111 protein-coding genes, 4 tRNA genes, 1 pseudogene and 1 riboswitch (2 of these 117 cut by a window edge) are annotated in these 111559 nt (G+C 62.7%); of the genes and pseudogenes, 55 read left to right on the top strand and 61 right to left on the bottom strand.

From position 1 onward, the window contains the following. Positions 1-648 carry the 3' portion of a DesA family fatty acid desaturase gene (locus tag ABKF58_RS19665; RefSeq protein ID WP_482582886.1) on the top strand. 519 nt of this gene lie to the left of the window's left edge, so 648 of the gene's 1167 nt are visible here — the last part of the coding sequence; the start codon falls outside the window, past its left edge; the stop codon is at positions 646-648. A gap of 118 nt (positions 649-766) precedes the next feature. Next, positions 767-1117, top strand: coding sequence for a RidA family protein (locus ABKF58_RS19660; RefSeq protein ID WP_482582885.1), 351 nt, complete (start codon positions 767-769; stop codon positions 1115-1117). A gap of 64 nt (positions 1118-1181) precedes the next feature. Here ABKF58_RS19660 and ABKF58_RS19655 read toward each other — a convergent pair whose 3' ends face one another. From ABKF58_RS19655 to tgt, 15 genes are all read right to left on the bottom strand, one after another. Then, positions 1182-3059 (bottom strand): pilus assembly protein, encoded by a 1878-nt coding sequence (locus tag ABKF58_RS19655; RefSeq protein WP_482582884.1) that lies wholly within the window; start codon positions 3057-3059, stop codon positions 1182-1184. Next, the gene (locus ABKF58_RS19650) at positions 3056-3220 is read right to left on the bottom strand and encodes a hypothetical protein (RefSeq protein WP_482582883.1); all 165 of its coding nucleotides are present in this window, start codon (positions 3218-3220) and stop codon (positions 3056-3058) included. The genes ABKF58_RS19655 and ABKF58_RS19650 overlap by 4 nt, the downstream gene beginning before the upstream one ends. Positions 3221-3231: 11 nt before the next feature. Continuing rightward, positions 3232-3858 carry a pilus assembly PilX family protein gene (locus tag ABKF58_RS19645; RefSeq protein WP_482582882.1) on the bottom strand — a complete coding sequence of 209 codons (627 nt, stop codon included), beginning with the start codon at positions 3856-3858 and terminating at the stop codon, positions 3232-3234. A 2-nt stretch (positions 3859-3860) separates the two neighbouring features. After that, on the bottom strand, positions 3861-5015 hold the full coding sequence (locus ABKF58_RS19640; RefSeq protein ID WP_482582881.1) for a PilW family protein: 1155 nt from the start codon (positions 5013-5015) through the stop codon (positions 3861-3863). Positions 5016-5025: 10 nt separating this feature from the next. Further along, positions 5026-5499, bottom strand: a complete 474-nt coding sequence (gene pilV, locus ABKF58_RS19635; RefSeq protein WP_294867744.1) for a type IV pilus modification protein PilV — start codon at positions 5497-5499, stop codon at positions 5026-5028. 2 nt (positions 5500-5501) lie between these two features. Further along, positions 5502-6020, bottom strand: coding sequence for a GspH/FimT family pseudopilin (locus ABKF58_RS19630; protein ID WP_482582880.1), 519 nt, complete (start codon positions 6018-6020; stop codon positions 5502-5504). Then, the gene (locus ABKF58_RS19625) at positions 6014-6430 is read right to left on the bottom strand and encodes a type IV pilin protein (protein WP_482582879.1); all 417 of its coding nucleotides are present in this window, start codon (positions 6428-6430) and stop codon (positions 6014-6016) included. The genes ABKF58_RS19630 and ABKF58_RS19625 overlap by 7 nt, the downstream gene beginning before the upstream one ends. Positions 6431-6515: 85 nt before the next feature. Beyond that, on the bottom strand, positions 6516-7475 hold the full coding sequence (gene miaA / locus ABKF58_RS19620; protein ID WP_482582878.1) for a tRNA (adenosine(37)-N6)-dimethylallyltransferase MiaA: 960 nt from the start codon (positions 7473-7475) through the stop codon (positions 6516-6518). A gap of 280 nt (positions 7476-7755) precedes the next feature. After that, a complete protein-coding gene (gene sbcB / locus ABKF58_RS19615) occupies positions 7756-9183 on the bottom strand; it encodes an exodeoxyribonuclease I (protein WP_482582877.1) in 1428 nt (475 codons plus the stop codon). 77 nt (positions 9184-9260) lie between these two features. Continuing rightward, positions 9261-11150 carry a DNA mismatch repair endonuclease MutL gene (gene mutL, locus ABKF58_RS19610; RefSeq protein ID WP_482582876.1) on the bottom strand — a complete coding sequence of 630 codons (1890 nt, stop codon included), beginning with the start codon at positions 11148-11150 and terminating at the stop codon, positions 9261-9263. Then, positions 11147-11803, bottom strand: a complete 657-nt coding sequence (locus tag ABKF58_RS19605; RefSeq protein WP_482582875.1) for a DedA family protein — start codon at positions 11801-11803, stop codon at positions 11147-11149. The genes mutL and ABKF58_RS19605 overlap by 4 nt, the downstream gene beginning before the upstream one ends. 117 nt (positions 11804-11920) lie before the next feature. Then, complete coding sequence (secF, locus tag ABKF58_RS19600) at positions 11921-12856, bottom strand: protein translocase subunit SecF (protein WP_008955141.1); 936 nt, start codon at positions 12854-12856, stop codon at positions 11921-11923. A gap of 179 nt (positions 12857-13035) precedes the next feature. Further along, positions 13036-14877, bottom strand: a complete 1842-nt coding sequence (secD, locus tag ABKF58_RS19595) for a protein translocase subunit SecD (RefSeq protein ID WP_482582874.1) — start codon at positions 14875-14877, stop codon at positions 13036-13038. A gap of 54 nt (positions 14878-14931) precedes the next feature. Next, on the bottom strand, positions 14932-15252 hold the full coding sequence (gene yajC / locus ABKF58_RS19590; protein WP_008955139.1) for a preprotein translocase subunit YajC: 321 nt from the start codon (positions 15250-15252) through the stop codon (positions 14932-14934). 134 nt (positions 15253-15386) lie between these two features. Then, positions 15387-16502 carry a tRNA guanosine(34) transglycosylase Tgt gene (gene tgt, locus ABKF58_RS19585; protein ID WP_482582873.1) on the bottom strand — a complete coding sequence of 372 codons (1116 nt, stop codon included), beginning with the start codon at positions 16500-16502 and terminating at the stop codon, positions 15387-15389. A 124-nt stretch (positions 16503-16626) separates the two neighbouring features. Between tgt and ABKF58_RS19580 the strand changes: the two genes are divergently transcribed. From ABKF58_RS19580 to ABKF58_RS19515, 14 genes and pseudogenes are all read left to right on the top strand, one after another. Further along, positions 16627-16703: transfer RNA gene (locus tag ABKF58_RS19580), tRNA-Val, on the top strand. 174 nt (positions 16704-16877) lie between these two features. Further along, positions 16878-18776 (top strand): threonine--tRNA ligase, encoded by a 1899-nt coding sequence (thrS, locus tag ABKF58_RS19575; protein ID WP_482582872.1) that lies wholly within the window; start codon positions 16878-16880, stop codon positions 18774-18776. Between the two features lie 36 nt (positions 18777-18812). Then, positions 18813-19337: a translation initiation factor IF-3 gene (gene infC / locus ABKF58_RS19570; protein WP_008955136.1), complete on the top strand. Its 525-nt coding sequence runs from the start codon at positions 18813-18815 to the stop codon at positions 19335-19337. A gap of 152 nt (positions 19338-19489) precedes the next feature. Next, positions 19490-19687 (top strand): 50S ribosomal protein L35, encoded by a 198-nt coding sequence (gene rpmI, locus ABKF58_RS19565; protein ID WP_008955135.1) that lies wholly within the window; start codon positions 19490-19492, stop codon positions 19685-19687. 12 nt (positions 19688-19699) lie between these two features. Then, positions 19700-20056, top strand: a complete 357-nt coding sequence (gene rplT / locus ABKF58_RS19560; RefSeq protein ID WP_008955134.1) for a 50S ribosomal protein L20 — start codon at positions 19700-19702, stop codon at positions 20054-20056. A gap of 126 nt (positions 20057-20182) precedes the next feature. Continuing rightward, a complete protein-coding gene (gene pheS, locus ABKF58_RS19555; RefSeq protein ID WP_008955133.1) occupies positions 20183-21166 on the top strand; it encodes a phenylalanine--tRNA ligase subunit alpha in 984 nt (327 codons plus the stop codon). Between the two features lie 23 nt (positions 21167-21189). Further along, positions 21190-23550 (top strand): phenylalanine--tRNA ligase subunit beta, encoded by a 2361-nt coding sequence (gene pheT / locus ABKF58_RS19550; protein ID WP_482582871.1) that lies wholly within the window; start codon positions 21190-21192, stop codon positions 23548-23550. Positions 23551-23642: 92 nt separating this feature from the next. Further along, entirely contained in the window at positions 23643-23939 is a 297-nt protein-coding gene (locus ABKF58_RS19545) for an integration host factor subunit alpha (RefSeq protein WP_008955131.1), read from the top strand. Beyond that, positions 23914-24279 carry a MerR family transcriptional regulator gene (locus tag ABKF58_RS19540; protein WP_232503539.1) on the top strand — a complete coding sequence of 122 codons (366 nt, stop codon included), beginning with the start codon at positions 23914-23916 and terminating at the stop codon, positions 24277-24279. Before ABKF58_RS19545 ends, ABKF58_RS19540 begins: the two co-directional genes overlap by 26 nt. A 30-nt stretch (positions 24280-24309) precedes the next feature. Further along, positions 24310-24386, top strand: a tRNA-Pro gene (locus ABKF58_RS19535). A 245-nt stretch (positions 24387-24631) separates the two neighbouring features. Beyond that, positions 24632-24733 (top strand): annotated as a pseudogene (locus ABKF58_RS19530) (DUF1289 domain-containing protein); the annotation flags it as partial. Between the two features lie 132 nt (positions 24734-24865). Beyond that, positions 24866-25081 carry a hypothetical protein gene (locus tag ABKF58_RS19525; RefSeq protein ID WP_482584422.1) on the top strand — a complete coding sequence of 72 codons (216 nt, stop codon included), beginning with the start codon at positions 24866-24868 and terminating at the stop codon, positions 25079-25081. A 15-nt stretch (positions 25082-25096) separates the two neighbouring features. Beyond that, complete coding sequence (locus ABKF58_RS19520) at positions 25097-25681, top strand: methyltransferase (protein ID WP_482582870.1); 585 nt, start codon at positions 25097-25099, stop codon at positions 25679-25681. Between the two features lie 138 nt (positions 25682-25819). Then, on the top strand, positions 25820-27625 hold the full coding sequence (locus tag ABKF58_RS19515) for a methyl-accepting chemotaxis protein (RefSeq protein WP_482582869.1): 1806 nt from the start codon (positions 25820-25822) through the stop codon (positions 27623-27625). A gap of 48 nt (positions 27626-27673) precedes the next feature. On the opposite strand, the gene ABKF58_RS19510 is transcribed toward ABKF58_RS19515, so the two are convergent. The 3 genes from ABKF58_RS19510 to ABKF58_RS19500 all read right to left on the bottom strand — a co-directional run bounded on the left by ABKF58_RS19510 (position 27674) and on the right by ABKF58_RS19500 (position 29337). Beyond that, positions 27674-28237 (bottom strand): TMEM165/GDT1 family protein, encoded by a 564-nt coding sequence (locus ABKF58_RS19510; RefSeq protein ID WP_482582868.1) that lies wholly within the window; start codon positions 28235-28237, stop codon positions 27674-27676. Positions 28238-28246: 9 nt separating this feature from the next. Then, positions 28247-28408: riboswitch (yybP-ykoY riboswitch) on the bottom strand. A gap of 92 nt (positions 28409-28500) precedes the next feature. Beyond that, complete coding sequence (mscL, locus tag ABKF58_RS19505; RefSeq protein ID WP_008955125.1) at positions 28501-28965, bottom strand: large-conductance mechanosensitive channel protein MscL; 465 nt, start codon at positions 28963-28965, stop codon at positions 28501-28503. Between the two features lie 296 nt (positions 28966-29261). After that, positions 29262-29337: transfer RNA gene (locus ABKF58_RS19500), tRNA-Asn, on the bottom strand. A gap of 194 nt (positions 29338-29531) precedes the next feature. On the opposite strand from ABKF58_RS19500, the gene ABKF58_RS19495 reads away from it, so the two are divergent. The 5 genes from ABKF58_RS19495 (at position 29532) to ABKF58_RS19475 (ending at position 32800) form a co-directional block, all read left to right on the top strand. After that, the gene (locus ABKF58_RS19495; RefSeq protein WP_482582867.1) at positions 29532-29921 is read left to right on the top strand and encodes a YgfZ/GcvT domain-containing protein; all 390 of its coding nucleotides are present in this window, start codon (positions 29532-29534) and stop codon (positions 29919-29921) included. Between the two features lie 7 nt (positions 29922-29928). Then, the gene (ygfZ, locus tag ABKF58_RS19490) at positions 29929-30507 is read left to right on the top strand and encodes a CAF17-like 4Fe-4S cluster assembly/insertion protein YgfZ (protein WP_482582866.1); all 579 of its coding nucleotides are present in this window, start codon (positions 29929-29931) and stop codon (positions 30505-30507) included. 98 nt (positions 30508-30605) lie between these two features. Beyond that, positions 30606-30911: an H-NS histone family protein gene (locus tag ABKF58_RS19485; RefSeq protein ID WP_008955123.1), complete on the top strand. Its 306-nt coding sequence runs from the start codon at positions 30606-30608 to the stop codon at positions 30909-30911. A gap of 184 nt (positions 30912-31095) precedes the next feature. Beyond that, complete coding sequence (locus ABKF58_RS19480) at positions 31096-32613, top strand: hypothetical protein (protein WP_482582865.1); 1518 nt, start codon at positions 31096-31098, stop codon at positions 32611-32613. 40 nt (positions 32614-32653) lie between these two features. Continuing rightward, entirely contained in the window at positions 32654-32800 is a 147-nt protein-coding gene (locus ABKF58_RS19475) for a hypothetical protein (RefSeq protein ID WP_482582864.1), read from the top strand. 62 nt (positions 32801-32862) lie between these two features. Here ABKF58_RS19475 and ABKF58_RS19470 read toward each other — a convergent pair whose 3' ends face one another. Together ABKF58_RS19470 and ABKF58_RS19465 are read right to left on the bottom strand one after the other, a co-directional pair. Beyond that, on the bottom strand, positions 32863-33993 hold the full coding sequence (locus ABKF58_RS19470; protein ID WP_482582863.1) for a M14 family metallopeptidase: 1131 nt from the start codon (positions 33991-33993) through the stop codon (positions 32863-32865). 165 nt (positions 33994-34158) lie between these two features. Then, the gene (locus tag ABKF58_RS19465) at positions 34159-34722 is read right to left on the bottom strand and encodes a phasin family protein (protein ID WP_008955119.1); all 564 of its coding nucleotides are present in this window, start codon (positions 34720-34722) and stop codon (positions 34159-34161) included. Positions 34723-34899: 177 nt separating this feature from the next. Here ABKF58_RS19465 and phaR point away from each other — a divergent pair, with 177 nt between their 5' ends. The 4 genes from phaR to ABKF58_RS19445 all read left to right on the top strand — a co-directional run bounded on the left by phaR (position 34900) and on the right by ABKF58_RS19445 (position 40417). Continuing rightward, positions 34900-35466 carry a polyhydroxyalkanoate synthesis repressor PhaR gene (gene phaR, locus ABKF58_RS19460; protein ID WP_008955118.1) on the top strand — a complete coding sequence of 189 codons (567 nt, stop codon included), beginning with the start codon at positions 34900-34902 and terminating at the stop codon, positions 35464-35466. 167 nt (positions 35467-35633) lie between these two features. Then, positions 35634-36848 carry a 30S ribosomal protein S12 methylthiotransferase RimO gene (rimO, locus tag ABKF58_RS19455; protein ID WP_482582862.1) on the top strand — a complete coding sequence of 405 codons (1215 nt, stop codon included), beginning with the start codon at positions 35634-35636 and terminating at the stop codon, positions 36846-36848. Positions 36849-37026: 178 nt separating this feature from the next. After that, the gene (locus tag ABKF58_RS19450) at positions 37027-39537 is read left to right on the top strand and encodes an EAL domain-containing protein (RefSeq protein ID WP_482582861.1); all 2511 of its coding nucleotides are present in this window, start codon (positions 37027-37029) and stop codon (positions 39535-39537) included. Positions 39538-39592: 55 nt separating this feature from the next. Further along, a complete protein-coding gene (locus tag ABKF58_RS19445; protein ID WP_482582860.1) occupies positions 39593-40417 on the top strand; it encodes an AraC family transcriptional regulator in 825 nt (274 codons plus the stop codon). An 11-nt stretch (positions 40418-40428) separates the two neighbouring features. Here the strand turns inward: ABKF58_RS19445 and ABKF58_RS19440 are convergent, their stop codons facing one another. After that, positions 40429-41007: a LysE family translocator gene (locus tag ABKF58_RS19440; RefSeq protein ID WP_482582859.1), complete on the bottom strand. Its 579-nt coding sequence runs from the start codon at positions 41005-41007 to the stop codon at positions 40429-40431. A gap of 420 nt (positions 41008-41427) precedes the next feature. Beyond that, complete coding sequence (locus ABKF58_RS19435; RefSeq protein WP_482582858.1) at positions 41428-41652, bottom strand: helix-turn-helix domain-containing protein; 225 nt, start codon at positions 41650-41652, stop codon at positions 41428-41430. A gap of 93 nt (positions 41653-41745) precedes the next feature. Between ABKF58_RS19435 and ABKF58_RS19430 the strand changes: the two genes are divergently transcribed. Then, the gene (locus tag ABKF58_RS19430) at positions 41746-41991 is read left to right on the top strand and encodes a hypothetical protein (protein WP_482582857.1); all 246 of its coding nucleotides are present in this window, start codon (positions 41746-41748) and stop codon (positions 41989-41991) included. Here the strand turns inward: ABKF58_RS19430 and ABKF58_RS19425 are convergent. The 21 genes from ABKF58_RS19425 to ABKF58_RS19325 all read right to left on the bottom strand — a co-directional run bounded on the left by ABKF58_RS19425 (position 41957) and on the right by ABKF58_RS19325 (position 58595). After that, a complete protein-coding gene (locus ABKF58_RS19425; protein ID WP_482582856.1) occupies positions 41957-42475 on the bottom strand; it encodes an isochorismatase family protein in 519 nt (172 codons plus the stop codon). The two genes, ABKF58_RS19430 and ABKF58_RS19425, sit on opposite strands and share 35 nt — an antisense overlap. A 518-nt stretch (positions 42476-42993) precedes the next feature. Continuing rightward, on the bottom strand, positions 42994-43683 hold the full coding sequence (locus ABKF58_RS19420) for a hypothetical protein (RefSeq protein ID WP_482582855.1): 690 nt from the start codon (positions 43681-43683) through the stop codon (positions 42994-42996). Positions 43684-43706: 23 nt separating this feature from the next. Beyond that, positions 43707-43931, bottom strand: coding sequence for a hypothetical protein (locus tag ABKF58_RS19415; protein WP_482582854.1), 225 nt, complete (start codon positions 43929-43931; stop codon positions 43707-43709). Then, positions 43931-44494: a hypothetical protein gene (locus tag ABKF58_RS19410; protein WP_482582853.1), complete on the bottom strand. Its 564-nt coding sequence runs from the start codon at positions 44492-44494 to the stop codon at positions 43931-43933. Before ABKF58_RS19410 ends, ABKF58_RS19415 begins: the two co-directional genes overlap by 1 nt. Beyond that, positions 44491-44808 carry a hypothetical protein gene (locus tag ABKF58_RS19405; protein ID WP_482582852.1) on the bottom strand — a complete coding sequence of 106 codons (318 nt, stop codon included), beginning with the start codon at positions 44806-44808 and terminating at the stop codon, positions 44491-44493. The genes ABKF58_RS19410 and ABKF58_RS19405 overlap by 4 nt, the downstream gene beginning before the upstream one ends. Positions 44809-44824: 16 nt before the next feature. After that, positions 44825-45733 carry a hypothetical protein gene (locus ABKF58_RS19400; protein WP_482582851.1) on the bottom strand — a complete coding sequence of 303 codons (909 nt, stop codon included), beginning with the start codon at positions 45731-45733 and terminating at the stop codon, positions 44825-44827. Further along, positions 45730-46023: a hypothetical protein gene (locus tag ABKF58_RS19395; protein WP_482582850.1), complete on the bottom strand. Its 294-nt coding sequence runs from the start codon at positions 46021-46023 to the stop codon at positions 45730-45732. Before ABKF58_RS19395 ends, ABKF58_RS19400 begins: the two co-directional genes overlap by 4 nt. Then, complete coding sequence (locus ABKF58_RS19390; RefSeq protein WP_482582849.1) at positions 46020-46502, bottom strand: hypothetical protein; 483 nt, start codon at positions 46500-46502, stop codon at positions 46020-46022. Before ABKF58_RS19390 ends, ABKF58_RS19395 begins: the two co-directional genes overlap by 4 nt. Positions 46503-46507: 5 nt before the next feature. After that, positions 46508-46978, bottom strand: a complete 471-nt coding sequence (locus tag ABKF58_RS19385) for a hypothetical protein (protein ID WP_482582848.1) — start codon at positions 46976-46978, stop codon at positions 46508-46510. 74 nt (positions 46979-47052) lie between these two features. After that, positions 47053-47409 carry a hypothetical protein gene (locus ABKF58_RS19380; protein WP_482582847.1) on the bottom strand — a complete coding sequence of 119 codons (357 nt, stop codon included), beginning with the start codon at positions 47407-47409 and terminating at the stop codon, positions 47053-47055. A gap of 71 nt (positions 47410-47480) precedes the next feature. After that, positions 47481-47762 (bottom strand): hypothetical protein, encoded by a 282-nt coding sequence (locus tag ABKF58_RS19375; protein WP_482582846.1) that lies wholly within the window; start codon positions 47760-47762, stop codon positions 47481-47483. A 188-nt stretch (positions 47763-47950) separates the two neighbouring features. Further along, a complete protein-coding gene (locus ABKF58_RS19370; RefSeq protein WP_482582845.1) occupies positions 47951-48238 on the bottom strand; it encodes a hypothetical protein in 288 nt (95 codons plus the stop codon). A gap of 189 nt (positions 48239-48427) precedes the next feature. Next, positions 48428-50554, bottom strand: a complete 2127-nt coding sequence (locus ABKF58_RS19365; protein ID WP_482582844.1) for an AAA family ATPase — start codon at positions 50552-50554, stop codon at positions 48428-48430. Positions 50555-50566: 12 nt separating this feature from the next. Then, positions 50567-51244, bottom strand: a complete 678-nt coding sequence (locus tag ABKF58_RS19360) for an AAA family ATPase (protein WP_482582843.1) — start codon at positions 51242-51244, stop codon at positions 50567-50569. Positions 51245-51248: 4 nt separating this feature from the next. After that, positions 51249-51452, bottom strand: coding sequence for a helix-turn-helix domain-containing protein (locus ABKF58_RS19355; protein WP_482582842.1), 204 nt, complete (start codon positions 51450-51452; stop codon positions 51249-51251). A 228-nt stretch (positions 51453-51680) separates the two neighbouring features. After that, the gene (locus ABKF58_RS19350; protein WP_482582841.1) at positions 51681-52934 is read right to left on the bottom strand and encodes a tyrosine-type recombinase/integrase; all 1254 of its coding nucleotides are present in this window, start codon (positions 52932-52934) and stop codon (positions 51681-51683) included. A 200-nt stretch (positions 52935-53134) separates the two neighbouring features. After that, positions 53135-54421, bottom strand: a complete 1287-nt coding sequence (serS, locus tag ABKF58_RS19345) for a serine--tRNA ligase (RefSeq protein ID WP_008955555.1) — start codon at positions 54419-54421, stop codon at positions 53135-53137. A 9-nt stretch (positions 54422-54430) separates the two neighbouring features. After that, positions 54431-54952: a hypothetical protein gene (locus ABKF58_RS19340; protein ID WP_008955554.1), complete on the bottom strand. Its 522-nt coding sequence runs from the start codon at positions 54950-54952 to the stop codon at positions 54431-54433. Beyond that, complete coding sequence (locus ABKF58_RS19335) at positions 54921-56240, bottom strand: replication-associated recombination protein A (RefSeq protein WP_482582840.1); 1320 nt, start codon at positions 56238-56240, stop codon at positions 54921-54923. The genes ABKF58_RS19340 and ABKF58_RS19335 overlap by 32 nt, the downstream gene beginning before the upstream one ends. A 4-nt stretch (positions 56241-56244) precedes the next feature. After that, on the bottom strand, positions 56245-56850 hold the full coding sequence (gene lolA / locus ABKF58_RS19330) for an outer membrane lipoprotein periplasmic chaperone LolA (protein ID WP_294868059.1): 606 nt from the start codon (positions 56848-56850) through the stop codon (positions 56245-56247). A 152-nt stretch (positions 56851-57002) separates the two neighbouring features. Beyond that, entirely contained in the window at positions 57003-58595 is a 1593-nt protein-coding gene (locus ABKF58_RS19325; RefSeq protein ID WP_482582839.1) for an NAD+ synthase, read from the bottom strand. A gap of 79 nt (positions 58596-58674) precedes the next feature. Here ABKF58_RS19325 and ABKF58_RS19320 point away from each other — a divergent pair, with 79 nt between their 5' ends. The 3 genes from ABKF58_RS19320 to ABKF58_RS19310 all read left to right on the top strand — a co-directional run bounded on the left by ABKF58_RS19320 (position 58675) and on the right by ABKF58_RS19310 (position 60916). Then, positions 58675-59802 carry a GNAT family N-acetyltransferase gene (locus ABKF58_RS19320; protein WP_482582838.1) on the top strand — a complete coding sequence of 376 codons (1128 nt, stop codon included), beginning with the start codon at positions 58675-58677 and terminating at the stop codon, positions 59800-59802. A 67-nt stretch (positions 59803-59869) separates the two neighbouring features. Then, positions 59870-59959 (top strand) — tRNA-Ser (locus tag ABKF58_RS19315). 234 nt (positions 59960-60193) lie between these two features. Then, positions 60194-60916, top strand: coding sequence for a FadR/GntR family transcriptional regulator (locus ABKF58_RS19310; RefSeq protein ID WP_201441968.1), 723 nt, complete (start codon positions 60194-60196; stop codon positions 60914-60916). A gap of 26 nt (positions 60917-60942) precedes the next feature. Here ABKF58_RS19310 and ABKF58_RS19305 read toward each other — a convergent pair whose 3' ends face one another. From ABKF58_RS19305 to ABKF58_RS19265, 9 genes are all read right to left on the bottom strand, one after another. After that, positions 60943-61551, bottom strand: coding sequence for a hypothetical protein (locus ABKF58_RS19305; RefSeq protein ID WP_482582837.1), 609 nt, complete (start codon positions 61549-61551; stop codon positions 60943-60945). Then, positions 61512-62198, bottom strand: a complete 687-nt coding sequence (locus tag ABKF58_RS19300; RefSeq protein ID WP_482582835.1) for an NAD-dependent epimerase/dehydratase family protein — start codon at positions 62196-62198, stop codon at positions 61512-61514. The genes ABKF58_RS19305 and ABKF58_RS19300 overlap by 40 nt, the downstream gene beginning before the upstream one ends. Continuing rightward, positions 62195-62983, bottom strand: coding sequence for a 2-oxo-tetronate isomerase (gene otnI / locus ABKF58_RS19295; RefSeq protein WP_482582833.1), 789 nt, complete (start codon positions 62981-62983; stop codon positions 62195-62197). The genes ABKF58_RS19300 and otnI overlap by 4 nt, the downstream gene beginning before the upstream one ends. A 132-nt stretch (positions 62984-63115) precedes the next feature. After that, entirely contained in the window at positions 63116-64426 is a 1311-nt protein-coding gene (locus ABKF58_RS19290) for an MFS transporter (RefSeq protein ID WP_482582832.1), read from the bottom strand. Between the two features lie 113 nt (positions 64427-64539). After that, the gene (locus ABKF58_RS19285; protein WP_482582830.1) at positions 64540-65214 is read right to left on the bottom strand and encodes a class II aldolase/adducin family protein; all 675 of its coding nucleotides are present in this window, start codon (positions 65212-65214) and stop codon (positions 64540-64542) included. A gap of 1 nt (position 65215) precedes the next feature. Beyond that, entirely contained in the window at positions 65216-66466 is a 1251-nt protein-coding gene (gene otnK / locus ABKF58_RS19280) for a 3-oxo-tetronate kinase (RefSeq protein ID WP_482582828.1), read from the bottom strand. Continuing rightward, entirely contained in the window at positions 66463-67371 is a 909-nt protein-coding gene (gene ltnD / locus ABKF58_RS19275; protein ID WP_482582826.1) for an L-threonate dehydrogenase, read from the bottom strand. Before ltnD ends, otnK begins: the two co-directional genes overlap by 4 nt. 682 nt (positions 67372-68053) lie before the next feature. Continuing rightward, positions 68054-68689, bottom strand: a complete 636-nt coding sequence (locus ABKF58_RS19270) for an NADPH-dependent FMN reductase (protein ID WP_482582824.1) — start codon at positions 68687-68689, stop codon at positions 68054-68056. A 136-nt stretch (positions 68690-68825) separates the two neighbouring features. Continuing rightward, positions 68826-69824 (bottom strand): GlxA family transcriptional regulator, encoded by a 999-nt coding sequence (locus ABKF58_RS19265; RefSeq protein WP_008955541.1) that lies wholly within the window; start codon positions 69822-69824, stop codon positions 68826-68828. A gap of 255 nt (positions 69825-70079) precedes the next feature. Between ABKF58_RS19265 and ABKF58_RS19260 the strand changes: the two genes are divergently transcribed. The 14 genes from ABKF58_RS19260 to ABKF58_RS19195 all read left to right on the top strand — a co-directional run bounded on the left by ABKF58_RS19260 (position 70080) and on the right by ABKF58_RS19195 (position 87389). Next, a complete protein-coding gene (locus tag ABKF58_RS19260; RefSeq protein ID WP_014086563.1) occupies positions 70080-71291 on the top strand; it encodes a M24 family metallopeptidase in 1212 nt (403 codons plus the stop codon). A gap of 215 nt (positions 71292-71506) precedes the next feature. After that, positions 71507-72766, top strand: a complete 1260-nt coding sequence (gene glyA / locus ABKF58_RS19255) for a serine hydroxymethyltransferase (protein WP_482582822.1) — start codon at positions 71507-71509, stop codon at positions 72764-72766. 9 nt (positions 72767-72775) lie between these two features. Beyond that, a complete protein-coding gene (locus tag ABKF58_RS19250; RefSeq protein ID WP_482582821.1) occupies positions 72776-74152 on the top strand; it encodes an L-serine ammonia-lyase in 1377 nt (458 codons plus the stop codon). Between the two features lie 9 nt (positions 74153-74161). Next, positions 74162-75406 carry a sarcosine oxidase subunit beta family protein gene (locus ABKF58_RS19245; protein WP_482582819.1) on the top strand — a complete coding sequence of 415 codons (1245 nt, stop codon included), beginning with the start codon at positions 74162-74164 and terminating at the stop codon, positions 75404-75406. Positions 75407-75420: 14 nt separating this feature from the next. After that, the gene (locus ABKF58_RS19240; protein WP_014086566.1) at positions 75421-75711 is read left to right on the top strand and encodes a sarcosine oxidase subunit delta; all 291 of its coding nucleotides are present in this window, start codon (positions 75421-75423) and stop codon (positions 75709-75711) included. After that, a complete protein-coding gene (locus ABKF58_RS19235) occupies positions 75698-78694 on the top strand; it encodes a sarcosine oxidase subunit alpha family protein (RefSeq protein WP_482582817.1) in 2997 nt (998 codons plus the stop codon). The genes ABKF58_RS19240 and ABKF58_RS19235 overlap by 14 nt, the downstream gene beginning before the upstream one ends. Continuing rightward, on the top strand, positions 78687-79280 hold the full coding sequence (locus tag ABKF58_RS19230) for a sarcosine oxidase subunit gamma (protein WP_482582815.1): 594 nt from the start codon (positions 78687-78689) through the stop codon (positions 79278-79280). The genes ABKF58_RS19235 and ABKF58_RS19230 overlap by 8 nt, the downstream gene beginning before the upstream one ends. A 66-nt stretch (positions 79281-79346) precedes the next feature. Further along, complete coding sequence (locus ABKF58_RS19225) at positions 79347-79796, top strand: dihydroneopterin aldolase (protein ID WP_482582813.1); 450 nt, start codon at positions 79347-79349, stop codon at positions 79794-79796. Between the two features lie 18 nt (positions 79797-79814). Then, a complete protein-coding gene (gene purU, locus ABKF58_RS19220) occupies positions 79815-80684 on the top strand; it encodes a formyltetrahydrofolate deformylase (RefSeq protein ID WP_482582811.1) in 870 nt (289 codons plus the stop codon). Between the two features lie 331 nt (positions 80685-81015). Further along, the gene (locus ABKF58_RS19215) at positions 81016-82473 is read left to right on the top strand and encodes a purine-cytosine permease family protein (RefSeq protein WP_041702866.1); all 1458 of its coding nucleotides are present in this window, start codon (positions 81016-81018) and stop codon (positions 82471-82473) included. 461 nt (positions 82474-82934) lie between these two features. Then, positions 82935-84320, top strand: a complete 1386-nt coding sequence (locus ABKF58_RS19210; RefSeq protein WP_482582809.1) for a purine-cytosine permease family protein — start codon at positions 82935-82937, stop codon at positions 84318-84320. A 119-nt stretch (positions 84321-84439) separates the two neighbouring features. Further along, positions 84440-85216 carry a creatininase gene (locus ABKF58_RS19205; RefSeq protein ID WP_482582807.1) on the top strand — a complete coding sequence of 259 codons (777 nt, stop codon included), beginning with the start codon at positions 84440-84442 and terminating at the stop codon, positions 85214-85216. A 215-nt stretch (positions 85217-85431) separates the two neighbouring features. Continuing rightward, a complete protein-coding gene (locus tag ABKF58_RS19200) occupies positions 85432-85821 on the top strand; it encodes a hypothetical protein (protein ID WP_482582805.1) in 390 nt (129 codons plus the stop codon). Between the two features lie 20 nt (positions 85822-85841). Next, a complete protein-coding gene (locus tag ABKF58_RS19195; protein ID WP_482582803.1) occupies positions 85842-87389 on the top strand; it encodes a methyl-accepting chemotaxis protein in 1548 nt (515 codons plus the stop codon). Between the two features lie 335 nt (positions 87390-87724). Here ABKF58_RS19195 and ABKF58_RS19190 read toward each other — a convergent pair whose 3' ends face one another. Continuing rightward, complete coding sequence (locus ABKF58_RS19190) at positions 87725-88831, bottom strand: Gfo/Idh/MocA family protein (protein ID WP_482582801.1); 1107 nt, start codon at positions 88829-88831, stop codon at positions 87725-87727. Further along, positions 88828-89637 (bottom strand): ThuA domain-containing protein, encoded by an 810-nt coding sequence (locus tag ABKF58_RS19185; RefSeq protein ID WP_482582799.1) that lies wholly within the window; start codon positions 89635-89637, stop codon positions 88828-88830. Before ABKF58_RS19185 ends, ABKF58_RS19190 begins: the two co-directional genes overlap by 4 nt. A gap of 151 nt (positions 89638-89788) precedes the next feature. Here ABKF58_RS19185 and ABKF58_RS19180 point away from each other — a divergent pair, with 151 nt between their 5' ends. The 4 genes from ABKF58_RS19180 (at position 89789) to ABKF58_RS19165 (ending at position 93728) form a co-directional block, all read left to right on the top strand. Then, positions 89789-90772 (top strand): helix-turn-helix transcriptional regulator, encoded by a 984-nt coding sequence (locus ABKF58_RS19180; protein ID WP_482582798.1) that lies wholly within the window; start codon positions 89789-89791, stop codon positions 90770-90772. A 160-nt stretch (positions 90773-90932) separates the two neighbouring features. Then, positions 90933-91577 carry a dienelactone hydrolase family protein gene (locus ABKF58_RS19175; protein WP_294867256.1) on the top strand — a complete coding sequence of 215 codons (645 nt, stop codon included), beginning with the start codon at positions 90933-90935 and terminating at the stop codon, positions 91575-91577. 238 nt (positions 91578-91815) lie between these two features. After that, on the top strand, positions 91816-92409 hold the full coding sequence (locus ABKF58_RS19170; RefSeq protein WP_482582796.1) for an isochorismatase family protein: 594 nt from the start codon (positions 91816-91818) through the stop codon (positions 92407-92409). Further along, positions 92406-93728: a nicotinate phosphoribosyltransferase gene (locus ABKF58_RS19165; protein ID WP_482582794.1), complete on the top strand. Its 1323-nt coding sequence runs from the start codon at positions 92406-92408 to the stop codon at positions 93726-93728. Before ABKF58_RS19170 ends, ABKF58_RS19165 begins: the two co-directional genes overlap by 4 nt. A 30-nt stretch (positions 93729-93758) precedes the next feature. On the opposite strand, the gene ABKF58_RS19160 is transcribed toward ABKF58_RS19165, so the two are convergent. Beyond that, positions 93759-94754 carry a CapA family protein gene (locus ABKF58_RS19160; RefSeq protein WP_482582793.1) on the bottom strand — a complete coding sequence of 332 codons (996 nt, stop codon included), beginning with the start codon at positions 94752-94754 and terminating at the stop codon, positions 93759-93761. Between the two features lie 188 nt (positions 94755-94942). Between ABKF58_RS19160 and ABKF58_RS19155 the strand changes: the two genes are divergently transcribed. After that, the gene (locus ABKF58_RS19155) at positions 94943-95386 is read left to right on the top strand and encodes an archease (RefSeq protein ID WP_482582791.1); all 444 of its coding nucleotides are present in this window, start codon (positions 94943-94945) and stop codon (positions 95384-95386) included. A 166-nt stretch (positions 95387-95552) separates the two neighbouring features. Next, a complete protein-coding gene (locus ABKF58_RS19150) occupies positions 95553-96989 on the top strand; it encodes an RtcB family protein (protein ID WP_482582789.1) in 1437 nt (478 codons plus the stop codon). A gap of 212 nt (positions 96990-97201) precedes the next feature. Here ABKF58_RS19150 and ABKF58_RS19145 read toward each other — a convergent pair whose 3' ends face one another. After that, positions 97202-98800: a DUF3369 domain-containing protein gene (locus ABKF58_RS19145; RefSeq protein WP_482582787.1), complete on the bottom strand. Its 1599-nt coding sequence runs from the start codon at positions 98798-98800 to the stop codon at positions 97202-97204. Then, positions 98797-100296, bottom strand: coding sequence for a sensor histidine kinase (locus tag ABKF58_RS19140; protein WP_482582785.1), 1500 nt, complete (start codon positions 100294-100296; stop codon positions 98797-98799). Before ABKF58_RS19140 ends, ABKF58_RS19145 begins: the two co-directional genes overlap by 4 nt. A gap of 257 nt (positions 100297-100553) precedes the next feature. On the opposite strand from ABKF58_RS19140, the gene ABKF58_RS19135 reads away from it, so the two are divergent. Continuing rightward, positions 100554-101339, top strand: coding sequence for a substrate-binding periplasmic protein (locus tag ABKF58_RS19135; protein WP_482582783.1), 786 nt, complete (start codon positions 100554-100556; stop codon positions 101337-101339). On the opposite strand, the gene ABKF58_RS19130 is transcribed toward ABKF58_RS19135, so the two are convergent. Next, complete coding sequence (locus ABKF58_RS19130; protein ID WP_482582781.1) at positions 101248-102273, bottom strand: LysR family transcriptional regulator; 1026 nt, start codon at positions 102271-102273, stop codon at positions 101248-101250. The two genes, ABKF58_RS19135 and ABKF58_RS19130, sit on opposite strands and share 92 nt — an antisense overlap. Before the next feature lie 123 nt (positions 102274-102396). Between ABKF58_RS19130 and ABKF58_RS19125 the strand changes: the two genes are divergently transcribed. Continuing rightward, complete coding sequence (locus tag ABKF58_RS19125) at positions 102397-103515, top strand: S-(hydroxymethyl)glutathione dehydrogenase/class III alcohol dehydrogenase (protein WP_008955516.1); 1119 nt, start codon at positions 102397-102399, stop codon at positions 103513-103515. A 290-nt stretch (positions 103516-103805) separates the two neighbouring features. Beyond that, the gene (gene fghA, locus ABKF58_RS19120; RefSeq protein ID WP_482584406.1) at positions 103806-104645 is read left to right on the top strand and encodes an S-formylglutathione hydrolase; all 840 of its coding nucleotides are present in this window, start codon (positions 103806-103808) and stop codon (positions 104643-104645) included. Positions 104646-105009: 364 nt separating this feature from the next. On the opposite strand, the gene betA is transcribed toward fghA, so the two are convergent. Together betA and betB are read right to left on the bottom strand one after the other, a co-directional pair. Then, complete coding sequence (betA, locus tag ABKF58_RS19115) at positions 105010-106752, bottom strand: choline dehydrogenase (protein ID WP_482582779.1); 1743 nt, start codon at positions 106750-106752, stop codon at positions 105010-105012. 192 nt (positions 106753-106944) lie between these two features. Further along, the gene (gene betB, locus ABKF58_RS19110; protein ID WP_482582777.1) at positions 106945-108408 is read right to left on the bottom strand and encodes a betaine-aldehyde dehydrogenase; all 1464 of its coding nucleotides are present in this window, start codon (positions 108406-108408) and stop codon (positions 106945-106947) included. Between the two features lie 331 nt (positions 108409-108739). Between betB and ABKF58_RS19105 the strand changes: the two genes are divergently transcribed. The 3 genes from ABKF58_RS19105 (at position 108740) to ABKF58_RS19095 (ending at position 111184) form a co-directional block, all read left to right on the top strand. Further along, entirely contained in the window at positions 108740-110125 is a 1386-nt protein-coding gene (locus tag ABKF58_RS19105; protein ID WP_482582775.1) for an MFS transporter, read from the top strand. A gap of 262 nt (positions 110126-110387) precedes the next feature. After that, complete coding sequence (locus ABKF58_RS19100; protein WP_482582773.1) at positions 110388-110996, top strand: alpha/beta fold hydrolase; 609 nt, start codon at positions 110388-110390, stop codon at positions 110994-110996. Then, entirely contained in the window at positions 110915-111184 is a 270-nt protein-coding gene (locus ABKF58_RS19095) for an alpha/beta fold hydrolase (protein WP_482584405.1), read from the top strand. The genes ABKF58_RS19100 and ABKF58_RS19095 overlap by 82 nt, the downstream gene beginning before the upstream one ends. Before the next feature lie 40 nt (positions 111185-111224). Here ABKF58_RS19095 and ABKF58_RS19090 read toward each other — a convergent pair whose 3' ends face one another. After that, positions 111225-111559: the end of an MFS transporter gene (locus ABKF58_RS19090; protein WP_482582772.1), read on the bottom strand. 1132 nt of this gene lie beyond the right edge of the window; 335 of the gene's 1467 nt are visible here — the last part of the coding sequence; its start codon lies off the right edge, out of view; it ends in the stop codon at positions 111225-111227.

Below are 111559 nucleotides of genomic sequence, written 5' to 3'. Positions count from 1 at the left end.
AACGGTATCGGCCACTACTGGGGCTATCGCAACTTCGAGAACGAAGACGCCTCCACCAATATCCTGCCCTGGGGCATCCTGATCGGTGGCGAAGAGTTGCACAACAATCACCACACCTTCGGTACCTCGGCCAAGCTCTCCTACAAATGGTACGAGTTCGACATCGGCTGGATGTATATCCGCATCATGGAAATGCTGGGGCTGGCGAAGGTTCGCAAGGTCGCGCCCAGGTTGGCCGAAGATCCGTCGCGTCCGCACCTGGATATCGAACATCTGCAGGCGGTGGTCGCCAACCGCTATGCCTTGGCAGCCCGCTATGCGCGCGAACTGAAAGACGTCTATCGCAGCGAGATCGAGAAGCTGGGCCAAGGTAATCTGGCCGGCAAGATGAAGACCTGGCTCAAGCAGGAAGCCAAGGATACGCCGGAAGAAGAGCGCAAGCAGCTGGCGGAATTGCTGGAAAAGAGCCATGTACTGCAGACCATCTACACCATGCGCCAGGAGTTATCCCGTTTGTGGGAGCGCTCCAGCCTGACGCGCGAGCAACTGCTGAAAGAACTGCAGGAGTGGTGCGCCCGTGCCGAGGCCAGCGGCATCGAAGCGCTCAAGAGCTATGCCCAGCGTCTGCGCAGGGTGGCTGTTGCCTGATCAGGCATGAGTCAGCGCGGGTTCTGATACACTGCACGACGGCGGGACGCACTCCCGCCGTTTTTTATTGTCGGGCTCCAAGCGGAGCCCGGGCGCGAATTCCACTATAAGGATTGCCATGACCATCTATCGTCACAAACCGGGCAAGCGGCTGGCCGAGGCGGCCGTCGTCAACGGCATGATTTTCCTGGCCGGCCAGGTGCCGGAAAACACCGACTCCGACGCTCGCGAGCAGACCGCCAACGTGCTGGGTCAGATCGACACGCTGCTGGCCGAGCTGGGGTCGGACAAGACCAAGATTGTAGATGCCACCATTTTCCTCGCTTCGCTGTCCGACTACGACGCCATGAACGAGGCTTGGGATGCCTGGGTGGTCGAAGGTCACGTACCGGCACGGGCCACGGTAGAGGCAAAACTTGCCAATCCTGCCTGGAAAGTCGAGATCAAGATCGTCGCCAGTCGCGGCTGAGAGTAGTGAGTGTGCACAAAAAAACCCGGTCGATGAGCCGGGTTTTTTTGTTGGAGCAGACGGCTTACTGGGTGATCACTTCGCGCCAGAACACGCCCTTCACCGCGCTGCCGGTGCCGCCGCTGGTCGTCAGCAGTGTGCCGACGTCGACGTTCAGTGTATCGCCGTCGGTGGTACGGATCATCGCCCGGTAATCGCCGCTCGACAGCTTGACCACGGTCGGACGGCTGGCCAGGAAGTGGGTGTCGGAGAGTCCGGCACTGGTAGCGGCGCTGGCCAAGCTGAAATAGCCGGTTTGCAGGCCTGTCTGGTAGTCGATCACGTACAGCCAGCTTTCCATGGGCGAGCTGTTGTTGGTGTCGCAGGGGTTGGACGGCTTGTTGGCGGTGAATAGCACCTTGCCGTTGGCAATAGCGGCGGAGTTGATCACGCGTTGTCCCGTCGGCAGGTTGGCGGCCCAGCCATAACTGGAGAGGTTGCTGGCGACCCCGACGGTGGTACTGGCACTGGTGTCGTAGTTACTGGAGGCCAAGGTCACTGTGCTCAGCTGGTTGGGAACAGTGGCGTCGTTGCTGTCGTTGTAACTGGTGACAGTATCGATGCGGTCGATCAGGCCGTACATGCTGCCGCTGGCGGTGGTGAGATCGGATGGTGTCAGGTAACGCCCAGTACCGATGTAGATGAAGCGCTTAGGCGTGCCGTCGATGGTGATTTGTCCCAGCTCGGGCTCGCTGCTGATCGGGGCGCCCAGGCTGGCGAGTTTGTGCACGTTCCAGCTATTGGTGTCGGTCGAGGTCAGGTCGAAGCGCCAGACGTTGCCGTCCAGGTCGCCCCCATAAACATACTGAACCTGGTTCAAGGTCGAATAGCTGTCGGCAAAACCGGCAATATAGTTCAGCCCCTTGCCGCTCACGCTGAATTTTTTGATGAGCGCGCCGGTCGTCAGGTTGACGACATACAAATAGCTGTTCGAGGCGAGACTGCTGAGATCGAATGTACTGAAGCCGCTGGCAAATATCGCCACCTTGGTGACAGTGGAGCCAATGATGGCTTGGGTAATGATCGGGCGACCATAAAGGTAGCCGGTATCGCTGTCCACTGTCGTCGCTCCACTGCTGTTGTCGAAGGTCCAAAGCGGGGTCGGGTTGGCCGTGCCCAGCGTCAGCGAGTACACCCCTTTGGCGCCTTTGGCAAAGCCGCTCGACAGATAGTAAGTTGTGGTTGTGGTGGTTTGATTGCCATTGCCGGTAGTGGTCGAGGTGAATTTATCGATTGCGGGCGTGGCATCGAGCCAGTACTTGTGCGTATAGCCGCTGGTGACGTAGGCCTTGATCTTGTTCGGGGCATCGCTTTGCCCGATGGAGTTCAGGAATGCTTTCGGGATATAGGTCCAGGCTTCGCTGCCGTTGCTGCTGTTGTTGGCGCCGATGGTGCCGTTGTTGTGCGTGAAGGCGTGCAGCATGCCGTCGTTGGCGGCCTGAATGACCATACTCAGCCCGGAGACGTAGACAGGCTCGCTATGGACGATCGTACCTAGACGTTTAGCGGGAATACGGTACGTTGTCCCGAGCGTCACGCTGGGGTTGCCGGTGGTGCTGTTGACCCCTTTCAGCAATTTGACGATGTTTTCGCAGTCCGACTCGCTCGATGCACCGAGATAGGTTTGATTGGTTGCAGAGCAAAAGCTGCTGGTGTCCTGAATTTCGGTCGCCGTGCCACCGATGTTGGTGTAGAACTTCCTGCTGCTGTTATTGCCGCTCAGGCTGCTGTTGCTCAAGGCGGTCAGGATCGTCTGTGCGCTCCATTGCGCGGTGCTGCTGATCGAACCCGTGGTGGGGTCGATGGTGAAGGCCTTGAGGTCCCCCGTCATCATGGTGGCGGTGTCGTCGTAGTAAGAGGCGAACAGTGTGCTGTCCCCCTGCACAATATTGGAGTTGGTCACCGCGGCCGCAGACCCCCTTGCGAGCTGTCGACGCTGGTGGTGCACACCTCGAGGGGGGTATCGGGCAGGGTGGTCGACGCGTCGGCCTGCGCCAGCCAAGGTGTCGCCATCAAGATGCCGGCCAGCACGAATTGCCTGGTAATCCTTCTTACCGTGGACATGATCATGTTTCCTATCGGGTGAGGATGGTCTGGGAAATGCTCAGGCTGCTGCCTGGACCTTCGGCGCGGCTGGTGACGCGGTAGTAGATGCTGTTGCTTGAACTGAGCCCGGAAAACACGGTGCTTCCAATCTTCTTGCTACCGCCCAGCGTGCTGGTGCTGCCGCTGGAGGGGATGGCGTATTGGCATTTGCCGGCCTTGTCGGTGACGGCCGTGCCCAGGGTGCCGGTGCACAGCCGCTCAATGATGAATTTGACGGTGTAGCCCGAACTGTTGCTGACGTTGATGGCGCTGACCGTGGACCAATCTATGTTGTCCGGTACGCCGTCGCTATTAGTGTCCAGGTCAACCGGATAGTAGCAATTGTTGAAGGTGGTCGAGTTGGTGCTGCAACTGGCGGCATTGGAGCCATCCAGCGTAGTGCTGCTCAAGCTGCCGAGCGCCGATAAGCCGTATTGCAGCCCGACGTCCGTGAGGTGGATGCCGCCTTCCCGGAAGGCGAGGTTGCGTGTCATCAGTCCGGAGAAATCCACCACCCGTACCATGGCCACGCCGATGAGCAGGATGGCGATCATGGCGATCAGGGTGATGACCAGCGAGACGCCATGCTGGGCGCTCTTCAGGGGGCATGTCGTCATGGCTAGCCGGCGGACCATATCGTGTTCCTCAGCGGGATGACGCTTTCGTAGATGCGGTATTTGTAATGCTGCCATTCTGTGCCGCCCGCGCCACCGTCCAGCCGTACCTTGGTACCGCTCCAGATGCAGATGCCGTTGGAGAAGCCGGAACAGGCGGTGGTGACGATGCCGCTTTCGCGTTTCGGGACGCGGGATACCACGGCCAGCTTCACCGCCTGCAGGGTCAGTATCTTGGTCAGGCTGGCGCTATCGGCGGCGAGGGCTGACTTGGCATAAGAGCCAGTGGCATCGGTCCAAGTGTAGCTGCTGCCGCTCTTGATCCCATACTGTGCCTGCATATTGACGATGTTCTCGCCCAGCGTGTAGTTGACGGTGGAGGTTCGCATCGAGGCATCGGCCAGCTTCAATTGGCGATTGGTTTCATCTACCGAGTAAGTGCTGGTAATGACGTCGGAGCCCAGTTTGATGATGTAGTTGCCGGCAGAGTAGGTAGGGTAGCCGTTGGAGTTTTCATAGTTTGTGGCCGGGTTGTAGGTGGTGCCGTTGTCGTTGTTACCCGGGTTCTGTTGCAGCTTTAGTGCGGAATTCTGTTTCTGGGTCAGGTCGAAGCGGGTGCAATTGCCGGTGCTGGGATCGTACAAAACGGAGAAGGTGTTGACTTCGAAACCGGACACGGAGCTGACGTCGAGTTCCGACGAACTAGGCGGCATGGTTTTACTGAGGGTGGCCAGGCCAAAGCTGAGGTTGCCTTTACCTCCCCTGATTTCGACCTGGTCCGCTTCACCATTGGTGCCGCCGTCGACGATGATCAGGGGGGCGATCGAGACGCCGAACCCGGCGCCGGCGAAATTGGGGTCTTCACTGCCACTGGCCCCGTTGGTGCCGACATAAGCGTAGCGATGGGTGCAATTGATCAGGGCCCCGATCTGGGTGCCGTAGCCCGCGCTGCGGATTGCCTGTTCCATCAAAACCATCGAGGTCAAACCTTGGTTCTGGCCCTCCGAGGCCGAGTCCGTGGTTTTGCGCTGGTTCCACCACAGCCCCATGATCTGCGACAGCATCAGCGTGGTGATCAGCGCGATGGTCAGCCCGATCATGATTTCGATCAGGCTGATGCCGGACTGGCGGCGCGGGGAGCGTAAATGCGGCTGATTCATGGTGATCGCCTCAGGAGGTGGGGATCAGCGTGGTGGTGGTGAAGTGGCGCACATCGCTGTCGGATGTGTTTTGCCAGCAGATCGTGACGGTGACCTGATTGGCGGAACCGCTAAGGGTCGAGGCGATGGTGACGGATTGGCGAGCCGCAGTGGCATTGGGTAGGGTCGAGCTGATCGAACTCAGCCAGTTGCTGACCTCGGCCTGGCTGGAACTGGTGCTGCTGCCATCACAGGTATGGCCGCTATTGAAGGCGAAGTTGGTGGCAAAGCTGCCGCTGGCACGGGCCGCCCACATCTGCCCGATCAGGCTGTTGGCGAGGTAAGTGGCCTGCCCGCGGTACTGGTTCTCGCTGTTGGCGCGGATGGTGAAGCCTTGCAGGGCGATCAGGGCGAGGATGCTGATGGCGAAAATGGCCATGGCGATCAGGGCTTCGATCAGGGTCGAGCCTTGCTGGTTTTGCCGTGAGATGCTCGGGCGGGCCATGGTCAGCACTTCCTCGGGTCGGTCGAACTGGTGACGTTGGGGTCGCACAGCTTCAGCGCGCCCCCCGTCTGCAGGGTGATGCGCATGTCCTTGCTGTCGGCCGCGGCGATAGTGGTGACGTCGAAGTTCAGTTGCGTCAGCGGTGTGGAGTCGCTGATCCGGCCGAGCCCATTGAAGGTGACGGTGGTGACGGTGGAGGGTGTCGGGGTGATCGTTACCTTCGGGGCATCCTCGGCGAAATTCTTTTGCTGCAGCACGGCACCGGTGTCGACGCGCTTGATCTGCCAGATTTTCTTGGTGGTCGAGTCAAAGCTCAGCTGCACGGCTGTGTTGGTGCGGATGGCTTCGGCGCGTGCCAGTTGCAGGCTGGCCATGGCGGTATCGGCTGCGTTGCGGATTTGGTGATTCATCAGCCAGGTCGAAAAACTGGGCACGGCAAAAGCCAGTACGACGGCCATCAGCACGATCGAGATCAGCATTTCGATCAGGGTGAACCCGCGCTGGCGCATCCGCTTCAACATTCGTCCCCCTTGATCAGCCAGCAGGACTTGCTAACCGTGCTGCCCTTGTACTGGGTGGTGCTCTTGCTGTTGCTCTGATCCAGGCTGTAAACGTAACCGGCCATTACCGTGGTGCCGGTGGCGCCGAGGGTATAGCCGGAGCTGCCGCTGGCGGTACAGGCCAGGGTGAAATAGTCGACGGAAGAAGGAGTGGCGCCGCAGGTGGTGCCGGAGGCGGCGTAGCTGCGGTTGTCGGCGTAGTACTGCTCCAGGCTCACCCGTGTTTGCGACAACTGGGCCAGTGCCGCGTTGATGCGGCTGCGCCGCACGTAATCCTGATAGGCCGGGACGGCGAGCGACATCAGGATGGCCACTACGACGATGGCAATCAAGAGTTCAATCAGGGTGAATCCCGCCCAAGCTTTTCTCATAATTTTTCCGGACTCGTCCAATCTTTATCATGATAGTCGAAAGAGTACGGTTTAAGGCGCTGATGTGCCGTTGTTCTGTTTGATTTTAAGTGGCGTGTGGCGTCGACGCCGACAGGAAATCGCGACAAACGTTCAGCGCCGTGGTGGTGACAGTCGGGCTGGTGGGTTCGAGGACGGTGACGTCGGGCATCGAGCGCAGCCAGGTCAGCTGGCGCTTGGCCAGTTGCCGGGTGGCGGCGATGCCTTTGTCGAGGAAATCGGCGTAGCTGGCTTGGCCGTCGAGGTGCTCCCAGGCTTGGCGGTAGCCGACGCAGCGCATCGAGGGCAGGTCGGGCGTGAGCTCGGGATAGCGTTGACGCAGGCGCACGACTTCGTCGAGGAAGAACTGTTCCAGCATCAGCCGGAAGCGCAAGGCGATTCGCTCGTGTAGCCAGGCGCGGTCGTGCGGGATCAGCGCCAGTTTGAGCATCTGGAAGCGGGCGGCCTGGCTGCGTCCTTCTGCGTGCCACGCCGAGAGGGGTTTGCCGGTAAGCCGGAAGACTTCCAGCGCGCGCTGGATGCGCTGCGAGTCCATCGGTTCGAGGCGCGCGGCGGTGATCGGGTCGGCTTCGGCGAGTTGTGCGTGCAGTGCGGGCCAGCCGTATTTGGCGGCCTCGAGGTCGAGTTGGGCGCGGGTGGCGACGTCGGCGGGCGGCATGTCGGAGAGGCCGTCGATCAGCGCCTTGAAGTAGAGCATCGTGCCGCCGACCAAGAGCGGCACCTTGCCGCGTGCAGCGATATCGTCGATCAGGCGGTTGGCATCAGCGTGAAACTGCGCTGCGGAATACGCTTCCAGCGGGCTGATGATGTCGATCAGGTGATGGGGCACCTGCGCCATCTCGTCACGGCTGGGCTTGGCGGTACCGATATCCATGTCACGGTAGACCAGCGCGGAGTCGACGCTGATGATTTCCACCGGAAAGTGGCGGGCCAGTTCGAGTGCCAATCCGGTTTTGCCGGAGGCGGTGGGGCCCATCAGCAGGATGGCTTTGGTGGGGGTGGTCATGGGGTGCGGCGATGAGTGCGACAAGGCGATATTGTCGCACCGGGCGAGGCTTCGGCCAACCTTTGCAGCGTGAGGCAAGCTTGGCCACATGGCGATGAGAACTTATCCCCGTAGGCGAGCAAGCCAAGGCAGGTTGAGTGCCGCGGAATGCAGGAGCCGCAATGCACACGGGGTACATGAGGATTCCGTATCGCTGAGCAATTCACTCTGCGATAAAGGCGCTCGCAGGGCGCCGCGGTACTCAAAATGCAAAGGCGTAGCCGCCTAATGGGGGCCGTTCTCAGACTGGGGCGGTTTCGTCGACAAACTGGCGGATCGCCGCCAGTAGCGTCTGGCCACGCGCGTCAGCCGTCGCTTCCAGCGTGGCAATCTCCTCCAGGCACTGGGCGCGGTGGCGGCCGGGGATGGCTCCGTCGATCAGCTTGCTGCGGCACCAGCTCTGCCAGCGCTCCCGCTCGGCGGCCGACAGCGAGGCCGGAAAGTTGCGGGCACGGTAACGGAACAGTTGCTCGGAGAGTTGTGCATCGTCGAAGGCCGGGCGTTCGCCGGCGAGTTGCACCGCCGACAGCGTGCGCAGCCGGGTGAGTTCGCGGCGGTCATTGTTGGAAACGAAGCCGCCGTAGAGGTTTTCATCCACGTCGGCGGGTGCGCCGGTCTCGCGCTGGTAGACCTTGCGCCAGACCGAGGTCAGGTTCGGCAGGGCTTGCGCGGTCTCGGCGTGGCGATTAATGGCGTCGAGATCGATGCCCCAGTGATCGGCACGTTCATCACTCAGAACGCGCAGGTTGCTCACGACGAATGGCGATTTGTTGATGTGGATGGTCTTGATCGGTAATCGGCTGACACCTTCGGGCAGCTCGTCGCTGCGATTGAACAGGCGCTGGCGGATCGTGTCCGGGCCGAGTCCGCGCAATTCGGCGGGGTCGTAAGCCAGGTCCCAGACGATCACTTCATTCTTGTTGCTCGGGTGTTCGGCCAGCGGCCAGACCACCGCCAGGTTGCCGCGCTCGGCACCGTACATGCCGGAGACGTGCAGCAGCGGGCGCGGGGCGTGCAGGCTGAGTTGGTGGCGTACCGCGTCCTTCTTGCGCAGGCCGAGGTGGAACTCGAACAGCTTGGGCTGGCGCTGGCGGATCAGCCGTGCCAGCGCGATGGTGGCGCGCACGTCTGACAGCGCATCGTGCGCGGCCTCGTGTGCCAGGCCGTTGGCGGCGGACAGGTGCTCGAGCTTGAAGCTCGGCAGGCCGGTATCGTGCTTGGGCCACGCGATGCCTTCGGGGCGCAGCGCGTAGGTGGCGCGCACCAGGTCGAGCAGATCCCATCGCCCGCACTGGTTCTGCCACTCGCGCGCGTAGGGGTCGATCAGATTGCGCCAGAACAGGAAGCGGGTGACTTCGTCGTCGAAGCGCAGCGAGTTGTAGCCGACCCCGATGGTGCCCGGCGTGGCCAGCTCGCGCTCGATCACGCCGGCGAATTCGTGCTCGGCCACGCCGTGTTGCTGACACAGCTGCGGGGTGATGCCGGTGAGCAGGCAGGCCTCGGGGGAGGGCAGGTAGTCCGGGCTGGGCCGGCAATACAGCATGACCGGTTCGCCGATCTCGTTCAGCTCGGCATCGGTGCGGATGCCGGCGAACTGCGCTGGACGATCCTGGCGCGGCACGGTGCCGAAGGTCTCGTAGTCGTGCCAGAAGAAGGTGTGCTGTGACATGGCGTGGCGGGCAGGGATAAAGGCGGCATTGTCGCACCGCTGCGGGCTTCGGCCAACCTTGGCCGAGCGGGCCGCCGTCAGCGCCCGCGCATGAACAGGTTGTCGAGGTCCTTCATGGTCAGCCGGCTCCAGGTCGGGCGGCCGTGGTTGCACTGGCCGGAGCGTTCGGTGGCTTCCATGTCGCGCAGTAGCGCGTTCATCTCGGCCAGCGTCAGCTGGCGGTTGGCGCGCACCGCGCCGTGACAGGCCATGGTGGCCAGGAGCTCGTTGCGGCGCTCGGTGAGCACCCGCGTCAGGCCGAATTCGCGCACGTCCTTCAGCACCGCGCGCGCCAGCTCGACCGGATTGCCGTCCTTCAGCCACACCGGCACGCCGCGCACGGCGATCTGGGTGGGGGAGAGCGGCGCCAGCTCGACGCCGAGCCGCTTCATCTCCTCGCCGTGCTCGTGCACTGTGGCCGCTTCCATGCGGTCGGCGGCGAACGACACCGGCAGCAGCAAAGGCTGCATCGGGATGCTGTCGGCTTCCAGCGCGTTCTTCAGCCGTTCGTAGACGATGCGCTCGTGCGCGGCGTGCATGTCGACCACGATCAGGCCTTCCTGGCACTGGCTCAGGATGTAGACTCCATGCAGTTGCGCCAGGGCGAAGCCGAGCGGAGGGATGCCGTCGTCGCTGTCGGGCAGGGTGGCCAGCGTGGTGGCAGGCAGCGGCGACGGCAGCGGTCCTGCCGGGCGGGTGTCGGCCTGGCGTTCTTCCTCGCGCAGCCCGGAGAACATCGCGTCGTATACCCCGATCGCCTCGCGCGCCACGCCGAGCGGAATGCTCTGCTGCTCGTAGCGGTAGCTCTGCACTGGGGTGCGGCCATTGCCGGTTTGACTGGTGGCGAACAGCCCGGCTGGTGCCGGGCTGGCGCCGGAAAGGTTGGCCGAAGACGGGGTGGCGACCCCTTCTGCCAGGGCCACGGCGGGGACCGCCCCGGCCGTGGTGGCCGCCAGGGCTTTGTTGACGCTGTGGAACAGGAACTGATGGATGGCCTGCGATTCGCGGAAGCGCACCTCGATCTTGGTCGGGTGGACGTTGACGTCCACCCCGGCCGGATCAATGGTCAGGAACAGGGCGTAGGCCGGATGGCGGTCGTGGTGCAGTACGTCGCGGTAGGCCTGGCGCAGGGCGTGCTGTGCGGTCTTGTCGCGTACGAAGCGGCCGTTGACGTAGAAGTACTGGGCGTCGCGGCTGGCCTTGGAATAGGTCGGGCTGGCCACGAACCCCGTCAGTTGCAAGCCTCCGGCGTTAGTTTCCAGCGGCAACGCGGCCTCGACGAAATCCTTGCCCAGCAACGCACCGACGCGCTCGGCCAGGGACTGAGCCGGCAGGCGCCATACTACCTTGCCGTTGTGGCGTAGCAGGAACTCCACCTGCGGATGGGCCAGCGCGATGCGCTCGAAGGTCGCCGCGCAGTGGGCGTACTCGGTGTTCTCACTCTTGAGGAACTTGCGCCGCGCCGGGGTGTTGAAATAAAGATCGACCACTTCGACACTGGTGCCCGGCACGTGCGCCGCCGGCTCCACCGGGTGCAGCGCACCGTCGATGGCGATGATCTGGTGCGCGTGCGCCTCGTCGTGCGGGCGGCTGATCAGCGTCAGCCGCGATACCGAGGCGATACTGGCCAAGCCCTCGCCGCGAAAGCCCAGCGTGGCGACGCTTTCCAGGTCGGCGAGCGAGGCGATCTTGCTGGTGGCGTGGCGGTCGAGCGCCAAGGGAAGGTCGTCCGGCACGATGCCGCCGCCGTTGTCGGTGACGCGGATCAGCTTGATGCCGCCTTGGGCGAGATCGACGGTGATCCTGTCGGCTCTAGCGTCCAGGCTGTTTTCCAGCATTTCCTTCAGCGCCGAGGCGGGACGTTCCACCACCTCGCCGGCGGCGATCTGGTTGACCAGGTGGTCGGGCAGGGCATGGATGCGCTTCATGCTGTCTTGCGTGCCGGGCGCTTGTGGCGCCAGATTTCGATGAGGCCCGGCAGTAGCGAGACGAAGATGATGCCGAAGATCAGGTATTCCAGGTTGCTTTTCACCACCGGCAGGTTGCCGAACAGGTAGCCGGCGTAGGTGAAGCTGGCCACCCACAGCACGCCGCCGATGATGTTGTAGGCGAAGAAGCGGCGATAGCTCATCGCGCCGGCCCCGGCCACGAACGGCGCGAAGGTGCGCACGATCGGCACGAAGCGGGCCAGGATGATGGTCTTGCCGCCGTGGCGCTCATAGAAAGCATGGGTCTTGTCGAGGTATTGTTGCTTGAGCAGGCGCGGAAAGCGCGCCATCAGCGACAGTCCCAGACGGCGACCGATGGTGTAGTTGACACTGTCGCCCAGCACCGCCGCCGCGATCAGCGTCGCCACCAGCGCGTGCGCGTTCATGCCGCCGGTGGCAGCCAGGGTGCCGGCGACGAACAGCAGCGAGTCCCCGGGCAGCACCGGCGTCACCACCAGGCCGGTCTCGCAGAACACGATCAGGAACAGGATCAGGTAGATCCACGGGCCGTACTGCGCCACCAGCACCGCCAGGTGGCGGTCGATGTGTAGCACGAAATCGAGCAGAAATTGAAGGGCTTCCATGGCGTTCATTGTACAGGAGGTTGGCCGAAGCCGTTGAGACGGCGAGCAAGAGGGAGGGCGAGCTACACGCCGGTGGCGATCGGGCATCGCAAAGAAACTGGCCGGACAGGCCGGCCAGTGCAGTGATCAGACTACCGCTTCGTCCTTGGGTTTCTGCGGCTTGATCATGTGCTCGCGCGCCACGCCCAGCCACAAGGCGATCGGGCTCGCCACCAGCACCGAGGAATAGATGCCGAATACGATGCCGATGGTCAGCGCGATGGCGAAACCGTGCAGCGCCGGGCCGCCGAAGACCAACATCGACAGCACCATCGCCTCGGTACAACCGTGCGTGATCAAGGTGCGGCTCATCGTCGCGGTAATGGCGTTGTCGATGATCTCGGACACGTTCTTGTTGCGCATCGCGGCCTTGCGGAAGTTCTCCCGGATACGGTCGAACACCACCACCGACTCGTTCACCGAGTAACCCAGAACCGCCAGTACGCCGGCCAGCACGGTGAGGCTGAACTCCCACTGGAAGAAGGCGAAGCAACCCAGGATGATCACCACGTCGTGCATGTTGGCGATGATGGCCGCCACGGCAAAGCGCCATTCGAAGCGCAGCGCCAGGTACAGCATGATGCCCAGGCACACGATGATCACCGCGGTCAGGCCATGGGTGACCAGCTCCTCGCCCACGCTCGGGCCGACGAACTCGACCTTGCGCAGTTCCACCGCCGGGTCGGCCGCCTTGAGGGTGCCCATCACACGCTCGGACAGCTGCGCCGAGCTTACGCCCTGGCGGCTAGGCAGGCGGATCAACACGTCGCGCGACGTGCCCAAGCTCTGCACCGTGGCCTCGCCGAACTTGAGGGCGTCGACGCGGTCGCGGATGTCGTTCAGGTTGGCCGCCTGCCGGTACTGCACTTCCATCACCGTGCCGCCGGTGAATTCCACGCTGAAGTTCAGGCCCTTGGCGAACAGAAAGAATACGGCCAGCAGGAAGGTCACCAGCGAGATGGTCGTGGTGAGCCTGCCGTAGCTCATGAACGGGATGTCCCGTTTGATGCGGAAAAGCTCCATTGCGTCCTCTAGAGGTAAGGGCGAGCGGCTTGGCCGCCCGCCTGGAACCGGTTCACGATCTGCTGCGCCATCCCCGAGCGGGGTTCGGCTTCGGTTTGAAAATCAAATGGGCAACATGTCCATTTGATTTGCCGCCTGCTTCGCCCCGCTGAGGATCGTTCGCAAGAGATCGTGGGTTCTTACGATTCAGGTTTCCAGACCTGGCCGATCGACACCGTGGCCAGGCGCCGCTTGCGGCCGTACCACAGGTTGACGAAGCCGCGCGACACCAGGACCGCCGAGAACATCGAGGTCATAATCCCCAGGCAATGCACCACGGCAAAGCCGCGCACCGGGCCCGAACCGAAGATCAAGAGCGCGAGGCCGGCGATCAGCGTGGTGATGTTGGAGTCGAGAATCGTGGCCCAGGCATGCTGGTAACCGGCCTGGATCGCGGAGTGCGGCGGCACGCCGTTACGCAGCTCCTCGCGGATGCGCTCGTTGATCAGCACGTTGGCGTCGATCGCCATGCCCAGCGTCAGTGCGATGGCTGCGATGCCGGGCAGGGTCAGCGTCGCCTGTAGCATCGACAGCACCGCCACCAGCATGAACAGGTTCACCCCCAGCGACAGCGCCGAGATCAGGCCGAACACGCGGTAGTAGATCAGCATGAACACGGCGATGACGGCAAAACCCCACAGCGTGGAGTGGAAGCCCTTCTCGATGTTCTCCTTGCCCAGGCTCGGGCCGACGGTGCGCTCCTCGATGATGTTCATCGGGGCGGCCAGCGAGCCGGCGCGCAGCAGCAGCGCGGTATCGTTGGCTTCGGCGGCGTTCATGCTGCCGGAAATCTGCACCCGGCCGCCGCCGATCTCGCTGCGGATCACCGGTGCGGTCACCACTTCGGCGCGGCCTTTTTCCACCAGCACCATCGCCATGCGCTTGCCGATGTTCTCTGCCGTCACCTGGCGGAAGATCGAGGCCCCGGTGGAGTCGAGGTTGATGTGCACCGCCGGCGTGCCGTTCTCATCGAAGCCCGGTTGGGCGTCGTTGATGTTGTCGCCGGTCAGCTCGACCTCTTTGCTTACCAGGATTTTCTGCGGGCCGCGCGGGGTCAACTCGTCCAGTAGTTCGTAGCCACCCGGTACGTTGCCGGCCAGTGCCTCGGCCACCATGCTCTGATCGTCGGACACCATGCGCACTTCCAGCGTGGCGGTACGACCCAGAATATCCTTGGCCTTGGCGGTGTCCTGCACGCCCGGCAGCTGTACCACGATGCGGTTGGCGCCGGATTGCTGGATGATCGGTTCGGCGACACCCAGTTCGTTGACACGGTTGTGCAGCGTGGTGATGTTCTGCTTCACCGCATCGCTCTGGATGCGGGTGATCTCCTCCGGCTTCAGCGTCAGGCTCAGCTTGTAGCTGTTGTCGTCGCTGGTAAAGCTCAGGGAAGGCAGGGCACGGGCCACGGCGTCCTCGGCCGCCTTCAGCGTGGCTGCGTCACGCAATTGCACTTCCAGCGTGTTGCCGTTGCGCTTGATGGCACCGTAGCGGACCTTCTTGTCCTTGAATTCGCGACGGATATCGCCGGCGTAGCGCTCCATGGTCTTGTCGGTGGCCGCCTTCATGTCCACTTCGAGCAGGAAGTGAACGCCGCCGCGCAAGTCCAGCCCCAGGAACATCGGATAGGCCTTGAGCTTGGTGAGCCAGTCGGGCGACGCCGCCAGCAGGTTGAGCGCGATGATGTAGTTGTCACCCAGCGCCTGCTGGATGGCGTCGCGCCCCTTGATCTGGGTGTCCGGGTCGTGGAAACGGACCTTCAGGCTATTGCCGTCCAGGAACAGGCCGTCCGGGGTAATGTGCTGGGCAGTCAGCGCGGCTTCGACGCGGCCCATCAGCGCGGTGTCCACCGGAATGGACTGACGCGAGCTGGAAATCTGGACGGCAGGGGTTTCGCCGAAGAAATTGGGCAGCGTATAGATCGTCGAGACGACCAGCGCTACCACGATGATGAAGTATTTCCAGAGTGGATAGCGGTTCATGTGCGAGAGTCTGGCAGAAGGGAAATGGCCGCCCGTTCAGGCGGCCCGGGTGTATTACAGGGACTTGATGGTGCCCTTTTCCAGTTTGGCCGATACCGCGCCACGCTGGATCTGGACTTCCACGCCGTTGGCGATTTCCACCGACAGGTACTGCTCGCCGGCCTTGGTTACGCGGCCCACGATACCCCCTTGGGTCACCACCTCGTCGCCCTTGGCAATTTCGGACAGCATTCTTTGCTGTTCCTTGGCGCGCTTCTGCTGCGGGCGTACCAGCAGGAACCAGAACAGCGCGAAAATCACGACCATCGGCAGGAAGCCCATTAGGTCGAAACCGCCCGGAGCGGTGCCGGCAGCGAATGCGGGGGTGATGAACATCGTGTTAACTCCCTTATGTTTGTTGTCTATCAGTATCCGAAGCGGGCCATTGTAGCCACGCCGTGTTGCTTTTCCAACCGTGGTGGCAGTGCAAACCCGGTATGACCCTGGTCTGAAGTCCTGGTTCCATCGCCTCAATCGGCTCCGCGTGCTCGGCGCTGGGCAAAATCGACCTGGAACGCCGGGAAGCGGTCCTCCTCGATGGCCTGGCGCATTTCCGCCATCAATTGCTGGTAGTAATACAGGTTATGGATGGTGTTGAGGCGCGCTCCTAGGATTTCGCCGACCCGATGCAGGTGGTGAAGATAGGCGCGGCTGAAGTTGCGGCAAGCGTAGCAGCCGCACGTCTCGTCCAGCGGTTTCTTGTCGTCCTTGTAGCGCGCGTTCTTGATCTTCACGTCGCCCCACTGGGTGAACAGCCAGCCATTGCGCGCATTGCGTGTCGGCATCACGCAGTCGAACATGTCCACACCGTTGGCTACCCCGTGCACCAGGTCTTCCGGGGTGCCCACGCCCATCAGGTAGTGCGGCTTGTCGGCGGGCAGCATGTCCTTCATTTCTGCCAGCATGCGGTACATTTCGGGTTTGGGCTCGCCGACTGACAAGCCTCCGATGGCGTAGCCGTCGAAACCGATCTCCATCAAGCCTTCGAGAGATTCGCGGCGCAAATCGGTATAAAGGTTGCCCTGCACGATGCCGAACAGCGCGTTGGGGTTCTTCAGGTCGTCGAAAGCGCGGCGGGAACGTTCCGCCCAGCGCAGGCTCATGCGCATCGACTTGGCGGCGGTGTTGTGGTCAACCTGGCCCGGGGTGCATTCGTCGAAGATCATCACGATGTCCGAGTTCAGCACCTTCTGGATTTCCATCGATTTTTCCGGCGACAGGAACAGCTTGTCGCCGTTGACCGGGCTCTGGAAGGTCACGCCTTCCTCGGTGATTTTGTTCAGCGCCCCCAGGCTGAACACCTGGAAGCCGCCGGAGTCGGTCAGAATCGGCTTGTTCCAGCCAATAAAGTCGTGCAGCCCGCCAAATTGTTGGATGACTTCGAGGCCGGGGCGCAACCAGAGGTGGAAGGTGTTGCCCAGGATGATCTGCGCGCCGATGTCGCCCAGTTCGACCGGGCTCATCGCCTTGACCGAGCCGTAGGTCCCCACCGGTTGGAAAACCGGGGTCTCTACCGTGCCGTGGTTCAGTTCCAGCGTCCCCCGGCGGGCGCCGCCGGACGTTTTGTGTACGGTAAACTTCAGCATGTAAATAAGGTTTGCATAGTAAAATCAGCGCGCTAGTATACCCGAAGCGGTCTGTCTCACGAATTTTTGCTGTTAGGGGCTTGCCAAGGGTAGCTGCAGTGAGTATTATGCACTCCTCGACGACAGGCACGTAGCTCAGTTGGTTAGAGCACCACCTTGACATGGTGGGGGTCGTTGGTTCGAATCCAATCGTGCCTACCAAAATTCAGCATTGGAGCATTCCCGGAAATGGCTTTCCGAACTACCATCACCCGTTATTCGCGCTAGTCGCGCCTTGCGGGATGTTCCATGCAAAAAAGTGCGGCTTTGGCCGCACTTTTTTTGTTTTTCCGAATCTGATCGCGCCTTGCCCGGCCATACTGCGTTGGAGTTCACATGCCTGATATTCGCCTGCCCGACGGCTCTGTCCGTTCCTTCGATAAACCGGTTTCCGTGCATGAGGTCGCTGCCTCCATCGGTACCGGTCTGGCGCGTGCCTCGCTGGCAGGCCGTGTCGACGGCCGACTTGTTGATACTAGTCATGTGATCGACCGTGATGCAGATCTGGCCATTATCACCGACAAGGATGCCGATGGTCTCTCCATTATTCGTCACTCCACAGCGCACTTGCTGGCCTACGCCGTCAAGGAGCTGTTCCCCGAGGCGCAGGTGACGATCGGCCCGGAAATCGAAAACGGTTTCTACTACGACTTCAGCTACAAGCGCCCGTTCACCCCCGAAGACCTTGTTGCCATCGAGAAGAAGATGGGGGAGTTGGCCAAAAAAGATATCCCGGTCGAGCGCTACGAGCTGCCCCGCGACGAGGCTATTGCCTACTTCAAGTCGATTGGCGAGCACTACAAGGCCGAGATCATCGAATCGATCCCGCAGGGAGAGGTGCTGTCGCTGTACCGCGAAGGTGATTTCACCGACCTCTGCCGCGGCCCTCACGTGCCGTCCACCGGCAAGCTCAAGGTGTTCAAGCTGATGAAGGTGGCGGGTGCCTACTGGCGTGGCGACAGCAAGAACGAGATGCTGCAGCGTGTCTACGGTACTGCCTGGGCCAAGAAGGAAGACCTGGCGCAGTACCTCTACATGCTGGAGGAGGCTGAGAAGCGCGACCATCGCAAGCTGGGCAAACAGCTCGACCTGTTCCATCTGCAGGATGAGGCGCCGGGTATGGTGTTCTGGCATCCCAAGGGGTGGCAGTTGTGGCAGTCGGTGGAGCAATACATGCGAGCCACCCTGACCGAGGCCGGTTATCAGGAAATCCGTACACCGATGGTGATGGACCGTATCCTGTGGGAAAAATCCGGTCACTGGGAGAACTACCGCGAGAATATGTTCACCACCGAGTCGGAGAAACGCGACTACGCCGTCAAGCCAATGAACTGTCCGGGGCACGTCCAGGTGTTCAATCAGGGTTTGCGCTCCTATCGTGATCTGCCGTTGCGCTATGCCGAATTCGGTGCCTGCCATCGCAACGAACCGTCCGGTGCCTTGCACGGCATCATGCGCGTGCGTGGTTTCGTTCAGGATGACGCGCACATCTTCTGTACCGAAGAGCAGATCATTGATGAGGCCAAGGCTTTCAATGAACTGACCATGCGTGTCTACCGCCAGTTTGGTTTTGACAATGTTTCGGTCAAGCTGTCGCTGCGGCCCGAGAAGTACTCCGGCACCCTGGAGGCATGGGATCGTGCCGAGAACGGCCTGCGCGAAGCGCTGCGTGCGTGCGGTATCGAATGGGAAGAGCTGCCGGGTGAGGGCGCGTTCTACGGTCCGAAAATCGAATACCACATCAAAGACGCGCTTGGCCGGTCCTGGCAGTGTGGTACCCTGCAGCTCGACTATGTGCTGCCGGAGCGCCTGGGGGCCGAGTACGTGGCGGAAGATAACAGCCGCAAGCGTCCGGTAATGTTGCACCGAGCCATCCTGGGATCGCTGGAACGCTTCCTCGGTATCCTGATCGAGAACCACGCCGGGGCCTTCCCGTTGTGGCTGGCGCCGGTGCAGATGGTGGTGATGAATATCACCGAAGCGCAGGCTGATTATGCAGCCTCTGTGGTGCAAACGCTGAAAAAACAAGGCTTCCGCGTCGAGCTCGACTTGAGGAATGAAAAGATCAGCTATAAAATCCGCGAACACAGTCTGCAAAAACTGCCGTACCAGATTATTGTGGGCGACAAGGAAAAAGCAGACGGTCTGATTGCCGTTCGTGCTCGTGGCGAAGATTTGGGCCAGCTGACGCTGGACGACTTCGTGGCACGCCTGAAGGCCGAGATGCCTCAGTGACGCGGTGTCGGGCTTGATGAACAATTAATAGGAGATTTGGCTATAGCTCAGGAACGTGAAGCACGGATCAACGGCGAAATTACCGCCCGCGAGATCCGTCTGGTAGGTAAGGAAGGCGAGCAGCTCGGCATCGTGAGTCTGCGTGAGGCAATGGCAGCGGCCGAGGAGCTGGACATCGATCTGGTCGAGATTTCTCCGACCGCTCAGCCGCCTGTCTGCAAGCTGATGGACTATGGCAAGTTCAAGTACGAGCAGTCCAAGAAGCGTCACGAGGCCAAGCTCAAGCAGAAGCAGGTGCAGATCAAGGAAGTCAAGTTCCGTCCGGGTACCGACGACGGTGACTATGGCGTCAAGCTGCGCAACCTGGTTCGCTTCCTGAGCGACGGTGACAAGGCCAAGGTAACGCTGCGTTTCCGCGGTCGTGAAATGGCTCACCAGGATATCGGCCTGGCCCTGCTCAAGCGGGTCGAGGCGGATCTGGCTGAAGTTGGCACGGTCGAGCAGTTTCCGCGCCTGGAAGGTCGCCAGATGGTAATGATGATTGCCCCGAAAAAGAAATAATCGGGTATAATCAGCGGTTTGACACGGCAGGTTCGCCTGCCGTGTTGATTTTGTGGCGCTCCGGTGCTGCAACAAAAAGCGGGACGTTACGGTTTGCAAGCATCGAAAGATCACCGTGCGTCGGATCTAAAGAAATTCAGCAGGAGTTTTCCATGCCGAAGATGAAGACCAAGTCGAGCGCGAAAAAACGCCTCAACGTATTGGGTGGTGGTGGTGTAAAGCGCTCTATGGCGTTCAAGCGTCACATTCTGACCAAGAAAACCACCAAGAACAAACGCCAGCTGCGTGGCACCACCATGGTGGATGCGAGCAACATGGCGTCCGTTCGTGCAATGATGCCCTACGCTTAAGGAGTTTGATCAATGCCTCGTGTTAAACGCGGTGTAACCGCTCGCGCTCGTCACAAGAAAATCCTTGCTCTGGCGAAAGGCTATCGCGGCCGTCGCAAGAACGTCTATCGCATCGCCAAACAGGCGGTGATGAAAGCCGGTCAGTACGCTTACCGTGACCGTCGCCAGAAAAAGCGCCAGTTCCGCCAGCTGTGGATCGCTCGTATCAACGCCGGTGCACGTGAACTCGGCCTGTCCTACAGCAAGTTCATGAACGGTCTGAAAAAGGCTGCCATCGAAATCGACCGCAAGGTTCTGGCCGACTTGGCCGTGTTCGATAAGCCTGCTTTTGCCCAGATCGTTGAAAAAGCGAAAGCAAGCCTCGCTTAATCGCTGGACGATCAAAAGGGAGGCAGTGATGCCTCCCTTTTTTTACATGCTTTTCGAGATGGCTGACCAGACCGCCTGACGACCATCCGGTCTGGCCAGCTTTCTTACGCATACGGTGTGAGCTACATGAACAATGTCGACACGATTCTCGAGTCGGGGCTGTCCGCGCTGGACGCGGTGCAGGATCTGGTGGAACTGGAACAGGTCAAGGCGCGCTACCTTGGCAAAAGTGGCGAACTGACCGAGTTGCTCAAGCAGCTAGGCAAATTGCCGGCTGAAGAGCGCAAGGCGGCCGGTGCGGCGATCAATGCCGCCAAGCAAGCCTTCGAGGCCCGTCACAACGAGCGCCGCGACCTCATCAATGCCGACAAGCTGGCGCGCCAGCTGGCAGCCGAATCGCTGGATGTGACCTTGCCGGGGCGAGGTAGCTCCGTCGGCGGGCTGCATCCGGTGACGCTGACGCTGGAACGCATTGCCACGCTGTTCCGCAGCATGGGGTTCGAAGTGGCCGATGGTCCGGAAATCGAGACTGACTTCCACAATTTCCAGGCGCTGAATATCCCGGAAAATCATCCGGCACGAGCCATGCAGGACACCTTCTACGTTGAAGGTGGCGATGTGCTGCGTACCCACACCTCGCCGATCCAGGTGCGTTACATGCTGAACAACGAGCCGCCGATCAAGATCGTGGCGCCGGGTCGCGTGTACCGTGTCGATTCCGATGCCACCCATTCGCCGATGTTCCACCAGATGGAAGGCTTGTGGGTCGATCAGGATGTCAGCTTTGCGGACCTCAAGGCCACTGTCACTGACTTCCTGCGCCGTTTCTTCGAGCGAGACGATTTGCAAGTACGCTTCCGCCCGTCATTCTTCCCTTTCACTGAGCCGTCGGCCGAAATCGACGTGCTGGGTGAACGCGGCTGGCTCGAGGTTGGGGGCTGCGGTATGGTGCACCCGAATGTGCTGAGGAACGTCAATATCGACCCGGAGAAGTACACTGGCTTCGCCTTCGGTATCGGTCTGGACCGTTTTGCCATGCTGCGCTACGGCGTCAACGACCTGCGCCTGTTCTTCGAGAACGATCTCAACTTCCTCAAACAGTTCAACTGATAGCGGGCAGGGGAATACTTACGATGCAATTTTCCGAACAATGGCTGCGTAGCTGGGTCAATCCGTCCCTGAGCACCGACGAGCTTTCCTACCTGTTGACCATGGCCGGCCTGGAGGTCGAAGAAGTCAACGCAGCTGCGCCGGCCTTCAGCGGCGTGGTGATCGCCGAAGTCAAGGAAGTCGTCAAGCACGAGAATGCCGACCGTCTTCGCGTGACCAAAGTCGATGCCGGCACCGGCGAGCTGATCCAGATCGTCTGTGGTGCGCCGAACGTAGCCGTCGGCCTGAAAGTGCCGTGTGCCTTGCCGGGCGCTGTTCTGCCGGGCGATTTCAAGATCAAAGCGACCAAGATGCGTGGTGTCGAGTCAGGTGGCATGCTGTGCTCCGGCAAGGAACTGGGTGTGCCAGACGACGCCGATGGCCTGCTGGTACTGCCGGCCGATGCCCCGGTCGGCACGAGCATTCGCGACTACCTGTCGCTGGACGACAGCCTGTTTACCCTCAAGATCACTCCGAACCGCGCCGATTGCCTGTCGATCAAGGGCCTGGCTCGTGAAGTGGCGGCACTGACCGACAGTGCCTTGCAGCCGATGGCTATTGCCCCGGTGGTGCCCGCGCACGACCAGACCGTGCCGGTACGCATCGACGCCCCGCAAGGCTGCGGCCGTTATATTGGCCGTGTGGTGAAAGGGGTCGATGCCGCGGCTCCGACGCCGGACTGGATGAAGCACCGCCTGGAGCGCTCCGGTCTGCGCTCGATCTCGGCCATCGTCGATGTTACCAACTACATCCTGCTGGAACTCGGCCAGCCGATGCACGCCTTCGATCTCGCCAAGTTGGACGGCGCCATCAACGTGCGTATGGCTCGTGCCGGTGAAAAACTGGTTTGCCTGAACGAGCAGGAAGTCGAGCTGACCGAGAATCTGCTGGTGATCGCCGACGACGCCAAGCCGCTGGCCATTGCCGGGATCATGGGGGGTCTGGAGAGTGGTGTCACCACGGCTTCGCAGGATGTGTTCCTCGAGAGCGCGTTCTTTGCTCCGGCCATGATCGCCGGCAAGGCGCGCGAGCTGGGCTTCGGTTCCGATTCGTCCTATCGCTTCGAACGCGGGGTGGATTTCCAGTTGCAGCGTGACGCCATCGAGCGCGCCACGGCCTTGATCGTCGAAATCTGCGGTGGCGAAGCCGGGCCGCTGACCGAAGCGCAGGGGCAGCTGCCGCAGCGCCCGGCTGTGGCCGTGCGTAGTGCGCGTGTCAACAAGGTGCTCGGCCTGGGGCTGGCGCCTGACTCGATTGCGGACATCTTCACCCGTCTGGGGCTGAGTTTCGATGCCACGGCTGAGGGCTTCGCCGTGGCGCCTCCAGCGTTCCGTTTCGACATCGAGATCGAAGAGGACTTGATCGAGGAAGTGGCCCGTGTCTACGGTTACGATGCGATCCCGTCCGACGCTCCGCGCTCGCGCATGAAGATGCTGCCGCTGCCGGAAACGCGCCGGCCGCGTGAATTGATCCGTCAGCAGCTGGCGGCACGCGATTACCAGGAAGTGGTCAGCTACGCCTTCGTCGATGAGCGCTGGGAGCGCGACTTCGCGGGCAATCCTGACCCCGTCAAGCTGATCAACCCGATCGCGGCCCAGATGAGCGTAATGCGCTCGACCCTCTTGGGAGGCCTGGTTGATGTGCTGGTCGGCAACGTCAACCGCAAGCAGTCGCGCGTCCGCGTATTCGAAGTGGCCCGGACTTTCCACAAATCGGCCGAAGGTTTCAATCAGCCGGAAAAGATCGCCGGCCTTGCCTGGGGTTCTCGTCTCCCTGAGCAGTGGGGGGCCAAGACCGAGCGGGTGGACTTCTTCGACGCCAAAGCCGACGTGGAGGCATTGCTTCATCCACATCCGGTCGAGTTCCGCAAGGCGACTCACCCGGCCTGCCATCCCGGTCGTTGTGCCGACATCTTCCTGGCCGGTCAGTTGGTCGGGGTGATTGGCGAACTGCATCCGCAATGGGTACAACAGTACGATCTGTCTTCCGCGCCTGTGGTCTTTGAGCTGGAATACGCTGTCGTGGAAGCTCAGCGCCACGTCAAGGCAGCTCCCGTCAGTAAGTTCCAGCCGGTACGCCGGGACCTGGCGCTGGTGGTGGACGAGCAGGTAGAAGTTGGCGCCATGCTGACCAGTTTCCGTCAGGCGGCAACCGAGATCGTCAGCGAAGTGGCGCTGTTCGACGTTTACCGCGGCAAAGGCGTGCCGGAGGGCAAAAAGAGCCTGGCGTTTCGTGTCGTGTTGCAGGATCAGACCAAGACGCTGACCGATGCCGAGGTCGAGACGGTGGTGAGCCGCCTGCTGGACGCCGTGTCGGCCAATCATGGGGCGACCTTGCGCCTCTGACCGGGCAGGTCGGAGGTGTTGGCGGGCTTCCATGTGTGCTTGCAGCGGAAGCCGCTTTGTTTTATTTTTGTTTGGTATGTTAAGGGGTAATCATGACTTTGACGAAAGCGGAGTTGGCCGACCTGCTGTTTGACAAGGTGGGTCTGAACAAGCGTGAAGCCAAGGACATGGTCGAATCTTTCTTCGAAGAGATCCGCCAAGCGCTGGAATCCGGTGACAGTGTAAAACTGTCCGGCTTCGGCAATTTCCAGCTGCGTGACAAGCCTCAACGGCCGGGGCGTAACCCCAAGACCGGCGAGGAAATTCCTATCACCGCCCGCCGCGTGGTCACTTTCCATGCAAGCCAGAAACTCAAGGGAATGGTTGAGCAACATCATGCCAATAACTGAGGCAGAACTGCCGCCGATTCCGCCAAAGCGTTATTTTACGATTGGCGAAGTCAGTGAACTGACCGGTGTCAAACCGCATGTGCTGCGTTACTGGGAGCAGGAATTCTCCCAGCTGCGCCAAGTCAAGCGGCGCGGTAACCGTCGCTACTACCAGCATCATGAGGTTTTGCTGGTGCGCCGCATCCGCGGTCTGCTCTACGACGATGGTTTCACCATTCACGGTGCTAGGCTGCGTCTGGGACAAGAAGCTGCAGGCCCAGTGCCGCTGACTGCCCAGGCTGTCCGGGCCGAGTTGCAGTCGATTCTCGAATGGTTGAACGGTGGGATTGGCAAGTCGTAATAATCCATTTATAATGCGTTTCTCTTGAGTCGGGGTGTGGCGCAGCCTGGTAGCGCATCTGCATGGGGTGCAGAGGGTCGGAGGTTCGAATCCTCTCACCCCGACCAACTAAAAAGTGTTGAACATCAAGAACGTCTGACCCGGTGCCTACCGGGTTTTTTGTTGCCTATAGAATTCCTGGCGGGGCTTTGCGCGGCTTCTCCTGCCGCCCATTGGCTTCATCGATTCTGACGCCGTCACTTAGTCTCTTTTTCTTCGACCGGTTTTCGGTTTCTTCTACGCTAGTCGCATAGACGGTAGCGGCTGGCTGCTTTAGTCTATCAACGCTCTTGTCTGGTTATGGCTGTTCACTATGTCTGAATCTGCTGACTCGCCCTGTATTGCCCATTGCTCAACGGCCCTTGGTGATAATGTCTGCCGAGGTTGTTTCAGAACGTTCCTGGAGGTGGCTCAATGGAGCGCTTTGGCTCCAGATGGTAAACGTTCTGTCTGGGGGCGATTGCCGCTTCGCCGCCGCCTGGCTGATTGGGCTCGCCTGCTGGGGGAGGGGTGGGATCTGCAGGAGGTCGATGGCGAGGAGTGGGCGATGACCTGGTACGAAGGATTTACCAAACTGCTGTTCCGTTTTGAGTCGGATGGATCGCTACGTATGAATCTGCCTGGCAGTGCCTTGGCCGCACATTTGGCCGGTAAGGCTGATGCAGCCCTCCTGGGAGAGGCTAGGGCTTGGCTGGCGGATTCTGCCCAATGGCTTGGCAGCGAGGTAGATCCGGCAAAGAGCGGAAATAAGCTCCAAGGCTAAAACAAGGAAGTCGCGATGAAACAGAATTGTGCCGAACCCGATTTCTGGGACGTCCGTTATGCATCGGGGGTCACCCCGTGGGATACCGCCGATATTCCTTCGGCATTCCAGGCATTTGCTGAGGCCTGGCCTGAGGGCAGCAGGGTGCTGGTTCCGGGGTGTGGAAGCGCTCACGAGGTCAAGCTGCTGCTTGAGCATGGCTTTGAGGTTGATGCGATTGATTTCAGTGCGGAGGCCGTAGCTCGTGCGAGAGCGAGCCTTGGTGCCCGTGCCGATTGCGTCCAGCAAGCCGATTTTTTCTTGCTGCCGGAACGTCAGGATTACGATTGGATATACGAGCGAGCCTTTTTTTGTGCTTTGCCTCTGGCTAGCAGGGAGGCATATGCACGGAAAATGGCTACCCTGCTTCACCCCGGCGGCGTTCTTGCCGGCTTTTTCTTCCTGGGGGATAACCTGAAGGGCCCACCTTTTGGTTCGACGTTGCAGGAATTGCAGCAATGGCTTTTGCCATGGTTTGACCTGCTTGACATGAGTCGGGTGGAGCAGACGCTTCCCGTGTTTGCTGGTCGCGAACATTGGCTGGCATGGCGGCGACGTTGAGGAGGTTCTGAGCCTGTTTGACAGAAATCAACAATGACGACTCGGCCATCTGGTCATTTTTCTCATTTCAGGTGAGAATCGACTTCAGCTTTTAAAGAAAAAATAAAGGCCAGTGGCACATTACTTGGGAGACAGCAGATGGAGTGGTTCTGGAGTATGTACTCTTGGACGGAAAAAACGTTCTGGAACAGCCTGACCAAGAAGCTGTGCAGCTTCTTCTTTATCAGTGCCTTTCAGTTGGGGATGGTGGGCTATATCTACTCTGTCCTTGAGGATATCCGGGCCATTCACAAGAGCCATACGGTTTCCGCCGAGATTCTGACGCTGGTGGAAGCGCGTATCGACAGTGCCATTTTGTGGACCCTGATCTTGTGGGGCATCTGCTTGGTCTTTATTGCTTTCATGGTCTGGTACCTGCGCTATCTGATCGTCCGGCCCCTGAAAATGACTATTTCGATCTTCAACGAAATCGGTGCGGGAGAGGGGGATTTGTCGCGGGAAATTCCGACTATCACCTACGACGAAATCCGCGAGCTTTCCATATCCTACAATCGGTTTCTGACCAAGATGAGAGAAATCATCAGCAACGTCAGGCTGATGACGGTCAGGATTGCCATGGATTCTGCCCGTACACGCAAGAATATCCACGAATCGCTGGAAAGCGCCCGCCAGCAAGACGATTTTGCCACCAAGGTTTGCGATGCCAGCAACCAGACTACCTCGGGCATCAATCAAGTCACCGAGCAGACCCAGGCTATTTCCTCTACGACACTCAGCAATCTTGACGTTGCCCGGGTGTCTTTTGATGAGCTGAAGTCCGTGGCTGATCGTATCTACGACATTAGCACCAAGGTTGGCCATTTCAATCAGACTGTCGAGTATTTGAGCCAGCGCTCGGCCAGCATCAAGACGATCGTTGAGCTTATCAAGGAAATTTCCGACCAGACTAATCTGCTGGCGCTCAATGCCGCAATCGAGGCTGCCCGTGCCGGCGAATCCGGCCGCGGATTCGCCGTGGTTGCTGATGAAGTGCGCAAGTTGGCCGAAAGAGTGAAAACAGCAACCGACGAGATTTCCGGGAATATTGACGGCATGCTCAGTCTGGTGGCGGAAACGCAGGCGGAAACCAACGAAATCAGCAGCGATACCCAATTGGCCAGAGAAGTAGTGTCGAAAGCCTCTCAGCAGTTCGGCAGGATGATGGGCGACTTCGAGCAGACTGCAGGTAGCCTGCGCGGCATTGCCGACACGATGGAAACATTTGCAGAAACCAATCGTGAAGTGAATCTGCATGTGGCACAGATTCACGAGTTAAGCCAGAACGTGTCAGAGCGCCTGCTGCACACCGAGGGGGTGGCTGATGTGCTCTCGAGTGCCGCCGAGCAGGTGCAGGACCTGGTCTCGCGCTTCATTATCGGCGAGGGCGTGTTTGATAAGGCGCTGAACAACGCTCGGCAAACCCGGGATGAATTGCAGACGGTGTTGAGCCGCTTGGCTGGGGAGGGGGTCAATCTGTTCGATCAGCAGTATCGCCCCATTCCAGGGGTTACCCCACCCAAATACCATACCAGCTACGATAATAAGCTGGAGTCTCTGTTGCAGCCCATTTATGATCGTGCTGTTCAGGATTCCAAAGGTGGTCGCTTCTGCGTGATGGTGGACAGCAACGGCTATGCTCCGACGCACAATAGCTTCTATTCTCGCCCGTTGACGGGTGACTCTGAAAAAGACTTGGTCTCGAGCCGCGACAAGCGAATGTTCAACGATAAGGCGGGCTTACGCTCCGCCCGAAATACGCAGCCGATGCTGTTGCAGACTTATGTGCGCGATACAGGTGAGGTGCTATCCGAAATTGCCCTGCCGGTGATGGTGCAAGGGCGGCACTGGGGGGCGTTGCGGTTGGGCTTCGATCCTAACGACATGCTGTCGGCGGCGAATTGCTGAAGCAATCTTAAAACCCGCCAAAAAGGGAGGCCCAGCCTCCCTTTCTTGTTATTGCAGTGGTAGCAGCAGGGTAACGACGCCCAGAGCGGCAAACAGGGTGGCGGCCACGCCATGCACCGCACGAGTCGGAATCTTGCGTGCAATCATATCGCCAAAGAGGACTGCGGGCACATTGGCTAGCAACATCCCTATCGTGGTACCCGCCACCACACTGGCCAATGCATCGAAACGGGCGGCCAGCGCGACGGTGGCAATCTGGGTCTTGTCGCCCATTTCTGCGAGGAAGAAGGCAATGAAGGTGGCGCCGAAAATTCCGATCCGTTCAAAAAAGCGGGTGTCTCCATCGATTTTATCCGGGATCATTATCCAGGCTGCCATGCCGATGAAGGAGGCGCTCAGAATCCAGCGCATTACCTCCGTACCGACATGGTTGGTGATCCACTGGCCGAGCATGGCGGCTGCAGCATGGTTAAAAAGTGTTGCAATCAAAATGCCCAGGATGATGGGTATGGGTTTGCGGTAGCGGGCCGCGAGCAGAAGGGCGAGAAGCTGGGTTTTATCGCCGATTTCGGCGAGGGCGACGACACCCGTAGAGAGAAGCAGGGCTTCCATAAAGGCTCCAAGGGGCTGCGAAGAACGCCATGACCGATCTGCACTGCAGCCCCTGCTGAAAGTGCAAACCTGTCATGGGTCTTGCCAAACCTTTACGGCCGCGCGTGCCATGGTGTTAAAACCAAGTATGTTGACACGCGCCAATGCGTTGGCGCATTGAGGCTACTCCCCCAGAACGGAGCCGATTTTACGTCAACCGCGCGTGGTCCGCAAATGAGGGGGTATGCCCCGCTCGTTTGGTGGGGAGCATAGGGTATCTGTCTCTAGGCGCCTAGTTGGGATGTGCAGTGAGGGCAGCGCGAGGCTTTGCTGGGAATGCTGGAGAAGCAATAAGGGCAGTCTTTGACAGGGGCTGGCTCTGCCGCTGCGGGAACCTCCTCCTTTTTGAGGCGGTTGATCGATTTGACCAGCATGAAAATGGCGAAGGCGACGATGCCGAAGCTGACCAGTGCATTGATAAATAAGCCGATGTTGAGAGTAATGGCCCCTGCCGACTTGGCGGCGGCCACTGAGACATAGGGCCCGGCTTGTTTGCTGCCTTCTTTCAGAACGAAAAAGAAATTGGAGAAATCGACGTTGCCCAGAATCAGCCCAATGGGAGGCATGATGACGTCGTCAACGAGGGATTTGACGATGGCGCCAAATGCGCCACCAATAACCACGCCAATGGCAAGGTCAATGACATTACCTCTCATTGCAAATTCTTTAAATTCTTGGATAAGGCGCATGGTTGGCTCCGGTGGTGGGTTTATGGTTTGGTATTAAGTGCTAAATAGTGGCTGTAATCAACTATAGTGGATATCGCCTGGGTGAGGGCAAGGACATGATTTATGGGTATTGGCATGCATTGCATGCCATTCAGATGTACTGGTATGGGGGAATATAGCGTTATTGCAACAACATGGGTAGGGGCTGTGGGCGACCTTATATTGCGTGCTTGGCAAGGGATACGTAGGTGGCGTGGCTTGGTGTTGGTTGCAAGAAAGACAAAAAGCCGCACAAGGAATGTGCGGCTTTTCTGAATTGGCTCCCCGAGCAGGGCTCGAACCTGCGACCTGCGGATTAACAGTCCGTCGCTCTACCAACTGAGCTATCAGGGAATTGATGGAGGCGTATAATATATGCTTAATTTTCGCTTGTCAAGTCTGAATTGCATGGTGCTCAACGGTGGTGCCAATGCTTGATAAGTGACGCGAGGACCCAATCTATCATGCTACAGAGTTCATGGATTTGAGGCGCCGACGGTTGATGAATCGATCCGTCTCAACAGCAATCAGAAACGGAAGGGAATGTGATGAGTGGATTAAGTGCAGATGTAGCTGACGATTTTGAGCAGCAGCTTGAAGCCGTGTGTAATGGCAATGCTCAGTGTTCTATGGCACATTTTTCCATTATTCGGGTAAGTGGCCGTGATGCACAAAGCTTTCTCCAGGGGCAGTTGTCGAGCGACTTGCGCGAGGTCTCCGAGTCGCGCAGCCAGTACAGTAGTTATTCCAATGCCAAGGGTAGGGTTTTGGGGAACTTTCTGATTTGGCAATTTCGTGGCGATTATTTCTTGCTTGTTTCGGCCGATATTGCCACGGCGTTGTGCCGCCGCCTGAGCATGTTTGTACTTCGCTCCGAAGTGAAGCTTGAGGTGCTGGCCGAGTCGTGGCTCCTGGCCGGGGTAAAGGGGGGGCGCTGAGGCAGTTTTGAAGGATGTTTTTACTGAGGTGCCAGCGCAGCCGCACGATGTGATCGCCAATGAGTCAGGAGCAATAATCCGTTTGCCCGCAGGTAATCTGCTGCTGTCCTATGATGCATCTGCTTCTGGATCCTTTAAAAGCCGTCTTGAGCAAGCATGCCGACAGGTAGGGGTTGGGGCATGGTCGCTTTTGGATATTGCCGCAGGCATCCCGTGGGTCACGAGACCTACCCAGGAGCAGTTTGTTCCCCAAATGATCAATATGGATGTGCTGGGTGGAATCAGCTTTAAGAAAGGCTGCTACCCTGGCCAGGAAATTGTTGCCAGAACTCAGTATCTTGGAAAGGTAAAAAGACGCCTGTTCCGCGTCGAATTGCCGGTGAAAGCGAGTCCCGGGGATTCCTTGTATAGCCCTGCAACGGGCGATCAAGCTATAGGCATGATCGTAAACACTGGATGTGACCAGCATGGTGCGCTAGTAGCTCTTGCTGTGGCTCAGCTCGCAGGTTGGGAAACTGGCCTCTTTCTAGAAAAGGAATATAAAAATGCCCTTAAGAATCTCGGCCTGCCTTATGTCATCGACTAAGCCGGAATCGCCGAGTTGATGATTTTCAAATTAGACTTGACCCCATCCTTGGGTTATGACTAAATTGAAATATATTTTCAAACTAGCGAGATGACTAAATGGAACTTTCCAATCTGAGCTTTGCTGATCTGCTTTCCCTCAAGAGCGATCTGGAAAACGAGATTAAGCGGCGTGAGCACGAAGAAAAAGCCAAAGCTAAAAAACAGATTGTGGAACTTGCTCGTGCGTACGGGTTGAGCGTGGAAGAGGTGCTGGGCAAAGTGGGTCCGGCGCGCAAGCCGGTGGAAGCCAAGTACTGCCATCCGCAAAACCCTGAGCTGACCTGGACTGGTCGTGGCCGCAAACCCCTGTGGGTACAGGAACTGCTCGCCGCCGGTAAGAACCTCGAGGATTTGGCGATCTGACGATTGCGGTTCTTCAGTCAGGATCAAAAAAAGCATCCCTAGGAGGATGCTTTTTTCGTTTTACTTGCCAGTGCCGCTTGCATGTTGGGAGCGATCCTGCGGATACTGTGAAGATGTTGGGATGGCGTTATTTATGCGTAAATTGTTGTGTTATCTATAAAAAGTTATTAAGACAGGCGGCACCATGTTGGATTTTTTCTTGCGCGGCTCAAAGAGGAAGATCGATCCGCTAAGCAATGCAACTTCTGCCAAGGAGTGGGTTGAATCGCTGAAGCAGGAGTACGGTTCCGCATCCCACGACAAAGTGTTGGAAGCTGTCGCTGAGCTTAATCGCAATGGCGCGGTGTCGTCTGCAGATACGCTAGAGGCCGTCTTGGCGCTTAACCGGGAAACGGCCCAGTTTCATTACCAATTGGGTATTCAGTACCTGATGAACATCAGAATGCCCAAGGTTCTGGAAGCGCAGTTACGGGGACAGATTCTGGGGTATGGCCGCGAATTTCTCGATGCTTACCGACAGGTCCTGAGTCCGTCCTTTCCCGGTGAGGATGAGCGCCGTATCTATGCCATGCTGCCCTTGGTGCTGGCACGCATGATGCATTATTTCTGCGAGGCAGCCAGATGGTCGTTCTTTCAAGGCGTCTCGCCTGGGGAAAGTTTCTGGCTGAACGTCAATCACGTCTACCGCTTTGCTGAGGAGCGAGGACTGGAGTCGGCGCCGGTATTCCTTTTCGGCGAGCATGACGAGGGTACGACCGTACAGGATCAGTTTCTCATCCTGCAGATGCTGGCCTTGCTTTCCAGTGGTAACTTGACCCCACGGCAGCTCAATTTTTCCTACGAATTACTTCGCCTGATCTCGAACCGGATGGCCTTGGTTCGCGAGCTTTCCCCCGACCTTAGTTTTGCCGTGGTGCTGGATGAAGGGCATCCTGCCTCGCGTTGCATGGGAACGTTTGGCTCTGGGTTTTACCGTTATTGGAGCACGGCCGAGGTTAGCGAAATACTGCATGGCTGGCTGGCGGTGCTTGAAACAGGGCATATGCCGACAGAATTGGCCCGTCTTGCCGAGCCTGGTGTGGATGCGGCTCTTTTCCGTGTATTGTGTCGCGCGTGGGCGGCCAAGCCTGTTCGCATTCAACGCGCCGAGCGGGTTGCCGTCAGTGACCGTAAGATTGAGGTGGTGCATCGGCTTGGGACCTTGCATCGTCTGATTCGCCAGCCCGATGAACAGAAACTGCAGACGGCCGCGGCGCTGCCTCAAGACAACTTCAGTTCGGCGTCTGATCTGCGGGTTTATGGTTTTGTCACCAGCCGGCGTAAGGATAAGGCACTCCCGGCGGTTTCTGTGCGGCCTGAGGAAACCCCTTTGGCCAAGGAGGTTTTCAACAAGTGGGAAATTGAAAACATCAGTCAGACCGGGCTGGGGGTTTCGCTGGATGCGGTCGGGAATGAATGGGTCAGTCTGGGGGAGTTGCTGGGTTACAAGGAAGGCGAGGGGGCCGCTTGGAGCGTGGGTATTGTGCGGCGTATCCGCCGGCTGCACCGCGAGAAGATCTTTCTCGGGATCGAAACCCTGACCGATCGCCCGGTGGCGGCTGCGCTGAGGGGGATGGATGTCAAGGCGGTGGACCCGCGGACCATGCCGGAGCATGTTTGGCAGGGGGGTAATCGCCCTGTTCGTGCCCTTGACTCGGAATGAGCGCAGCATCAATACGCTCATTGTGCCGGTTGCCTCGTACATGTTGGGCAAACAGTATTACATGAGTGCCAGAGGCAAGTTCTTCCAGATTGCCTTGGGGAAGGTGCTGGAAAAGGGGCGTGACTGGTATTTGGTCGAAATCGAGTTGGTAAAGGCGCTGGAGGGAATGCCATCGGCCGCGCCGTGAGCGATGTACCGTCCCCAAGCAAAACGGCCGCTAAGCGGCCGTTTTGCTTGGGGACGGATCGTTCAGGCACGCAGCTTGTTGATTACCGCGTAAATGGGGGTGAGTGCGGCTTCGCCCAGCCGCTGGCTGCGTTGACCGTTCCAGCCGTAATCGTCGTCCGGCAGGTTGGCGTTGTCCTTGAACGGCATCTCAAGCGTGTAGGCGAGGCACTGGAACTGGTTGCCGACCCAGTTGGTAGCCCAGGAAAGATCGGCGCTGCCGGGAGCGCTTTTTTCGTAGCCGTGTTCGTCCTGGAAGTCGGGAGAGGCGAGTTTCAGGTGGTGCTTGAAGGTTTCTTCCAGGGCGCGGATGCGATCGTTGTAGCTGGGTACGCCTTCGGTCCCGGCGACAAAGACGAAGGGAATGTTCTCGTCGCCATGGATGTCGAGGAACAGATCGACGCCGGTCTCGAGCATTTTCTGACGCACGACGAAGACTTCCGGGCTGGTTTCCTTCGAGGGATTCAGCCATTCGCGGTTCAGATTGGAGCCGGCTGCGTTGGTGCGTAGATTTCCCAGGACGGAACCGTCGGGGTTCATGTTCGGCACCACGTAGAAAGTGGCGTGGTCGAGCAGCATGCGGGATGTCGGGTCGATCGGGTCGAGCAGGCGGTTGAGGAAGCCTTCGACAAACCATTCCGCCATGGTCTCGCCGGGGTGCTGGCGTGCCGTGATCCAAATCTTGAGGTCGGATTCGACTTCATGGCCGATGGTCAGCAGGTTGATGTCCCGCCCCTGCACGGTCGAGCCTAGGTCGGAGACCTGGCAGAGGCCGGAGCCTTGTGCCTGTCCGATGAGGTTCAGATGCTGATCGTAAGAGTAAGGTTCGAAGTAGGCGTAATAAACGCTGTTGGCCAGCGGTACGTGCTCGATGGTCAGTACGCTGCCATCGTAGCTGGTCGGCACCCGAAACCAGTTGATGCGATCGTACGATGCCATGGCGTGATAGTCGACCCAGCCTTCGGGGTAGGCGCACTCGGAAGCATTCAGGAAGCGCAGGTTGCAGGTTTGGTACGCGGCCCCTTGCAGGCGGAAGTAGAACCACTGGGCAAAGTGCGAGGCATTATCGTTCGGAATGCGAAGCTGGATGTCTTCAAAACCGTTCATCGAGACAACTTCGATACTGCCGGCGTCAAAATTGCTACTGATCTTCATGCGCTACCCTGTTTCTATGTGGGCTCGTAAAAGCCGAATTGTAAACCCGTGTGGGAAATTGGGCACCTGATGTGTGGTGAATGAGGCGGGCAGGGTGTCTGAGCGTGCAACAATGAAAAAGGCCATACCCGTACAGGTATGGCCTTTTGCCGCTGAGGTCAGCGATCAGGACGCGCTGGTGCTGCTGGCGCGCTTGGTGGTGGCCTTGACGGCGTCAGCGGTGGCGCTGCTGGCAGCCTTCACGCTGGTTTCGGCAAATTCGTTTACTTGCTGTGCTGCCTTGGTGAAACTGTTGATAGCTGCTGCTGCGGCGGCAACCGAGGTTTTGACGGCGTTGACCGTGACTTCGGAACCGGCCGGAGCGTTCTTGGCGATGTCTTCGATGACGTTGATCAGCGACTTGTTCAGGGTGCCCAGGTTTTCTTCAGCCAGCTTGGCCAGTTCGCCTTGAGCCTGGGTGACGATTTCGTAGACATTGCGGGAGTTGGTGACCGCTTGCTCTACCGATTCGGTAGCCAGCTTGTTGATGCGGGCGACGGCTTCTTGCGGGTCTTTGGCGCCAGCGAGGTCTTGGGCGACCTTGATGTTGTCTTCGAGAGACTGTTTGGAAACTTCGAGGTTGAATTTCACCAGCTTTTCGGTGCTATCCAGCGAAATCTGGGCGAAACGCAGCGCGGTTTCGACGCCGCCCAGCGAAAACTTACTGAACTGCTCGTTGGTAGTGAACATGGTTTATGACCCTCTCCGTGGTGTGTTGTACGGTGTGAACTGCGTTGTGCAATGCACAATATACTCGCAAAATTTAGCATGCTGCTCAATGCAGTGGCTAGAAGATTTGCTCTATGTTGTTGCATTTATGATAAATTGTTCGCACACAACACCACGACAATGAACTGGGAGTGTTACATGAGTGTTGAGAAGCGGGTCATTAAAAAGTATCCGAATCGCCGGTTATACGACACGGCGACGAGTTCTTACATTACCTTGGGGGACGTTAAGCAGCTGGTTCATGACAATATCGACATCCAGGTGGTTGACGCCAAGACCCAGGATGACATTACCCGCAGCGTACTGCTTCAGATCATTTTTGAAGAGGAAAACGGTGGCGCCCCGATGTTCAGCTACGAGGTGCTGACGCAGTTCATCCGTTTCTACGGGCAGGCCATGCAGGGCATGATGGGGCCGTTCCTGGAGAAAAACCTCCAGCTCTTTACGCAGCTGCAGCAAAAGATGCAGGAACAGACGCGGGCGATGTATGGCGATAACGCCATGTTCAACGCCAACCTGTGGGGCGAGTTCATGAAGATGCAGGGCCCGGCCATGCAGAACATGATGTCGAGCTATCTGGAGCAGAGCACCGGCATGTATCTGGAAATGCAGAACCGTATGCAGGAACAGACCAAGCAGCTGTTCACAGGCTTTGGCTTTCCCGCCTATCCGCCTGCCGACAAGGACAAAGAAGGCAAGTCCTGATCGGTTCGCCGATATCGCCTTTTTTTATAGAATCAGCATGTTGTCAGCCGGGTGTCGTTCACGTGACCCCGGCTTTCTCTATTCTTTCAATAAGATTCAGGGTCTTACTAACGTAGGCCCACTCTGCACCCAAAGTCGGCTTCGTCTCGCTTGGCTGTCCAAAGGCCTTGGTTGATTCCGAGCAGATTCTTACCCGCCTTCGCGCCGAAGGCTACGATATTTCCCCCTCCTACGATGGCGCCGACCTGGTTGTGGTCAATACCTGTGACTTCATCGATTCGGCCGTTACCGAGTCGTTGGATGCGATCGGCGGAGCCTTGACGGAAAACGGCAAGGTCATCGTGACGGGTTGCCTGGGGGCGAAAGGGGAGGTGGTACGTGACGTGCATCCTTCTGTGCTGGCGGTGACCGGCCTGCACGCCACCGACGAAGTGATGGGGCATGTGCATGCCCACTTGCCCAAACCGCACGACCCGTTCGTCGACTTGGTGCCGGCGGCAGGCATCAAGCTCACGTCCAAGCATTACGCCTATCTGAAGATTTCCGAGGGCTGTAATCACCATTGCACCTTCTGCATCATTCCGTCAATGAGGGGCGATCTGGATTCCCTCCCGATTCATGACGTGCTACGCGGGACGGAGAATCTGGCGAAGTCCGGCGTCAAGGAACTGCTGGTGATTTCGCAGGACACCAGTGCCTACGGTGTCGACGTCAAATACAAGACGGGCTTCCACAACGGTCGGCCGGTGCGTACCCGCATGACGGTGCTGTGCGAGGAATTGGGGCGTCACGGTATCTGGGGGCGTCTGCATTATGTCTACCCGTATCCGCACGTCGACGAAGTCATTCCGCTGATGCGCGACGGCAAGATCCTGCCTTACCTCGATATCCCGTTTCAGCACGCCAGCCAGCGCATCCTCAAACTGATGAAGCGGCCCGCCAATAGCGAGAACGTACTGGCGCGTATCAAGAAGTGGCGCGAGCTCTGCCCGGATCTGGTGATCCGCAGCATCTTCATCGTCGGCTTCCCCGGCGAGACCGAGGAGGAGTTCGAGGAGCTGCTGGCGTTCCTGCGTGAAGCCCAGCTCGATCGCGTCGGCTGCTTCACCTATTCTCCGGTGGCGGGCGTCGCCGCCAACGATTTGCCTGATCCCGTGCCGGAGGAGGTGAAGGAGGTCCGCAAGGAGCGCTTCATGGAGGTGCAGGCCGAGATCAGTGCCGCCCGTCTGGCGCGCCGAGTCGGTCAGCGCATGACGGTGCTGGTCGACGAGATCGATGGCATGGTGTTCGTGGCCGACGCCGATGGCCTGCAGGTGGGGGATTTCGTCGAGGTGGAGATCGCCGCCTCGGATCAGCATGATCTGTGGGCCGAGCGGGTGTAACGCGCGCCACGGCATGATCGGATGGGCGCCCCCGCATTTGCGGTGGCGCTTTTTTCATGGTGGGGACTGATTTATATCAGGGAATGCGCAGAAAGCATTTGGCATCAAGTCGCGCTGTTATGGAATGCCTGTATATTCGACGAGGTATTAGTCAACGAATGTTTAGGATCAGCCAGACATGTCGCCGTTGCTGCAACCCGTCGATCACATCCTGCTCCCCGAGATACTGAGTTGCCCACCAACCACCTCGGTCTACGAGGCTGCCCGCCTGATGCTGGAGTCTCACTGCGGTTCCATCATCGTGATGGACAAGGCGGGAACCGCCCTCGGAATCTGGACCGAGACTGATGCGCTGAATCTGGATTTTTCGGTGGCGACCGGGGCGGATGGCACTCCGGTGGCGAAGGTGATGAGTTCCCCGGTGCGTACGCTCCAGAGCGGTACGTCGATTCATGATGCGACCGGGTTTTTCCGCCGCCATGGCATCCGCCATGCCCTGGTGGAACGGGATGGCCGCTATCTTGGCCTACTGTCCCTGACCGATATCGTGCTCAACCAGGGGACGGAGTCGTTTCTCGGGCTGAAGCGGCTGGAGGAGCTGGGGTGCCGGCCGGCCTGCCTGCTGGGGGCCGAGCTCGGGCTGAAGGATGCGGTGAAGGTGATGCGGCAGGGGGCGGTGGATGCTGTCGGGGTGTGCTTCGCCGATGGTGAACTGGGCATCCTGACCCGGCGCGACGTGGTGCGCTTGCTGGCGCAGGGCGAGTGCGAGCATGCATTGGGGGCGGTGTGCTCGCGGCCGATGCTGACCATGGCCGAAAATACCAGCCTGCTGCATGCCCGTCGCCTAATGTTGCAGCACAAGATCCGCCACTTGGGGGTGTGCGGGGCGGACGGCGGGCTCAAATTCATCCTGGGCTTCGGTGATATTCTCCACAACATCGAGCACGAGTGCCTGCTGGAACTGCAGGGGGCGCTCAACGAGCGCGACCAGGCCTTGCTGCTGTCGCGTCAGAGCCTGCTGCTGGCGGACAAGGTGTTCGAGTCCACGCTCGAGGGGATTGCCATCACCGACGGAGCCGGCATCATTCAGTCGGTCAACCCGGCTTTCGAGCGCATCACCGGTTACTCGGCCCAAGAGAGCATCGGCAAGACGCCTGCCTTGCTGAAGTCGGGCAAGCAGCCGCCGGAGTTTTACGAGCACCTGTGGCACAGCCTGAAGCGTGACGGTGTGTGGCAGGGGGAGGTGATCAACCGGCGCAAGAACGGTCTGCTCTATACCGAGCATCTGAGCATTACCGGCATTCGCGGCGACAACGGCGAGTACGCCCATTACGTCGCGGTGTTCTCCGACATTACCCAGCGCAAGCAAGCCGAGGAGCGGTTGCACTTTCTCGCCAACCATGACGCGCTGACCGGGCTGCCAAACCGCACCCTGTTCCTGGAGCGGCTGGAGGCGGGGGTGGAGCAGGCGCGCGAGTTCGGACAGCGCATGGCGTTGTTGTTTATCGACCTGGACCGTTTCAAACTGGTCAACGATACCCTGGGGCACCATGCCGGTGACGAGTTGCTGGTGTGGATCGCCGAGGAAATGAGGAAGGTAGCGCCGCCGCTGGCGATGGTGGCGCGTCTCTCCGGCGACGAGTTCACCTTGCTGATGCCGGCCGTGGACAGCGTGCAGCAGGTGGCGAGCCGCGCCCAGAGCGTGCTCGACGCGATTGCCGGAGAAACCGTGGTGGCCGGGCAGGAGGTATTCGTGTCGGCCAGCATCGGCATCAGCATGTTCCCTGAGGACGGGGCCAGCGCGGACGTCTTGCTGGTCAACGCCGATACGGCGATGTACCGTGCCAAGGAGCGCGGTAAGAGCAATTTCCAGTTCTATACCCCGGACATGAATGCCAGCGCGCTGGAGCGCTTGCGGCTGGAATACAGCCTGCACAAGGCGCTGGCCCAGGATGAGCTGGAGGTCTGGTACCAGCCCAAGGTCGAACTGGCGACCGGTCGGCTCGACGGTGCCGAGGCGCTGATCCGCTGGCGCCATCCCGAACTGGGGCTGGTGTCGCCGGCGCGTTTCATTCCGATTGCCGAGGACAGCTCGCTGATCGTGCCGATCGGTGAATGGGTGCTGAAGACCGCCTGCAGGCAGGTGCGGGAGTGGCGTGAGCGCAGGCTGTTTGGCGGGCGCGTGGCGGTCAACGTGTCCGGACGCCAACTCAAGTTCGCCGGCGTGGTCGAGCTGGTCGAGCGCACGCTGGAGGAGTGTGGCCTGCCCAGCTCTGCGCTCGAGCTGGAAATTACCGAGAGCGTGGCGATGGACGAGGATAGCGGCATGGTCGAGGTGCTGCGCCGGCTGCACGAGCTGGGCGTGTACCTGTCCATCGACGACTTCGGTACGGGGTATTCCTCTCTGTCTTACCTCAAGCGCCTGCCGGTGCATGGGCTGAAGATCGACCAGTCGTTCGTCGCCGACCTGCATCAGAACCGGGACGATGCGGCAATCACGCAGGCGATCATTTCCATCGCGCGCAGTCTGGGACTGGGGCTGGTGGCGGAGGGGGTGGAACTGGACGAGCAACGGCGTTACCTGGTGGAGCAGGGCTGTGGCACGGGCCAGGGCTACCTGTTCAGCCGACCGTTGCCGGCGGCGGAGTTCGAGGCTTTGCTGGAGAGGGAATACCTGGCGGGGGGCTGAAGCCTGATACCGCTGGGTTGGATTTGAGCGGGATGTAGCGTGCTATCATGTTGGCATGAGTTCCGATGCCAAGCCCTTGTTCTGGCGCGACCCGGCGCTGCCTTTTCTGGAGTTGCGCACCATCCAGGATGGTCGCCAGGTGTGCTATGCGCGCCACTCGCACGAGCATTTTTCCATTGGTGCCATCACCGGCGGATGCAGCACGTACCTGAATGAACAGGCAAGCCATGCCGTGGGCCGTGGCGATGTGGTGTTGATGAACCCGGGCGAGGTGCATGCCTGCAATCCCATTGCGGATCAGCCGTGGTCCTATCACATGCTGTACGTGGATACCGCCTGGCTGGCAGGCTTGCAAAGGGAGTTGGGCCTGAGTGCCAATCAGGATTTCCATCCCTTCCAGCCTCGGCTGAGCCAGGATGCCCGACTGTATCGGCGGCTGGGGAGGCTGGTGGCGCTCTGTCGTGATGGCGCATCCACGGCGTTGCAGAAGCAGGGCGAGGCGGTGGAGTTCTTCAGTTCGGTGCAGTCCATCCTGCAGCCGGCGGGCCGCAGCGAGAGCGAGCCCCATGACAGGCTGCAACAGGCAGCGGACTATATCAATGACCATTATGCGGCGGAACTGAGTTTGCAGGACATCTGTTCTGCGGCCTCCTTGTCTTCTTCCTACCTGATCCGCGCTTTTCGCCAGCGTTATTACATGACGCCGCACGAGTATCTGCTGAACTGTCGCATTCAACGCGGTAAGACGTTGCTACGAAGAGGTCATCGGATCGCCGACGTGGCGCAGTCATTGGGTTTCGCCGATCAGGCGCATTTCCAGCGTGTTTTCAAACGGCTGGTGGCCGCCACGCCCGGACAGTATTGCCAGGCGCGGCGCTAAGCAGGGGGTGTCTACAACAGATACAGCGTGCTCCCTGCCAGCAGTAGGGCCAGCAGGCGGTTGAAGAGGCGCATGCGTGCAGGGTGGCGCAGCAGGTGTTGCAGCCGGGCCCCGGCGTAGGCCCAGCAGGCGATCGACAGGTAGCAGATGACGAAGTAGATGGCGGCAAACTGCCAGATCAGTGAGTGGTCGCCGTCGCTGGCGTAGGCTCCCATCCCGGCTAGGGCAGCCAGCCAGGCTTTCGGGTTCAGCCACTGCATGATGGCGCCGTGACGGAAGGAGGGGCGGCGTTGCTGGTTCTGGCCCAGTTCTCCGTTATCACTGGCCAGTTTCCAGGCCAGGTATAGCAGGAAGGCGATCCCGCCCCATTGCAGGACTCGGCTTGCTGCTGGCCAGCCGGCCAGCAATTCGTTCAGCCCCAGCCCCGTTAGCAACAGGAGGGCAGTAAAGCCGACGGTCGCGCCGCTGACATGGCGCAGGCTGGCCGTGAAGCCGTGACTGGCTCCGCTGCCGAGGGCAACGATATTGACCGGTCCGGGCGAGATGGAGGCGGCGAGCGCGAAGGCGGCCATGGAGAGTAGAACTTGCATGATGACCTCGTGAGTGGGAAACACCCGGTCGAGGATAGGGGGCCCGCATCGGGCAGTATTGAAGAAAATTACCCTGCTTGCCGTCACCTATGGCGCAAAAAAACCGGGATGCTCGATCTGAGTTCAACGGGGTAGGGGTTAGGGTCGAAACCCTTATCTGGCGGGGCTTGCAGCGGTATTGCAGATTGGGGTTACACAAGCTTGGGCAACACCGGGGTTACATTATTACCCCTGCCCATCGTGGGTGTTGCTCTTTAGCCACGAATGCTCTGTCGCTCATTGTAGGGCATAGGGCAAAGCCGTACTACTCCGCGTCACAAGTTCAAGTTCCTTCTCACGGTCCTGATGGTGTCGGCCACATGGGCGCTGTAGACACGGATCAGGCACCAACAAAAAACCCGGCATGGTCGCCGGGTTTCGTCATTTCTTGGTCTCTGGCCACCGACCGTTTTGCTGGCGTTCTGCCAGATAGGCATCCAGATCGCTTTGCCGATACCAGCATTCATTCCCCAGCCACAGATACCGCAGGCGCGGCTTGTCCTTATCCAGCCAACGCCACTGTTGCATCGTCTTGACTGCGACGCCGAGGTAGTCTGCCGCCTCGGCGGTGGATAGCTGTTCGGCACCCCCAATGATCTTGATCATGGTACACACTCGGTCTAGTTCTTCTCGCTACTTCTATCTTAGTTCATTCGTCATACCGGTCGACGTCACGGCCCCAACCTTGGATCACTGGGAGTGACTGTCTACACTGAAAGAAGCGCCGATTTCATCGACTTGCAGGGGCGCTTCGAAATACCTGCTAAGGAGAACGCCATGCGCACCACCATGCCAGAACAGGGCGACCTGTTCGCCCCTCAGCAACTCGATCTGTTTTATGAAGAAAGCCCCCGGATGTCCGGGGGCTTTGCTATGCCAGATGGTGCGACTTCAGATCACCCTGCCGACTTCACCGAAGCTCCAGTAGATATTGCAGCGATGTGATCGGGTGAGCCCCCTGCCGTACCAACTGTTTCATTGCGCGTTGATGGGCGTCTTCGGAGACGTCTCCACAGGCATCGACGAGGATATAGACCAGCACGCCCTGATCCAGCGCTGATAGAGCCGAGTCGGCGATTGAAACCGAAGTTCGCAGGCCGGCCAAGACGATTATTGGCGTCTCGGATGCCGTCACCCACTGGAGAATCCATTCGTTCAGCTGAGGTTTCGTGTTCGAGCGTTCGCTCACCGCATTGTTGGGCAACCTTGATGTTTGGACGTCGCGTTCCTTGTCCGGCTGGTCGGTTATTGCCGTCACGAGAATCGGCACCTGATAGGCCTTGGCCGCCTTAGTTACCATGAAAACATTGTTGCGGAGCGGGTCCGCATAGGCAGGTTGCGCAGCTACGCCCATCCGGGGCTGGTGGTCGATCAAGACGAGAGAATGATTGTCATGATCAAGCAGTGTTTGGTCTTGTTTAGCAAGCATGATCCCCCCTGATGAAGCGGTGGCTGATCAAAAATAGGGGCCAGCCTGTGGCATACGGGACGGCCCCTTCCACTTTCACCATGAAACAGTTGAACCGTAGTTGTAGAGTCAAGCCGGGGCAAAGAGATATTTTCTATTGGCATTTTGGACGACGAATGACTACCCCATCAACAAGCTGGGTGAGCAAGAGCAGTGGGAATGCAGTTGTCTTTAGGGGGCATCGAACTGGACATCGTTGTTGTCGGCTAGACCTTCGCCACCGCCAGCTCTATGCTGAAGAACCGCTCCCTGGCGTGCTGTGCGGTCGCCCGCCTGGCCTCCCTGGGTGGGCCGGCACAAGGCGAAAAATCCCGCCAGGGGCGGGCTGGCCTCCGTCGTTTTCTTGATATCACCGGTTCTGCTGCCCCTCCTGGGGGGTACGTCATCACCCCGCGTTCCATGCCCCTGGCGCGGGTTTCTTTTTGCTCAGAGCAAATTCCGTTTACGACGCCGGCTGATAGGTGATAACGAAACGGCCTCTAGATGAGGCCGTTTTTCTTTTTGGGCGTGCCTTGTTCGCTACCGCTGCCGCGATAGCTGGAAATGTCCTCTTTGAATGTGTTCGCCACTAGCTCGGCAGCGGCGGCGCGTTTGGCTTGCTCTTGCAGGTTGAAGTTCTCGGCAAAGGCGGAGGACGCATAAGGGGGGTCATAGGCCGCCAGTGGCTCGACTTTCACAGGCGGGGGCGGCTTGGGTTGCTCGACCGGAAGGACTTCGATTTCCCGCGCCGCGTGTTCTGCCTGTGCCAGTGCAAAGGCGATTTGCCGGGCGGCTTCTCGCAGCATGCCCGGATCGTCACGAATCAACAGGTTAAGGTTATTGGTCACAGCCGGGGCATCGGCTGGCTCGGTGTACGGAGTTGGGAACAGCCTAGACAAGCCTTGCTTGATAAAATCGGACTCGTTGGCCTTGGCGTAGGCCAACAACCAGTTTCTGCGGCCCAATTTTTCGTAACACCAAATCAGATCGTTTAGAAAGGCTTCGGAAACTTCTTTCTTGGTTCGGTTCTTCGCGCCGGGTTTCCGGCCACCACGGCTAGGGTTCGTAACGAGGTTGCCGGTTTTAGACAAGCCATTTCCCACCCGTCGCGCCGGTTTATTCACCGGGGTGTTTTTCTGATCGACCGTGCGTTTATATGGCTTCACATTGCCGATCAAATCGCGTTTCATTTGCGCCGTGGGTTTCTTTGCCGTCATTGGGGCTGGCTTTCGATGGAAAACGAAATCACACCGGGGCGGAACTCGAAATGCACCACCACCCGCCCCAAATCAACGTCCACATTCCCAATGTCCGGCGCGTTGGCGAGGGCTTCCAGTACCTCGGGCTTTTCCAGCCAAAATGAAATCGCAAATGCTTCTTTCAGCATCTGGCGATAATCGTCGAATTCAGACCGGCTGCCGGCGAACAAGGGAATCATCAAAATTGCCTCTTGTAAAACTTCTTGCCCGGTGGCGGCAAAGTCACCACCCCGCTCACACGGCCATTCGTATCGCGCCGGGTGACTTTGCTAATTGAACCATCGGCGTGTTGCCATTCCAACATCCGGCCTGATTCATCGCGTCGTGTGATAACGGTCGTGAATTCACCGTAATCCACAGAGGCGATGCGGCCCAATTCGTCACGGCTGATTGTGATTGGGATTTCGTTGAGCGGGATATCGTGCATTGGTGGCGGCGCGATGGCCGCATCAGCTTTGTGCGCCGTGGCGGCAGTGCCGGGGTGGGGTGCAAGGGAACGTTCACCGGCGGGCAGCGGCGACGGCACAGGAACCGGCACCTTGAAGCGTTCGGACGCGATGCCGGGCTGTGATAGCTGGCGCAAGAGCGAGCGCACACGCGCCGATTGTGGGGCGGCAGCGGGCATGTCGTGGTGGCTGGCGATGGCCTTGGCCACCGCCGCCTCGATCATGGCGGTGAGGTCGTCGTCAGCGGTCGGCTTGGGCTTGAGCCGTTTGGCGATCATGTCCAGTTTCGCGCTCATGACGATGCCGCCGAAATGGTCGCATGCAAACTCGGGTGGAACTGGCCGGTGCTGGTGGTGACGCTTGACACGGAATGCAGGGTCACACTCGAAGTTCCGGCCGTCGAGATATTCCGAACGATTACAATGTCACCGACGACCATGCCAACTGTATTGGTCGAGTAAGAGCCGAACGCGCACCCGCTGAAATAGTTTGCCGTTTCACATGTCGCATGCGGGTCGCTGCTGGAATAAACCCATAAGGCGTTCCCCTGTGAGGTGGAAGCAAATCCCAAATCCGCGATTTTGCGAAGTCCTGAAGAAACATAAGCCATTTTGAATCCCTCCTATTTAACCGCCATCGCGGCGAGAAACGAGCGCTCTGTACCTTGCTTGCAAAGGCTCATTTGAGCGATACGCCTTGGTGTGCATGATACTTTCAATGTCGGCAATCTCTTTTGCCAACGCAGCGCCGGACGGCAATGCACCACCGATGGCTTGGTCGTACAGATAAAGGATTGTTACTGGATCGGAAAGTGCCAGCACGCCGTTTTCCAGAATGGTATTTTCCCAGCGGGCGCGGTCGCTCGCCGGAAGCTGCTTATAGAAATCGAAGACGATCTGCATATTGTGCTGATACGCATAATGCCAATGTTCTCTAAGCTGCGCTTGGCCCTTTTCCACATCGCGGGCATTCTTCGCTGCGAAGCGGGCGTATTCGGCATCGGACATTTGCTGTGGGCCGCGTTGGCTTTGAGCTTGCTGCTGTTGCTGCTGGGTATTGCCCTTGCCGAATTCGGTGAGCCACCATAAACAGGCTTGGCAGAATCGTTGCGGTACGTTGGCCCGGTACATCGCATTCAAGAATGAATTCACAGCGGGCTGATCGGCTTCGGGAATACGATAGCCGCGCAGATTGTATCGGTGCGTCGGTTCAACGTAACCGGGTGGCAATAGGGCTTCCGACTTGAACCACTGCACCGCCTCTTTCACCATCCATGACTCGAATTTCAAATGGGCCATATCGGATGAAAAGGCGTCAGTAATCTGTTTCACGACGGCCCGCGCCTGCTCCATCGTGGTACCGGCTGGCAAATCAGCGCCGAATAGCTGGGGCGCAGTGCCAGAATAATGATCGCCACCGACAAAATCGGGAGTCGGCACCAGCCAACTATCGTTCGAGGGTGACAGCGGCGCATCCGGCGTATACGGCTGTAATCCACCCGCGCCGTCGTTTGGTACAAGATCGTAGTCGCTCACAGTAGATTCCTTCTTGTCGGCCTGAATGGCGATTCGGGTTTGGGTGGCGGTATCAGCGCGAAGCGAATTACGCCGGCTTCACAGCAGAAATTCACCCCGCGCTTGAATAGGATGCGGGCCGTTTCCGCAGTGACCAGTTCGCTTTCCAGATAATCGCGGTATGCCTTGCTGATTCTGCTTTTGCCGATCAGCAGCGCCATCAACGCATTTACGTCGCCTGCCCACAGCGCTTGAGAAACGGCGGTTTCGCGTATCGTGTCGAGCGCACTCCAATAGCTGATGTTTTTCACGGCTCGGCTTCCTCGGCGCGTTCCACCAAGGCCCGCATGGCCAGCCATGGCCGAAGGCACTGAGGGTGCAGAAAAGAAGCAGGGACTGGATTCTGATAAATATCCAATTCCGGTTTCAATTCGAGCGGCGCAAAACCCTTGGAGTCCTGTAAACACCATCTGCACTGTGTACCGGGGCTGGTCGGCTTGTGAGCCAATCGGCGTTTGCACACTTCCACGTCCATTGGCGGAGCCAAACTGATTAAATTCCAGGTTTTTGCCGTGTCGCGGAATAGCGCTGTCTCAAACTCCAGTTCCAATTTGCGGAGGGTATCCGGGTGGCGCAGGAAGACACTGATCTGGTCAGCGTCCGGGGCACCATCGCCATATGAATAACGCACAAACGTCACAATGCTTTCGATGCTGCCCTTGAATGCCGCGTAATGTTTTGCGACATATTGCGTGTGCGCCAGTACCTTGATCTGAATTGCGATTTCCATTTGACTCACCCGTTGAGGGATGCGTGGTCGAGCAAATGTTGGAGGCAGGCTTCACGGCTGGAAAAGCCGGACCCGATAACCACCCCATCACACAGCCGAATGGCCTGCCACTGATTCTCGGGACCGGCGTAGCGCAATTCATGGCCGGCTGGAAGTCGGTCGGTGATGGTCAGCAATGGAGCTAGGGGTTTGTGCAGAAGCAATTCGCACGCCGCATATCCGCGACCGCAATCGACGACCAATAGCTCGGCGTAGAAACTGCGATCCTCGGCAATCACACGCAGGGTATCGAAGGGATGCAGATCAGCGGCGACCAGACTCCAGTAATCGGGGTCCATCAGGCGTTCGATGGTTACACCCCGCGCCGCAATAACCCTGAAGTCGGAATTGGCATATTCCCTCAACTTGAATCCCTGACGGGACAATGCCGGAACCTTGATGCGGGTTTCGAGGGAGGCGAGTTCGGTCTTGGCCATGGTGCGTTCTCCTGTGGATATGGAGATTCGACCATGGCCCTATCCGTAATTGCGGGCTGCCGGTTCCGGCACGGCTATTTCCCGTCGATAATTTCTTTGACCACTCGCCTCAATGTCTTCGGGTCAGGCATGCTAGCAAGGCCGAAATGGGCCGGGCTGTACCTCATCAACACGTTCACCACAGCGGCGACACGCTGGTGCCGTGGAATGAGGTGAAGCGGCACCAGATCGGCGGCAGCAGCGATCTTGTCACGCAAGAGCCGGCCCTGACAGGTATTACGGTCGGCGGCACCAGCGGCGCGGCCAGCCGTTGCGTCACGGTAGCGCTGCAACTCGTCGAACAAGTCACTGCACAGGGCGGCATAGGCTGGCGACAGGCTCGCGGCCAGCTTGCTGGGCAGTTCTGCCGTAGATGGATGGGTCACTTGCATGGTTCTTTCCCCTAGTTGTTCCGCACAGCGGAATTGCCTCTATTCGGCTCACAATCGCCCGCTGCTGCGTTTTATGTCGAGGCATGTGTGGTGGGTTCACTGACACGTCGCTGTGCGCGTGCGGGATACCAGCGGCCCGGTGACGGCGGTTCGCACAGCATGGGCATGACGCCAAGTTGTTTGGCGGCATCGTGCAGCGCGGCGACCTTGAAATCGTTGTAGCGCTGCTCATCGGCGTATGGAAGCGGTGGCCGGGGCGGCGACCAGTTCACGACAAGCACTGCCAGCGCCGGAACATGGCAGGCCGTTGACGTGGCTGTTGCTACAAGACAGCCGGCGATATTCGTCTGCACAATGAAATCTCCTTTTGCAGCCCCAAGTGTTGCCCCGCAGCGTAACCCCACAGCGGAACACCACCCGCAAAACCAAGCTGGGCAAGGATTTGCGGCTTTCCATTGTCGGGATGGACAGTCCGAACAACGGTTTTTTGGCGTTTGGGGCGGCTGATTTTGGCTGGCTAAATTGTGTGTCGGGAACAAGGCTAGTCAGCATCACCGCACAACAAACGCATAAGCGTTGTCGCTTGGTTTTCACCGGGTCGCTGCAATTCCTGCAAGGCAATAAATGCTTTTTCAGGTAGCCAGACTTCCAGCTGCCGTAACCCTAACTCCCGACAGCGTTTGCGATACTGGCGGTAGTATTCCGCTTTCTTGCTGACAGTTTTCACACCGGCCAGCTCAACCCAGCCGGCTTGCCGCAACCGAAGCGCGTCGCTCTCGTTTAAAATCGTTCGCGCTTGCGAGGGATGCACCATCTTCACAGCCTTCATAATCACGCTCCTAACTGCACAGCCGCATCTATTCCGTCATTCCGTTGCTATTCCGTTGCTATTCCGTTAGAAAACCAACGGAAAGAGGGAAATGGGGGGGACGACTAATCCGTCGTCCCCATTTCCCTATAGGGCGACGGATTAATAAGACCCCCTCCCGGCTTGTGTAAATCCCCTATGTCAACGTGCTCATTCCGTTCGCATGCCGGGCACCAGATACTGCTTAAGACGTCCCTTACGTTCTTCCGGTTCGAGGTCCATCAACACGAGTTCACCGGTTTGCTCCGCCTCTTTGACCAACGTGCGAATCCGCTTTTGCGTCAAGCCAATTACATTGGAATCATCCTCTAGCGACGACGGTGAGTTCTTGATTCCTCTCGCCAAGTTGGCTTCCAAGTAATCAACAATCTTTTGCAAGTCTGCGGCCCGCGTTTTGGTTTCGTTGACTGGCTCACCCTCGAACTCACGGAAAGACCAGTCTTTCCGCATCAGCCATATCGGGTGCGCCGGCTTGGCGGCGTAAGTGACCTTGTGGAAATGCACCTGTAAAGGAAGATGCCCTGATTGCAGCATCGGCAGGGCCGCAACAGGCATGGGGTAGTCCTTGTGAGTCCCTGCGAACAACTGCATCACGGTTCGGCTGTTGTCTGCCAACGCACTGCCATTGCGGCCACAGTACATATCGATAATGCCGTTCCGCGCCACTTCCTTGCCGACATGATGCGTCAGCCGCGCATGCGCGTTCAATTCGTCCGACAACCGCCGCGCTATTTGGCACAGGGCGGATTCGGCGTCGTTGACAAAGCGCTCGCCGGGACCGAAATGTGACAGCGGATCGACGTAGACCATGGCGAGCCCTTCACCCGCGTACTGTGTGCACAGCTCGTCCACCAGTGAGGTAGGCACGATGTTGCCTGAGCGGTCCAGCTCGGCCAGCCGGGCGACCCGCCCGCTCACGTCTTCGATAAAGGTACTCCCGATCACTCGCCGCTGTTCCTCGGGGCTCAACCCCATGGCCGCCATGAGGTAGTACAGGCGATACAGGAAGTCTTCACGGCTATCTTCGGCGGTCAGGAACAGAGCGCCACCGGGGCGCAGCACCTTGTGCCCCCACACATCACGGCCCAAGGCGATATGAATGGCTTCCCATTGCTGTACCGTGGTCTTGCCGGTGCCACCGGGGGCGGCCAGCATGCCGTTACAGACGTACACCAAGCCCTCGATAATGGCCGCATGGCGCTTGGGTGGCTCCAGTAGCCCGGAGCAGCGAGCCAGCGCCGGCCCGACAAGGATGGAAGGCGGGCGGGGTGGCGCTTCATCACTTGGGACCGCCATGGCGCTCCGCCAGTCTGCCCACGCTGGGTAGAACCGGCTTAGCTGGTCGTAGCTTGCCGCCAGACTGGCGCTGTAGGCTTCGGCGACTTCTCGCTTGGCGAACTCAATGGCTTTCTCATGATCGCCGTGGCGGTGATCTTCGCAATAGCGCAGTAGCGCTGGCACTTTCAGCAGCGTGACTAGAGCAGTATCTGGTGCCACGTTGTGGCGGTCGAAAAGCGTTGACAGCAGACTCTGAACCTCGCGGGAGCGGTCGATATCGGTATCCCCTGTCACCAATGCGAACTGGCTGGGCGTCAGCTTGATAGATGCCAGATCGAACGGCTCGCCGATTTCTTCCGGCAACACCAGCGGTGTTTTGTCCTTGGCTTTTTTGAGCAGCGGTTCCAGCTTGGCCAGCTCATTAGTAGTCAGGCGGGGAATCGGGCTGTCGTCTATGGCATTGCCGGTCAGGGTCAGGAATCGCGCTGACGTGCCTTGGTAATACTCGCCATGGTCGCAGTCGGGATAATCAAAATCTCCGGTATCCCGATGCTTATCGGCCCACGTCTTAGGCACCCAAGCAAATAGTCGGATGCCCTTTCCCGATGGGGATGTTTCGCTATAGCCAGAAAAGGGAACCTTGAAACTATCACGGTCCACGTCATCGAAATCAAGTCCGGCTAGAATAAACTCGCCATCTTCGGTATACCCGTTGAACAGCAAGCCGATACCGAATGCACTGAATTGCTGCGCCATGGCGACGGCTTCGGCATAGGGCATCCATTGACTGGGTTTGGCGGTGGATATACCGTGAATAGGAATTTTGTCGAACTTCCCTCGTTTGGGATTCCAGACCCGATTAAAAGGCGCAAAAAGGGGCCGCTCGGCGATACTATGCACCGCCTTTTGGATGGTGCTATAATCAACTTGCAGAGTAACCAAAGCCCTTTCGCGCCCAACGCCGTCCCCTCCGGCTTGGGCGTTTCCATTTGGTGTCATGACTCAGTATCCTTATTTGATCCAGACGGCCGCCGGTTTTCTCGCCATGCGCTGCTTGAGTGGCTCCAGCAGAATTTCACCGTTATCGACGTTCGCGGAAAAAACCGTGTCCGCTTCACCCTCCAGCCACTCGACGTGCCAGTCGTTTGACGCAACCAACAAAATACAGGCGTCACCACGTAGCAAATTGAAATAATTCATAAAAACACCGGGGTTGCTACGCGCCTTCGGCATTTCAACGATGACGAGATAGTTCTCGGCGCACCATCTGTGAATGTTTTTTCCGGTGGTGTTGTCCAGATAACCGCTTTCGAAGAACGCGTTGCAATGCCTGTCACCGTAACGTCGGCACGCAAGGTCTTTCCGCGCCGAGGCACTTGTGCGCGAATGATGATCGGCGATATACAACACGCCAGTAAAAACCGCTTGGTGTCCGTGCCAAGGTGTGCCGCTGGAAATGGCGACAGCCATGTCGAGTGCGGCTTCCACGGCAGCCGTGCCGTGAATCATGGCCCAGCTGTCCGCCACCAAGTAACCGTTAATCAGCCAGTGATACGGCTTGATGTCCCCCAACAGTTCCGACATCGGAATCAATTCCGTCTTTTTCGGCCAGATACTGGTCTGGATGTCCCGCTTGCAAAACATGTCCGCCACCGTGGCGTCCAAAAGGTCCGGGTGAAGGTTCGTCATTTTCTTATCCTTCCACCGCGCCGGCTTCGATAAAATTATCCAGATCGACTTTCCGGTAAAACACCAGGCGGCCAATTTTGACGAAAGGGATAAAGGGCCGTCTGTTGCACCGCCATGAATCGAGCGTGTGCGGTGAAATTCCAAGATACTGAGCTGCTTCAACGTTGCTTAGACGTTCAAAAGCAGAATCGACTTTGGCAATAGCCATGATACATACTCCTCCGGCAAAACCGGTGAGCGCACCGGCACTTATCACGGTAATCACCGTACCCCCACAAAACACCGCAACGCAAATCCCAGTTGCCACGGTTTTTTAAACTCGATTTCTAAATGCCGAACAAAACAAAATGGACTGGCTTTTAGTCCAGTCCATTGTCTTAGAGGTAATTGTGGTGGGGATTGCGGGGTGTGTATTACGGAAGGTTAGGGGGCGTTGTTATTTTGCACAACGGTCGAGGGTTATCACGTTGCCCTTGGCGAATTCGGCCTGCTGATCGAGCCAGTCGGCGACGGCTTGCCACCCAGCGCGAAGTTGCTGTTCCGACTTCCTTATATAATGCCGTGCTGTGATATCGCCCGCCTGCCGGTGATTCATCATTTTTTTCAGCGTATAAGTGGACACCAGCGGCTCGGCAATCGAAGCGAACGTTGACCGCAGCATTTTTCGGCTGAAATACACCCCGCACTTTTCTCGTATTTCGGCTACAGCATAAAAATCGTAGGCTGCCTTGAACAGCCTTTCATCGGCGGATTTATTTGCCATTTGCCGCTCAACGATTCCCCATGCTTGGTTCGATAGATAGAGGACATGATCCGTTCTGGTTTTCGTATCGAGCAAAACAACGCACCGATGCGCGGCATCGATTTTTTCAACCTTGATTTCCAGCGGCTCGGATGGGCGGCAACCAGTCAAGGCCAAAAATTTCAGATAGCGCACCGTGGGTGTGTCTTCCATTTCGCTCAAGGCCAGCCACCACCGGCCGATATCTTCCGGCTCGATGGACTTATCCGCAGGCTGGGCCGGTGGCAGGCTGATGCGGTTACGGCGCGGCGTGTCCTTGCTGAAAGGCGACCCCAGCACGGTGACGCCATAAAAATTCAGCACCGCCCTTAGAACCTGCATGGCATACGTCTGCTGGCGCTCGCCGTGAGCAGCGGCGGCGTCATAAACGCGGTGGATGTCGTCGCTGCTGATCTGATCGATGCGGATTTCGGCGAGCTTCAGCAACATGCCGTCCTTGCACTTCCGCCCGGTGTTCTTGGTGACCCCGGGCGTGACCATCTTCAGGTAATCGTGCCGCGTGGACGGTTTCAGCGGCTTGCCGTCGGCACGGCGGGCTCGCTCGACATACTCGCGCACCGCGTCGCCCAGCGTCGGCACTGCCGCCGCCTTCGCCTTGGCTTGACGCTTGCCAGCGCTCAGGCTGACGCCAGTGGCCAGCGCGTTGACCACTTCACGCGCCTTGGCTCGCGCTTGCTCTACCGTCACTTCTGGAAACCGCCCAATGGACACCCGCTCAGGCGACCCACCGGCCACCCGCTTAAACACAGCAAAAGTCTTGACGTTGTTGGGCGTGACCCGCAATTGCAAACCGGGTTGCTTGGTGTCGTGAAAGGTAAACCTTTGACCGGCTGCCGGCACCGGCAGGTTGGTGAGTGCCGCTTTGGTGAAAACGATCCTAGTTTCCATGGCATCCTCCTCGGGGTTACGGCTGGGGTTACGTTGTAGCCGTAACCCTGACAATTTCAGTGTAACCCCGACAAAGATGGCTTTCTAGGAAACCCTTGCTGTATAAGGCTTTAACAGAGCAGAGCAAACTCCATCTAATCCTGACAAAAAATAAAAAACCGGGATGCTCGATCCCGGTGCGTTCTTGATGGCGATGTCGATCAGCCGCCGATTTTTTCTTTGCCGCCGAGATAGGGGCGCAGTACGGTCGGAACGGTCACGGAACCATCGGCGTTCTGGTAGTTTTCCAGTACTGCCACCAGCGTGCGGCCGACGGCGAGGCCGGAGCCGTTAAGGGTGTGTACCAGCTGGTTCTTGCCGTTCTCGTCCTTGAAACGGGCCTGCATGCGGCGCGCCTGGAAGGCTTCGCAGTTGGAGCAGCTGGAGATCTCGCGGTAGGTGTTTTGTGCCGGCAGCCAGACTTCCAGGTCGTAGGTCTTGGCGGCGCCGAAGCCCATGTCGCCGGTACACAGCGTGATCACGCGATAGGGCAGTTCCAACGCCTTGAGGATGGCTTCGGCGTGGCCGACCATTTCTTCCAGCGCGTCGTACGATTTCTCCGGGTGCACCACCTGCACCATTTCCACCTTGTCGAACTGGTGCTGGCGGATCATGCCGCGCGTGTCACGGCCGTAGGAACCGGCCTCGGAACGGAAGCAGGGCGAGTGTGCGGTCATCTTGACCGGCAGTTCGTCGAGCTTGAGGATGCTCTCGCGCACGGTGTTGGTCAGGGTGATTTCCGAGGTGGAGATCAGGTACTGGTCGACCGCGCCTTCCTCGCCGCCACGCGTCACCTTGAACATGTCCTCGGCGAACTTGGGCAGCTGGCCGGTGCCGAACAGCACGCTGTCGTTGACGATGTACGGGGTGTACATCTCGGTGTAGCCGTGCTGGTTGGTGTGGGTGTTCAGCATGAACTGCGCCAGGGCACGGTGCAGCTGGGCGATCTCGCCGCGCAGCACGGTGAAGCGGGCGCCGGAGAGTTTGGCGCCGGTTTCGAAGTCGAGCCCCAGCGGGCTGCCGACGTCGACGTGGTCCTTGGCTTCGAACTCGAACGAGCGCGGTACGCCGACGCGGCGCACTTCGACGTTGGCACTTTCGTCCTTGCCCTGTGGCACCGATGCGTGCGGCAGGTTGGGGATGGTCATCAGCCAGTGCTCCAGCTTCTGCTGCACGGCTTCGAAGGCGGCTTCGGCGGCTTTCAGCTCGTCGCCCAGGGTGGCCACTTCGGCCATGATGGCGGAGACGTCTTCTCCTTTGCGCTTGGCTTCGCCGATCTGCTTGGAGGTGGCGTTGCGGCGGGCCTGCAGTTCCTGCATGCGGGTCTGCAGCGCTTTGCGCTCGTTCTCGAGTTGGCCGAAGGCGTCGGTGTCCAACTGGTAGCCACGGGCGGCCAGGCGCTCGGCGACGGTTTCCGGCTGGCTGCGAAGGAGTTGAATGTCTAGCATGGTGTTGGTCTATTTGATGTTGATGATCTGAAGCTGGCGGTCGGTGATGAGCCAGATCTTTTCAAAAGGACTATCCTGGAAGTCCTTGTTGCGTAAGTAATTTTCCCAGTCGCGGTGCATGACGCGCGTGTTGGCGTTGCGGATCAAGAGCCAGCAGGGCTTGACGGTGTAGGAGGCGAATTTGTCATTCTTGTCCTTGATGGCTCGGTCGAGCTGCTGGAAGATTTCTTTCATCAGTGCCGGCTGCTGCAAGGCGAGCAGCACGGCCGTCTTATCCTTGTGCCAACCGTTGATTATGGCAGCATCGTGGGTGCTGCCATAGATGTGCGTCACTTCCAGACCGATTTTTTGCGCAGGCTCGCCGTTCTGCCGGCGCAGAATGGAGAAGTCGGGAGATTCGCGGTGCGGGCCGAGCAGGTAATGGCCGGGGCGCGACAGGCGGTTGAGCACAGCGATCAGCCGCTTGGCGGCGAAGTGCTCCAACCTGACCTTGTGCCCGTCATGATCGTGATGGTGCTTTTGTTTCTTCATCCAGTTGCCTGAGAAACCGCAGTTTTTCCTGAATCTTGCCTTCCAGCCCGCGTTCCACCGGCTCGTACCAGCGGCTGTCTTCGATCCCCTCCGGCAGGTAGGTTTCACCGGCGGCGTAGGCGTGCGGTTCGTCATGGGCGTAGCGGTAGGCGTGCCCGTATCCCAGCTCCTTCATCAACCTGGTCGGCGCGTTGCGCAGGTGCACCGGCACCGGGCGCGAGATGTCCTGGCGGATGAAGGCGCGCGCCTCATTATACGCCTTGTAGCCGGCGTTGCTCTTGGGGGCCACGGCGAGGTAGATCGCGGCCTGGGCCAGCGCCAGTTCGCCTTCGGGGCTGCCGAGCCGTTCATAGGTGTCGGCGGCGTCGAGCGCGATGCGCGCGGCGCGCGGATCGGCCAGCCCGATGTCCTCCCAGGCCATGCGCACCAGGCGGCGCGCCAGGTAGCGCGGGTCGGCGCCGCCGTCGAGCATGCGCGTCAGCCAGTACAGCGCCCCGTCCGGATTGGAGCCGCGCACCGACTTGTGCAGCGCCGAGATCTGGTCGTAGAAGGCGTCGCCGCCCTTGTCGAAGCGGCGCGCGTTGACGGTGAGCACTTCGGCCAGGAAGTCGGCGTCGATGTACTCGACGTGGCGGGCGCCGGCGGCGGTGCGGGTCTGCTCCAGCAGGTTGAGGAAGCGGCGGGCGTCGCCGTCGGCGTAGCCGCTCAGCGTCGCCAGGGCGCTGTCGTCGAAGGTCAGGCCGGGCAGGGCGCCGCTGGCGACGGCGCGCGCGAACAGCGCCTTGAAGTCATCGTCGGTGAGGGCATTGAGCACGTACACCTGAGCGCGCGACAGCAATGCCGAGTTGACCTCGAACGAGGGGTTCTCGGTGGTGGCGCCGATGAAGGTCAGAAGGCCCGATTCGACGTAGGGCAGGAAGGCGTCCTGCTGGCTCTTGTTGAAGCGGTGCACTTCGTCGACGAACAGGATGGTGTGGCGACCGTCACGCTGCAGCACCGCCTGCGCTCGGTCGACTGCCTCGCGGATGTCCTTGACGCCGGAGAACACCGCCGACAGCGGGATGAACTCGGCGTCGAAGCTGTGCGCCAGGATGCGTGCCAGCGTGGTCTTGCCGACGCCGGGCGGGCCCCACAGGATCATCGAGTGCGGGGTTTTCGACTCCACCGCCAGGCGCAGCGGCTTGCCCGGGCCGATCAGGTGCGGCTGGCCGATGACCTCGTCGAGCGAGGTGGGGCGCAGCGCTTCGGCCAACGGTTTTTTTGGTTCGCGGGCAAACAGGTCGGTCACGGTCTCAGTCCGAAATCACGTCCACGCCCTTGGGCGGGGTGAAGGTGAAGCGCGATGGCGCCAGCACCGGGTTCTTTTTCATGTCTGCGAAGCGGATCAGCGTGGTGTTGCCGAAGCTGTCGTGCAGTTCCATGGTAACCAGCGTGTTGGCGCGAAAGCCCATGCGGATCGACTGGAAGGTGTTCTCGCTCTTCTTCGGCGCGGCGCTGAGCCATTCGATGCCATCCTGGCTGCCGGCTTCCTTCAGGTGATAGTCACGCTCGATGGCGTTGCTGCCGGCCAGCAGCGCGGCCGGGCTGGAGCCCAGCGCGGCGTCCAGCGACTTGCTGGTGACCTGGGCCAGTTCCTTGTCGTAGATCCACAGCCGCTTGCTGTCGCCGACGATGAGCTGTTCGTAGGGCTTGGCGTATTCCCAGCGGAACTTGCCGGGACGCGAGATTTCCAGCTGGCCGCTGGCCTCTTCGCGCTTGCCCTTGGCGCTGACCACCTGCGAGAAGCTGGCCGACAGCGTCTTGCTGCCGGCGACGAAGGCCTTCAGCTGGGCGATGGCGGCGGCGTGGGCGGGCAGGGCGAACGCAGCGGCGAGGATGATCGGTAAGAGCTTCTTCATGGAATCCTTTTCTACGCCTCAGCCGTTTGGGGCTCAAGGAATAAATCGTCACGGACGTCCCCTGGCCGGTTCGCGCCGCACCGCCGTAGCCGTGGCACGGCGAGCCTGGCCGGACCGGGGAGGGGATACGTCGCCGATTTATTCATCAGTGCTCAGCTGAAGCGGTTGGTGATCGGGTAGCGCCAGTCCTTGCCGAAACCGCGGTGGGTGACGCGCGGACCGACCGGGGCCTGGCGGCGCTTGTACTCGTTGATCTTGAGAAGGCGAACCACGCGCCGCACGTCGGCCTCGGCAAAGCCCTCGGCGATGATTTCGGCAGCGGACAGGTTCTCTTCCACGTAGCGCGCCATGATGGCGTCGAGCACATCGTAGGGCGGCAGACTATCTTGGTCTTTCTGGTCCGGGCGCAGTTCCGCCGAGGGCGGTCGGGTAATGATTCTTAACGGAATGATCTCGCTCTGGGCGTTGCGCCAGTGGCAGAGTTGGTAGACCAGGGTCTTGGCGACGTCCTTCAGCACCGCGAAGCCGCCGGCCATGTCGCCGTACAGCGTGCAGTAGCCGGTGGTCATCTCGGACTTGTTGCCGGTGGTCAGCACCAGCTTGCCGGTCTTGTTCGAGAGCGCCATCAACAGCGTGCCGCGGATACGCGCCTGCAGGTTTTCCTCGGTGGTGTCTTCGGCCAACCCTTCGAACGACGGTGCCAGCGCCGCCATGAAACTCTCGTACATCGGCCAGATGGCGATTTCCTCGTACTTCACGCCGAGCCGCTCCACCATGTCGCGCGAGTCGTCCACCGAAATGTCGGCGGTGTAGCGGCTCGGCATCATCACCGCGTGCACCTTGTCGGCGCCCAGCGCGTCGTAGGCGATGGCCAGCGTCAGCGCCGAATCGATGCCGCCGGAGAGGCCGAGCAGCACGCCGGGGAAGCCGTTCTTGCCGATGTAGTCGCGCACGCCGATCACCAGCGTTTTGTACACGCTCTCCAGCGGGCAGGGCAGCGCGGCCTTGCCGGCCGGCTGCAGGTCGCCGTCGGCCATCTGCACGATTAGCAGTTCATCGTCGTAGGCGGCGGCTTGCGCCACCACTTCGCCGGCCTTGTTGAGCGCGAACGAGGCGCCGTCGAAGACCAGTTCGTCCTGGCCGCCGGTGAGGTTGACGTAGGCGAACGGCAGGCCGGTCTCCTCGACGCGGTAGCGCACCGTCTCGTGGCGGGTTTCGATCTTGTTGCGGTGGAACGGCGAGGCGTTGAGCACCACCACCACGTCGGCGCCGGCATCGGCGGCTTCGGCGGCGGGATCCAGCGACCAGACATCCTCGCAGATCAACACGCCGACGTTGACGCCGTCCTGCTGGAATACCAGCGGTGCGCCGCCGGGAGTAAAGTAACGGCACTCGTCGAACACTTCGTTGTTGGGCAGCAGCATCTTGTGGTACTGACCGAGACGGTTGCCGTCACGCATCACCGTGGCGGCGTTGAAGCGCTCGTTGCCGAGCTTGACCGGGTGGCCCACCACCAGCGTGATACCGTCCAGCTCCAAGAGTTCATCCAGCGCCTTGCTGCACTCGCGGTAGAAGTGGTCGCGCAGCAGCAGGTCTTCCGGGCTGTAGCCGGTGAGCGCCAGCTCCGGCGTGACCAGCACGTCGGCACCCTGGGCCATGGCTTGGCGGGCGAGGTCGAGAATCTTGCGGGTATTGCCGGCGATGTCGCCGACAACGGGATTGAACTGGGCGAGCGCGATACGCATCTTTGGTGGCTACGTCGGTTTATCAACAATAAGGCCGATTCTACCTGAAGCGCGGCACGATTTCCTGAAAGGAGCGGGAGTGACGATAGCGTCGCTGAATGGCCTGGCCGGGCTGCCGGCGGAGCAGTGGAACGCGCTGCGCGCCGACGACCAGCCCTTTCTCGCCCACGGCTGGCTCGCCGCGCTGGAGCAGAGCGGGGCGGTGAGTGCGGCCACCGGCTGGCAGCCGCATCATCTGGCGTGGCGCGAGGGCGAGGCGCTGAGGGCGGTCGCGCCGGCCTATCTCAAGACACACTCGTATGGCGAATACGTGTTCGACTGGGCCTGGGCCGAGGCCTACCAGCGCGCCGGGCTGGCCTACTACCCCAAGTTGCTGCTGGCGATACCGTTCACGCCGGTCGGCGGGCCGCGCTTCCTCGGCCTGCCGGCGGCCCGGGCCATGCTGATCGCCGAACTGCCGCGCCAGGTCCGCCAGCTCGGGCTATCGTCGGCGCATGTGTTGTACCCGGCTCCGGAAGAAATGGCCATGCTGGCAGAGGCCGGCTGGCTGGAGCGGCACGGCGTGCAGTTCCACTGGCAAAACCACGGCTACCGCGACTTCAGCGATTTTCTCGACGCACTCAGCCGCGACAAGCGCAAGAAGATCCGCCAGGAGCGGCGCCGCGTTGCCGAACAAGGGGTCGAGGTGATCGTCAAGGAAGGCCGTCAGATCACCGATGATGATTGGGCATTCTTTCATACCTGCTACTGCCAGACCTATCGCGAGCACCGTTCCACTCCCTACCTCGATCTGGTGTTTTTCCGTCTGATCGGCGAACGCCTAGCCGACCACCTGGTGCTGTTTCTGGCACAGCGGGCTGGCGAGCCGGTGGCCGCCAGCTTGTGCCTGAAGGATCGACACCAACTGTACGGCCGTTACTGGGGCGCGCTGGAGGATATTTCCTGCCTGCATTTCGAGCTGTGCTACTACCAGGGCATCGCGTACTGCATCCGCCATGGACTCTCGGTATTCGAGGGCGGGGCGCAAGGCGAACACAAGCTGGCCCGCGGTTTCGAGCCGGTGTTGACGCATTCGGCGCACTGGCTGGGGGATTCTCCTTTCCGATCAGCGATTTGGCGCTGGCTCAAGCAGGAGAGGCAGGCGGTGGCGGCATATCTTGGCGAACTGGAGCAGCATATTGCATATAAAAAAGCTTGCCAGTCGTAAAAAGGGCTTATATACTGCGCAGCCTCTGACGACGAAACGCAAACGACGACGACATCAGAGTAGTTCTGGAGAGGTGGATGAGTGGTTTAAGTCGCACGCCTGGAAAGCGTGTTTAGGGTAATACCCTAACGGGGGTTCGAATCCCCCCTCTCCGCCAGAATTCAAAAAAGCCCGCTGAATGCGGGCTTTTTGCTTTTCCGGCGTGGCGCGTCTCTCGGATGCCGCGGGGATGCCCTGGCTGCGCGTGCCGGACAGGGGCGGGGTGGCTTGGGGTGTCGCCAATTTTACCCCACGCGCCGCCACTGACAGTGCTATCTTCTTATCATCTCCTCATACAACTGAAAGGCATGTTGTGGCCCTTGAGTTTCAACCCGTCCACGCCGGCGCGCGTTTGTCCGAGCAAGTGGCTGAGGCACTGGCCGAGGGTATCCATTCGGGCGCCTTGCAGCCGGGCGACAAGCTGCCGTCCGAAGCCCAGCTGGTCGATCAATTCAAGGTGAGCCGCACCGTGATTCGCGAAGCGGTGTCCCAGTTGAAGTCGCTGGGTCTGGTCATTTCGCGCCAAGGCTATGGGGTGCTGGTGCAGGAGCCGGGGATTCGTCCGCTCTCGTTCGATGCGGCGCATACTGCTTCGATGGAGGCCGTGGTGCAGATGGCCGAGGTGCGGCGCGTGCTGGAAGCCGAGGCTGCCGGCCTGGCGGCGGCGCGTCGCAGCGAGCAGGATCTGGCGGCGATCCGCGCGGCCGTGGCCGCATTGGCCGAGGCGGCGCAAAGCGGTCGCGACGGGGTGGAGGAAGACGTGAACTTTCACCGCAGCATCGCCGCGGCCGCCGGTAACCCGTTCCTGATTTCGACGCTGGATTACCTGTCGCAGTACCTGCGCGGCGCCACCCAGGTGACGCGGGCCAACGAAGCGCGCCGCGAGGATTTCTTCAAGGAAGTGCAGGACGAGCACAACGCCATCGTCAGCGCCATCGAACAAGGCGACCCGGCGCGCGCGCGCAAGGCCGCCGCCTCCCATATGGATAACGCGATTCGCCGTATCCGCGCTGCCGACCCGGCGTTCTGGGACCAGGAAGGCGAAAAGCTGGCGCAAACGCTGCGCATGCGCTGACGTTCAGATAGATGCGGCGGGCCGCCTCACCCCGCCGCCGCATCCCCCTTTCCGCAGACGGCCGAGACGGTCGTATCGACCGTGCTCAAGGCACGGCCCGGCAAATCGACCGCACCGACTTCGCCTCGGGCGCGGCGCTCCCGATCAAATCCCCCATCGCTATCCTCCATGGCGAACAGCGCCGCGGCATGGTCCGGCTTGACGCTGCCGCCGTGCCGCCGCGGCACGGCTTCGGCCAACGTTGAGTCGGCTTGGGCCAGGCCGGCATGCGGAAAAGAAAAATAGATGATCGGGAACGGGTCAGGCAGGCCGAACGGCAGCGGGAAATCGCCGCGGTACTGTTCGACGATGCTGCGGAAATCGGAGTCGGCCTTGAGCCCCAGGCGTTCCCCGCGCGGCGACTCGAAGCGCGCCGGCCAGCTGCCGACGATGCGGGCGATGGTGTCGTCCGGGACGAAGCGCACGAGGGAGCGCGCCTGGTTGCCGCCGACGCTTTCCAGTGCGTCGAGCATGTCCTGCACGCGCACCGTGAGGGCCGGCAGGTTGAGCGCGGTGCGGCCGCCGAAGGCCTCGCGGCTGGCTTCGAATACCGCGATCAGCCCGGCGATGGTGTTGGCCGGCGAGGCCAGCGCCACCTCGGTGTCGGGCGATACCGGGCAGACCGCTTCCTGTCCCGCCAGGGGTTCGCGGATGATGCCGGAGAGGAAGCTCGACGCGGCGCCGTTGGGGCGGCTGGCCGCACCGAGACCGTCATCAGCCGCGCCACGCGGCCGTCGATGAAGCCCTTGCGGGTGTAGTCGGCCACTAGCTGCTCGCAGATGAACTTCTGCACGCCGTAGGACGACTGCGGCGTGGGCAGGGTGTCGTCGCGCACCACCGCCGGCAGCGGCAGCGCCGGGTCGCTGCCGAACACCGCCACCGAGCTGGAGAACACCAGGCGCGGGGCGTTGCCAGCGGCGCGCAAAGCGTCGAGCAGGGCGCGCGTGCTGTCGAGGTTGGAGCGCAGGCCGAGCTCGAAGTCGGCCTCGCATTCGGACGACACCGCCGAGGCGAGGTGGAACACGCCGTCGAAACGCTCGCCGTTGAGCTGTTCGGCCAACTCGAGCACGGTGCCGACGCGCACTTGCACGCGCGGGTCGGCGCGCAGGTCGTCGGGTGCGGCCACCGGGTCGGCCAGCACCAGCCGTTCGATGGCGCGTCCGGCCAATTCGCCACGGGCGAGCAGGGTGCGTGCCAGCCGCGCGCCGATGAAACCGGCGCCGCCGGTAATCAAGAGCTTCATTGTTGGGCCTCCTTGTACGGCTGGAACCAGGTGAGTCCGGCGGAAGTGCCGTTGCGCGGGCGGTATTCGCAGCCGATGTAGCCGTCGTAACCCAGCTCGTCGAGCAGCGCGAACAGGTAGGGGTAGTTCAGCTCCCCGCTGTCCGGCTCGTGGCGCTCCGGCACGCCGGCGATCTGCACGTGGCCGATACCGGCCAGGTGGCGGCGCAGGCGCATGGCGATGTCGCCCTCCATGATCTGGCAGTGGTACCAGTCCATCTGCACTTTCAGGTTGGGCTCGCCCACCTCGGCCACGATGTCGTGCGCCTGCTTCTGGTGGCTGAGGAAGTAGCCCGGCATGTCGCGCTGGTTGATCGGCTCGATCAGCAAGGTGATGCCGTGCTCAGCGCAGCGGCGGGCGGCGTGGCGCAGGTTGGCGACGAAGGTGGCGCGCAGGGCGGCGAGGTCGGCGCCTTGTGGCACCAGTCCCGCCATGGCGTGCAGGCGGCGGCAGCCGGTGGCCGCGGCGTAGGCGAGGGCACGCTCCACCGAGGCGGCAAATTCCTCCTCGCGTCCCGGCAGGGCGGCGATGCCGCGCTCGCCCGCGGCCCAGTCGCCCGGCGGCAGGTTGAACAGCGCCTGGGTCAGGCCGTGGGCGGCGAGGCGGGCGGCGATGTCGGCTGCCGGGTAGTCGTAGGGAAACAGGTACTCCACGGCGCGGAACCCGTCTTGGGCGGCCGCGGCGAAGCGGTCGAGGAAGTCGTGTTCCGTGTACATCATGGTCAGGTTGGCGGCAAATTGCGGCATGGTGATCTCTTTGCTTCTGCTAATGAATGGTCAAGCAATGGGTAACCTGGATGGCGACAGCGAAGAGACCACAGACCAGGCGCCCGGAACGCAGCGTCGAATCGGGTCTCTATCGCCGTGTTGACAACAGGTTTAGCGGTTAACCAGCTTGGCCGGCGTGCGCAATACCGCGATGGCGCCCACCACCAGGCTGCCGGCGAGCACGTACATGCCGGCGGCGGTGCTGCCCGTCATGTCCTTGAGTGTACCGATCAGGTAGGGGCTGACGAAACCGGCGAGGTTGCCGACCGAGTTGATCACCGCGATGCCGGCGGCGGCGGCCGTGCCGCCGAGGAAGGCGGTCGGCAGGGACCAGAACAGCGGGGCGCAGGTCAGCACTCCGGCCGCGGCCAGCGACAGGAACACCAGGGACACGGCGGTGTTCTGGGTAAACGACGCCGCGACGACGAAGCCGACGGTGCCCATCATGGCGGGGATCACCAGGTGCCAGCGGCGCTCGCGGCGGGCATCCGCGCTGCGGCCGAAGCCGTTCATGGCAATGATCGCGGAGAGGAAGGGGATGGCGCTCAGCACGCCGATGGACAGGTTGCTGGTCACCCCGGTCGATTTGATGAAGGTGGGCATCCAGAAGGTCAGGCCGTATTGACCCATCACGAAGCAGAAGTAGATCAGGCTCATGAACCACACCCGGGCGTCTTTGAACGCGCTCAGGGCGTGGGCGCTGTGGTCCTTGTGCTTGGTGTCTTCGGCGATGGCCTGGGCCACCACGCTCTTCTCTTCCTCGCTCAGCCACTTGGCCTTGGCCACGGAGTCGTCGAGGTAGTACAGCACCACCAGGCCCACCAGCACCGCCGGTACCGCTTCGATCACGAACATCCACTGCCAGCCGGCCCAGCCGCCCACGCCGCCGAAGGCATCCATGATGAAGCCGGAGAGCGGGTTGCCGAAAATGCCGGAGACCGGGATCGCCGACATGAACATCGCCACGATCTTGGCGCGCCGGTGCGACGGGTACCAGTAGGTGAGGTAGAGGATGATGCCGGGATAGAAGCCGGCTTCGGCCAACCCCAGCAAAAAGCGCATCACGTAAAACGCGGTGGGCGTGTTGACGAAGGCGAAACCTGCCGAGACCAGGCCCCAGGTGATCATGATGCGGGCGATCCAGACCTTGGCGCCGAAGCGGCTCAGGGCGAGGTTACTCGGCACTTCGAACAGGAAGTAGCCGAGGAAGAAGATGCCGGCGCCGAGGCCGAACATGGTTTCGCTGAAGCCGAGCTGTTGCGACATCTGCAGCTTGGCGAAGCCGACGTTGACGCGGTCGAGATAGGAAACCACGTAACAGAGGATGATCAGTGGCACGATGCGCCACGATACCTTGCTGAATACACTGTCTTCACGACTCATGGTGGCCGTGCCGGTTTGCTGCTGGGCAATACTGCTCATGGTAATGTCTCCTCTACTGTAGTTAATGTGCGCTACCGTGTTGTTTTTATTGGCGACGCACTGTCATTACCTGGAACGGGCCAGGGTGCAGCGTGACTGGTCTCCCAGCCGTACTACCAGCGCGCCGCGAAGGTGCGCCGTAATTCTTCGATCTGTTGTTCGCTCAGGGGCGCCGGACGGGGCTGAACGGTCAGCCACAGCCGGGCGGTTTCTTCCAGTTCCTCCAGCGTGGCCATGGCGTTGGCCGGGCTGTCGTGCCAGACGTTGGGGCCGAGCCGCTCCAGCATCACCGCCCGGATCGGCACGCCGCGCCGGCGCGCCGCGGCGATGGTTTCCGCCACCCGTTCGGCCGCCTCGGGGTCGCCGGGGCGGTGGTAGGGAATCAGCGGCACGTGGCCCACCTTCATCACGAAGTACGGCGTGATCGGCGGCACGATGTCGGCCTCGCTCCACACGCCTTGCAACGTCAGCGCCACCAGGTGGGTGGAGTGGGTATGGATCACGCAGCGCGCCTCGGGCTCGGCCTGGTAGATGCGCCGGTGCAGCGCCAGCGTCTTGCTGGCACGGTCGCCGCTTTGCTGCTCGCCGGCGGCATCCACCCAGGCGATGCGTTCGGGCTCGAGAAAGCCCAGGCAGACGTCGGTGGGGGTGATCAGGAAGCCGCCGCCTTGTTCATCGTCCAGCCGCACGCTGATGTTGCCGGCGCTGGCGTGGACGTAGCCGCGCTCGAACAGCGAGCGCCCGACGCGGCACATCTCCTGGCGCAGGAAGTCTTGATCGGGCGTCATGTCACTGCACCTGCTGCAAGGCTTTGCCGAAGAAATCGACGCTGCCGAAGTTGCCGGACTTGAGCGCCAGCAGCAGCGGCCGGCCCTCCACCTGGGTCCACGGCACGCCGGGGTCGATGGCGGCGCCGATGCGCAGCTGGCTGACGCCGAGCGCCTGCACCACCGCGCCGGAGGTCTCGCCGCCCGCCACCACCAGGCGGCGCACGCCGTTTTCGGCCAAGCCGTGCGCGATCTGCGCCAGACACTGCTCCACCAGCTGGCCTGCACGCTCGACGCCGAGCTCGGCCTGCACCGCGCGCACGTCGTCCGGGCGCGAGGTGGCGTAGACCAGCGCCGGTTCGGCTTGCGCCAGCACCCAGGCGATCGCCTCGGCGGCGAGCGGACGGCCGGTGGCGAGTTCGCGCGGATCGAGGCGCAGCGCGGGGCGGCCGGCGGCTATCCAGTGTTGCACCTGTCCGTTGGTGGCCTGCGAGCAGGAGCCGGACAGCACCGCGGCAGCACCGCCGACGGCGGGCAGGTCGGCGGCGTGCGCATCCGGTGTCACCCAACCCCGCGAGGCGTAGACCTCGGGCAGACCCAAGGCGACGCCGGAGCCGGCGGTGAGCAGTGGCAGCTCGGCGCAGGCGGCGGCGATGGTGCGCAGGTCGTCGTTGGAAATCGCATCGACCACCGCGCACTGCACTCCCGCGCCACGCAGTTCGGTAAAGCGTGCCTGCAGCGCGGCCGTGCCCTGCGCCACGGTGTCGTAGCGCGCCAGGCCGACGCGGCCGGAGACTTGCGCCTGCAGCACGTTGACCAGGTTGGCGTCGGTCATCGGGGTGAGCGGGTGGTGGCGCATGCCGGAGTCGGACAGCAGCTGGTCGCCGACGAACAGGTGGCCGCGGAACACGGTGCGGCCGTTCTCCGGGAAGGCCGGGCAGGCGATGGTGAAGTCGCTGCCGAGCGCCTGCAGCAACGCCTCGGTCACCGGGCCGATATTGCCCTCGACGGTGGAGTCGAAGGTGGAGCAGTACTTGAAGTAGAACTGGCGCGCGCCGCCGGCACGCAACCATTCGAGTGCCGCGAGCGAATCGCGTACCGCCTCCTGTGCCGGGTTGGTGCGCGACTTGAGTGCCACCACCACGGCGTCGGCCTCGGGTGCCGGGCCGTCCGGCACGCCGATCACCTGCACTGTTTTCAGACCCGCGCGCACCAGCATGCTGGCGACGTCGGTGGCGCCCGTGAAGTCGTCCGCAATCACGCCGAGAATCATGCGGCCTCCTTGCCTTGCGGCAGCTGGATGCCGGTGAGCGCGGCGTAGAGCTTGATCACGGCGCTGTCATCCTCCTGGCCGTGGCCGGCGGCGGCGGTGCCGAGGTAGAGCTGGTGCGCGGCGGAGGCGAGCGGCAGCGGGAAGGCGAGCTGGCGTGCCGCATCCAGCACGATGCCCAGGTCCTTGATGAAGATGTTGACCGCCGACAGCGGGGTGTAGTCGCCGGCGAGGATGTGCGGCACGCGGTTCTGGAACATCCAGCTCATGCCGGCCGAGTTGCAGATCACCTCGTATAGCTCGTCGGGACGGGCGCCGGCGCGGATGCCGAGCGCCATCGCCTCGCAGGCGGCGGCGATGTGCACGCCGGCCAGGTGTTGGTTGACCATCTTCACGGTGGAGCCGACCCCGGCCTTGTCGCCCAGGCGGTAGATCTTGCCGGCGTAGGCCTCGAGCAGCCCGCCGGCGGCGGCGAACGCTTCCGGCTTGCCGGAGGCCATCACCGTCATCTCGCCGGCGGCGGCCTTGGCCGCGCCGCCGGACACCGGGCCATCGATCAGGAACACGCCGCGCTCGGCGAGGCGCGCTTCCCACTGCGGCGGCAGGGTCGGGTCTACCGTGGCGGCGGTCACCACCACCGCGCCCGGCTTGAGATGGGCCGCGATGCCGTCGTCGCCGAACAGCACGCTCTCGGTCTGCGCGGCGTTGACCACCAGCACCAGCACCACGTCGCTGTGCCGCGCCAGCTCGGCCGGGCTGCCCGCCACCTTGCCGCCCTCGGCGGCAAAGCGCTCGCACACCTGCGGATTGAGGTCGAAACCCCAGGTGCCGACGTCGCGGCGCAGGGCGCTCAGCGCGGCACCGAACCCCATCGAGCCGAGGCCGATGACTCCAAGCGTTTTACTCATCTTCTGTCTCCGTCTGTCTCGAGTGGGGCGGAGGTCGGCCCGCACTCGATTTTCTGAACTGTGGGGTGATGCGGTGCCCCGGCGCTGCCGTCGAGAGCGGTCAGCCACGCGGGGTTTTTACGTCTTGTAATCGTGTCATCAGGTTATCATACAAGTTTGAGGGGAAAGCAAGAAAAGTTTCGGGCGGTGGCGCGGCTGTTGCATAAATACCGGAGGGGTGCGGCGGCGGGCGGGGTGCGGCGCACTTGCCATCAGAGAACGTGTGCGGCGGCGCGCGATGCCGGGGACGGCACGATTTCTGCGTCCGGGTATCGGCCAGGGCTGAGCCCGGCTTGCCTGGCGTGGCCCGCGCCATGACGCCGCGCCGGGGAGCCTATTGGTTTCTGGCGTGTCCGGGGCCGCCGCCTCCCGAGGCGCCAAAGCCCGCGTACAGCGGGCCTTGGCGCGTTGTTACCTTGGACCCTGTTCCAGGTTTTTTCGCCGCTGCGGCCGGGTACGGCTGGATGCCGCGCTGGAACAGGCTCTTAGAGCCTGTTTACGAGCTCGCGAGCTAGCGCGAGACAAGGCATAAACGGCTGAGAAAGCGGCGTTTACACGTAGTAAATGAGCATTCCGAAGTCGTTTTTAACGCCGTATCGCCGACGCGCAGCAGATCGTAAACCGGTTCTTTCGGCGGGATGTGTCAGCGCAGCCGGGTCAGGTCGTGGCGGCGTTCGGTGGATTCCGGCGCCAGCGACAGGCCGTGCAGCTTGGCGAGCAGCCCGGCCAGGTTGGCGCCCAGTTCTTCCACGGCGTGTTGTTGCTTGGGATTGGCCATGGCGCCGTCGGCGCCGAACGCCTCGTGCGCGACCCCGACCGCCAGTTGCTCCGGCATCACGAGCACCCCGACGTTGCCCAGGATGGCGCGCACGTGCACCAGGCCGCGCAAGCCGCCGAAGCCGCCCGGCGAGGTGGCGAGCAGCGCCGCCACCTTGCCGGTGTAGGGGGCGAGGCCGGGGCTGCCGTCGACCTGGCGCGTGGTCCAGTCGATGGTGTTCTTCAGCAGCGGGGAAATCGAGCCGTTGTATTCCGGCGAGGCGAGCAGCAGGCCTTGGTGGCTCAGCATCAGTTCGCGCAGCCGCAGAGCGTTGTCCGGTATGCCGTTCTCGCTCTCCTCGTCGCCATCGTAGAGCGGCATGGGAAAGTCGCGCAGGTCGATCAGGGTGACGTCGGCGCCGGCGGCGCGGGCGCCGTGGGCGGCGATGTGCACCAGCTTCTTGTTCCAGGAATTTTTGCGGGCGCTGCCGGCAAACGCCAGGATTTTGGGTGCATCGTTCACGCTGTTCTCCTCGGGTGGGTCTTCACGGCGACGTGCCGGAAACGACCGTTCCAGTGTAGGCAAGGAAGCCTGCCGGGGCCCGGCCATTTTCGCCGCGGCCCGCGGCCTGGCCGGAAAAGGCGGCGCCGCGCGCCGCTCAGAGCATGCCCTGGTAGCGCTTGCGGTCGGTGATCGGGGAGATTTCGAACTGCGCCTTGTACTTGGTGGCGAAGTGGGTGGTGGAGACGAAGCCGGTGTTGGCGCACACCTCTTCAAGCGGCTTGGCGGTGCGGTAGAGCAGCTGGCGCGCGCGCAGCAGGCGGATTTCCATGTAGGCCTGGGCCGGGGTCTTGTTGAGCCGTTCGTGGAACCAGCGTTCCAGCTGGCGTACCGAGACCGTGAGGTAGGCGGCGATCTCGGCGATCGACAGCGTCTCTTCGATATTGCTCTCCATCAGTTGCAGCGCCTCTTCCAGCTTGGGCAGCTCCGTGCCCTGGTATTGCCGCAGCGAGGCGCGCTGGCGCTGTTCGTGGCTGCGCTTTTCCGCCACCAGCAGTTCCAGCACGCGGGCGCCCAGGTTGCGGGTGCCGGGCGGCTGGCTGATCAGCTGCACCATCATGTCGAGCGGGGCGACGCCGCCGCTGCAGGTGTAGCGCTTGTTGTCCACCTCGTAGAGGCGGTTGGAGACGATCAGCTTGGGGAAGCGTTCCACCAGCAGGTCCTGGTCTTCCCAGTGGATGGTGCAGCGGTAGCCGTCGAGCAGGCCGGCGCGCGCCAGGTAGTAGCTGCCGGTATCGATGCCGCCGAGCGCCGCGCCCTTGCCGTCCTGGTAGCGCAGCCAGCGCGTGATGCCGAGGTTGCGCGGCTGCGGGATGGGGTTGGGGCCGACCACGAACACGGTGTCGAATACCTCGTTGTCGGCGATGGTGCCTTCGGTGAACACCCGGATGCCGTCGCTGGAGGTGACCGAGTCGCCGTCCACCGAGAGCAGCTTGAAGGTGTAGACCTTGCGGCCCACCACCATGTTGGCGATGCGCAGCGGGTCCACCGCGGTGCTGAGCGCGATCAGGGAAAAGTCCTTGATCAGCAGGAAGCCGAAGGTGCTGACCCGCAGGTCGTGGATGCCGTCCGGCATCGGGGTGGCGGCGTGGTTCATGACGTTATCGAGGCGGTGGCCGAGTGGTGTTCGGGTGTGAGTGAACAGGCGATGGTGCCCGATTCGCGGCGCCGCGGCCAGACGTTCGTCACGCCTGCTTGAGGGCGGCCGAGGGGCGGCGGCGCGACGGGCCGTGGCGGTCTGCTTTTAACGTATACGGAAAGTATTTTGTCGTAAACAGGAATTTCAATTTGTTCCAGAACCCTACTATCTACCTCACCAGCCGTGACAACACATCACAAGAGGAGAGAGTAAATGGAACTGGAAAGTCTGATCAAAATCGAGAACGGTGAGAAAGCCAAGCACACCTTCTCCGACGCCGAGTACGCCAACCGCCAGCGCAAGCTGCGCGAGCTGATGGCCAGCCAGAACATCGACAGCGTGCTGTTCACCTCGTACCACAACATCAACTACTACGCCGATTTCCTGTACTGCTCGTTCGGCCGCAAGTACGGCCTGGTGGTGACCGGCGACAAGGTGGTGTCGATTTCGGCCAACATCGACGGCGGCCAGCCGTGGCGCCGTACCGTCGGCGACTACAACGTGGTCTACACCGACTGGCAGCGCGACAACTTCTACCGCGCCGTGCAGCAGGAAATCCCCAACAAGGGCCGTGTCGGCCTCGAGTACGACCAGCTGCCGGTCGAGGCGCTGAACAAGCTGCGCGCCGCGCTGCCGTCGGTGGAGTTCGTCGACATCAGCGCCGCCACCATGCGCATGCGCATGATCAAGTCGGACGAGGAAATCGCCCTGATCAAGCACGGCGCCAACGTGTGCGACGTGGGCGGCGCGGCACTGGCTGCCGCGGTGCGCGAAGGCGTGCCGGAACACGAAGTGGCGCTGGCCTCGACCCAGGCGATGGTGCGCGAGATCGCCCGCCGCTTCCCGGATTCCGAGCTGATGGACACCTGGACCTGGTTCCAGTCCGGCATCAACACCGACGGCGCCCACAACCCGGTCACCACGCGCAAGGTGCAGAAGGGCGACATCCTCAGCCTCAACTGCTTCTCGATGATTTCCGGCTACTACACCGCGCTGGAACGCACCATGTTCTTCGACCACTGCCCGGACGCGCATCTGCGCCTGTGGCAGATCAACGTCGAGGTGCACGAGGCCGGCCTAGAACTGATCAAGCCGGGCGCGCGCTGCGGCGACATCGCCAAGGAACTCAACAAGATCTACGAGAAGTACGACCTGCTCAAGTACCGCACCTTCGGCTACGGCCACTCCTTCGGCGTGCTGAGCCACTACTACGGCCGTGAAGCCGGGCTGGAACTGCGCGAGGACATCGACACCGTGCTCGAACCGAACATGGTGGTGTCGATGGAGCCGATGATCATGCTGCCGGAAGGCCTGCCGGGCGCCGGCGGCTACCGCGAGCACGACATCCTGGTGGTGCATGAGAACGGCGCCGAGAACATCACCGGCTTCAAGTACGGCCCTGAGCACAACATCATCAAGGCCTGATTCAGGAACCTGTTCACGCTCTGTCGCGAGCGGCCCTCAGCGGGGTGAAGAGCAGCGCAGAAACCGGAATGTACTGGAGTACATGAGGATTTCGAGCCGCACATGAGCCCCGATCAGGGACGCGCAGCAAGAGCGTGGCAGGTTCCCGGCAGTAACTCCGGCGGCACTCGCTTGCCGCCGGAGACAAAGACAAGAAATACGAAGGAGATAGCAGGATGTTCTCGCAAGACCAGATCATTGCGGGGTTCGATGACGCGTTGTGGGCCGCGCTGGAGGCAGAACGCCAGCGCCAGGAAGACCACATCGAACTCATCGCCTCCGAAAACTACACCAGTCCGCGCGTGATGCAGGCGCAGGGCTCGGTGCTCACCAACAAGTACGCCGAAGGCTACCCCGGCAAGCGCTACTACGGCGGCTGCGAGCACGTCGACGTGGTCGAGCAGCTCGCCATCGACCGCGCCAAGCAGCTGTTCGGCGCCGACTACGCCAACGTGCAACCGCACTCCGGCAGCCAGGCCAACGCCGCCGTCTACATGGCGCTCTTGGAACCGCACGACACCGTGCTCGGCATGAGCCTGGCGCACGGCGGCCACCTCACCCACGGCGCCAAGGTCAACTTCTCCGGCAAGCTCTACAACGCCGTGCAGTACGGACTTAACCCGGACACCGGGCTGATCGATTACGACGAAGTGCAAAGGTTGGCCGAAGAACACAAGCCGAAGATGATCGTGGCCGGCTTCTCCGCCTACGCTCGCGTGCTGGATTTCGCCCGTTTCCGTGAAATCGCCGACTCGGTGGGAGCGTACCTGTTCGTCGATATGGCGCACGTCGCCGGTCTGGTCGCCGCCGGGCTCTACCCGAACCCGGTGCCGTTCGCCGACGTCGTCACCACCACCACCCACAAGACCCTGCGCGGCCCGCGCGGCGGCCTGATCCTGGCCAAGAGCAACCCGGAGCTGGAGAAGAAGTTCAGCTCGCTGGTGTTCCCCGGTATCCAGGGCGGCCCGCTGATGCACGTCATCGCCGCCAAGGCCGTGGCCTTCCTCGAGGCGCAGCAGCCGGAATTCAAGGCCTACCAGCAGCAGGTCATCGCCAACGCCCGCGCCATGGTCACGGTATTCCAGGAGCGCGGCTACGAAGTGGTGTCCGGCGGCACCGATGACCACTTGTTCCTGCTGTCGCTGATCAACAAGGGCATCACCGGCAAGGACGCCGACGCGGCGCTGGGCCGCGCTCACATCACGGTGAACAAGAACGCGGTGCCGAACGACCCGCAAAGCCCGTTCGTCACCAGCGGCATCCGCATCGGCTCGCCGGCGATCACCACGCGCGGTTTCACCGAGTACGAGTCGGCACGCACCGCGACGCTGATCTGCGACGTGCTCGATAACCTCGGCAACGAGGAGGTCGTCGCCTCGGTACGCGCCCAGGTGGCCGCGCTGTGCCGCGACTTTCCCGTCTACCAGGGACGCTGAGAGACCGCCATGAACGTCAGCACATTCGATCTGTTCAAGATCGGTATCGGCCCCTCCAGTTCGCACACCGTCGGCCCGATGATCGCCGCCCAGCACTTTGCCGAGCGCCTGCAGCAGTGCGGCGTGCTCCCCCGGGTAGCGGCGGTCGATGTCCGGCTGCACGGCGCGCTGGCCGCCACCGGCAAGGGGCATGGTACCGACAAGGCGGTACTGCTGGGCCTCGAGGGCAATGTGCCCGACAAGATCGACCCGGATTATGCCGAGGCCCGCCTGGCCGAGATCCGCGCCACGCAATGCCTCAAGGTGATGGGGACGCACCCGATCGTCTTCGCCGAAAAGGCGCGTCTGGTGTTCCTGCCGCGCGAGAACCTGCCGGCACACACCAACGGCCTGCGCCTGATCGCCAGCGACGCCGCCGGCACCCCGCTCTTGGAGGAGGTGTACTACTCGGTCGGCGGCGGCTTCGTCATCGACGCGGCCGGGCGCCGTCTCAACGGCCTGATGCCGTCGCGCCCGGTGCCGCACCCGTTCAAGTCCGGGCTCGACCTGCTGCGCCTCACCGGCGAGAGCGGCCTGAGCATCGCCCAGCTGATGTTCGAGAACGAGCAGGCCTGGCGCGAGCCGGACGAAATCCGCCAGCAACTGCTGGCGATCGCCGAGACCATGGCGGCGGCGGTCAAGCGCGGCTGCGCCACCGAAGGCGTGCTGCCGGGGCCGTTGAAGGTCAAGCGGCGCGCCCCCGAGTTGTACCAGACGCTCAAGGCGCAGTCCGAGGCCAGCCTGCGCGACCCGCTGTCGATGATCGACTGGATCAACCTCTACGCCATGGCGGTGAACGAGGAGAACGCCGCCGGCGGCTGCATCGTCACGGCGCCGACCAACGGCGCGGCCGGCATCATCCCGGCGGTGCTGCACTACTACACCAAATTCGTGCCCGGCTCGACCCAGCAGGGGGTGATGGACTTCCTGCTCACCGCGGCGGCGATCGGCATCCTCTACAAGGAAAACGCCTCGATCTCCGGCGCCGAGGTGGGCTGCCAGGGCGAGGTCGGGGTGGCCTGCTCGATGGCGGCGGCGGCATTGACCGCCGTGCTGGGCGGCACCCCGGAACAGATCGAGAACGCCGCGGAAATCGGCATGGAACACAACCTCGGCATGACCTGCGACCCGGTCGGCGGCCAGGTGCAGATTCCCTGCATCGAGCGCAACGCCATGGGCGCGATCAAGGCGGTCAACGCCGCGCGCATGGCGCTCAAGGGCAACGGCAAGCATTACGTCTCGCTCGACAAGGTCATCAAGACCATGCGCGAGACCGGCGCCGACATGAAGGTCAAGTACAAGGAGACCTCCCGCGGGGGGTTGGCCGTCAACGTCATCGAGTGTTGAGGTGAGATTATGAAACGTTATTCCATTTTCAGCCTGGTGCGTAACGGGCTCTCGTACCACGAGAACTGGCAACGCGCCTGGCGCAGTCCCGAGCCCAAGCGCGAGTACGACGTGGTGATCATCGGTGGCGGCGGCCACGGCCTCGCCACCGCCTACTACCCGGCCAAGGTGCATGGCATCACCAACGTGGCGGTAATCGAGAAGGGCTACCTGGGCGGGGGCAACACCGCGCGCAATACCACCATCGTGCGCTCCAACTACCTGTGGGACGAAGCGGCGCAGCTCTACGAGCACGCGCTGAAGCTCTGGGAAGGGCTGGCGCAGGACCTCAACTACAACGTGATGTTCAGCCAGCGCGGGGTGATGAACCTCGGCCACTCCCTGCAGGACATGCGCGACATCGAGCGCCGCGTCGGGGCCAACCGCCTCAACGGCGTCGACGCCGAGGTGCTGACGCCGGAGCAGATCAAGGCGATCGTGCCCTGCATCAACCTCAACAGCCGCTACCCGGTGCTGGGCGCGTCGTTCCAGCCGCGCGCCGGGGTGGCGCGTCACGACGCGGTGGCCTGGGGTTACGCCCGTGGCGCCGACCAGCGCGGCGTCGACATCATCCAGAACTGCGAGGTGACCGCCATCCGCCGCGAAAACGGCGCGGTGGTCGGGGTGGAAACCACGCGCGGCTTCATCAAGGCCAAGAAGGTCGGTGTGGTGGCGGCGGGCAACTCGAGCGTGCTGGCGGCGATGGCCGACATCCGCCTGCCGCTGGAGAGCCATCCCTTGCAGGCGCTGGTGTCCGAGCCGATCAAGCCCGTCATCAACACGGTGATCATGTCCAACGCGGTGCACGCCTACATCAGCCAGTCCGACAAGGGCGACCTGGTGATCGGCGCCGGCATCGACCAGTACACCGGCTACGGCCAGCGCGGCAGCTTCCACACTATCGAGGGTACGCTGCAGGCGATCGTCGAGATGTTCCCGATCTTCAGCCGCGTGCGCATGAACCGCCAGTGGGGCGGCATCGTCGACGTCTCGCCGGACGCCTGCCCGATCATCAGCAAGACCCCGGTCAAGGGGCTCTACTTCAACTGCGGCTGGGGCACCGGCGGCTTCAAGGCGACGCCGGGCTCGGGGCACGTGTTCGCCCACACCATCGCCACCGACAATCCGCACCCGCTCAACGCCGCGTTCGCGCTGGACCGCTTCTATTCCGGCCATCTCATCGACGAGCACGGTGCGGCGGCGGTCGCCCACTGATCAGGAGAACCACCATGTTGCAGATTACTTGTCCCTGGTGCGGGGCGCGCGCCGAGAGCGAATTCAGCTGCGGCGGCGAAGCCGACATCGTGCGCCCGCTGGAGAGCGAGAAGCTGTCCGACGAAGCGTGGGGCGACTACGTGTTCATGCGCAAGAACACCAAGGGTGTTCACAAGGAGCAGTGGTTTCACGCCTCCGGCTGCCGCCGCTGGTTCAACGCCGAGCGCGACACCGTGACCTACCAATTCATCCGCACCTACCCCATCGGGGCCGGCGCGTCGGGAGACTCTCATGGCGCAGACTAACCGTATCCCGCAAGGCGGCCGCATCAACCGCGCCGTCCCGCTGACGTTCCACTTCAACGGCAAGACCTACCAGGGCGTCGAAGGTGACACCCTTGCCTCGGCGCTGCTCGCCAACGACGTGCACTTCGTGGCGCGCAGCTGGAAATACCACCGCCCGCGCGGCATCATCACCGCCGGCGTCGAGGAGCCCAATGCGCTGGTGCAGCTCGAATCCGGCGCCTACGAGGTGCCCAACGCCCGCGCCACCGAGCTCGAACTGTACGACGGGCTGAGCGCGAAGAGCGTCAACGCCAAGCCGAGCCTGGAGAACGACCGCCTCGCGGTGAACCAGAAGATCGCCCGTTTCATCCCGGCCGGCTTCTACTACAAGACCTTCATGTGGCCGCAGAAGATGTGGCCGAAGTACGAGGAGTTCATCCGCGAGGCCGCCGGTCTGGGCGAAGCGCCGACCGTGCTCGACACCGACCGCTACGACAAGCGCTACGCCCACTGCGACGTGCTGGTGGTGGGGGGCGGCCCGGCCGGGCTCGCCGCCGCCTGGGTCGCCGGCCGCGCCGGCGCCCGCGTCATCCTCGCCGACAACCAGCCGGAACTGGGCGGCAGCCTGCTCAGCCAGCCGGCCAGCATCGACGGCCTGCCGGGGCTGGAGTGGGTGGCGCGGATCGAGTCGGAACTGGCGGCGATGCCCGAGGTCCAGGTGTTGCGGCGCAGTACCGTGTTCGGCTACCAGGACCACAACCTGCTCACCATTTGCGAGCGCAAGACCGACCACCTGCCCCTGGCGCGGCGCCAGGGCGTGCGCGAACGGGTGTGGAAGGTGCGCGCCCAGCGCGTGATCCTCGCCACCGGCGCCCACGAGCGTCCGCTGGTGTTCGCCAACAACGACCGGCCGGGGGTGATGACCGCCTCCGCGGTGTCGACCTACCTGCGTCGTTTCGGCGTGCTGCCGGGCAAGCGCGCGGTGGTGTTCACCAACAACGACCAGGCCTACCAGACCGCGCTCGACCTGTACGAGGCCGGCGCCCGCGTCACCGTGGTCGATCCGCGCACCGCCAGTTACGGCGACCTGCCGCAGCAGGCGCGCCGGCGCGGCATCGAGGTGAGGTACGGCTCCGTGGTGAGCCATGTCAGCGGCGATCTGCGCGTCAGCCGCGTCACGCTTAGCCGTTACCAGGGCGGTCGCCTCGCCGGCGACGCCGGCAGCCTCGATTGCGACCTGCTGGCGATGTCGGGCGGCTTCAACCCGGTGCTGCACCTGTTCGCCCAATCGGGCGGCAAGGCGCGCTGGGACGAGCAGAAAGCCTGCTTCGTGCCGGGCACGTCGGTACAGGCCGAAATCAGCGCCGGCGCCTGCAACGGCGACTTCAGCCTGGCCCGGGTACTGAGCGGCGCGGTGCAGGCCGCGCGCCGCTCGCTCGAGCTGGAGGGGTTCGCGCTGCCCAGGCTGCCGGCCTGGTCGGTGGAGGAGCAGGGCGAGGCCCCGCTGCTGCCGCTGTGGCTGGTCGGCGACCGCGACAAGGTTGGCCGAAGCGACAAGCAGTTCGTCGATTTCCAGAACGACGTCTCGGCCGCCGACATCTACCTGGCGGCGCGCGAAGGCTACCACTCGATCGAGCACGTCAAGCGCTATACCGCGATGGGCTTCGGCACCGACCAGGGCAAGCTCGGCAACATCAACGGCATGGCGATCCTGGCCGAGGTGCTGGGGAAGAGCATTCCCGAAACCGGCACCACCACGTTCCGCCCGAACTTCACGCCGGTCAGCTTCGGCGCCATCGCCGGACGCGAACTGGGCGACTACCTCGACCCGATCCGCAAGACCTGCCTGCACGAGTGGCACGTCGAGCACGGCGCGCTGTTCGAGGACGTCGGGCAGTGGAAGCGCCCGTGGTATTTCCCGAGGAACGGGGAAGACCTGCATGCCGCCGTGGCGCGCGAATGCCTGGCGGTGCGCAACAGCGTCGGCATGCTCGACGCCTCCACGCTCGGCAAGATCGACATCCAGGGTCCGGACGCCGCCACCTTGCTCAACTGGCTCTACACCAACCCGTGGAGCAAGCTCGAAGTCGGCAAGTGCCGCTACGGCCTGATGCTGGACGAGAACGGCATGGTGTTCGACGACGGCGTCACCACACGCCTCTCCGAGCACCACTTCCTGATGACCACCACCACCGGCGGCGCGGCGCGCGTGCTCAACTGGATGGAGCGCTGGCTGCAGACCGAGTGGCCGCACCTCAAGGTGCACCTGACCACCGTCACCGACCACTGGGCGACCTTCGCCGTGGCCGGCCCGAACAGCCGCCGCGTGCTGCAGAAGGTGTGCAGCGACATCGACTTCGCGCCGCAGGCCTTCCCGTTCATGAGCTACCGCAACGGCACCGTGGCCGGTGTGGCGGCGCGCGTGATGCGCATCAGTTTCTCGGGCGAGCTCGCCTACGAAGTCAACGTGCCGGCCAACCTCGGCCGCAAGGTGTGGGAGGCGCTGATGGCGGCCGGTGCCGAGTTCGGCATCACCCCCTACGGCACCGAGACCATGCACGTGCTGCGCGCCGAGAAGGGCTACATCATCGTCGGCCAGGACACCGACGGCTCGGTCAGCCCGATCGACCTCGGCATGGAGGGCATGGTGTCCAAGGCCAAGGACTTCCTCGGCAAGCGCTCGCTGTTCCGCTCCGACACGCGCCGCCACGACCGCAAGCAGCTGGTCGGCCTCAAGCCGCTCGACCCGACGTTCGTACTGCCGGAAGGCGGGCAGATCGTCGCCCAGTCCACCAGCGGCGGCATGACGCCGATGCTGGGGCACGTCACCTCCAGCTACTTCAGCCCGATCCTGGCGCGTTCCATCGCCATGGCGGTAATGAAGGGCGGGCAGTCGCGCCACGGCGAGCGAGTCTACGTGGCCTTGCGGGACGGGCGCAGCATCGAAGTCGAAGTGTGCAGCCCGGTGTTCTACGACGTCGAAGGAGGACGCCAACATGTCTGATCAGCTGATTCAGGAAGCCCCGCTGGTGGGCATCAAGTCGAAACTGGCCGCGGCCTTCGTCAAGGGGCCGAAAGACTTCGGCCTGGTCGAGCGCGCCTTCATGACCCACGTCACGCTGCGCGGCGACCCGGACTCGCCGGCCTTCCGCCGCGCGGTGGAGCGGGTGCTGCAGCTGGCCCTGCCCAGCGGCCAAGCCATGGCGGCCTCGGCCGGCGGTTACAGCGCGGTATGGATGGGCCCGGACGAGTGGCTGATCCAGTCGGTCGAGGAGACCGGCCCCGAGCTGGAGCGGGCGCTGCGCCAGGCGCTCGCCGGCGAGCACCACGCCGTGGTCGACGTCAGCAGCGGCTACACCGTGTTCGAACTGTCCGGCCGGCGTGTGCGCGAGGTGCTGGCCAAGGGCTGCCCGCTCGACCTGCACCCCAAGGTGTTCCCGGTCGGCTGCAGCACGCAGAGCCACTTCTTCAAGGCCGGCATCACCGTGTTGCACATCGCTGAGGAGCTGTACCAGCTGGTGGTGCGGCGCAGCTTCGCCGAGTACGCCTGCCTGATGCTGCTCGACGCCGCCGACGAGTTCATCCGCTAGCCGGTCGCGGCAGGCCCGCGGCGCGGGCCTGCCTCCCGATCAACCGTTTTTGTAGAAAGGTCCGACATGCAGCCTCAGAGCCACGCCGCCTCCCGCACCTGGGAAATCGTCATCGACGGGTTGGCGACCCAGACCGTGGTCGGCATCTACGACTACGAGCGCGCGCCGCAGCCGGTGGTGATCGACGCCGTGCTGCGCTACCGCCACCCCGGTCAGCCGGAGGATATCGCCGAGTGCCTGGATTACCACCGCTACTGCCAGGTGTTGTGCGCCTATCTGGAAAGCCAGCCCGGCACCGGTCTGGTGGAGCAGCTGGCGATCGACCTGCTGCAGTTGTCGTTCCGCCGCTTCCCGACCCTGGAACAGGTGGACCTGACGCTGTTCAAGCCGAACGCGGTGGAGGTGGCGCGCCGGGTGGGGGTGAAGGTGTCGTGGTCGCGCCAGGACTACCAGCACTGGCACGACACGCGCCGCGCCGACCAGGGGCAGCCCCGGGCGGTGGCCGAGCAGGCCTGACGGACCATGGAGAGAAACATGAAATCCAGCCATCCTTCCCACCCATTCAGCCTGACCCTGGATTGCCCCAGCGAAGCCGGCGAGGTGGCGTCCGCGGTCGAGTTCCTCGACCGGCGCGGGTGCTACATCGACGAGCTCGCGGTGTTCGACGACGAATGCCAGCAGCGCTTCTTCCTGCGCTGCATCTTCCACCATCGCGCCGGACAGGCGCTGGCGCTGGACGAACTGCGCCGCGATTTCGCCCCGGTGGCTGCGCGCTTCGGCATGCGCTGGGCGCTCCACGACCAGGCGGTGCGCCCCAAGGTGCTGATCATGGTGTCGAAGCTCGACCACTGCACGGCCGACCTCTTGTTCCGCTGGCGCATGGACGAATTGAAGATGGACGTGGTCGCCATCGTCTCCAACCATGACACGCTGGCCCCGTTGGCCGAAGCCAACGGCATTCCCTTCCACCACCTGCCGCTCACCGCGGACAGCAAGACCGAACAGGAGGCGCGCCTGCGCGCGCTGATCGCCGCGAGCGGCGCCGAACTGGTGGTGCTGGCGCGCTACATGCAGGTGCTGTCGGCTGCCTTCAGCGCCGACTTCGCCGGGCGCGTGATCAACATCCACCACTCCTTCCTGCCCGGCTTCAAGGGCGCCAAGCCCTACCACCAGGCCTACGAGCGCGGCGTCAAGCTGATCGGCGCCACCGCCCACTTCGTCACCGACGAGCTGGATGAAGGGCCGATTATCGAACAAGTGGTCGAAAGAGTGGATCACAGTTATGATCCAGAGCGCCTGCTCGCCACCGGGCGTGACGTCGAATGCCTGGCACTGGCTCGCGCGGTCAAGGCCTTTATCGAGAGGAGGGTGTTCATCAACGGAAAACGTACGGTGGTGCTTTAAACCGCCAGTAAACCTGGGCAATGTCGTTATTGCCTCATCGCTGTAATTTGGACGTTAAGGAGAAAATCACTCGACAAGATAATTAACGGTAATTGCAAAATGCTCGGAGTCGCCACAATTTCCACTAGCCATGGGTTGGCGGGCAGTTCAGTCTCATTGCATTCGTGCCTTATTAAGGAGAAAGGCAGGGCAAAAATAATACTGAATTGATTTGTGGAGGATGACGAATGGTATGAAAGCTTTAGTGGTAAGTTAATCCCAACCTTAAACAAAATTAGAGGGATTAGCAGGGTAATACTGCACTACTACTATCAGTTTGGAGGAGAAACCAATGAGCAATCAGCATAATCAAGCCGCTGTGGCGGCAGACAAGGCATGGAGCATTGAGCAACATGCCCTTGAGCCCATCCCCGTGAAGGATAGGCATGGCTCCCCGAAAGATCTTTTCAAGATGTGGCTGGGGGCAAACATCAACTATGTGGTGGTGGTAACCGGAGCGATGGCCTACTCTCAGGGGCTCTCATTCTGGCAGGCCATTGCTGCAATATTGGCAGGAAACTTGCTCGGCTGTTTGGTCGTTGGATTTTCTACCATTATGGGACCAAAGACCGGGACGGCCGGGATTGTGGTTTCCCGCAGTTCTTTCGGGCAATTGGGTTCGTTTTTCCCCAAGGCGGTCAGCCTGATTTCCGCGCTCAGCTGGTTTTCGATCAACTCGGTGGTGGCGACCGAGGCCTTGGAAACCATCATGAAAATGGGCGGCTTCACCAGTTCGCTCGTGGTCTGGATCTCGCTGGCCATCATCCTGGCGGCCGAGATCATTCTGGCGATTTTCGGCCATGCGACCATCATCGCCGCCGAAAAGTGGATTGCCATGATTCTGGCGACACTGTTTGCCGGTCTGGTGTATTTCGTCTATCCGCATGCCGATCTGGCCCAGCACTTGCTGACCGACAGCCGTTCCGCCTCCATGAGCACCTGGCTGGTGGCGATGGGTGTGGTGTGCGCGTTCCCCATCGGTTGGGCAAACTTTGCCTCGGACTACAGCCGCTATTTCCCGTCTGAAACCAGCTGGAAGAAAATCGCGCTCTTCGCGGGTGGCGGTCAGTTTGTTGCCTTGACCGTTTGCGAAATTATCGGCGTGCTGTTTGCCATGGCGGTAGGGGGCAATCTCGGCTACGACCCGGTTGGCCAGCTCGACAAGTTCCTGCCGGCATGGTTCATGGTTCCGCTGTTGCTGGCCATCATTGTCGGCGGCATTGCGGCCAACGTCCCCAATGGCTATACCGCTGGCCTCGGTCTGTTGGCCCTGCGGATTCCCATCAGCCGAGTGGCCTCCCTCGGCATCATTGCCCTGTTCACGCTGGGCTTCCGGGTCATGACGGTTTTCTACGGATCCTTCTACAGCGTGTATGAAACCTTTCTCGGTTACATGGTTTTCTGGACCGGACCGTGGGCCGCGATCATTACCGTCGACTATTTCATGCGCAAGGGCCGGTACAACTCGGCCGACATGATGAAGTGGGGGCAGGGGGATTACTGGTATAACAAAGGCATTTTCTGGCCGGGCCTGATTGCTTGGCTGGCCGGTATCTCGGTTTCGGTACTTTTCTCCAACTCCCCGGTTTTTGCCAGCCCTCTGATGACTAAAGTCCTGGGCTGGGGCGATGTGGGCTTCGAATTCGGGCTGCTGGTGCCTGGTCTGCTGTACTACTTCCTGGCTAAGAATCAATACTCGTTTAAGGCTGGGTGCAGAGTTGAGGCGGCTGTGGCCGGGAGGTCGATCTAATCGATCCAACCTCGGTCGAGACCATAATCGCTGATCCTTGATCTTTTTCCTGGCTCCTACCCGAGCGGTAGGGGCCAGGGAATCGACTGTTTGATGTTTTTCTTTCCCAATATCCGGTGCAGGCTTTTCTCCTGCATATTATTTATCGCCGCTGCGAGGCTGAGATTCGGCTGGTCCGAAAAAAAGCAGCACGGACTGGCAAGAACAGAGTTTATCTTTTGCCAGCCTCTGGTGAGGAATTAACACCGTTTCAGATGTTGAACGGGTGCGTATACGCCGAGCCGCATCCCGGATTATTAATAAACCCTCAAAAGGAGCGTATTCACCGTAGCGATATGTAGAGGTCTGTAGAAAAGAGACGTTAGATCCAGTAAGACCCCCATGGATAGTCACTTTGCCACGAGAGAATGGCAGATCGGAACGGTGACTAACATGGCTTATCATGACAAAGGAGTGGAGAGATGGAGTATGGAACACAGCAAATCCCGCGCGATAAGCGGGAGTACGGCTTTTTAGATACCTTGTTCACGTGGTTCGGCTCGGGCGTCAATACGGGCTCGTGGTATTTCGGTGGCATGGCGGCAGCGCTGGGCATGACTTTCGTGTGGCAATACAGTTTCATCTATCTGCCCCTGATGATGATTCCTTGGGCGATGGTGGCTTGGATCGGCTACAAGCACGGAGCCTCAACCGTCGCCTCGACCATTCCCTCTCTTGGCGTGAAGGGCGCAAGGCTGATGGGGATTGGTGAGTTTGTTGGCCTGATCGGTTGGCCAAGCATCAATACCTATATTGCTGCCATTTCGCTTTCTTATGTGTTCAACGCGATGTTTGGCTGGCCGGTGCATAGTGCACCCGGCGGCACCTGGACGCTGCTGGCCGGCATTGTGACCACGGCGGTGCTGCAGGGGGTCACGGTCGTCTATGGCCAGGCGGCGATCAAGTACCTGGAGTGGATCGCCGTCGCGCTGCTGCTGGTGCTGGGGATCTGGGAGACCGTGGTGGTGCTCCAGCATTGGGATTACGCGAAGATCGCCAACTTCACCCTGCCACAGAGTCAGCAGAAGAACCCGCAGTTCTTCATCGACCTCGCCTTCGGCTTCTGCTGGGGTTGGGCGATGATCTGCGACTTCTCGCGCTTGGCGAAGAACGGTACCTCGGCCACGCTGGGTAGCTGGCTGGGCGTCAATATCGGCCAGGGTTGGTTCATGACGGTCGGCGCGATCGGCGTAATCGGTGTGGTGCTGGATACCGGCGTGTTCGACCCGAACAACTCCGATCCGAGCTCGATCATCGCTTCGCTGGGCATGGGGATCGTGGCCTTCCTCGTGGTGTTCTTCGCCACCATCAGTACCAACATCACGGTGCTGTACGGCTCGGCCATGGGTCTGGTCGGGGCCACTCGCAGCACCAATCCGCGCAAATTCCTGATCTTCATCGCGCTACTGCAGCTGGCGATGTGCTTCCTGCCGCTGATGTTCAAGCACTTTGTCGAGTATTTCGAGTTCGTGCTCGGCATCGTGGGGGGGATTTTCATCCCGTTGTGGACCTTGGTGGTGGTGGACTACTTCCTGATCCGCAAATGCCGTGTGCGTGACGAAGACATCTTCGCCAAGGAAGACAGCCGCGGGCGTACGCTCAGTGCATTCGGCGATTGGAACGCGAATGGCTGGATCGCCATGGTGGTGGGCCTGGCGGTGTATTTCATCCTCGCCTACGGCATGAAGGATGTTGCCGCACAGTACACGGCCTCGTTGCCGTCGGCAGCGATAACGGCGGTGCTTTACATCGTCCTGTCGTGGGTGCGCGGTCTGGCCGGCCAGCGTACGGCGACGGAAAGCGCCTGAGATCGTTGACCCTTGCTCTGCTGATCCTCTCCCGGGCTTCAGGTGCTCAACAGGCCGGGAGAGGGTCGATGTGATGTTTTGGCTGCGTCGAAGTGATGGCAGCATTCTGGAGAAGTGAAATGAAGCATAGCCCGCATATTTCCGAACTGACCTGGCCGGTTTACGACGCCAAGGTCAAAGATGGTCAAACCGTCGTCATGATTCCCGTTGGCGCACTCGAGCAGCACGGCCATCATATGTCGCTCAATACCGACGTCTTGTTGCCGACGGCAATTGCCGAACGAGTGGCCCGAAACATTGACGCGCTCGTCGCACCGCCGATCTCCTATGGCTACAAGTCACAGCAGAAATGTGGCGGCGGGAATCATATGCCGGGGACGACGAGTCTCGACGGCCACACGCTGACTTGCACGATCCGTGATGTTTTGAAAGAACTGGCACGTCATGGGGTTCGCAAGACGGTGCTGATCAACGGCCATTACGAGAATTCGATGTTTATCGTCGAAGGCGTTGACCTCGCACAGCGTGAACTGCGCTGGGATGGGATTCGCGACTTCTCTACGGTGGTGCTTTCGTATTGGGATTTCGTCACCCCTGAGGCGATCGAGACAATCTATCAGGATGAATTCCCAGGCTGGGCAGTAGAGCATGGTGGTGTACTCGAAACCTCGCTGATGCTGCATCTCTATCCGAATCTGGTGGATATCGAAAAAGTGGTCGACCATCCGCCGGCCACGTTCCCTCCTTACGATTTCTTCCCCGTCAAGCCGGAATGGACGCCGGCATCGGGCTGCCTTTCCTCGGCAAAGAAGGCCAGTGCCGAACACGGCGAATTGTTGCTGAAAGTGTGTGTCGACGGGATCAGTACAGCCCTGTCGACGGCCTTCGACAACTAACTCCGGCTTTACACCAATCCAAATAGGCGCAACACCTCGTCCGACGTGTTGCGCCAGACAAAACATTCCATCGTGGAGCGTATCCGAATGGAGTGGGCTTTCGTGCGTCTGGATATAGCCAAGACTTTGGTTTTTCATGCTCTCTGCGATTGGAGAGCTGTCGCCAAGCGCCGCTTGGGATGAAGTGTCTTGGCGAAAAAGGGGAGAAGTCTGTTATGAAAATACGCACGAAGCTGGTGTTTTGCTTCCTGCTTACCACGTTGTTGCCGGTATCGGTTATTGCCACGCTGTCGATACTGCAAGCCCGTTCGGAGGCGATGCAGCATTTCATCGAGGCCAGTGGCCGTGAGATCCGGCAAATCGATAAAGCGCTGAGCGGCACCTTCAAGGGGGTATTTGAAAATGCCGCTTTTTTCGCCTCCTTGCCGCAAATGGAGCAACTGGGTCCGCAGGTCAGTAATTTCACTTCTTTATCTGGCGAGCAGACCATTGCTTCGGGTCATAAGGGCGGTGTTGAAGAGGAGTTGTTCCGGCTGTTCCATCAGTTTGGCAGCACTCACCCTGAACTGGCTTATATCTATGTCGGCACGGAACAGGGGGGCTAGTGCAGTGGCCGGAGGGGAAGGTGAATGCACCGTATGATCCCCGCAATCGCCCCTGGTACACCCTGGCCATGGCCAATCCCGGGCGCAGCGTGCTGACCGACGCCTATTACTGGGCGGGCGACGACACCACCCTGATCAGTTCTGCGCACTCGATCGAGCGTAATGGCCGCAAGCTGGGGGTGATGGTCATGGACATGTCGCTCAAGGGGTTGACCGAACTGGTGCGCAAGATCCGCATCGGTGAGAGCGGCTTCCTGATGCTGGTGCAGGGCGACGGCACGGTGCTGGTCGACCCGCTCAAGCCCGTGCACAACTTCAAGAAGCTGGCCGAGATCGACGGCGGCGCCTACGCCGCGCTCGGCGCGCTCGACGCCGGCGAGGTCGCCGTGACGTTGGGCGGCGAGGCGTACCAGGCCAACGTGATCAAGTCGCCGCTGCTGGGCTGGAAGTTCATCGGCCTGGTCAAGCGCGCCGAGATCTACGCCCACGCCGAGCGCATGGCCTGGACCATCGCGGCGATCAGCCTCGGCCTGGTGCTGGTGCTGTCGCTGCTGGGCGGCTGGCTCGCCGGCTTGATCGCGCGCCCGGTGCAGCAGGTGGCCGAGGGGCTGCATGCCATCGCCGCCGGCGACGGCGAGCTGACGCGCCGGCTCACGGTGACGTCGCGCGACGAGACCGCGACGCTGGCGCAACGCTTCAACGGCATTCTCGACACCATCCTGCACCTGGTGCGCCAGACCAGCCTCAAGGCCGGCGAGGTGGGTGAATCGGCCGGGCGCGTCGATCACGTCGCGCGCACCATGAGCCAGACGGCGCAGGCCCAGCTCGCGGTGCTGGAGAACGCCGCGAGCGCGGTCAGCCGCATGGCGGGCAGTGCCGAAACGGTGGCGCGCAATTGCGAGCAGGCCGCCACCGCGGCGCAGGACGGTCAGCAGTCGGTGCTGCAGGGCGAGCAGGTGGTGGACGAGACCGTGGCCAGCGTCGAAGCCCTGAGCGCCACGCTGCGCCAGGCCTCGGCGTCGCTGCAGGAGCTGGAGGCCGCCGGGCAGGACATCACCGCCATCCTCGAGGTGATCCGCGGTATCGCCGACCAGACCAACCTCTTGGCGCTCAACGCCGCGATCGAGGCGGCGCGCGCCGGCGAGCAGGGGCGCGGTTTTGCCGTGGTGGCGGACGAGGTGCGTTCGCTGGCGCAAAGTACGCAGCAGTCGACACGCCAGATCCAGTCCCTGCTCGACAAGCTCGGCCAGGGCACGCGGCTGGTGGCCCGCGAAATGGCGAGCAGCCTGGCGCAGTCCGACGACACGGTGCTCAAGAGCGGCGCGGCACGCGAGGCGTTTGGCCGCATCTCGCAGTCGGTGCGGGTGATCCACGAGATGAACGCGCAGATCGCGCGCGCCAGCACCGATCAGCACCAGGCCACGGCGCGGCTCTCCAGCGACATCGAGCATGTCTGCGGCGCGGCGCACCAGGTGTCGCACCACGCTGACGAGGCGGCGAGCCACAGCGTGCAGTTGGTGGAACTGGCGGGCGGGCTGGGCCAGCTGGTGAGCCGCTTCAAGACCTGAGAACCGGTTTACGATCTGCTGCGCTTTAGCGATACGGCGTTAAAAACGGCTTTGGAAGGCTCAATTACTGCTTGTAAACGCCGCTTCCTCAGCCGTTTTTGCCTTGTCTCGCGCTAGCTCGCGAGATCGTAAACAGTTCCTGAGCCCGGCGCCGGTGACCGATGCTGGTGTCAGGAAGGAACAGGTTCAGGGAACGGCTCGGTGTTTCCCCCGATCTGTTGCTGTTGCACGCTGCCGATCGGGTTCGTTTCCCTGCCGGCTAAGGTTGGCCGAAGACGGCGTGCGGCCGGCCATGCCGCCACCTTGGGCGTGGCGCGTCAGGCCGGCCGCTGCTGTTAGCCGCGGGCCGCGCTGCCGATCCTCACCGGTTCGCCCGAGCGGGCGCTGGCGTAGATTGCGTCGAGGATTTCCATCACGATCAGCCCTTCCTCGCCCGGTGCCGGGTGAGGATGCTCGTTCAGGATCGCCTCGGCGTAATCGTGCATCGCCGAGTGCGCCGGTGTCGCCGCTGGATTGAGGCGCATGTCGAACTGCGCGCCGTCCTGCTCCAGGAAGATGTGCGCGTCGAAGGTGTAGCCCTCGCCGACGTTGTGCTGCAGCAGGCCGGCCCGGGTGCCAAGGAGGCGCGTCTCCATCAGTTCGGCTTCGCGGATATTGGCGGCCCAGGACGCTTCCAGCGCCAGCGTGGCGCCGTTGTCGAAACGGATCAGCGCGCAGGCCAGGTCCTCGACGTCGAAGTCCTTGCCGGATTGCGCCGCCAGCGGCCGCGCGATGTGGTCGTAGCTGCCACCCATCACCCAGGTCGGCTTGGGGTAGCCCATCAGCCACAGGGCCAGGTCGAGGCGGTGCACACCGAGGTCGATCAGCGGGCCGCCGCCGGCCAGCGCCTTGGTGCCGAACCAGCCGCCGAAACCCGGCATGCCGCGCCGGCGGTGCCACACCGAGCGCCCGAAGTAGAAGTCGCCGAAGCGCCCGGCGTCCACCTGCGCCTTCAGTGCGCGTGACTGCGCCGAGAAGCGGTAGGAGAAGTTGATCATCAGGCGCTTGCCGACGCGACGCGCCGCTTCCAGCATCTCGCGCCCCTCGTCCGCGTTGAGCGCCATCGGCTTCTCGCACAACACGTGGCAGCCGGCCTCGAACGCCGCCAGCGTCAGCTCCTTGTGGTACTTGTTCGGGGTGCACACGCTCACCACGTCGAGCCGCTCCGCCGCCAGCATCGCGTCAGCGCTGTCGTAGCGCGCCACGATGCCGAACTGCTCGCCGACCTTGGCCAGCCGCTCGAGGTCGGGGTCGCAAATCGCCGCCACCTCCACCTGCGGGTGCTGCAGCCAGCCCTCGATGTGCAACCGGCCGATGCCGAGGCCGATCACGCCGACGCGCAGGCGGCGGCCGTCTTCGGCGCGCGGTGCGTCTTTCACTTCCACCTTGTAGTCGTCGTTCATTGGATATCTCCCTTGCCTTGCAGGATGCCGACTTTGCCGAAGCTCACGGTTTTTTCGCTCAGCTTTTCCAGCGGCGGCGACATCGGGCAGCGATCGACGATGTTGACGCGCGGCGTGGCCCACTGCACCGCGTTGGCCAGCACGCGCTGCACGTTGGCGTCGTGGTAGGTCGGGTAGGCTTCGTGGCCGGGACGGAAGTAGAAGATGCGGCCGTGGCCACGCTCCCAGCAGCAGCCGGAGCGGAACACCTCGCCGCCCTCGAACCACGAGATGAACACGGTGCTGTCCGGCTGCGGAATGTCGAAGCGCTCGCCGTACATCTCCTCGTTCGGCAGCTCGAAGTACTCGCCGAGACCGGCGGCGATCGGGTGCGACGGCTCGACCACCCACACGCGTTCCTTCTCGTCCGCCTCGCGCCACTTCAGCGAGCAGTTCGTCCCCAGCAGGCGGCGGAAGATCTTCGCGAAGTGGCCGGAGTGCAGCACGATCAGCCCCATGCCTTCCAGCACGCGGCGCTGCACGCGCTCCACCACGGCGTCGCTTACCTGGTCGTGCGCCTTGTGGCCCCACCACAGCAACACGTCGCAGCCGGCCAGGCGTTTTTCGGACAGGCCGTGCTCGGGCTCGTCGAGCGTGGCGGTGGCAATCTCCAGCGGCAGCGCGCCGGGGTTGAGCGCCGGCGTCTCGGCGAGCGCGGCGGCAATGGTGGTGTGCAGCCCGTCCGGGTAGATGGCGCGTACCGCCTCGTTCTCCCGCTCGTGGCGGAATTCGTTCCAGACAATGACAGAAATCTTGGTTTTTAGCACAATGCTCCTCCAGGGTGGTTTCACCGCCAGGCAATGACCGAGTTCCGGTCTTCTTGGCTGGTGGTGCCGAATGGTGTGGTCCGACGTGAAAAAGAGTAGCCGTCCGTCGGGCCTTCTCTCAATCTGAAAGAGCGCGAAAAAACTGCGAAGAATGTCAAAAAACCTGGATTCATTGCCGCCGCCGTTCGAAGCGACCGTCCGGCAGCCGAGCCCGCGCCAGGCCGCGCCCGAACAGGCCCCCCGGATGCGCCGCGAGCTGGCGGCGTTTGTACACGGCCTGGCCGACGGAACCCGGCCCTTGCGGCTGCCCGGCGCGGCGGGTGAGTGGGCGGCCGGCGGCGACGGGCACTTCCATCTGGCGCCCGAGCTGTTCCTGCAGGTGGCGGGGTGGACGCGCTTCCGCTTTCCGCACGGCGAGCTGCGGCTGGGGCCGGGCGAGGCGCTGGTGCTCCCTCCCAAGCTGCTGCACGCCGAGCGCGTCGGTGCGGCGGAGGACGGCACGCCGTTCTGCAATATCGTGGTGTACGCCGAGGGGGCGACGCTGATCTGCCACGTCGCCCACGAGGAAGCGCCGGGGCAGCCGGGTATCCTGCACCTGGAGGCGCGCCAGCATGCCCAGGCGCACGGCATTCACGACTGGCTGGCCGACGCCGCGCGCCTGGGGCGCAGCTCCGGTGCGGCGACGGACACGGAGCCGGCCTGGGCCGCAGCCCAGGCGCGAGCGCTGGTGGTGGCGGCCACCGCCGGGGTGCTGCGCGCGCTCGACGACGCCAGCGCCGACACCCGGCAGGAGCCGCCGCTGGTGGCGCGGGTGCGCGTTCTGGTGCAGAACCAGCTGGGCGATCATCAGCTCAGCGTGCGGCGTCTCGCCGCGCAGTCGGGCTGCACCGCGGATTACCTGTCGCACCTGTTCAGCCAGACGACCGGCGAACACCTCGCCGCCTTCATCAACCGCCAGCGCATGGAGCGCGCCGCCCGTCTGCTGGGCGAGAGCGCGCGGGCCGGCAAGGAGGTGGCGTGGGCTTGCGGTTTTGCCACCCAGAGCTATTTCATCCGCACCTTCCGGGCGCATTTCGGCGTGACCCCCAAGGCCTGGCGGGCGGCTCGGGAGCAAGGGACTGCGGAGCGCTCATAGCGATCGCTAGGGAGGGGCGAGTCGCCGTGCGCCGCCACGGTGCGGCCATCGCCGCGTGCCCGGCTCCAGGCCCCGGATCATCGCCCGGCACGCAGCACCATGGGCTACAGTGAAGGGACGATACACCGGCTGACCGGCGTGCCGGCGGCGAGGGGGCAATATGCAAAGCGGCAAACGTGAAGTGGCCATTCCGGTGCAGGAGGCCTGGCTCGAGGGGCACCTCGAGATTCCCCTGGGGGCGGTCGGCGTCGTGCTGTTTGCCCACGGCAGCGGCAGCGGCCGCTTCAGTCCGCGCAACAACTACGTGGCCGAGGTGCTGCAGGAGGCCGGTATCGCCACGCTGTTGTTCGATCTGCTGACACGCGAAGAAGACCAGGTCTACCAGACGCGTTTCGACATCGCCCTGCTCACCGAGCGGCTGGAGGCCGCGACCGCCTGGCTCAAGCGCCAGCCTGACACCGCCGCGCTGCCGGTGGGCTATTTCGGCGCCAGCACCGGCGCCGCCGCGGCGCTGCGCGCGGCGGCGCACCAGGGCGCGGACATTGCCGCCGTGGTGTCGCGTGGCGGCCGCCCCGACCTGGCCGGCGCGGCGTCGCTGGCGCAGGTGCACAGCCCGACCCTGCTGCTGGTGGGCGAGCTCGACACCGAGGTGATCCGCCTCAATCAGGAGGCGCAGGCCCACATGCACTGCCCGACCTCGCTCGTCATCATTCCCGGTGCCACCCATCTGTTTGAGGAACCGGGCACGCTGACCGAGGTCGCCAACCACGCCGCGCAGTGGCTGCGCACCCACCTGTCTCCTTAGCGCCGGTTCAAGGTCTTTCTTGCACCGGCAGTGCCCGGCCGCAGACGAAATAAGAGACCTTGAGCAGGCTCTTGTGGTGCACCGGCGTCCCGACGCGCTGCCGGCATCTCTTTTTCTCACCCTGATCCTGGCCCCGTCCGGTCGGCTGCAAATGGCCGGCGCAGGCCTTGTCGTTCCTGCCGCAGCCAGACAGCGGGTCTACAATAAAGTGAGAAATTGCTGCTTCGGGATGGTTGCCATGCCCCCATCTGTCATCACACTGTCGCACGGTGACGCCCTTCTCGTGGTCGACGTGCAGAACGACTTCCTGCCCGGCGGGCGGTTGGCGGTAGGGAGCGGCGACGAGGTGGTGCCGGTGCTCAACCGTTATATCGATGTTTTCGTGGCTCAACGCTTGCCGGTATATGCCACCCGGGATTGGCATCCTCCCGATCACTGTTCGTTCACCCCGCAGGGCGGGGCCTGGCCGGCGCATTGCATTGCCGGCAGCGAAGGGGCTCAGTTCGCGCCGAAGCTGCACCTGCCGCGCTCGACCGTCGTCGTTTCGAAGGCCATGCATAGCAAGCGGGACGCCTATTCCGGCTTCGACGGCACGCGGCTGGAACATGCCCTGCAGCGTAACGGGGTGGGGCGTCTGTTCGTCGGCGGGCTCGCCACCGACTACTGCGTGCTCAACACCGTGCGCGACGCCCTCAAGCAGGGCTTCACGGTGTGCCTGCTGGTGGATGCGATCCGTGCCGTCAACGTCGATCCCGACGACGGCATGCGTGCCGAGGGCGAGATGTGCCGGCTCGGCGCGCATCCGGTGGTGTTTCGGGATCTGGCGGCATGAGCGGCTCGTCCGGCAGCGTGCTCCTCACCGACTGGTACCAGCTCACCATGCTGCAGGCCTATTTCGACGAAGGCATGGCGGAAACCGCGGTATTCGAATGCTTCGTGCGCAGCCTGCCGCCGGGGCGCGATTTCCTGATCGCGGCGGGCCTGGAACAGCTCTTGCAGTATGTCGAGACCCTGCGCTTTGCCCCCCAGGAACTGGACTGGCTCGCCGGCCAGCACCGTTTCAAGCCGGCGTTTCTCGATTACCTGCGCGACTTCCGCTTCTGCGGCGACATCGACGCCATGCCCGAGGGCACGCTGTTCTACCCCAACGAGCCGATCCTGCGCGTCACGGCGCCGATCGCCCAGGCCCAGCTGATCGAGAGCCGGCTCATCAACCTGGTGCATTTCCAGACCGTGGTGGCGTCGAAGGCGGTGCGCTGCGCGCTGGCCGCGCCGGGCAAGCGCCTGGTGGATTTCGGCTTTCGCCGCACCCACGGCGGCGAGGCCGGCTTGATGGCGGCGCGCGCCTGCTACCTGGCCGGGTACGACGGCACGGCGACGGTGCAGGCCGGGATGCGGTTCGGCATCCCGGTGTTCGGCACCATGGCGCATTCTTACGTCGAGGCGCACGCCACCGAAGTCGAGGCCTTCGAGCACTTTGCCCGGTCGCAGCCGGACAACGTGGTGCTCCTGATCGATACCTACGACACCGAGGCGGCGGCGCGCAAGGTGGCGGCGCTGGCGCCCCGGCTGGCGCAGCAGGGCATCCGCATCGGCTCGGTGCGGCTCGACAGCGGCGACCTCGCCGCGCACGCCCGCGCGGTGCGGGCCATTCTCGACGCGGCCGGCCAGCAAGGCATCGGCATCTTCTGCAGCGGCAACCTCGACGAGGACGAGCTGCGTTGCCTGCTCGCCGCGGGGGCGCCGATCGACGGCTTCGGCGTCGGCACGCGTGTCGACACTGCCTGCGACAGCCCCTACCTCGACTGCGTCTACAAGCTGCAGGAATACGCCGGCACGGCGCGGCGCAAGCGCTCCACCGGCAAGGCGACCTGGCCCGGCCGCAAGCAGGTGTATCGCTGCTACGCCGCGGACGGCCGCTTCGACCACGACGTGGTGGCCTTGCTGGACGAACCGCCGTCGGCCGGCGAGCCCTTGCTGCAAAGCTGCATGCGCCAGGGACAGCGCGTGGGCGCGGCGGTGACCCTGGCGCAAAGTCGCGACCATGTCGCCGCCCAGTTGCGCCGCTTGCCGGCCACGCGGCCGTATCGCGTCGAGATCAGCCCGGCACTACAGGACCTGGCGCAGCGGCTCGACCGGGAAGCGCACTAGCTTCCGCCGGGCACCGGCGTGGCGGCGTGCCTATGTCCCCGCATTCCCGCCATCCCCCGCCTCCCAGCGCAGCCGTTCGCCGGCCTCGATCAAGTCGGTGCCGAATTCGGCCGAGAGCGCCTGCATGCGGCGGCACAGCGCGGAGCGCTCGGGCTCGGGCGCGCGCTGGACCCGCGCCAGCGTGAGCAGCGCCGGCACCAGCTCCAGCCGCGTCAGTCGGCCGTGCTCGAACGTCACCAGAAACAGGAAGCTCCAGTCGTTGCGCCACCACAGATCGACCGCGTAGTCGTCGAGGAAGTCGCCGGTGTCGTACAGGATGGGCTTGCCGTGGTGAATCTCGACGCCCTGGCACAGGTGGGCGCTGTGGCCGTGGAACAGGTCCACCCCCAGGTCGACGGCGGCGCGGGCGAAAGCGCGGAAGTGCGCCGGCGGGCGCTCGACCATGTTCGGCCCCCAGTGGCAGGACAGCACCACCAGCGCCGCACCGGCGTCCCGCGCGGCCCGCACCTGCTGTTGCAGCGCCGGCAGGCTAGCCGGGTCGATCGGCAGGTAGCGCGTGCCGGGGCGCTCGCTCGTGGCGGCGAACGGCGATTCGTTGTCGGTGATGGCGATCAGCGCCACGCGGCAGCCGCCGGCCTCGATCAGCGCCGGCTGGCAGGCTTCGGCCAGGTCGTGGCCGGCGCCGGCGTGGGCGATGCCGGCGCGGTCGAGATGCTGCAGGGTGTCGAGCAGGCCGGCCTCGTTGTAATCGAGCACGTGGTTGTTGGCGAGCGCGACGGCGTCGATGCGCGCCGCGCGCAGCACCTCGATCACCCGTGGGTCGGCGCGGAAGTGGAACATCTTGTCGGTGCGCGTCCAACGCTGGCGGTGCCGGGTGATGGCGCATTCCAGGTTGACGAGGCGGGCGTCGGCGCTGGCCATGATCGGCAGCAGATCGCCCCAGGGCTGGGCCGGCGGGTTCTTGATCACGATATCGCTCACCAGCCGTCCCAGCATCACGTCGCCCGCTAGCGCCAGGGTGGTCATCGCGCTCTCCTTGCCGTTCGCTCCCACTTCATAGGCTAGCCCGCCGTGGCGCTGGCGGGGCGGAAAGCGACGGTTTTTCGACCGTGGCGGCCGGTGCGGGGGCGCGGCCGCCGTCGTCCGGGCGGCTTCATATAATGAAGGATTCACGATGCCCGCTCCCGGACGGGAGCGGGGCGGGAGGCGATGCCATGGCCCCACCCGATACGCCGGCGGCGACGACAACGCCGCGCTACGGCTATTTCGACCACGACGCCGACCTTGGCATCGAGGCCTGCGGGGCGACCCCCGAGGCGGCGATGGAGGCGGCGGCCGAGGCGATGTTCGCGGTGATGACCGATCTCGCCGTTTTGCGCCCGGAGCAGCAGCTGGAGCTGGACTTCGAGGAGGCCGACCCGGAGCTGGCGCTGGTGACCTGGCTCAACCTGCTGCTGGCGGAGGCGCAGAGCCGGCGCCTGGTGTGGTGCCGCTTCCGGCTCCGGCGCGACGGCAGCCGCTGGCACGGCGTGGCGGCGGGGCAGCCGTGGACGGCGGAACTGGAGCGCGGCGTCGAGGTCAAGGGCGCCACCCTGACGCAGCTCTCGCTGACGCCGCAGGAGGGCGGGTGGAGGGCGCGCTGTGTGGTGGACGTGTAAAAACCTGTCCATGATCCTGCTGCGCTGCCCTGATCGGGGCTCATGCACTGCTCGAAATCCTCATGGACTCCTTGTCCATTCCGGTTTCTGCGCTGTTCTTCACCTCGCTGAGGGCCGCTCGCGACGGCTCCTGAACAGGTTTTAGCGATGGTGGCCAGGAGGTGTAATGATGGATATCGCGCGCTTGCGGCAGGCTGGGCCGTACGAGTGGACGCTGGCGCCGTCCCGCGCCGAGGCGGGCGGCGAGGTGCGGCTGTTCGCCGACGCCGAGCTGTTGCGCGGCATGGACGACAAGGTGCTGGAGCAGATCTGCAACGTGGCGCGGCTGCCGGGGCTGGTGGGCGCGGCGATGACCATGCCCGACGCGCACTGGGGCTACGGCTTTCCGATCGGCGGCGTGGCCGCCTTCGACGCCGACGCCGGCGGGGTGGTGTCGGCGGGCGGCGTGGGCTTCGATATCTCCTGCGGCATCCGCTGCCTGCGCACCGACCTGAGCTGGGAGCAGCTGGCGCCGCAACGGCACCACCTGGCCGACAGCCTGTTCCGAGAGATCCCGGCCGGGGTCGGCGAAGAGGGGCGGCTGCGGCTGTCCGTCAGGGAACTCGAACAGGTGATGCGGCAGGGCGCGCACTGGGCGGTGGCACAGGGTTTCGGATCGGCCGACGATCTGCCCTACATCGAGGAGCAGGGCTGTGTCGGCGGCGCCGAGCCGGGCTGGGTATCGGACCTGGCCAAGAAGCGCCAGCTGGGCGAGATGGGGACGCTGGGCTCCGGCAACCATTACCTGGAAGTGCAGGTGGTGGACCGCATTCACGACGAGGCTGCGGCGGCGGCCTTCGGCCTCCGGGTGGGGCAGGTGCTGGTGTCGATCCACTGCGGCTCGCGCGGGCTCGGGCACCAGATCGGCACCGATTACCTGCTGCTGCTGGCCAAGTCGGCGGCCAGCCTCGGCCTGACGCTGCCGGACCGCGAACTCGCCTGCGCGCCGATCCGCTCCGAGGTCGGGCAGCACTACCTGGGCGCGATGAACAGCGCCATCAACTGCGCGCTGGCCAACCGCCAGATACTGGCCGCGCTGACGCGGGGCGTGCTGGCGCGCTATTGGCCGATCGCCCGTCTCGACACGCTGTTCGACGTGTCACACAACACCTGCAAGGTGGAGCGGCACCGCGTGGAGGGGCGCGAACGCACGCTGTACGTGCACCGCAAGGGCGCGACGCGCGCCTTCGGTGCGGGGCACGCCGGCCTGCCCGACGCCTACTGCGCGGTCGGTCAGCCGGTGATCATCGGCGGCAGCATGGGCACCGGCTCCTACATTCTGGCCGGCAATCCGCCCGGGCAGAACCACGCCTTCGCCTCGGCCAGCCACGGCGCCGGGCGCGCCATGAGCCGCCACCAGGCGCTGAAGTTCTGGCACGGCCGGCAGCTGCTGGACGATCTGGCGGCGCAGGGCATCCTGATCCGCACCGGCTCGCTGCGCGGCGCGGCGGAAGAGGCGCCGGGGGCGTACAAGGACGTCGACCGCGTGGCGGACGTGACCGAGGCGGCCGGGCTGGCGCGGCGCGTGGCGTTTCTGAGACCGAAGATCTGCATCAAGGGGTGAGCGCTTGTGAGTAAATCTGCTGCGCATCCCTGATCGGGGCTCATGTGCTCTGCGTGCAAATCTTGCATTCGCTCTGCGATGCGGAATCCTCATGGACTCCAGTCCATTCCGGTTCCTGTGCTGCTCTTCACCCCGCTGAGGGACGCTCGCGACGATTTCTTTCACAAGCTTTGGGGCGGGGCTTCGGCCAACCTTCGAATAGCCCGCCCCCCTCACGCCGCCTTCGCCGGCGGCAGCACCAGGTCGGGGTGTTCTTCCCGGATCAGCTCGAGAAAGATTTCCACCACCTCGGGGTCGAAGTGTTCGCCTGCGTGGTCGCGGATGTAGGCGACCGAATCCGGCAAGGGCCACGGTTCCTTGTAGGGGCGGCGGTAGAGCAGGGCATCGAACACGTCCACCACCGCGACGATGCGCGCCGCCAGCGGAATCGCGCTGCCGGCCACCCCGTTGGGATAGCCCTTGCCGTTGTAGTACTCGTGATGGCCGGCGGCGATCTGCGCGCCGATCGACAGGTAGCTCTCGCCCTCCACCATGCTGGCGGACTTCTCCAGGATCTTGGCGCCGATGCTGGCGTGCTGCTTCATCACCTCCCACTCTTCCGGGTTGTGCTTGCTCGGGTTGTGCAGGATCAGGTCGGGGGTGCCGACCTTGCCGACGTCGTGCAGGATGCTCGCCATGCCCACCATCTCGAGAAAACTCGGCGTCAGGATGTCGGGGTGCAGTCCCTTGGCCGCCATGCGGTGGGCGATGGCGTCGGTCAGCCGCTGCACCCGCAGCACGTGGTCGCCGGTGGTGCTGTCGCGGTATTCGGCGAGGTCGGCCAGCGCCACCACGGTGGCCTCCTGGGCGTTCTTCATCTGGGTGTGGTAGTAGAGGTTGTCGAAGGCGGCGGCGATGCGGTTGCAGTACACCTTGAGCAGCTCCTGGTCCACCTCGGACAGCGGGCGCGGCGGGGTGAAGTAGATCACGAAGGTGCGCCGCGAGTGGGTGTCGAAATACAGCACCGAGCCGGGGTGGTTGAAAATGCAGCTGTGCTTCTCGGTGGCCTGTTGCATGGCCTGGAAGATGGCGCTGCTGCTGTCGAGCTGCCCGCGCTGCTGCAGCTCGGCAAACAGGCCGGTGGCCGCGATCACCTGCAGCGTGCCGCCGGCGATGGCGGCGTCCTCGCAGACGCACAGCACGCCGTCGGTGCCGACGTCGAGGATGGCGCTGATCTGGCGCAGCACGCCCGAGGCGAACTCGCGCAGCGACTGGATCTGGTACAGGTTGGAGGTGGCGGCCAGGATGGCGTCCAGCCCCTGGCGGCTGCGTTCGATGATGAACAGGCTCTCGTAGGCGCGCAGCGAGGCGATCACGGTGGTGAACAGCTTCTGCGCGGTGAGTTCGGTCTTGGCCTTGTAGTCGTTGATGTCGTAGGAGACGATCACCTCCTGTTCCGGCGCCTGGCCCGGCTGGCCGGTGCGCAGCACGATGCGCACCAGGCGGTTGCCCAGCCCTTCGCGCACTTCGCGCACCATCTCCAGCCCGGCGTGGTCGCTCTCCATCACCACGTCGAGCAGCACCAGCGCGATATCCGTTTCCGTGCGCAGGATATCCATGCCTTCCTTGGCGCTGTAGGCGCTCAGGAGTTCGACGGCGCGGTCCTTGTAGCTGACGCCCTGCAGCGTCAGGCGGGTCACCGCGTGCACGTCCGGCTCGTCGTCCACCACCAGCACGCGCCAGGGGCGCAGCAGGGGAGGTGGCGGCGTGGTGCCCGCTTCGTCCTCGATCAGCCAGTCTTCCTGGCTCGTTACCGTTTCGGCGCTGTTCATCCCTTGCCCTCGCTGACCGCCGGCGCCACCGCCGGAAACTGCAGGGTGAAGCGCGTGCCCGCGTTGGGCCGGCTCTCCACCTGCAACCGTCCACCTAATTTACCGGTGACGATGTTATAGACAATGTGCAGCCCCAATCCGCTCCCGCCGGCGCTGCGCCGCGTGGTGAAAAACGGCGTGAACACGCGCGGCAGGTTCTCCGGCGCGATGCCCTTGCCGTTGTCGGCGAATTCCAGCGCGATCTCGCCGCCCAACTGTTGTGCCCGGATCGTGACCTCGCCCGGCTGTCCCTCGTCGAAGGCGTGGGTGAGCGAGTTGACCAGCAGATTGGTGATGATCTGGGCCAGCGCGCCGGGGTAGCTGTCGAGACGGATGCCCTCGGCGCAGTCGATGCTGACGCGGATGGCGCTGTGCTTGAACTTGGGGCGCAGGCTGGCGATGACTTCGTGCAGGTAGCCGGCGAGATCGAACTCGCGGCGCTCCTCGCTCATCTGGTCCACCGCCACCTGCTTGAAGCTCTGCACCAGGTGCGCCGCGCGCTCGGCGTTGACCTGGATCAGCCCGACGCTTTCGCTCGCCGTCTGCACGTAGCCCTGCACGTCGGATTTTTTCAGCTGCCCCGCCTCCAGCTGGCCGGCGAGCTGGCGCGTCTTGTCGCCGAGCAGGCTGGCGCAGGTGAGGGTGATGCCGACCGGGGTGTTGATCTCGTGCGCGATGCCGGCGACCAGCCCGCCCAGCGCCGCCAGCTTCTCGCTCTGCATCAGCGTGGCCTGGGCCTGCTTGAGGTTGTCGTAGGCCAGGCGGATCTCGGCCTCGGCCTGGCGTCCCTTTTCCACGTCTTCGGCCAGGCGCTGGGCGATGCGGTTGAAGCTGCGCACCACGTCGCCGAATTCGTCCTGGCGCTCGGTGAGCAGGGTGAGGCTGTCCTCGCCGCCCTGGTGTTCGGCCGCCAGCGCCAGGGCGTCCTTCAGCGTCTCCAGCGGGTTCAGCACCATGAGACGCAACGCGATCGAGAGGGCGATCAGCAGCACCGCGTCCAGCGCCAGGATTTCGGCCACGCGGTTCAACACCTGGCTGCTCAACTGCGCCTCGATGCTGGCGCGCGACAGCCACACGCGGGCGTGGCCGAGGGCGTGGGTCTGGTTGAACTGCTTGAGGGCGAGCGGCACGTCGAGCCGCTCGGCGGCCGCCGCCTCGACCGGCTCCGCGCCGCGCGCCAGCAGCAGCTTGCCGTTTTCCTCGTACACCGCGATGCGCTCGACCGGGCTGGTCAGCTCTGCCGTCAGGTTCTGCTGCAGCAACGCCGTGTCGAGGTTCCAGATCGGCAAGGGTAGGTTGGTGCGCAGACGCTGCTGCACCGCGCGGCGTGCTTCGCTGTACTGCTGCTCCAGCTGCTGGCGGGTGTTGAGGTAGGTCAGCCAGCCGGACACGCTCAGCACCGCCGTGACCAGCAGCACGAACAACAGGTTGAGGCGAAAGCCGATGCTGTGTTTCATCGAGAAGAAGGGTCTCGGTGGATGGAGGGCGTGGCCGGCGCAGGCTCACAGTTTCAAGATAGAACAAGGACGCGGCCGCCAAGAGCCTGTTCGCACCCGAGCGGCGCGTTCCGGGGCGAGGTGACGGCCGGGTGGCCGACGTGGGAGGAAAACGAGGTTGATGCCGAGCTGTTGCCTGCAAAATCAGGGCGCTAGACTGAAAGGAGCGGCCACCGGCCCCGTTTTGGCCGGCACGGGAGCGCCGCGGGAAAAACGCCATGCCAAACGATGCGGTGAGCGGATGGATCGTGCGTGCCGGTCGCAAGGGGCTGGCGGCGCTGCTGCTGGGCACGCTCGCTGCGCTGTGCCCGGGCGCGCCCCTGACCCTGCTGTCCACCGAATACCCGCCCTATACCAGCCCCTCGCTGCCGCGGCAGGGCATCGCCACCGCCATCGCCGTGGAGGCGTTCCGCCGCGCCGGGCTTCAGGTGGTGATCCAGTACCGCCCCTGGGCGCGTGCCCTGTACGAGGCCAAGGAGGGCAGCAGCGACGGCGTCGTCGGCCTGTGGCACTCCAGGGAGCGCGAGGCGTTCCTGGCGTACAGTCAGCCGCTGGTGGACAACGTGGTCGGCTTCTACGCGCGTGTCGATCGGCGCCACGACGTGCGCCGCCTGCCGCGGCTTCGCTCGCTCACCATCGGCGTGGTGCGCGGCTACCTCAAGCCACCCAATGTCGAGGCCGCGCGGCTGCGGACCGAGGAGGCTATCGATGACGAAGCCAACCTGCGCAAGCTGGCGGCGGGGCGCGTCGACCTGGCGCTGATCGACAAGGGGGTGGCCAGCTACCTGCTGCGCTACCGCCTGCCGGAGCAGCGCGGGCGGCTGGTGTGGCTGGAGCCGCCGGTCTACTCGCTGCCGCTCTACGTCGGGTTCTCGCGGCGCGTGCCCGGCTGGGAACAGCGCCTGGCCGAGTTCAACGCCGGGCTGGCCGTGATGCGCCAGGACGGTTCGCTGGAACGGCTGCGCCATGAACTGGCCATGGAACCGCCGTCGTCCGGGGAGTAAGGCGGCACCCGGTCTTCGGCCAACCTGCGCGGTGCCGCCGCCGGGTCAGCGGTACTCCGGCAGCTTGGCCAGTGCCCTCGCGCAGATGGTCGACCATCAGCCGCAGCTTGGCCGAGAGGTGGCGCTGCTGCGGGTAGACCGCCCACACCGCGGTGTTGGGCGGGGTGTGCGCCGGCAGCAGTTCCACCAGCCGCCCCTGGCGCAGCGGCTCGCGCACGTAGTAGTCCGGCAGCTGGCACAGGCCGAAGCCGCGCAGCGCGGCGTCCAGCACCGCCTGTCCGCTGTTGCAGCGCCAGCGTCCCTGCGGCTTGAAGTGCCAGGGACGGCCGTCGAGGCGGAAGCTCCATACCGACGAGGTGCCGATCAGGCACTGGTGGCGCGAGAGCTCGCCCAGCGTGTGCGGCGTGCCATGGTGCGCCAGGTAGGCGGGGGCGGCGCACAGGTGCATGGTGCGGGGTGCCAGGCGCGTGGCGACCAGGCTGGAGTCGGCCAGCTGGCCCAGGCGGATGGCGAGGTCGAAGCCCTCGTGCAGCAGGTCGGCGGTGCGGTTGGTGAGCTCGATCTCCACCGAGAGCTGCGGGTGCCCGGCCATGAAGTCGTTCACCAGCGGCACCACGAAGCGCTCGCCGTAGGTGACGGCGCAGGTCATGCGCAGCAGGCCCTTGGGGCTGCTGTGCAGTGCGTTGACGGCGAGAAACGCCTCGTCGCGCGCCTCCTGCAGTTGCTGGCAGTGGGCAAAGAAGGTCTGGCCGGCCTCGGTCAGACTGACCTTGCGCGTGCTGCGATAGAACAGCCGCGCCTGCAGCCGTTCTTCCAGCCGCATCACCTGGCGGCTGACGTGCGACGACGACACCCTGAGCCGCTCGGCCGCGCGCGAGAAGCTGCCGCACTCGGCCACCGCGACGAATTCCGCTATGCCTTCCCAGTTGTCCATGCCCATCCTTTCCTCGAGTCGCCCATTATCCCTCAGTGGCAATAATGTTTCCCGAAAATCGCCTTTTAAACCCGGAGAGGGCAACCGATACTGTCGAGATAACTTCTTACCGTGGAGAACATCATGATCAAATCGCGTGCCGCCGTGGCCTGGGGCGCCAAGCGCCCGCTGGAAATCGAGCTGGTGGATGTGGAAGGCCCGAAAGAGGGCGAGGTGCTGCTGCGCATGGTGGCGACCGGCGTCTGCCACACCGACGCCTACACCCTGTCCGGCGCCGATCCGGAAGGCATCTTCCCGGCCATTCTCGGCCACGAGGGCGGCGCCATCGTCGAGGAAGTCGGCCCGGGCGTGACCTCGGTGAAGCCGGGCGACCACGTCATCCCGCTCTACACCCCGGAATGCGGCAAGTGCAAGTTCTGCCTGTCGGGCAAGACCAACCTGTGCCAGGCGATCCGCGCCACGCAGGGCAAGGGCCTGATGCCGGACGGCACCAGCCGCTTCTCGAAGGACGGCAAGCCGATCTACCACTACATGGGCACCTCGACCTTCTCCGAGTACACCGTGCTGCCGGAGATCGCCGTCGCCAAGATCAGCAAGGAAGCCCCGCTGGAGAAGGTGTGCCTGCTGGGCTGCGGCGTCACCACCGGCATGGGCGCGGTGATGAACACCGCCAAGGTCGAGCCGGGCTCCACCGTGGCCATCTTCGGCCTGGGTGGCATCGGCCTGTCGGCGATCATCGGCGCGGTGATGGCCAAGGCCAGCCGCATCATCGGCATCGACATCAACCCAGACAAGTTCGAGATCGCCAAGCAGCTGGGCGCCACCGAGGTGATCAACCCGCTCGACTACGATCGTCCGATCCAGGAAGTGATCGTCGATCTGACCGACGGCGGCGTGGACTACTCGTTCGAATGCATCGGCAACGTCAAGGTGATGCGCTCGGCGCTCGAGTGCTGCCACAAGGGCTGGGGCGAGTCGGTGATCATCGGTGTGGCCGGCGCAGGGGAAGAGATCAGCACTCGTCCGTTCCAGCTGGTGACCGGGCGCGTGTGGCGCGGTTCGGCCTTCGGCGGCGTGCGCGGCCGCTCCGAGCTGCCGAGCTACGTCGACCGCTACATGAAGGGCGAGTTCGAGCTCGACACCTTCATCACCCACACCATGGGGCTGGACGACATCAACACCGCCTTCGACCTGATGCACGAAGGGAAGAGCATCCGTTCCGTGATCCTGTTCGATCGTTGAAAACCGGCTCACGATCCTGCTGCGCGCCCCTGATCGGGGCTCATGTGCTGCTCTTCACCCCGCTGAGGGGTGCTCGCGACAGATCGTGAACAGGTTTTGCCTGCCTGCTCCAGCGGGCGGTGGTCCCTGTGCCAGGTGCATATCTGGGGATGGGTGGAGGGACAAGGTCCCGAAACCCATCGATGATGATGGGTTTCGCGGTGCGTCACCCATCCTACGACACTCACTCGCCAGCTGAAACAGGCATTCCTTTCCCTGCAACACACAAGGCCAAGACGATGACCGATACCCTGAAACTGGTGTCGTGCAACAAGAGCTTCGGCGGCTGGCACAAGCGCTACGCGCACCACTCCAGCATGCTCAACTGCACCATGCACTTCTCCATCTACCTGCCGCCTTCGGCCAACCCCGAGGCGCGGGTGCCGGTGCTGTACTGGCTGTCCGGGCTGACCTGCACCGACGAGAACTTCATGCAGAAGGCCGGCGCGCAGCGCGTGGCGGCCGAGCTGGGCATCGCGCTGGTGGCGCCCGATACCAGCCCGCGCGGCGAGGGCGTGCCGGGCGACCCGGCCGGCGGCTGGGACTTCGGCCTCGGTGCCGGCTTCTACCTCAACGCCACCCAGGCGCCGTGGTCCGCCCACTACCGCATGCACGACTACGTGGTGCACGAGCTGCCGGCGCTGATCGAGGCGGTGTTCCCGGTGGACGGCCGGCGCGCGGTCTCCGGGCACTCCATGGGCGGCCACGGCGCGCTGGTGTGCGCGCTGCGCAATCCGGGACGCTACCGCTCGGTGTCGGCGTTCGCGCCGATCACCAACCCGGTCAACTGCCCGTGGGGCGAAAAGGCGTTCAGCGGCTACCTCGGCCCCGAGCGCAGCCGCTGGCGCGAGTGGGATGCCTCGCTGCTGCTGGCGAGTGCCGAGGAGCGCCTGCCGCTGCTGGTCGACCAGGGCGACGCCGACGACTTCCTCGCCACCCAGCTGCACCCCGAGGCGCTGCGCCAGGCCGCCGACAAGGCCGGCTATCCGCTGACGCTGCGTCTGCAGCCGGGCTACGACCACAGCTACTACTTCATCGCCAGCTTCATCGAAGAGCACCTGCGCTTCCACACCGCGGCATTGCAAGGCTGAGGACGCGAGAGAGGGCAAACGTTGGCCGAAGCCCGGCAAGACACAGCCGGCGCACCGATCACTCGGCGCGCCGGCTTTTTTTGTGGCGCAGGGCGCAGGCTGGGTGAAGCGCAGCGTAACCCATCGGCCGAGGTCGACGCCCCGCTGCCAAGGTTGGCCGAAGCCGGGCAAGACACAGCCGGCGCACCGATCATCCAGTGCTCCGGCTTTTTTGTGGCACAACACGCAGGATGGTGAAGCGCAGCGCAACCCATCGGCTGAGGTCGACGTCCCGCAGCCAGGGTTGGCCGAAGCCCGCACAAAAAAACCGGCGCATCGTGTCAGCGATGCGCCGGTTGTGTCCGGTGTGCCGTGCCTAAGCGCCTCAGCCCCGCGCCGCCACCTTGGGCGGGTAGAGCAGCAGCCCGCCGCCGCCTTTCTTCTTGCCGCCCGCCTGGCCCAGCTTGGGCGGGGCGCCGTCGGCGACGAAGTAGGGCGCCTGCGAGCGCGCCAGCGGCGTGCGGGCGCGGATTTTGTCGGCGATCTTCTCGGCCATCATGATGGTCGGCGCATTGAGGTTGCCGGTGACCACGCGCGGCATGATCGAGGCGTCCACCACGCGTAAGCCCGAGAGGCCGTGCACCAGGCCCTCGTTGTTCACCACCGCCATCGGGTCGCTGGCGTCGCCCATCTTGCAGGTGCAGGACGGGTGCAGCGCCGTCTCGGCATGGCTCTTCACGAAGGCGTCGATCTCGGCGTCGCTCTTGGCGCCGATGCCGGGCTGGATCTCCTTGCCCCGGAACGGGTCCATCGCCTTCTGGTTGATGATCTCGCGCGTCAGGCGCACCCCGGCGCGGAATTCCTTCCAGTCCACCGGGTCGGCCATGTAGTTGAACAGCAGGCGCGGCTTGTCGCGCGGGTCGCGGCTCTTGAGCTTGACGTAGCCGGTGCTGGTCGAGCGCATCGAGCCGACGTGGCACTGGAAGCCGTGCGCCTTCACCGCATTGCTGCCGTCGTAGTTGGCCGCCAGCGGCAGGAAGTGGTACTGCAGGTTGGGCCAGGCGAACGAGGCGTCGCTGCGGATGAAACCGCCCGCCTCGAAGTGGTTGCTGGCGCCGGGCCCGGTGCCCTTCAGGTACCACTCGAGGCCGATGCCGGGCTTGTTCCACCATTGCAGCGCCGGGTAGAGCGACACCGGCTGCTTGCACTCGAACTGGACGTACATCTCGAGGTGGTCCTGCAGGTTCTCGCCGACGCCGGGCAGGTGGACGACCGCCTGGATGCCCATCGCCTTCAGCTCGTCGGCGTTGCCGACGCCGGAGCGCAGCAAGAGCTGCGGACTGGCGATGGCGCCGTTGCTGACGATCACCTCGCGCCGCGCGCGCGCTTCCCTGGGCTGGTCGCCCTGGATGTAGCGCATGCCGACGGCGCGCGAGCCCTCGAACAGGATGCGGTCGGCCAGGGCGCGGGTCTGCACCGTCAGGTTGGCGCGCTCCTTCGCCTCGTCGAGGTAGGCGCGCGAGGTGGAGCAGCGCTTGCCGTCCGCCGTGGTGGTGCGGTCCATCGGGCCGAAGCCTTCCTGGCGGTAGCCGTTCAGGTCGTCGGTGCGCGGGTAGCCGGCCTGCTCGCCGGCCTGGATGAAGGCCTCGAACAGCGGGCTGACGTCGGCCTTCGGCGTGGTGACGTGCAGCGGACCGCTGCCGCCGTGGTAGTCGTTGGCGCCCTTGTCGTAGGTCTCCGCCTTGCGGAAGTAGGGCAGGCAGTCCAGATAGCTCCAGTCTTCCAGCCCCTGGTTCTCGGCCCAGCCGTCGTAGTCCAGCGCGTTGCCGCGGATGTAGACCATGCCGTTGATCAGCGACGAGCCGCCCAGGCCCTTGCCGCGGCCCTGGGTCATGATACGGTTGTTCATGAACGGCTCGGGCTCGGTGGTGTAGGCCCAGTTGTAGGTCGTGCCCTGCAGCGGGTAGGCCAGCGCGGCCGGCATCTGGGTGCGCCAGTCGAGCCGCCAGTCCGGGCCGCCGGCTTCCAGCAGCAGCACGCTGACGTCGGCGTCCTCGGTCAGGCGCGCGGCCAGCACGCAGCCGGCCGAACCGGCGCCGACGATGATGTAGTCGAATTCCGTTTTCATCACTCTTCTCTTCGTAGCGAGTCGCTAACACACCCTGGCGTGGCGGACCTGGCTAAGCGGCGCCGCAGACACGAGGCATGGCCGATGTGTCTGCACCGCGACATGTCGCTCGTCCGCCCCAAGCGTGGAGCGAATCCCGGCGCGGGATTCGCTCGCCAGCGCCACAACGCCAGGACGGTTGTTGTCAGTGGCTCATTCGTACGGGCAGGCCACGCCGGACAGCTCCACGTACACGCTCTTGAGTTGGGTGTAGTGGTCCAGCGTCACCAGGCTGTTCTCGCTGCCGATGCCGGACTCCTTCAGGCCGCCGAACGGCATCTCGATCGGGGTGATGTTGTAGTTGTTGATCCAGCACACGCCGGCCTGCAGTTTGCCGACCACGCGGTGTGCGCGCGAGATGTCCTTGGTGAACACCCCGGCGGCGAGCCCCAGGCGGGTGTCGTTGGCGCGGCGGATCACCTCGTCTTCATCGCTGAAGCGCAGCACCGACATCACCGGCCCGAAAATCTCCTCGCGCACGATGCTCATGTCGTCGGTGCAGTCGGCGAAGATGGTCGGCGCGATGAAGTTGCCGCCCTCGCAGCCCGGCACCGTCACGCGGTTGCCGCCGGCCAGCAGCCCGGCGCCTTCGGCCTTGCCCAGCTCGACGTACTGCATCACGCTGTCCGCATGGCTCTTGGACACCTGCGCGCCTACCTGGGTTGCCGGGTCCATCGGGTCGCCGATCTTGAGCTTGCGGGTGCGGCTCACCAGCTTCTCAAGGAAGGCGTCGTAGATCGAGTCGTGCACGAACACGCGCGTGCCGTTGGTGCAGATTTCGCCCTGGGTGTAGAAGTTGGCCAGCATCGCCGCCGAAACCGCCTGGTCGAGATCGGCGTCGTCGAAGATCACCAGTGGCGACTTGCCGCCCAGCTCCATGGTGATGCGCTTCAGCGTCTTGGCGGCGTCGGCCATGATCGCCTTGCCGGTGTCCACCGAGCCGGTGATCGACACCTTGGCCACCTCGGGGTGGGCGATCAGCTGGCGCGCCGCCGCCGAGGTGCCCTGGATCACGTTGAACACGCCGTCCGGCACGCCGGCCTCGGTATAGATTTCGGCCAACTTGGCCGCCGTCATCGGGGTGAGCGACGCCGGTTTGTAGATCATCGCGTTGCCGCAGGCCAGCGCCGGGCCGGATTTCCAGCAGGCGATCTGCAGCGGGTAGTTCCAGGCGCCGATGCCGAAGCAGATGCCGAGCGGTTCGCGCCGGGTGTAGGCGAAGGCGCCCTTGAGCGGGAACTGCTGGCCGTGGATGCTGGCGGCCAGCCCGGCGAAGTATTCGATGCAATCGGCACCGGACAACACGTCCACCACCTCGGCCTCCTGGATCGGCTTGCCGTTGTCGCGCACTTCCAACTCGGCCAGTTCGCGGTTGCGTTCGCGCAGAATCTGTACCGCACGGTTGAGGATGCGGCCGCGCTCGGCACCGGTCATGGCCGACCACACTTCGAAGCCTTGGCGCGCAGTCTCGATCGCCAGCTGTACCTCGGCCTCGCCGGCCTGCTGCACACGGCAGATCACCTCACCGGTGGCCGGGTTGATGTTGTCCACCAGCGGCAGGGACGGGTTGTCGATATATCGTCCACCGATATAGCTTCGCAGAATGTTGTCGCTCACTGTAGCTCCTTTGTCGTTGACCCTTGCGTGGCTGTCTTTGGCTCATGCCGCAACGCGCCTTTATACGACCTAGATTGAGCCACGTCACCCCCTCCGGCCACCTGTCTGTTTCCGACGTCAACCCCTTCTGCGGCGACACTCGCCAAGGTGCGGGCGTGGCGCCGGCGCGGCGCGGCACAGTCGTCATGCCGATCGCTTTTGTCGAAAATTTCCATATGACGATCGCAATTCACCAATCGCCCCGACGAAAGCTGGCCGAGTCTAGTCGCAATTGTCACCGTCGTGTTCCGCGCGTTTCCACACCCGTTCGCATCCTCACAGGAGAACCACTATGAAGCACCCCCCTGCCTCCCCGCGAGGCGCCCACAGCGTCGCTGCCCGCCTCGAGCTGCTGCCGATGAGCGGCTACCACCGCCTGATCCTCTCCATCATCGCCCTGGCGTTCTTCTTCGATTCCGTCGACCTCGGCCTGATGACCTTCGTGTTGGGTTCGATCAAGACCGAATTCCAGCTGAGCAGCGCCCAGGCCGGTTTCATCGGCAGCGCCAGCTTCCTCGGCATGGTGGGTGGCGCCGTGCTCTCCGGCCTGCTGGCCGACCGTTTCGGCCGCACCCCGGTACTGCAGAGCAGCATGGTGCTGTGGGGCGTAGCGAGTTATCTGTGCTCGACCGCCGCCACGCCGGAACAGCTGTTCGGCTACCGCCTGCTGCTCGGTGTCGGCATGGGCATGGAGTTTCCGGTGGCGCAGACGCTGCTGGCCGAGCTGATTCCGGCGCGCCAGCGCGGGCGCTACATCGCCCTGATGGACGGCTTCTGGCCGCTGGGCTTCATTACCGCCGGTTTGCTGTCGTATTGGATTCTGCAAGAGCACGGCTGGCGCACGGTGTTCCTGATCAGCGCGGTGCCGGCGTTGTTCCTGCTGGTGGTGCGGCAGTGGGTGCCCGAATCGCCGCGCTGGCTGGAGAGCGCCGGGCAGCACGCCCGCGCCGAGAGCGTGATCGCGCAGATCGAGCGCAAGGTCATCGCCAGCCTGGGACTGATCTCGCTGCCGGCGCCGCAGGCGCTGCAATCGGGTGGGGCCGCCGCCGGCAAGGGCTCGTTCGCCGCCTTGTGGACGCCGCGCCAGCGCAGCCGCACCGTGATGGTGTGGCTGCTGTGGTTCCTCGCGCTGTTGGGTTTCTACAGCCTGACCACCTGGCTTAGCGCGCTGATGCAGCAATCCGGCTACCAGGTCACCAAATCGGTGCTGTACACGGTGTGGATCTCGCTGGGCGGCATTCCCGGTTTTCTCACCGCCGCCTGGCTGGTGGAACGCTGGGGGCGCAAGCCCACCTGCATCGCCGCCTTGTTGGGGGGCGCCGCCATGATCTACGTCTATGGTCAGATGGCGCAGGGCAGCGGCAATGAAACCGCGCTGATCGCCTCCGGCCTCGTCATGCAGTTCTTCCTATTCGGGATGTGGGCGGTGCTCTACACCTACACGCCGGAGTTGTACGGCACCCACGCGCGCGCCACCGGTTCCGGCTGCGCCTCGGCGGTGGGCCGTGTCGGCGCCTTGCTCGGGCCGACCCTGGTCGGGCTGATCCTGCCGCTGTGGGGGCAGGGCGGGGTGTTCCTGCTCGGCACCACCTGCTTTGCGCTGGCGGCGGCCGCGGTCTATCTGCTCGGGGTGGAAACGCGTGGTATGACGCTGGAAGGGGTATCGGAGGCGCGCTGAGATCGAACCGGCGCCCGTTCTTCCTGCCGCCACGGCCTCGAGTCGGGTTAAGGCGGCAGGCGGCTTCCTCACGCGCACCCGGCTGGGGATGGGCTGCGCCGGACCGTGCCGCTACGGCATGGTTTCCACCGGGGTTTTCCTGGTGCCGCCACGGGGAGTATGGCAAGGTATCCGGGCCTGCCGGCCTGCCCGTTCTTCCGACCGTGATGATCGGCATTGCCCGGTGGGCCTGCTGCGTCATCGGTTAGGCGAGTGAGCCATCATGAACAAACCACACTATTCGATCATCGATCACTGGATCGACACCGACCAAGGCCGCCTTTTCGCGCGCTGCTGGCGTCCGGAGAGCGGCGACGGCGCGCGTGCGCCCATCGTCCTGTTGCACGATTCGCTCGGCTGCATCGCCCTGTGGCGATCCTTTCCGGGCATGCTCGCGCAAAAATCAGGGCGGGTGGTGATCGCCTACGACCGGCTCGGGTACGGTCAATCCGATACACGCCGTGGCGAACCGGGCCGAGATTTCATCGCCGCCGAGGCGCGCGATGTCTTCTCCGCGGTGCAGCGGCATTTCGGCTTCGAGCGCTTCGTCGCCATCGGGCATAGCGTCGGCGGCTGCATGGCCGTGCATTGCGCGGCCAGCCATGCCGCGGCCTGCGATGCCCTGGTCACGCTGTCCGCCCAGGCGTTCGTCGAAGAACGCACGCGGGCCGGCATCCGCGAGGCCCGGGAGATGTTCCGGCAGGCCGAGCACTTCACGCGGCTGCAGCGCTATCACGGCGACAAGGCGGACTGGGTGCTGAACGCCTGGATCGATACCGGCTGGCGCCGGATTTCGCCGATTGGTCGCTGCACGACGTCTTGCCGGGGGTGAGATGCCCGAGCCTGGTGATGCACGGCAGCGAGGACGAGTACGGATCGACCGACCAGCCCGAACGCATCGCGGCCAGGGTGAGCGGCCCGGTGCAGCTCGACATCCTGCCGGGCCTCGGCCACATGCCGCACCGCGAACAGGAAGACCGGGTGGTGGCGCGGATTGCCGGCTTCCTGAACGCCGTCTGACCTTTGCCGAACCGGCCCCGGCACGGGCGCCCCGCCTGCCTCATGCCTCTTTCCGGGCCGCATCGAGCGCGGGGCGGGGCGCGAGGGCACGGCTTGCCGCCCCGATGGCGAGCGCGACGACGATCAGCAGTGTCGCGGCGGCGAAGGTGAAGCGCATGCCGCTGGCCACGGCGCCGGGGTGTGCCGAGGCGATGTCGCTCGTCCCCGCTGCGAGCACGAACACGGCGCCCATGGCGGATGCCCCGCTGACCAGCCCGAGATTGCGCGACAGGCTGAGCAGGCCGGCAATGACGCCGCGCTGATCTGGCGCGACATTCCTCATCACGGCCGTGTTGTTGGCCGCCTGGAAGAGCTGGTAGCCGGGGGTCAGGAGGG

This window comes from Pseudogulbenkiania sp. AW2-16, assembly GCF_056824575.1.
This window is presented reverse-complemented; position numbering and strand designations above follow the sequence as displayed.

Excerpts from the sequence above, each read along its gene's own strand:
- ABKF58_RS19160 (WP_482582793.1), bottom strand. The coding sequence starts at position 94,754 with ATGACCACCCTGGCGCTAGCGGGCGACGTGATGCTGGGACGGCTGGTG.
- ABKF58_RS19165 (WP_482582794.1), top strand. The coding sequence starts at position 92,406 with ATGAGCGGCTCGTCCGGCAGCGTGCTCCTCACCGACTGGTACCAGCTC.
- ABKF58_RS19420 (WP_482582855.1), bottom strand. The coding sequence starts at position 43,683 with ATGAAACGCGATTTGATCGGCAATGTGAAGCCATATAAACGCACGGTC.
- thrS (WP_482582872.1), top strand. The coding sequence starts at position 16,878 with ATGCCTGATATTCGCCTGCCCGACGGCTCTGTCCGTTCCTTCGATAAA.
- pheT (WP_482582871.1), top strand. The coding sequence starts at position 21,190 with ATGCAATTTTCCGAACAATGGCTGCGTAGCTGGGTCAATCCGTCCCTG.
- ABKF58_RS19105 (WP_482582775.1), top strand. The coding sequence starts at position 108,740 with ATGAAGCACCCCCCTGCCTCCCCGCGAGGCGCCCACAGCGTCGCTGCC.
- ABKF58_RS19360 (WP_482582843.1), bottom strand. The coding sequence starts at position 51,244 with ATGACGAACCTTCACCCGGACCTTTTGGACGCCACGGTGGCGGACATG.
- ABKF58_RS19660 (WP_482582885.1), top strand. The coding sequence starts at position 767 with ATGACCATCTATCGTCACAAACCGGGCAAGCGGCTGGCCGAGGCGGCC.
- ABKF58_RS19175 (WP_294867256.1), top strand. The coding sequence starts at position 90,933 with ATGCAAAGCGGCAAACGTGAAGTGGCCATTCCGGTGCAGGAGGCCTGG.
- ABKF58_RS19435 (WP_482582858.1), bottom strand. The coding sequence starts at position 41,652 with ATGATCAAGATCATTGGGGGTGCCGAACAGCTATCCACCGCCGAGGCG.
- ABKF58_RS19465 (WP_008955119.1), bottom strand. The coding sequence starts at position 34,722 with ATGTTCACTACCAACGAGCAGTTCAGTAAGTTTTCGCTGGGCGGCGTC.
- ABKF58_RS19260 (WP_014086563.1), top strand. The coding sequence starts at position 70,080 with ATGGAACTGGAAAGTCTGATCAAAATCGAGAACGGTGAGAAAGCCAAG.
- ABKF58_RS19545 (WP_008955131.1), top strand. The coding sequence starts at position 23,643 with ATGACTTTGACGAAAGCGGAGTTGGCCGACCTGCTGTTTGACAAGGTG.
- ABKF58_RS19350 (WP_482582841.1), bottom strand. The coding sequence starts at position 52,934 with ATGGAAACTAGGATCGTTTTCACCAAAGCGGCACTCACCAACCTGCCG.
- ABKF58_RS19125 (WP_008955516.1), top strand. The coding sequence starts at position 102,397 with ATGATCAAATCGCGTGCCGCCGTGGCCTGGGGCGCCAAGCGCCCGCTG.
- ABKF58_RS19300 (WP_482582835.1), bottom strand. The coding sequence starts at position 62,198 with ATGAAGCTCTTGATTACCGGCGGCGCCGGTTTCATCGGCGCGCGGCTG.
- ABKF58_RS19425 (WP_482582856.1), bottom strand. The coding sequence starts at position 42,475 with ATGCTTGCTAAACAAGACCAAACACTGCTTGATCATGACAATCATTCT.
- ABKF58_RS19230 (WP_482582815.1), top strand. The coding sequence starts at position 78,687 with ATGTCTGATCAGCTGATTCAGGAAGCCCCGCTGGTGGGCATCAAGTCG.
- ABKF58_RS19325 (WP_482582839.1), bottom strand. The coding sequence starts at position 58,595 with ATGCGTATCGCGCTCGCCCAGTTCAATCCCGTTGTCGGCGACATCGCC.
- ABKF58_RS19235 (WP_482582817.1), top strand. The coding sequence starts at position 75,698 with ATGGCGCAGACTAACCGTATCCCGCAAGGCGGCCGCATCAACCGCGCC.
- ABKF58_RS19415 (WP_482582854.1), bottom strand. The coding sequence starts at position 43,931 with ATGATTCCCTTGTTCGCCGGCAGCCGGTCTGAATTCGACGATTATCGC.
- otnK (WP_482582828.1), bottom strand. The coding sequence starts at position 66,466 with ATGATTCTCGGCGTGATTGCGGACGACTTCACGGGCGCCACCGACGTC.
- ABKF58_RS19150 (WP_482582789.1), top strand. The coding sequence starts at position 95,553 with ATGATGGATATCGCGCGCTTGCGGCAGGCTGGGCCGTACGAGTGGACG.
- ABKF58_RS19340 (WP_008955554.1), bottom strand. The coding sequence starts at position 54,952 with ATGAAGAAACAAAAGCACCATCACGATCATGACGGGCACAAGGTCAGG.
- yajC (WP_008955139.1), bottom strand. The coding sequence starts at position 15,252 with ATGTTCATCACCCCCGCATTCGCTGCCGGCACCGCTCCGGGCGGTTTC.
- mscL (WP_008955125.1), bottom strand. The coding sequence starts at position 28,965 with ATGCGCCTTATCCAAGAATTTAAAGAATTTGCAATGAGAGGTAATGTC.
- ABKF58_RS19290 (WP_482582832.1), bottom strand. The coding sequence starts at position 64,426 with ATGAGCAGTATTGCCCAGCAGCAAACCGGCACGGCCACCATGAGTCGT.
- sbcB (WP_482582877.1), bottom strand. The coding sequence starts at position 9,183 with ATGTCACAGCACACCTTCTTCTGGCACGACTACGAGACCTTCGGCACC.
- secD (WP_482582874.1), bottom strand. The coding sequence starts at position 14,877 with ATGAACCGCTATCCACTCTGGAAATACTTCATCATCGTGGTAGCGCTG.
- ABKF58_RS19245 (WP_482582819.1), top strand. The coding sequence starts at position 74,162 with ATGAAACGTTATTCCATTTTCAGCCTGGTGCGTAACGGGCTCTCGTAC.
- ABKF58_RS19605 (WP_482582875.1), bottom strand. The coding sequence starts at position 11,803 with ATGAACGCCATGGAAGCCCTTCAATTTCTGCTCGATTTCGTGCTACAC.
- ABKF58_RS19445 (WP_482582860.1), top strand. The coding sequence starts at position 39,593 with ATGAGTTCCGATGCCAAGCCCTTGTTCTGGCGCGACCCGGCGCTGCCT.
- ABKF58_RS19645 (WP_482582882.1), bottom strand. The coding sequence starts at position 3,858 with ATGACGACATGCCCCCTGAAGAGCGCCCAGCATGGCGTCTCGCTGGTC.
- mutL (WP_482582876.1), bottom strand. The coding sequence starts at position 11,150 with ATGAAGCGCATCCATGCCCTGCCCGACCACCTGGTCAACCAGATCGCC.
- rplT (WP_008955134.1), top strand. The coding sequence starts at position 19,700 with ATGCCTCGTGTTAAACGCGGTGTAACCGCTCGCGCTCGTCACAAGAAA.
- ABKF58_RS19180 (WP_482582798.1), top strand. The coding sequence starts at position 89,789 with ATGTCAAAAAACCTGGATTCATTGCCGCCGCCGTTCGAAGCGACCGTC.
- ABKF58_RS19210 (WP_482582809.1), top strand. The coding sequence starts at position 82,935 with ATGGAGTATGGAACACAGCAAATCCCGCGCGATAAGCGGGAGTACGGC.
- ABKF58_RS19140 (WP_482582785.1), bottom strand. The coding sequence starts at position 100,296 with ATGAAACACAGCATCGGCTTTCGCCTCAACCTGTTGTTCGTGCTGCTG.
- ABKF58_RS19410 (WP_482582853.1), bottom strand. The coding sequence starts at position 44,494 with ATGAGCGCGAAACTGGACATGATCGCCAAACGGCTCAAGCCCAAGCCG.
- ABKF58_RS19355 (WP_482582842.1), bottom strand. The coding sequence starts at position 51,452 with ATGGCTATTGCCAAAGTCGATTCTGCTTTTGAACGTCTAAGCAACGTT.
- ABKF58_RS19265 (WP_008955541.1), bottom strand. The coding sequence starts at position 69,824 with ATGAACCACGCCGCCACCCCGATGCCGGACGGCATCCACGACCTGCGG.
- ABKF58_RS19200 (WP_482582805.1), top strand. The coding sequence starts at position 85,432 with ATGAAAATACGCACGAAGCTGGTGTTTTGCTTCCTGCTTACCACGTTG.
- ABKF58_RS19225 (WP_482582813.1), top strand. The coding sequence starts at position 79,347 with ATGCAGCCTCAGAGCCACGCCGCCTCCCGCACCTGGGAAATCGTCATC.
- ABKF58_RS19370 (WP_482582845.1), bottom strand. The coding sequence starts at position 48,238 with ATGAAGGCTGTGAAGATGGTGCATCCCTCGCAAGCGCGAACGATTTTA.
- ABKF58_RS19390 (WP_482582849.1), bottom strand. The coding sequence starts at position 46,502 with ATGGAAATCGCAATTCAGATCAAGGTACTGGCGCACACGCAATATGTC.
- ABKF58_RS19510 (WP_482582868.1), bottom strand. The coding sequence starts at position 28,237 with ATGGAAGCCCTGCTTCTCTCTACGGGTGTCGTCGCCCTCGCCGAAATC.
- ABKF58_RS19145 (WP_482582787.1), bottom strand. The coding sequence starts at position 98,800 with ATGAACAGCGCCGAAACGGTAACGAGCCAGGAAGACTGGCTGATCGAG.
- ABKF58_RS19470 (WP_482582863.1), bottom strand. The coding sequence starts at position 33,993 with ATGAAGATCAGTAGCAATTTTGACGCCGGCAGTATCGAAGTTGTCTCG.
- purU (WP_482582811.1), top strand. The coding sequence starts at position 79,815 with ATGAAATCCAGCCATCCTTCCCACCCATTCAGCCTGACCCTGGATTGC.
- miaA (WP_482582878.1), bottom strand. The coding sequence starts at position 7,475 with ATGACCACCCCCACCAAAGCCATCCTGCTGATGGGCCCCACCGCCTCC.
- secF (WP_008955141.1), bottom strand. The coding sequence starts at position 12,856 with ATGGAGCTTTTCCGCATCAAACGGGACATCCCGTTCATGAGCTACGGC.
- ABKF58_RS19205 (WP_482582807.1), top strand. The coding sequence starts at position 84,440 with ATGAAGCATAGCCCGCATATTTCCGAACTGACCTGGCCGGTTTACGAC.
- otnI (WP_482582833.1), bottom strand. The coding sequence starts at position 62,983 with ATGCCGCAATTTGCCGCCAACCTGACCATGATGTACACGGAACACGAC.
- ABKF58_RS19450 (WP_482582861.1), top strand. The coding sequence starts at position 37,027 with ATGTCGCCGTTGCTGCAACCCGTCGATCACATCCTGCTCCCCGAGATA.
- ABKF58_RS19640 (WP_482582881.1), bottom strand. The coding sequence starts at position 5,015 with ATGAATCAGCCGCATTTACGCTCCCCGCGCCGCCAGTCCGGCATCAGC.
- ABKF58_RS19440 (WP_482582859.1), bottom strand. The coding sequence starts at position 41,007 with ATGCAAGTTCTACTCTCCATGGCCGCCTTCGCGCTCGCCGCCTCCATC.
- ABKF58_RS19385 (WP_482582848.1), bottom strand. The coding sequence starts at position 46,978 with ATGGCCAAGACCGAACTCGCCTCCCTCGAAACCCGCATCAAGGTTCCG.
- ABKF58_RS19630 (WP_482582880.1), bottom strand. The coding sequence starts at position 6,020 with ATGTTGAAGCGGATGCGCCAGCGCGGGTTCACCCTGATCGAAATGCTG.
- ABKF58_RS19405 (WP_482582852.1), bottom strand. The coding sequence starts at position 44,808 with ATGGCTTATGTTTCTTCAGGACTTCGCAAAATCGCGGATTTGGGATTT.
- ABKF58_RS19485 (WP_008955123.1), top strand. The coding sequence starts at position 30,606 with ATGGAACTTTCCAATCTGAGCTTTGCTGATCTGCTTTCCCTCAAGAGC.
- pheS (WP_008955133.1), top strand. The coding sequence starts at position 20,183 with ATGAACAATGTCGACACGATTCTCGAGTCGGGGCTGTCCGCGCTGGAC.
- ABKF58_RS19215 (WP_041702866.1), top strand. The coding sequence starts at position 81,016 with ATGAGCAATCAGCATAATCAAGCCGCTGTGGCGGCAGACAAGGCATGG.
- ABKF58_RS19495 (WP_482582867.1), top strand. The coding sequence starts at position 29,532 with ATGAGTGGATTAAGTGCAGATGTAGCTGACGATTTTGAGCAGCAGCTT.
- ABKF58_RS19130 (WP_482582781.1), bottom strand. The coding sequence starts at position 102,273 with ATGGACAACTGGGAAGGCATAGCGGAATTCGTCGCGGTGGCCGAGTGC.
- ABKF58_RS19625 (WP_482582879.1), bottom strand. The coding sequence starts at position 6,430 with ATGAGAAAAGCTTGGGCGGGATTCACCCTGATTGAACTCTTGATTGCC.
- ABKF58_RS19250 (WP_482582821.1), top strand. The coding sequence starts at position 72,776 with ATGAACGTCAGCACATTCGATCTGTTCAAGATCGGTATCGGCCCCTCC.
- rpmI (WP_008955135.1), top strand. The coding sequence starts at position 19,490 with ATGCCGAAGATGAAGACCAAGTCGAGCGCGAAAAAACGCCTCAACGTA.
- betA (WP_482582779.1), bottom strand. The coding sequence starts at position 106,752 with ATGAAAACGGAATTCGACTACATCATCGTCGGCGCCGGTTCGGCCGGC.
- ABKF58_RS19190 (WP_482582801.1), bottom strand. The coding sequence starts at position 88,831 with ATGAACGACGACTACAAGGTGGAAGTGAAAGACGCACCGCGCGCCGAA.
- ABKF58_RS19520 (WP_482582870.1), top strand. The coding sequence starts at position 25,097 with ATGAAACAGAATTGTGCCGAACCCGATTTCTGGGACGTCCGTTATGCA.
- glyA (WP_482582822.1), top strand. The coding sequence starts at position 71,507 with ATGTTCTCGCAAGACCAGATCATTGCGGGGTTCGATGACGCGTTGTGG.
- ABKF58_RS19480 (WP_482582865.1), top strand. The coding sequence starts at position 31,096 with ATGTTGGATTTTTTCTTGCGCGGCTCAAAGAGGAAGATCGATCCGCTA.
- ABKF58_RS19170 (WP_482582796.1), top strand. The coding sequence starts at position 91,816 with ATGCCCCCATCTGTCATCACACTGTCGCACGGTGACGCCCTTCTCGTG.
- ABKF58_RS19525 (WP_482584422.1), top strand. The coding sequence starts at position 24,866 with ATGACCTGGTACGAAGGATTTACCAAACTGCTGTTCCGTTTTGAGTCG.
- lolA (WP_294868059.1), bottom strand. The coding sequence starts at position 56,850 with ATGAAGAAGCTCTTACCGATCATCCTCGCCGCTGCGTTCGCCCTGCCC.
- ABKF58_RS19285 (WP_482582830.1), bottom strand. The coding sequence starts at position 65,214 with ATGACGCCCGATCAAGACTTCCTGCGCCAGGAGATGTGCCGCGTCGGG.
- ABKF58_RS19100 (WP_482582773.1), top strand. The coding sequence starts at position 110,388 with ATGAACAAACCACACTATTCGATCATCGATCACTGGATCGACACCGAC.
- ABKF58_RS19475 (WP_482582864.1), top strand. The coding sequence starts at position 32,654 with ATGTTGGGCAAACAGTATTACATGAGTGCCAGAGGCAAGTTCTTCCAG.
- ABKF58_RS19135 (WP_482582783.1), top strand. The coding sequence starts at position 100,554 with ATGCCAAACGATGCGGTGAGCGGATGGATCGTGCGTGCCGGTCGCAAG.
- ABKF58_RS19365 (WP_482582844.1), bottom strand. The coding sequence starts at position 50,554 with ATGACACCAAATGGAAACGCCCAAGCCGGAGGGGACGGCGTTGGGCGC.
- phaR (WP_008955118.1), top strand. The coding sequence starts at position 34,900 with ATGAGTGTTGAGAAGCGGGTCATTAAAAAGTATCCGAATCGCCGGTTA.
- ltnD (WP_482582826.1), bottom strand. The coding sequence starts at position 67,371 with ATGAGTAAAACGCTTGGAGTCATCGGCCTCGGCTCGATGGGGTTCGGT.
- ABKF58_RS19650 (WP_482582883.1), bottom strand. The coding sequence starts at position 3,220 with ATGTCCACGGTAAGAAGGATTACCAGGCAATTCGTGCTGGCCGGCATC.
- pilV (WP_294867744.1), bottom strand. The coding sequence starts at position 5,499 with ATGGCCCGCCCGAGCATCTCACGGCAAAACCAGCAAGGCTCGACCCTG.
- tgt (WP_482582873.1), bottom strand. The coding sequence starts at position 16,502 with ATGCTGAAGTTTACCGTACACAAAACGTCCGGCGGCGCCCGCCGGGGG.
- serS (WP_008955555.1), bottom strand. The coding sequence starts at position 54,421 with ATGCTAGACATTCAACTCCTTCGCAGCCAGCCGGAAACCGTCGCCGAG.
- ABKF58_RS19240 (WP_014086566.1), top strand. The coding sequence starts at position 75,421 with ATGTTGCAGATTACTTGTCCCTGGTGCGGGGCGCGCGCCGAGAGCGAA.
- ABKF58_RS19155 (WP_482582791.1), top strand. The coding sequence starts at position 94,943 with ATGGCCCCACCCGATACGCCGGCGGCGACGACAACGCCGCGCTACGGC.
- ABKF58_RS19380 (WP_482582847.1), bottom strand. The coding sequence starts at position 47,409 with ATGCAAGTGACCCATCCATCTACGGCAGAACTGCCCAGCAAGCTGGCC.
- ABKF58_RS19515 (WP_482582869.1), top strand. The coding sequence starts at position 25,820 with ATGGAGTGGTTCTGGAGTATGTACTCTTGGACGGAAAAAACGTTCTGG.